Origin of the sequence: Pararhizobium sp. O133, from assembly GCF_051669845.1 — a bacterium.
Classification (GTDB): domain Bacteria; phylum Pseudomonadota; class Alphaproteobacteria; order Rhizobiales; family Rhizobiaceae; genus Pararhizobium.
Window position 1 is genome coordinate 2,628,427 of the sequence record NZ_CP196426.1, and the last position, 115,343, is coordinate 2,743,769.

Consider the following 115,343-nt stretch of genomic DNA (forward strand, 5'->3'; position numbering starts at 1 on the left):
TTCGCGTTTGTGCGGAGGGTTTGCATGCAGCGCAGCATGCGAGGGTTCAATTCGCGAACGACCGGGAGAGAAAAAGGTTCCGAAAAAATCGCAATTTCACGTGTTCAACGCGAGAGCCGTTGATTTTGTTCGATAAAAAATCCACTTCGAACCCCATGGAATTGACGGCACGTTGGCATAATCTGCCCAGGTGGCGATCAGCGAAATTTGGAGAGGATATGACTGACCACCCGATTATAATTCAACGCTCGAAATTGAAGACGGCCATGCTGCTTCTTGGAGCCATACTATTTGTTGCCGGCAGCATCTGGATTGCGCAGATCGGATATGCCGATCAGGGAGCGGGTTCGTTCGAACTGTTCATGGGCATTATCGGTGCGTTGTTCTTCGGCGCCTGCGGCATTCTGCTGGTGCCCCGGCTGTTCGAGACCAAGCCGGTTCTGGAATTCACCGAGAACGGCCTGATCGCGCGGGACGTGTCCCTGGAACCGATCCATTGGCGCGATATTCTCGCCGTGCGGCTCGTCGATTACCGCAAGCAGCCGATTATCGAACTGCTTTTGTCACCGGAGGCGGAAAAGACCCAGCAATTCACCCGCACGGTCCGGATGACCCGCTCCGCCAACCGGAGGCTTGGCTTTGAAGGCGTGTGCATGAGCGGCGCCGGCCTGTCGCGACCGCCGGCCGAAGTGGTCGGGCTCATCGGAAGCTGGGCCGAGGCGTTTCATGCGCAAGGCGCGGTATCTCGGGTCTAAAGAAAAACCCGGCAGAACCGGGTTTCTCACAGCTTGCATCTTTCTGGCTGCGTCTAGGCAGCCATGGCCTTGCGCAGGTTTTCGTCGATCTTGTCGAGGAAGCCGGTGGTCGAGAGCCAGGGCTGGTCGGGTCCGATGAGGAGCGCCAGGTCCTTGGTCATGAAGCCGGATTCGACGGTATCGACGCAGACTTTTTCCAGCGTATCCGCGAACTTCGTCAGCTCGGCATTGTTGTCGAGCTTGGCGCGGTGGGCAAGGCCACGGGTCCAGGCAAAGATCGAGGCGATCGAGTTGGTCGAAGTTTCCTCGCCCTTCTGGTGCTGGCGGTAGTGGCGCGTCACTGTGCCGTGCGCGGCCTCGGCTTCCACCGTCTTGCCGTCCGGCGTCATCAAAACCGAGGTCATCAGGCCGAGCGAGCCAAAACCCTGCGCGACGATGTCGGACTGGACGTCGCCGTCATAGTTCTTGCAGGCCCAGACATAACCGCCCGACCATTTCAGCGCCGAAGCGACCATGTCGTCGATCAGGCGGTGTTCGTACCAGAGCTTGGCCGCCTTGAACTTATCGGCGAATTCCTCGTCGAACACCTTCTGGAAGATATCCTTGAAGCGGCCGTCATAGACCTTGAGGATGGTGTTCTTGGTCGAGAGATAGACCGGAACGTTGCGCTGCAGGCCGTAGTTCAGCGAGGCGCGGGCGAAATCGGTGATCGATTCGTCGAGATTGTACATGCCCATGGCAACGCCGGCGGCCGGCGCATCATAGACTTCATGCTCGATTTCCGTGCCGTCCTCACCGACGAATTTCATCGTCAGCTTGCCCTTGCCGGGGAACTTGAAGTCGGTGGCGCGGTATTGGTCGCCGAAGGCATGGCGGCCGACGATGATCGGCTTGGTCCAGCCGGGAACGAGCCGCGGTACGTTCTTGCAGATGATCGGTTCGCGGAAGATGACGCCGCCCAAAATGTTGCGGATCGTGCCGTTCGGCGACTTCCACATCTTCTTCAGCTTGAATTCCTCGACGCGCTGCTCGTCCGGGGTGATGGTCGCGCATTTGACGCCGACGCCGTGCTTCTTGATGGCGTTTGCCGCATCGATCGTTACCTGGTCGTCGGTGGCATCGCGGTTTTCCATGCCGAGGTCGTAATATTCCAGATCGATATCCAGATAGGGATGGATCAGCTTATCCTTGATGAACTGCCAGATGATGCGGGTCATTTCATCGCCGTCGAGCTCGACGACCGGATTGGCGACCTTGATCTTTGTCATTGGAAAATGCCTCGTAACTTGGGAGGGGTGCGAATGCCCCGCTTCGTGAACGTGAAACCTGTTGCGCTATAGCATTGTGCATGCGCAAGGCAAAGCGTGCGTTCCCGAAACTTTCGACGAAGTTTGCCCTGAAAGCCGGCGTGAAAGTCCATGCCGCAACCGGCATTTGACCCGCGTGTCAAACCGGAGGATTGTCTGCAGCCGAATCGGTTTTCTGGAGATTTCGATGAAGGTGTTCTTTCCGTTCCTCGTTGTTGCAGCCATCGCCGCGACCGCCTATGCGGCCGATCCGGCCACACCCGTCAACGAGATCATGCAGGAAGCGGTCAAGGGCTGGGCGGAAGAGCCGCAACAGGGCGAGGATTACTTCTCGGCCGCCCGTCTTGGCCGCATCTATAGCGCCGATTTCGTCAAGGCCTATCAGGAGGCGGCGAAATTCCCGGCCTATGACGAGGGCGATTCGCCGTTCGACTACGATGTCATCGTCAGCGGGCAGGACAGTTGCTCGATCAAGGACCTCTCTGTGGTCGCCGGTCCCGAAACGGCCGGCAAGAGCGATGTGACGGTGACCTTCGACAACACCCATTGTTTCGGTGAACGGGCGGCCGACTGGAAGCCCAGCGAGTTGCACTTCATGGTCATCGAGGAGGGAGGCAAAGAGGTGATCGACGATATCGTCCGTACCGGTGACGCTGGTTCCCTCAAGGCGGAGTTGCAAGCGATCGCAAGCCAGGGAGCCGGCGGGCAGTAGCCGGCTGTCGCCGAATTCGCGTTCATTGAAAACGCCTGGATAAAGCAAAAGCGGGAAACGCGATGAGGATGAAGGCGGTATGTGTGGCATCGTTGGTGTTGGCGGGACCGGCTCTCGCCGATACCCGCGAGGAACTGGTGCGCAGCTACGTTGACCGAATTGTCGTCAATTCGCTGGACGAGCCGGATCGCCGCGCGCCCTATTTCACCGAGATCCAAATGCTGAACGACTTCAGCGGCGATTTCGTCGATGCCTATGCGGAGGCACTGAAGACGTCGCGCAAGCAAGGCGATGTGGCACTGTTCGAGACCGATCCGATGACGGGCGATGTCAACAGGTGCCCGATCGGCAAGACTGCCGTCACGGATCGGACCCGCGGCGATACGCCTGATAGGATCGAGGTGAGGATGGACCTGCCGTCCTGCGACGGTGCCGCCGCGCGATCCATTCGCCTGATGTTCTTTCTCAAGAAGGACGAACCGTCCTCGGGTCCGGACCGGATCGATGACGTGCTGCGTTTCGTCGATGAGGGAGAGTGGTTTTCGCTGAAGGCCTGGCTGGAGCGGCGGGCGAAACCGTGATCGAGCCCTGCCGATGATCTTTTTTGATTTTCTCGCCGCTTTGTGCCAGTGAGGCGCCCAGATATCCGGGAAGGCAAGGCAATGGCAGGGACCAACAGCGAACGCGTGCTTCTGACGGAAGGGCCGGCAATCATTCTGGTTCATCCGCAGTTGGGCGAGAATATCGGCATGGTGGCGCGTGCCATGGCCAATTTTGGCCTGTCGGAGTTGCGGCTGGTCAGCCCCCGTGACGGCTGGCCGAGCGAAAAGGCCCGATCCGTCGCCAGCCGTGCCGACCATGTCATCGATGCCGCCAAGGTCTACGAGACGCTGCCGGAAGCGATTGCCGATCTCAATTTCGTCTATGCAACGACCGCGCGCGACCGCTATGGCTACAAGCCCGTGCGCTCGCCGCTGATCGCCGCCGAAACGCTACGCAGTAGATTCAACATTGGGGAGGCGACGGGCATCCTGTTCGGGCGCGAGCGCACCGGGCTCACCAATGAAGAAGTGGCGCTGGCCGACGAGATCGTCACTTTTCCGGTCAACCCGGCCTTTGCGTCGCTCAATCTGGCACAGGCCGTGCTGCTGATGTCCTATGAATGGCTGAAGACATCAATGGAATCGCCAGCGCAAACGTCGTTCCAAGCCCTGCCACAGCAACCGGCGACCAAGGACGAACTTCAGGGTCTGTTCGACCACGCCGAGGAAGCGCTGGAGGCGAGGGGATATTTCCGGCCTATCGCCAAAAAGCCGAAATTGGTCGACAACCTGCGGGCCGTGCTGACACGTCCAGCGTTCACCGCATCGGAAATCCGGCTGGTCCGCGGCGTCATATCCTGTCTCGACAGGTTTACCCGCGAACAGCCGCGCGGTGCCGGTGCTCCCATTGATTCCCGCCATCGCTCCGATGAGCAGAAGATCGAAAACCCTGGTGACGACATCTGAGTTGAAACCCATCCTCGTCTTCGACAGCGGTATCGGCGGCCTCACCGTGCTGCGCGAGGCCCGCGTGCTGATGCCGGAGCGGCATTTCATCTATGTCGCCGATGATGCCGGCTTTCCCTATGGTGGCTGGGAAGAAGAGGCTTTGCGAGAGCACGTCATCGCCCTGTTTGGCCACCTGCTGGCGCAGCACGACCCGGAAATCTGCATCATCGCCTGCAACACCGCCTTCACGCTTGTGGGCGCCGATCTGCGCGCCGCGTTTCCGCAGATGCCCTTCGTTGGCACGGTGCCGGCGATCAAACCGGCGGCGGAGCGCACACGCTCCGGTCTCGTCTCGGTTCTCGCAACGCCCGGAACGGTCAAGCGCGCCTACACGCGCGATCTCATCCAGTCCTTCGCCTCGCAATGCCATGTGCGGCTCGTCGGTTCCGAAAACCTCGCCCGCATGGCGGAAGCTTATATTCGCGGTGAGCCGATCGAGGACGCGGCAGTCTTGTCCGAGATCGAGCAATGTTTCGTCGAGAAGGACGGCAGGAAGACCGATATCGTCGTGCTCGCCTGCACGCATTATCCCTTCATGGCCAATGTCTTCCGGCGTCTGGCGCCCTGGCCCGTCGATTGGCTGGATCCGGCCGAGGCGATTGCGCGGCGAGCACGCAGTCTCGTGCCGTTGCCGGACGCGTTCGAGCCACTGATCGGCATCGATCCCGCCGTCTTCACATCCGGCAATCCGGATTTCACCACCCGCCGCCTGATGCAGGGTTTCGGGCTGACGATACGGTAAACGAAATTCGTCTTAGTTGTGGGTTCTTGTCCGGCTTGGGGCGCAAGCCACGGGAAACGGTGGTAAGGCTAGTTGCTTGCGGGTTCGTGGCGGCGCATCCGGCATGGCATTTTAAACGAGGTGGATATGAAAGTCGGCATCGATATGGGGACGGCGTCCGACGGCGCATCCGTTCCGCTCGATATCGAGGAACTTCTGGCGACTCGACTTCTGGTGCAGGGCAATTCCGGCTCCGGCAAGTCGCATCTGCTGCGCCGCCTCTTGGAACAGTCCGCTCCCTGGGTGCAGCAATGCATCATCGACCCCGAAGGTGATTTCGTCACGCTGGCCGATAAGTTCGGCCATGTGGTGATCGAGGGTGAACGCACGGAAGCCGAACTGATCGGCATCGCCACCCGCATCCGCCAGCATCGCGTCTCCTGCGTCCTGTCGCTCGAAGGTCTGGATATCGAGCAGCAGATGCGGTGTGCCGGCATCTTCCTCAACGCCATGTTCGATGCCGACCGGGACCACTGGTATCCGGTTCTCGTCGTCGTCGACGAAGCGCAGATGTTTGCACCGTCGGTTGCCGGCGACGTCTCGGAAGAGGCGCGCAAGGTCTCGCTCGGCGCCATGACCAACCTGATGTGCCGTGGCCGTAAACGCGGATTGGCGGGCGTCATCGCCACCCAGCGTCTGGCCAAGCTCGCCAAGAACGTCGCCGCCGAAGCGTCCAACTTCCTGATGGGGCGCACCTTTCTCGATATCGACATGGCGCGCGCCGCCGACCTGCTCGGCATGGACCGGCGTACCGCCGAGATGTTCCGCGACCTGAAGCGCGGCTCCTTCGTCGCACTTGGCCCGGCTCTGTCGCGCCGGCCGCTGCCGGTCACCATCGGCAATGTCGAGACGTCGGCCCGGTCGACCAGCCCGAAGCTGACGCCGCTGCCGGAAGCCGTCGCCGATGTCGAGGACCTGATCTTCACGCCGGACCCGGACGAACTGATCCGCCCGATCGTCCGCCGCCCCAGCGCCCAGCCGCGCCCGGCAACTGACATCCTGGCCGAACTGTCCCGACCGCGCCCTGAGCCGGTCGCGCTGACGGAACCCAGGGTGCCTGTGCCGGAAATGCCGGCAATGGAAAGGGACGCGCTGCTCGATGGCTTGCTGGCGGAAATCCTCGAGAATCCGGACGCTGCTTTCCGTGCCGACGCCGAACTGTTCCAGGATTTTCTCGTTCGCTGCCGAATCCGGCGAGTGCCCGGCGCACCGCTTTCGCTCAGCGCCTTCCGCCGCAAGATGGCCGTTGCCCGCTCCGGCGTCGATGCGGAGACCGCCGCCAGTGATATATGGGCTTCGGCGCTCAACCTGTCGCGCAATGTCACGGATGATCTGCAGGGCGTGTTCCTGCTGGTGGCGCAGTCGGCCGTGCGCAATCTGCCATGTCCCTCGGACGCAATGATCGCACGCGCCTATGGCACGCATTCCGCCCGCCGCGCCCGCCGCCTGCTCGGCTATTTCGAGGAGCAGGGGCTTATCGTCGTCCACAGCGACCTTGCCGGCAAACGCATCGTCGCGTTTCCGGATCTGCAGGTGGAAACGGCCCCAGGTGCCGCCGATGCCGTCTATGACGATGCGGCAACCCGCAGCGCGGCGGAGTAGCTACTCGATCAAATGAAGTGCGTCCGTACCGCCGATGACGGCACGCGCGGACAGGCGGCGGTCGAAGGTTGCCAGCTGCCCACCGTGAGCCTTTGCGAGCCCCAGGAGGTAGGTGTCCGTGGTATGTTTCGAGGTAAGCTTATCCCGGACGAATATTTTGGAATTCGCCAAACTGATATCGTCATGCCAGAAGGAATGCTTGCCCGAGAGGCGGAGCAAATGAAGGAGTTCCGTCGCCATTGCGGCATTCGGTGTTGGATTGCCGTAACGAGGATTCGATAAAATACGGATCATGCCATTTTCGGTTAACGGGCAGGTCGCCCAATCGGTTTGCCCGAATTTTTCAAACCAGTTGGAGGCAACTAAATGATGGCTGTGTCCACTGTCTGCCAATGCGATGAGAACATTGACGTCGAGCAGAAGCGTCATCTTTCTTCATTTTCGTTCAGGAAGCCATCGTATTCCTCGTCGCGCAAAGCGTTGACCATCTCCAACGTAACGGTTTGGCCGCCGGGACGGACCAGAACGGGGAAACCGTTGCGGCGCGCGATATAGGCGGACATACCCATGCCGCGTCGGGCCATATCCGAAATTACCTGATCGACAGCAAGGCCATCTCGCTCTGCAAGGCGTTGAGCAGCATGGAGAACATCATCATCGATCTTCAATGTCGTCTGCATCGCAAACTCCTTTCAGCTCATTTATATCGTCTCATTGAATGCATCTCAACTGCTTGTTGACATTTCCGTGGCTTGGCCTTAAAGACCCGCTCAACGCCGGGCCGAAATGTCCGGTGTTACTTTTTAATGGCGCATGTGTCTTGTCTTGTCCGTGAGGCGGACAAGGGAAATGCGCGAATTGACATGTCCCGTGGATTCTCCGTCAGCGTGATCGTGAGAAGCCTGTCAGAGCTTTCAAAAGAAGTTCAGAGGAGGGCGTGTTTCCTTGATCCGGTTTGGAAGCAAGCCGGTGTAACCGTTTGAAGGGAAATGCGATGAGCAAGCGCGAATCGTCCAAGTACAAAATTGACCGCCGTATGGGCGAAAACATCTGGGGTCGTCCGAAGTCCCCGGTGAACCGTCGCGAATACGGCCCGGGCCAGCACGGCCAGCGTCGCAAGTCCAAGCTTTCCGACTTCGGCGTACAGCTGCGCGCCAAGCAGAAGCTGAAGGGTTACTACGGCGACATCCGCGAAAAGCAGTTCCGTGCGATCTTCGCCGAAGCTGACCGTCGCAAGGGTGACACCTCCGAAAACCTGATCGGCCTGCTCGAATCGCGCCTCGACGCGATCGTCTACCGCGCCAAGTTCGTTCCGACGGTCTTCGCTGCCCGTCAGTTCGTCAACCACGGCCACGTCAAGGTCAACGGCGTTCGCGTCAACATCGGTTCGTACCGCTGCAAGGCCGGCGACGTCATCGAAGTTCGCGAAAAGTCCAAGCAGCTCGTTTCGGTTCTCGAAGCCGTTCAGCTCGCTGAGCGTGACGTTCCGGACTATATCGAAGTCGATCACAACAAGATGGTTGCGACCTTCGCTCGCGTTCCGGCCCTGACCGACGTTCCGTACCCGGTCATCATGGAACCGAACCTCGTCGTCGAATTCTATTCGCGATAATTTCTTCAGGCTTCGGCCTTGCGGATTTCGGAAAAGCCACTCAGAGATGGGTGGCTTTTTTGTTGCCCAAATCCCACCAAACCTCATTCGGAGAATGATTGATGCCCGGCCCGTTGGACCTGCAGTCGATTGTCGATGATATCCATCGCGAGCTTGCCCCACGGCTCGGCGAAGGCAAGGTGGCCGACTATATTCCGCAGCTCGCCCGCGTCGATCCCAAGCATTTCGGCATGGCCATCGTCACGGTCGACGGCAATGTGCACATGGCGGGTGACGCCGAGCTGCCCTTCTCCATCCAGAGCATTTCCAAGGTTTTCACGCTGACGCTGGCGCTTGGCAAGCATGGGGAAAACATCTGGAAGCGGGTGGGACGGGAGCCGTCCGGTTCCGCGTTCAATTCCATCGTCCAGCTTGAGCATGAAAACGGCATTCCACGTAATCCGTTCATCAATGCTGGCGCCATTGCGATCACCGATTTGGTGCTCGCCGGCCATACGCCGCGCGAGGCCATCGGCGAAATCGTTCGCTTCGTGCGTTATCTCTCCGACGAGGAAGATATCCTGATCGACCAGGATGTCGCCAAATCGGAAGCGGCGACAGGCTACCGCAATTTCGCGCTCGCCAATTTCATGCGCTCCTTCGGCAAGCTCGATCATCCGGTCGAGCATGTGCTCGGCGTCTATTTCCATCAATGCGCGCTGTCGATGAGTTGCGTCCAATTGGCAAGGGCCGGACTGTTCCTCGCGGCATCGGGCTCCAACCCGCTGACCAAGCATTCCGTCGTTTCAAGGCAGCGGGCGCGGCGCATCAACGCGCTGATGCTGACCTGCGGCCATTATGACGGCTCGGGTGATTTCGCCTATCGAGTCGGGCTGCCAGGCAAGAGCGGCGTCGGCGGCGGCATTCTCTGCGTTGCGCCCGGCAAGGCGTCGGTCGCCGTCTGGTCGCCGGGGCTCAATGACAACGGCAATTCGCTCTTGGGCTCACTGGCGCTGGAAATGCTGGCAAGCCGCACCGGCTGGTCGGTATTTGGCGCCTGAAGGCGACGTTACGGAAGTTTCACAGCGCGATCGGCGCATTTTCCTTGATCTTGCCGCCGGGGACGGGCAAGTGCAGGACATTGTTTTCGCGCCTCGCCCTCGTGCCTTGCGCCCTTCATCCGGGACTTTGTCATGGATATTGCCATCCCATCGCCGACCGCTGACACCGACGACCTGACGACCGGGCCGGATCAGGTCAGTGACGATGCCCTGCATCCGATCTTCGCAAAAATGCCGTCGTCCGTGTCGTTCAACAAGCTTCGCAAGCGGCTCCTGCGTCAGGTTCGCCAGGCTATCGATGATTTCGGCATGCTGAAGGGCCAGAAGCGCTGGCTGATCGGTATTTCCGGCGGCAAGGACAGCTACAGCCTGCTGGCGCTGCTGATGGACCTGCAATGGCGCGGCTTGCTGCCCGTCGAACTCGTGGCCTGCAATCTCGATCAGGGTCAGCCGAATTTTCCCAAGCACGTCCTGCCGGAATATCTGTCATCGATTGGCGTCAAACACCGTATCGAATACCGCGACACCTATTCCATCGTGAAGGAAAAGGTGCCGGCCGGGGGCACCTATTGCGCGCTCTGTTCGCGCCTGCGCCGCGGCAATCTCTACCGGATCGCCCGCGAGGAAGGCTGCGATGCGCTGGTGCTCGGCCATCACCGCGAGGACATTCTCGAGACCTTCTTCATGAATTTCTTCCATGGCGGCCGGCTGGCGACGATGCCGGCGAAGCTCCTGAACGACGAGGGCGACCTGATGGTGCTGCGGCCGCTCGCCTACGCGGCCGAGGACGATCTAGCCAAGTTCGCCACCGCCATGGAGTTCCCGATCATCCCCTGCGATCTATGCGGCTCGCAGGATGGCTTGGAGCGCAACGCCATGAAGGCCATGCTGTCGGACATCGAGCACCGCATGCCCGGCCGCAAGGATACGATGCTGCGGGCGCTCGGCCATGTGAACCCGTCACATCTGCTCGATCCGAAACTGTTCGATTTCCAATCTCTCTTCGCGGAGCCCAAAGCATGACATCTGCCATCGATATCGCCGCCATCGCCAATATCCTCCAGGAGGCGGCGGCGAAGGAAATCCTGCCGCGCTTCCGCAATCTCGGCGCTGGCGACGTACGCATGAAGTCGGAAGCCATCGATCTGGTGACCGAAGCGGATGAAGCAGCGGAGCGGTTGATCAAGGCACGCATGGCGGACGTTTCTCCGGGTGCCCTGTTCATCGGCGAGGAGTCGGTCGCGGCCGATCCGGATTTGCTGTCCGCCTTGGCGGGGGCTGACCTCGCTGTTGTCGTCGATCCGATCGATGGCACGTTCAACTATGCCGCAGGTATGCCGCTGTTCGGTGTCATGGCCGCTGTCGTCTCCAAGGGCGAAACGGTTGCCGGCCTCATCTATGACCCGATGGGCAATGACTGGGTGATTGCCGAAAAAGGCTCCGGTTCCTGGCTGTGCAAGGCCGATGGCTCGCAGGAGAAGCTGGCCGTGACGCCGGCGCCCCCGCTCGAAGGTCTCGTCGGCTGCGCCTCGACCGGCTTCTATTCGCCCGAAAATCGCCGGATCGTCATGGGCAACATGGCCAAGGTCAGGATCGCCACCAGCTATCGCTGCGCGGCGCATGAATACCGCGCCTTTGCCGGTGGTCATTTCCATTTCCTGATGTACCAGAAGCTGATGCCATGGGATCATCTGGCCGGCACGCTGATCGCGCAGGAAGCTGGTGCCTATGCGGCCCGCTTCGACGGCTCGCCCTATCTCCCGGAGCATGTCGATGGCGGCCTGCTTCTGGCGTCCGACAAGGACTGTTGGGAAGTGCTGCGTCGCGAAGTTTTCACGGTTTGAACGACCACGACAATCGAAAAACAGCAGGCCCGCCGGGATGACCGAGCGGGCCTTCTTCGTTTCCGGGAGCTTTCGGCGGATTACATATGCCCGCCGGCCCCTTCCAGTAAGGCATGGTCGTCGCCCGGGTGTGTAAAGAGCTTGCCCTTTTCGGCCCAGAGAACGGCAAGGATCGTCACAAGGCCAAAGACCGTGAAACCGGCAAACAGCGGCTGGACCGTGCCGTTGAACATCTGGCCGACGGTTCCGCCGATCAAGGCGCCACCGGTTGTCGACATGAAACCGGTAATGGCCGTGGCTGTTCCAGCAAGGTTTCCCATCGGTTCGAGGCTGATGGCCGTGAAATTGGTGGCGATCACGGCAAAAAACATCAGGAGAACGGAAAACAGCAGGTAGGCGATCAGGAAGCTTGGCTTGCCGCCGAGTGCGATTAGCAGGCCGACGCCGGAAAGCAGCGTGAACAGGATCATCGCCACATGCGAGATGCGGCGCATGCCGAAGCTGCGCACGAAATACCCGTTGGCGAAATTGGCGACCGCGATACCACCGGCCGTTCCGGCAAACGCAATCGGCAACCAGTCACCCAAGCCATAAACTTCACCGAAGATCTGCTGAACGGTGACGATATAGGCGCAGATCACGGCCGTGAAGAGCGTCAATCCGATCATGTAACCGCAGGTGATGCGGTTCGTCAGAACAGTCCGGAAACCGGAGGAGACGGCGGCGACAGACAGAGGCAACCGCTCTTCTTTTGGCAGCGATTCCTTCAGTCGCAATCCGGCCCAGACAAACAGGATAGCGCCTACGCAGCCGAGAAGGATGAAAATCCAGTGCCAGTTTGCATAGTAGATGATGGCCTGGCCGAGCGAGGGAGCAACGATCGGCACGATCATGAAGACGATCATCACATAGGACATGACACGCGCCATTTCACGGCCGCCGAAGCAATCGCGGACGACTGCCATGGTAGTGATACGGACGGCTGCGGCGCCGATACCTTGCACGAAGCGCAGGACAAGCAGCATCTCGAAGCTTTGTGTCGCGGCCGCACCGAACATCGTCAGTATGAAGAAGGCAAGCCCGCCCAACAGGATGGCGCGGCGACCGAACGTGTCGGACAGGCTGCCGAAGACGATCTGCGAACAGCCGAAGCCGAGAAAGAACACGCCGATCACCAACTGTGTGTCGTTGGTGTTGGCGACATTGAGCGACTGGCCGATGGCGGGCAGGGCGGGCAACATGATGTCGATCGCGATGGCGACGCTGGCGGTCATCAGGGCGATGGTGATGATGAATTCGACGAAGCCGAGACCGATGCGGGCGGAGCCCTGGTTCTCGACATGATGGGCGGACGGAGTGGCGGACATGAAAGACCTGTCTTGAAAAAGCGGCGGACTGTTTAAACGGCGGGATTGTGCGGACTGAAAAGCTTGCCCCGCTCTGCAAAGAGAACGAAGCCGAGGCCGATGACGGAGACGGTCAGGAAGCCGACGGCGAGCGGTGTGACGGTGCCGTCGAATGCCTGGCCGATCAGTGCGCCGATGCTGGCGCCTCCGATCGTCTGGGTGAAGCCGAGGACGGAGGATGCCGTGCCGGCGACATGACCGAGTGGCTCCATCGCCATGGCGTTGAAATTCGGGCCGATCAGGCCGAACTGGAACATGGTCGCGGCATAGAGCACGACGAACAGCCAGAACGGCAGCGTCCCGAAGATCGATGCCGTAGCCCAGACAAGGCTTCCGATCGTGAAGCCGATCAGGGCGCCGTGCGACAGGCGGCGCATGCCATAACGTCTGACCAGCCGGGAATTCGTGAAGGACGCAACCGCCATCATGCTGGCGAAGCCCGCGAATACGAGCGGAAACCAGTGTCCGAGACCGTAGACGCCGACAAGAATTTGCTGTGCCGAATTGATGAAGCCGAACAACGAGCCGAACAGGAACGACGCGGCCAGCGAATAGCACAGCGACACGCGGTTGGTCAGCACGATGCGGAAGGCCGAGCCGATCGAGGAAATCGTGAACGGCCGGCGATTTTCGACGGCCAGCGTCTCCGGCAGGCGCAACATCACCAGCGTCGCCACGACCACGGCGAACAGGCAGATGACGACGAAGATCATGTGCCATTCGGCAAAGATCATGATCAACTGGCCGACGCTCGGGGCGATCACCGGCACGATCATGAACACCATCATGACCAGCGACATGACCTCCGCCATCATTCGGCCGCCATAGATGTCGCGAACGATGGAGATGGTGATGACGCGTGTGGCGGCGGCGCCGATGCCCTGCATGAAGCGCAACGCGAGAAGGCCGGCAAAGGACGGCACGAAGACGATGGCAAGCGCACAGAGTGCATAGACAGCGAGACCGCCAAGCAGTGGCAGCTTGCGGCCGAACCGGTCGGACAGCGGACCGAAGAACAGTTGCGCGCAGCCCATGCCGATCAGATAGGAGGTGATGACATATTGACGGGTGTTCTCGTCGGCGACGCCGAGGCTGGCGCCGATCTCCTGCAGGCCGGGCAGCATGATGTCGATCGAGATCGCATTGATCGCCATCAGCATGGCCATCAGCGCGATGAATTGTGGTTTCGAAAGTGCCGGAATGCCCGGCGCTTGGGTCGTCATGGTCATAGGGATATTCCTGCCGGCGTGCCGGGCATCTGAAGCGGGAAACCGGATCGTTTCCGAAAGCGATCAGACGCAGATGAAATGGATGGAACCGGAATTGCGGGCGCACTGAAAGCACGGTTCCGAAGCGCTTTCAAAACGGAAGCCGGCGTGCCGGCTCAGGTGGCTGACAACCGGTGGGAGGCCGGTTGCAAAGGAAGAATCATTTGGATCGAATGGCGCAAACGCATGTTCGAGCGTTTGCATATCCATGAAACCGCACCGTGACATAGCCGCGTATCGGCTGCTGCTGTTACAGGGCGGAAAATATTAGAATGTTCGCACGCGTTCCTTGAATCAAAAAAGGCGGTGACCCGCCTTTTCAGGTGTCACAATGACAGAGGGTTGCTTCAGGCTGCGCCCTTGACGGCGATGCCCTGTTCCTCGAAATGCGACTGGAGTTCGCCAGCCTGGAACATTTCGCGCACGATGTCGCAGCCGCCGATGAATTCGCCCTTGATATAGAGCTGCGGGATCGTCGGCCAGTTCGAATAGTCCTTGATGCCCTGGCGCAGGTCGGCATCCGCGAGCACGTTGATGCCCTTATAGTCGACGCCGATATAGTCGAGCATCTGGACGACCTGTCCGGAGAACCCGCACTGGGGGAACTGGGGCGTGCCCTTCATGAAAAGAACGACGTCGTTGCTCTTCACTTCGTTTGCGATGAAATCATTGATACCGCTCATGTCGTAATCCTTCCTCATCCCGCTTCAAGGGCCGGGTGTGTCGATTTCCTGTAGATAGCATGCAGACCGGTGATTTTCATCACCCGTTCGCAACAAAAATTGATGGCTTGCACGCGGGCAACAGGTCAGATTTCCGGAGTTTATCGCGTCTTGCTGCGGGCCGCCGTGGTGCGTCGGCGGCTCACCTGCTTCTTCGCCGGTTTGGCCGCCTTCGGCTTCGTGGTCTTCTTGAAACGTCCGGTCGTTGCCGAACGGGTCTGCCGCTTCTGGCGCTTGGATGTTGTCGTCTTGACGCCAGACTTTTTCAGAACTTCCTTGAGCACACTTTCGACGACCCCAGTAATCAGCTCGTTGATCAGGTTGGCCATCGGCGCCTACTCAGGTACGGAAGTCTGGAGCGCGAGTGCGTGCAACACACCACCCATATTGCCGCTCAGGGCATCATAAACCATTTTGTGCTGCTGTACGCGGGTCTTGCCACGAAATGCCTCGGCCACAACCTCGGCGGCGTAATGGTCGCCGTCGCCGGCCAGATCCCGGATGACGACTTTCGCCCCCGGAATTCCAGCCTTGATCATGTCTTCGATATCGCCAGGTGCCATCGGCATCGTCTGTACTCCCTGAATTACTCGGCGGCGATCTGTGTTTCGCCGTCCATGAAGTCAGGGAACCACGATTCATGGGCCGAGCGCAATTGCAGAATTGCAACCGGCTTGGCCGAGCCGAGGACGACCTCCGTGCCACCCGTCTCGCCGATCGATGGGGCCGCAACGCCTGCAGCCTTCGCCCGATCGGCGACCAGAGCCGCATGTTCCGGCCGAACCGTGACGACGTAGCGACCCTGATCCTCACCGAAGAAGACCGGGATCGGGTCGCGGCCGGCGACGGCCGAAACCTTGGCGCCGATGCCCGATGCCATGGCCATCTCGGCGATTGCCAGCGCCAAGCCGCCCGACGAGCAGTCATGCACGGCGGTCGTCAGGCCATCGGTGATCAGGTCGCGGACGAAATCGCCGACCTTGCGCTCATGAGCGAGATCGACATGCGGCGCCGGGCCATCGGTGCGGCCATGGATGTCGCGGAGATAGACGGATTGGCCAAGATGCGTGCCCAGCCCTTCCGGTGCACCGACGAGCAGGATCTCTTCGCCTTCGGCGGCAAAGCGAATACGCGCCATCTGCGACCAGTCGCCGAGCAGGCCGACGCCGCCGATGGTCGGGGTCGGCAGGATGCCCTGGCCGTTGGTCTCGTTGTAGAGCGAGACATTGCCAGACACGATCGGGAAATCGAGGGCAAGGCAGGCTTCGCCGATGCCCTTGATGGCATGGACGAGCTGGCTCATGATTTCCGGGCGCTCCGGATTGCCGAAGTTGAGGTTGTCGGTGGCTGCCAAGGGCAGGGCGCCGGTGGCGGTGATGTTGCGCCAGCATTCGGCAACGGCCTGCTTGCCGCCTTCGAATGCATCGGCCTCGACATAACGCGGCGTCACGTCGGAAGAAAAAGCCAGTGCCTTGGTCGGATGGCCTTCGACGCGCACGACGCCGGCGTCGCCGCCCGGAAGCTGAAGCGAGTTGCCCTGGATCAGCGTGTCATACTGCTCGTAGACCCAGCGGCGCGACGAGTTGTTGGCGGAACCGACCAGCGACAGCACGGCATCGGCGATGTCGGCCTGCGGGATATCGCCGGCTGCCAAGGGCGCGGCAACCTGTGCCGGGGTCCACGGGCGGTCGTATTCCGGTGCTTGGTCGCCCAGATCCTTGATCGGCAGGTTGGCGACTTCCTCGCCCTGATGGATGACGCGGAAGCGCAGGTCGTCGGTGGTCTTGCCGACGATCGCGAAGTCGAGGCCCCACTTGACGAAGATCGCCTTGGCGACCTCTTCCTTGGCGGGTTCAAGGACCATGAGCATGCGCTCCTGGCTTTCCGACAGCATCATTTCATAGGCCGTCATGCGGTCTTCGCGCACCGGCACTTTGTCGAGTTCCAGTTCTATGCCGAGGTCGCCCTTGGCGCCCATCTCGACGGCCGAGCAGGTGAGGCCGGCAGCACCCATGTCCTGGATGGCGATGACAGCGCCGGTCTTCATCAGCTCAAGGCAGGCTTCCAGCAGGCACTTTTCGGTGAAGGGGTCGCCGACCTGCACGGTCGGGCGCTTTTCCTCGATCGATTCGTCGAATTCCGCCGATGCCATGGTGGCGCCGCCGACGCCGTCGCGGCCGGTCTTGGCACCGAGATAGACGACCGGCAGGCCGACGCCCTTGGCTTCGGACAGGAAGATGCCGTCAGCCTTGGCGAGACCAGCCGCGAAAGCGTTGACGAGGATGTTGCCATTGTAGCGGGCGTCGAACTCGACTTCGCCGCCGACGGTCGGCACGCCGAAGGAATTGCCATAGCCCCCGACGCCGGCAACGACGCCGGAAACGAGATGGCGGGTCTTCGGATGATCCGGCGCGCCGAAGCGCAGCGCGTTCATCGCCGCGATCGGGCGGGCACCCATGGTGAACACGTCGCGCAGGATACCGCCGACGCCGGTCGCGGCCCCCTGATAGGGCTCGATATAGGACGGGTGGTTGTGGCTCTCCATCTTGAAGACGACGACGTCGCCATCATCGATATCGACGACGCCGGCATTTTCGCCCGGTCCCTGGATGACGCGCGGCCCTTTGGTCGGCAGCGTGCGCAGCCACTTCTTCGAGGACTTGTAGGAGCAATGCTCGTTCCACATGGCCGAGAAGATGCCAAGCTCGGTAAAGGTCGGCTCGCGGCCGATGAGTTCCAGGATCCGCTGGTACTCGTCTGGCTTCAGACCATGCGAGGCAATCAGTTCCGGCGTGATGGGGCGGGTATTGGAAATGGTCATCGTGGTCCGTTCGGTCCGTTGGAGCATCCCGACGGCGAAAGGGCCGCCATGCATTGAGGGCTGCATCAAAACAAAGAGATCGTATTCGCGCTTCTTTAGCTGATGCACTGCGGCGATGCGACAGGAAAATGCCGGAAAAGCACAGGAGATGTGCGCCTTTGCCGGGAAATGAGCCCGATGTTCAAGCGAAGCTGTCGTAGCCGGTGCGGCCGCTGTCGAGCAGGCGGCGAAGCGTCAGGAACCCGCGCCGGACTTCGGCCCTGTCGGCGGGTGACGAGAAGCCGATGCGCACGCGGTGGAAGACGCTGTCGGTGCGCCCGGCCTTGAATTCGTCTTCGTCATCGACAAGCACGCCCTCTTCGAAGGCCGCGTGCTTGAATGTGCCGGAGAGCCAGGGTTCGGACAGCTTCAGCCATAGGAACGGCACATGCGGATGCGAATTGAAGTCGATACCGGCGAATATCTCGCGGGCCATCTGTTCGCGGGCGCGGATTTCATCGATGCTTTTCGAGCGCAGGATCGCGCCTTCGCCGCTGAGCACCAGCCGGGCGCAAAGTTCGGCCAGCAGAAATGGCATGCCGCCGCTGACCATCTTGTGGGCGATGCGGATGCGTTGGCTGAAATGCGGAGGGCAGGCAACCCAGCCGCCGCGCACGCCGGCAGCGACCGATTTCGACAGGCCGCCGACCAGGAAGGTACGCTCCGGCGCCAGTTCAGCAAGTAGCGGCGTCATGTCGCCAGTCATCGCCCCATAAAGATCGTCTTCCAGCAGCCAGACGCCGTAGCGGCGGGCGATGTCGGCGATGGCCTGCCGGCGCTCCAGCGACAGCGTTACCACCGTCGGATTCTGCGCCGTTGGCATCAGGAAGGCGAGTTTTGGGTGCTGCTGGGCGCAAACCCGTTCGAAATCCTCGGGATCGAGGCCGTAGTCGTCGGTGCGCAAAAGAATGGTACGGCGACCGATCAGGCCGGCGCTGCGGCTGATCTGCGAGTAGGTGACATTTTCGAAGGCGATCTTGTCGCCGGGCGCCGTGACCGCCGCAATGACGGCGACGGCACCCGCATGGGCTCCGAGTGTCGGCACGATGCGATCGGGCAGGGGGCGAAACGATCCCTTGGCCAGCCACTGGCTGCCGGCCTCGAACCAATGCGGAGGAAAGTCCCGGGCATAGCTGGCAATATCGGCATGGTGTTCGCGACTGATCTCCACCAGCAGTTTTTCCAGCGAAGCGCCCTGGCCGATATCCGGCGCTGCCGTGCTGTCGAACCGGAGCTTGCCTGGCGGTGCCTTCAGCGGCCGGGTGCCGGACAGCGCTGCAATCATCGGGTCGGCCTGTTCAGCAGGCTTTACCTCGGTGTTATCGAGAACATAGGTACCCCGGCCGACTTCGCCGCTGACAAGCCCACGTTCGCGAACGAGATGATAGGCCCGACCGATTGTACCGATTGTGACGCCGATATCGAAGGCAAGATTGCGCTGGGGAGGCAATTTCGTGCCGGCAGTGAGCACGCCCTCAGCAATCGCCTCCTCGATCTGGTCGGCAATGCGGGCATAGATCGGGCCTTGGCCCTGGCCGGGATCGGGCATCCAAGTTGTCATGGTGACAATTTCTACATTGTATCCATCAGAGTGTCAATTAAGACAATACAATATTGATGGTGACAATTTGACGGCGGAAAGGTGATCTCAATGAGTGCAATATGTTCGGCCGATGATGCAATTTGTGCTGCCAACCTGGAAGCAATCCGTGCATCGCGTATCACGATCCACGAAGGCCCTTCGGTGATCCGACGCGCCCTCGCATGGTTGATAACGCGGGAGAGAAAGAGATTGAGCCGGCTCGCGCTGGCCGAGCTCACCGATGACCAACTGGCCGACATCGGCATCAGGGCTGCCGAGGCGCGCCGGGAAGCGGCCCGTCCGTTCTGGGATTGATTGTCCGGCTATGTAATCTAACGGTCTCGGGCTGTCATTACAGCAGCTCAAGCACCTTGGTCTTCGGGCGACAGACCTTGACACCCTTTTCCGTCACGACGATCGGTCGCTCTATCAGTTCGGGATGGGCAAGCATCGCGTCGATGATCTGGCGGTCTGTCTTGCTTTCATCGTCGAGATGCAACGAGAGATAGGCGCGTTCGCGGGTTCTGAGCAGCGCGCGCGGCGTCATGTCCATGGCCAGCAGCAGAGCCAGCATGGCCTCATGCGATGGCGGTGTTTTCATATATTCGATGATAATGGGCTCGATGCCGGCGGCGCGAATAATGTCGAGAACCGCGAGCGATGTCGTGCAGCGGTCATTGTGATAGATCGTAACGCTCATGAAAATGCCTTTGGTAATGCTGCATGCATGCGAGGACGTCGGCACGGTGGTCTGGCGACAAAATGTTCAATTGGGCAGTTAGCGTGCTTTCGTGACGGGTATGAGAATGAGATCCGGCCTTGGACGCTCCAAAATGCAGTCTGCATTTTGGAGAACTCAATCAGGAGTTTACAGAGATTGATCGTTCAGTAAATTTTAAATATGAAAAAGCGGCAAAAAATGGATGTTTGCTGCCGCGCATGCCTTATCCGGTGAGATCAGTGGCAGCCGGTGCCGCCAGCCGCGAAGCGCTTGACGTCGGTGGCCATGCGCGTGCCCAGCGGATCGTTGAACAGCGGTCCGAAGGCCTGTAGCCTGGCGGGGTGGCCTTCGGCCTGGATCACTGCCAGAGGACGCGACTCGGGCGAATTGCGCTTGACGATGAGGATGCGCGGGCGGCCGGAGAATGAGTTCAGCTCCGGCGCGAGGCGATAGGGTTTGAAGGCAGCGTCGCCCGACTTGAACCAGCAGGCATTGACGCCGAGCGCCACCCGCTCCATGGTCGACAGGGCTGTCGTGCTCTGGCTGGGCGCTGGAGGCGCGGCCGACTGGCAGCTTGCGACCAGCGCAAGCGTAGCGACGGGCACGGCAGTGGACAGGAGGCGGAGGAAAGCAGCGGCGCGCATCGGAAAGCCCTTCTGATTCGGTCTTCGAAGCTGCCTTCTATCAGACCGAACGTTAAGCGGCGATTACGTCGAGCGCCGACGCGAACAGACCACGGCCGTCGGAACCGCCATGCGCCGCTTCGATCAGGTTTTCCGGATGCGGCATCATGCCAAGGACGTTGCCCTTCGCATTGATGATCCCCGCGATGTCGTTGACCGATCCGTTCGGATTGGTGCCGGCGGCATAGCGGAAGACGACCTGGCCGTTGCCTTCGATGGTTTTTAGCGTCTCGGCGTCGGCGAAATAGTTGCCATCGTGATGCGCGACCGGGCAGCGGATGATCTGGCCCTGTTCATAGGCGCGACTGAAATCGGTATCGGCGTTGACGACTTCCAGCTTGATTTCCTTGCAGACGAACTTCAGCGACGCATTGCGCATCAGGGCGCCGGGCAGGAGGCCTGCCTCGACGAGGATCTGGAAGCCGTTGCAGACGCCGAGAACCTTGACGCCGGCGTCCGCCTTGGCCTTGATCGCCTGCATCACCGGCATGCGCGCCGCGATCGCGCCGCAGCGCAGATAGTCGCCGTAGGAAAAGCCGCCGGGAATGACGATCAGATCGACGTCCGGAATTTCGGTCTCGGTCTGCCAGATGGTGATCGGCGCGGTGCCTGAAATCTTGGTCAGGGCGGCGATCATGTCGCGGTCACGGTTGAGGCCTGGAAGCTGGACGACGGCGGATTTCATGGGTGCGGTTCAAACCTGGATTGGGCCTCGGCAAGCTCGCGCAATTCGAGGCGGTTTTCGATACGGTCGAGACGATCTTCGATATGCGCAATCGAGCCGCGTAAATTATTTATGTCACCCTGCATCGTATGAAACTGATTGCGCAGTGACAAATTGTCATGCCGAAGGTCACGCTGGCCTTCCTTGAGCGAGCTGATATCAACCTGAATGCGCTTCAGCAATTCATACATCAGTTCGTTTGTGACTTCGGCCATCACATCGTCCTTCAACCCTCAGGCGAGTGAGATAGTGTAGTTCTCGATCACCGTGTTGGCCAGAAGTTTCTCGCACATGGCCTTGACCTCGGCTTCCGCCTTGGCCTTGTCGGCGGTTTCGATCTGGAGGTCGAAGACCTTGCCCTGGCGGACATGGCCGATGCCGTCGAAGCCGAGAGCGCCGAGAGCGCCTTCGATTGCCTTGCCCTGCGGGTCAAGAACGCCGTTCTTCAGCGTCACAGTTACACGTGCGTTGATCACTGTTGTCTTCCTGCTTATTTCACCAGCACCGGACCGGTGCCGCGCGGCGGTTCGTTCTCGTTCATGATGCCAAGGCGGCGGGCCACTTCCTGGTAGGCCTCAACGAGACCGCCCAGGTCACGGCGGAACCGGTCCTTGTCCATCTTTTCCTTGGTTTCGACATCCCACAGACGGCAGCTGTCCGGCGAAATCTCGTCAGCCAGGATGATGCGCATCATGTCGCCTTCGAACAGGCGGCCGCATTCGATCTTGAAGTCAACGAGCTGGATGCCGACGCCGAGAAACAGGCCGGTCAGGAAGTCGTTGATGCGGATGGCGAGCGCCATGATGTCGTCGAGTTCCTGCGGGCTTGCCCAGCCGAACGCGGTGATGTGCTCTTCGGAAACCATCGGATCTTCGAGGGCATCGGCCTTATAGTAGAATTCGATGATCGATCGCGGCAGGATGACGCCTTCCTCGATGCCAAGGCGCTTTGCAAGCGAACCGGCGGCCACATTGCGCACGACGATCTCGAGCGGAATGATTTCCACTTCCTTGATCAACTGCTCGCGCATGTTGAGGCGGCGGATGAAATGCGTGGGAATGCCGATCCGGTTCAGATGCGTGAAGATATATTCGGAGATACGGTTGTTGAGCACGCCCTTGCCGTCGATGACCTCGTGCTTCTTCGCGTTGAAGGCAGTGGCGTCATCTTTGAAGAACTGGATCAGAGTGCCAGGCTCGGGACCCTCATAAAGGATCTTTGCCTTGCCCTCGTAGATACGGCGGCGACGATTCATAAAGGATATCTCTGTTGTTTCCGGCGCTATTGGGGTGCGCGCATGGTATTTTCCAAGGCGGTCCATAGCCGAAATGAAACCATTTCACAATCGGCGTCTGGTCCGATCCCCCGAATTCACGAAAGGGTAACACGGAAAGTCGCCAAAGCCGAAAACTTCGCATTGCACTTTGAGCGAGCTTTTGGTTTATGGGCAAAAAGCTGTTTGCAGCGCAGGTTTTCTGGGAGAATGAATGATGACCGACATGAAGGACCGCGAAAAGGCGTTCGAGGCCAAATTTGCTCTGGATGAAGAACTGCGGTTCAAGGCCGAAGCGCGCCGCAACAAGCTGCTGGGCCTCTGGGCCGCCGAACTGCTCGGCAAAAGCGATGCGGCCGCCTATGCAAAAGAAGTCGTTGCCGCGGACTTCGAAGAAGCCGGTCACGAGGACGTTGTTCGCAAGATCCGCGCCGATTTCGATGCTGCCGGCATCGTCCAGTCCGACGACCAGATTCGGCTGAAGATGCTGGAGCTTCTTTCGGAAGCCGTCACGCAGGTCCAGAACAACTGATACTCAAAGCCAATGCCTGAACCGCCCGTTCGCACGGGCGGTTTTTCTATGACTTGAGATTGCGAGTCCTGCTGCTGCGCGGGGGTGCAACAAGCGTCTGTGCTTCACGCCAGCTTGCCGAGCGAACGAACGCTTCCAGATCGGCTCGGGTCATCGGTCTTGCGAAAGCGTAGCCCTGCAGGATGTCGCAGCCGAGATCGCGCAGGATATCGGCATGCTGCCGTGTCTCCACACCTTCCGCCACCACCTCGATATTCAGCGAATGGCCGATATCGATGATCGATCCGACCAGCTGTCGCTGTTCGGTCGTGTCGGTGATTGGCTTCACGAGCGCACCATCGATCTTCAGGCGGCTGGGGCTGAGCTTCATCAGGCCGATGATGGATGCATGACCTGTGCCGAAATCGTCGATTTCGATGTCGATTCCCAGCGCCTTTATATCGCTCAGGGTTTTTGACGAGCGCTCGTCGAGATCGTCGAGGAAGATCGATTCGAGCAGCTCGAAAGACAGTTTTCCACGTGGGATATCGAGCCTCTTCAGGCTTTCGATCAGGCCGGACTCACGCAGGCGCGGCGAAGAGACGTTCACGGAAATGCGCGGAATGGAAAAGCCTTGGGCTTCCCATCGCCCGAAATCGCGCAGCGCCTGTTCGGCGATGGTCCGGTCGATGGCGGTCAGCGCGTTGATGTCCTCGGCGATCTTCAGGAAATAATCGGGCGCCAGAAAGCCGTGCTGCGGGTGCTTCCAGCGCGCCAGGGTTTCCACGCCGGCTATGTCGAGCGTGCGGGCGTCGAACTGCGGCTGGTAGACGGGAATGAACTCACCGTCCTCAAGACCCTTGACGATTTCGTCCGCGGTCCGTTTGACGTGGTGGATCTGCGTCTGGAGTTGCTTGGTGAAAAACTCGTAGCGGTTGCGGCCCTGATCCTTGGCTCGGTAGAGGGCAATGTCGGCGTTCATCAGCGACTGCTTGGCATCGACCGTTCCATCCAGCGTCCAGGCGATGCCGACGCTGGCGCCGAACCGGCAGAGATGCCCCTCGTAGGGCACCGGCTGCCGCAAGGCATCGATGATTCGGTCGGTCATGGCGATGACATCGTCCTGCCCATGCTGGCTGTCGCACAGGATCAGAAATTCGTCGCCGCCGATCCGAGCAACGAAATCGCGCTCTTTAGTGATCGAAGACAGGACACGCGCGGTATGGACCAGCATCGTATCGCCCGCCTGATGTCCGAGCGTGTCGTTGATCTGCTTGAAACGGTCGAGGTCAATATGCAGGATGGCGCAATAGGCGACTTTCTCGGCGATCCAGTCTTCGAGCCGCTGATCGAGATAACGCCGGTTCGGCAGGCCCGTCAGATGGTCATGCAGGGCATTATATTCGATCCGGGTACGCGCTGCTTCGAGTTCCACGTTACGGGCTTCCGCCAGTTGTCTGGCGCGGTCGAGTTCGTCGCGCAAAGCCACATCGTCTGTGATGTCCCAGTTCGCGCCGATCAGCTTGCGCGCTCCCTCTGCATCGACGAATGTCACGGAGCTTGAGCGGATGTGCCGGATTTCACCGTCGGGACGAATGATGCGGAAGGCATTGGCGAAGGGGCGGTTCGATGCCGTGCCGTCTGAAATTGTCGTGAGCGCCGCCTCGCGATCCTCGGGATGCAGCAACTTGTCCAGAAGTGTTGGTTGATCGGCGGGAGCCGCGAATTCGTGGCCGTAGATTTTCAGGAGTAGGGCGTCGCGCATCACCTCGCCGGTGTCCAGATTGGCCTCGAATACGCCGATCTGGGACGCATCCATCGCCAGCAGCAAACGCCGTGTGACTTCCTCGAGCTGGGCCTCGGCCCTCTTCCGTTTGGAGATGTCGGTATCCGTGCCGATGATTCGGGTCGGTTTTCCGTCCGGTCCCCACTCGATCGACGCACCACGGCTTTCGATCCAGACCCAGTGGCCATCGGCGTGGCGCTCGCGATACTGGAACGTGTTGAACTCGACTTCGCCTTCGTCCTGGCGGCGGATGTATTCGAGGACATGCTCGCGGTCGGCCGGGTACACGTTTGCGATCCACTCATCAAGCGATCCATCGACGATTGCATCCGGGGCCATGCCGCGAATGAGTTTCCAATGCTTGGAATAGAACAGGTCGCCGGATTTGAAATCGTGATCCCAGACGCCCTGATGCGCGCTTTCGAGCGCATATTTCCAGCGCATTTCGCTCTTCTGCAGGGTTTCGAGCGCCTGCTTCATCTCGCCGATCGGATGGACCTGCAGGATGACGCCGCTTTCGATTGCCGATAGCGAGGCCGTGACCCAATAAGGAACTCCGTCCGGCTGGACCAGGCGGATGTCCAACTGGCTTTCCGTATGCGCATTCATGCCGATATCGGCGAGGGCTTCGGCGAAGGAGGCCGAGTCTTCGTTATGGAGGAAGCCGAGGATCGGTTTGCCACAGATAGTGTCGGGAGAAAGGGCGAAAAGGCCTGAAAATGCCATGTTGGTGCGACGGACGACGCCTTGCGGATCGATGAGGCAGAAACCGAGCGGCATCGAATCGAGAATGGCAGCAAGGTCCTTGAAAGGACCATCCACAGCCGGTGTTCGCCCCAGGTCTCTGTTCTTGCTGGCGGTTTTCACGTATCCGTCATTCTCGCTGGATTTTGCGAAAGCATAGACGACGACAATGAAGGCCCCATTAATGCTGCAATGCAGCCATCCAGCGTCAACCCTGAAGCCGGTTGAGGAACTGGGCAAAGACCATCGTGCCTTCCGGCCAGGGGCCATGTCCGGATTCCGCGTTGATATGGCCGGATTGGCCGGCATCGACCAGCAAGGATCCCCAGGCATTGGCAAGATCGCCGGCATGTTCGTAGGAGCCGAACGGGTCGTTCTGGCTCGCGACCATCAGGCTTGGAAACGGCAAGGGATCACGCGGGTAGGGGCCGAAGGTCATCAGATGCTTCGGGCGGATCTTGGGGTTGGTCACCTCGGGCGGAGCGACCAGGAAGGCACCGGCAATCTTCTTGTCGACATGCTCGAGCGCATGAACCGCCGTCGCGACGCCGAGCGAATGCGCGACGATGACGACAGGCTTGGTCGCGGCGTTGATTTCATCGACCATGCGCTTGACCCAGTCTTCGCGCACGGGCTTGGCCCATTCGACCTGCTCGACACGTCGTGCGGAAGCCAATTTGCTTTGCCAGCGGCTTTGCCAGTGCGTAGGGCCGGAATTGGTGTAGCCGGGGACGATGAGGATATCTGCTTCGGATGCTTTCATGGTAACGGCGATTTGAGGTCGAAGTCTGCGGAAGTCAAGTGTCACGGAAGCAGATCAGGTATATGCTCACGGCACGGGTCGCCTGGTCACGACGTTCCGGGACGGCCGATGCCGCCGATGAACGACAGCACGGAGATAGGACCGGACTTTATCTGAATCTCCGCAACCTGACCGCTGCTTGTTCTCGAATTGCAATGACGATGCTTGTTCAAGGAGGAGAATTCGTCATGACAGCCTTTCATGTAATGGCAGGATCCAGCGCCGAACTCGTGCATCCGGGAATTCGCAAGATCGCGGTTTCCGATGTGTTCGACGCGCTGCGCCTCGGCTGGGAAGATTTTCGCGCGAAACCGTCGCATTACGTTTTTCTCTGCATGATCTACCCGATCGCGGGCGTGGTGCTGGCCGCCTGGAGTTCCGGCGCCAACATGCTGCCGATCCTCTATCCGCTGGCATCGGGCTTTGCGTTGCTGGGGCCTGTTGCCGCGATCGGGCTCTATGAGATCAGCCGGCGCCGGGAACTCGGCATGAACACCAACTGGCGGCATGCCTTCGATGTCCGCCGTTCGCCGGCTTTTGCATCTATCATCGGTCTCGCCGTCATGTTGCTGGCGATGTTCGTTGCCTGGCTGCTGGTTGCCCAGTCGCTTTATGCGCAATTGTTCGGCGACGTGCCGCCGGCGTCGATGTCGGCCTTCTTCAATCAGGTCGTCGGCACGGAACAGGGCTGGAACCTGATCCTCGTCGGCAATGCCATTGGCCTCGTCTTTGCTATCATTGTGCTGTCGAGCGTCGTCGTGGCGTTTCCGCTGCTGCTCGACCGTGACGTCGGCGCGGTCGCCGCGATCGACACGTCCATCCGTGCGACGCTCGCCAATCCCGTGCCCGTTGCGGTCTGGGGGCTGATCGTTGCCGGGGGGCTCGTCCTGGGCTCGATCCCGGTCTTCGTCGGTCTCGCCGTGATCATGCCGATCCTCGGTCATGCGACCTGGCATCTCTACCGCAAGCTGGTTATCCCGCCGATGGGCAAGTAAGTCCTCCAACGCAAACGCCGCCCGTAGAAGGGCGGCGTTTGGCTGATGGGGCTTCTGGCGGTCTACCGGAAATACTTATAGTAGGATGAAATCTGCGCCGCCGTCTTGGAGGAGGGATCGAGACGGACGCCGATCCTGTCGCCGCGATACCATTTCACCACGCCGGTCAGATGCCCGAATTCGGTGCTCTGGATCGAGACTTCCTCTCCGGTCTTTGCATTGATGTCGAAATAGAGCTGGAAGCAGATGCCGGCTGAGGAAAGATCCTTGACGATGCCTCGGCTCATGCCGCCCTTGCACGTGACTTCGCCGGTAAATTTCGTCGTCGTGCGCGCCGACTTGCGTTCGATGACCTGCTGGTACGGCATTTCCGACCACTCCCGCTTTTTCGTTCTTTGACGCAGCGTCTCACGAAAGAATGACGGAAGGCTTTGGAAAAACGTTCAAACTTGAGTCAATTGGGCCAAAATCGAACAAGCAGGCGCATGGCCGGCGAAGCCGGGGAGCCGCTTGGGCTCCCCGAACATGTCAGCCGAACACGCGGTTGAAGATCGTGTCGACATGCTTGGTGTGATAGCCGAGGTCGAACTTTTCGCGGATTTCGTTTTCCGAAAGAGCCGCGCGCACTTCAGCGTCAGCCAGCAATTCCTCAAGGAAATCGGCGCCCTTTTCCCAGACCTTCATGGCATTGCGCTGCACGAGGCGGTAGCTGTCCTCACGCGATACACCGGCCTGGGTGAGCGCGAGAAGCACGCGCTGGCTCATCACCAGCCCACGGAACTTGTTCATGTTGTTCAGCATGTTTTCCGGGTAGATCACCAGTTTTTCGACGACGCCGGCAAGACGGTTGAGGGCGAAGTCGAGGGTGATGGTCGTATCCGGGCCAATGGTGCGCTCGACGCTCGAATGGCTGATGTCGCGTTCGTGCCAGAGAGCCACGTTCTCCAACGCGGGTACGACCGACATGCGGACCAGGCGGGCAAGGCCGGTCAGGTTTTCCGTCAGCACCGGATTGCGCTTGTGCGGCATCGCCGACGAGCCCTTCTGGCCGGGCGAGAAGAATTCTTCCGCTTCCAGAACCTCGGTGCGCTGCATGTGGCGGATTTCGGTAGCGACGTTTTCGATCGACGAGGCGATAACGCCAAGCGTTGCGAAGAACATGGCATGGCGGTCGCGCGGGATGACCTGGGTGGAGATCGGCTCGGCAACCAGGCCCAGCTGTTCGCAGACATATTCCTCGACGCGCGGGTCGATATTGGCAAAGGTGCCGACAGCACCGGAAATCGCGCCGGTGGCGATTTCTGCCTGGGCAGCGACGAGGCGGGCGCGGTTGCGGTTCATCTCGGCATAGAAACGGGCAAAGGTCAGGCCCATCGTGGTCGGCTCGGCATGAATGCCGTGGCTGCGGCCGATGCGAACCGTATCCTTGTGTTCGAAAGCGCGGGCCTTGAGCGCGTTCAGCACGCGGTCCATGTCGGCGAGCAGAAGGTCGGCGGCGCGAACAAGCTGGATGTTCAGCGTTGTGTCGAGCACGTCGGAAGATGTCATGCCCTGGTGAACGAAGCGGCTGTCGGGACCGACGAATTCGGCGAGATGGGTGAGGAAGGCGATGACGTCATGCTTGGTGACGGCCTCGATCTCGTCGATGCGCGCCACGTTGAAGGTGGCGGCGCCGCCCTTTTCCCAGATCGTCTTTGCCGCTTCCTTCGGGATTACGCCCAACTCCGCCAGCGCGTCGCAGGCATAGGCCTCGATTTCGAACCAGATGCGGAATTTCGTCTCGGGCGACCAGATGGCCACCATTTCCGGGCGGGAGTAACGCGGGATCATGGGCTTTCAGCTTTCGTCACGGAGGGAGTTGAGCAGCCTCTAGCAAAGATGGCCACCAATCTCAACGTTGCAATCTCAACGTTGCGGGTCGGGCGTCCGGCGGGCAAGCCACAGACTGGCAAGGGCAAGCGCGGCGAAACCGACCGGGAGATAGAGCCGAATACCCATGACGACGAACTGGTAGACCGCCGCCGCCGAGGTGAAGACGAACTGGTACATCCATATCCTGGTGCCGAAGGGCTGATGCCACTGCGCATAGAACAGCCGGTAATCCATGGCGAAGATGAAGGCGGTGGCGGCAATCGTGCAGACCGTCAGGCAAAGAAAGAAGGCCGCGAACCGGGTTTCGCCTCGGCGCCCGATCGCGCCGAAACGTCCGAGAAACACAGCGCAGGGCCAAGCGATGATGCCACCGCAGAAGAAAAGCAGCAGGATGCTTACGATTTGATAGGTCTGGGCGCCGTTGCGCAGATAGAGCGCCAACAATGCCGACACCGCCATCATCGCGCCCCAGACCGGCCCGCCAATCAGAATTTCCCGGGCGCTGGGCAACGAGGCAAAAAAGCGCCGAACGGTCCGCCGCGTAAAGCCTGCGGGCTTTTCTTCTGCCGCATTGTTCGATGATGTCATGGTGCCACGTGCACCGGCACGGCGATCCAGCGACCGTCATGGCCCTCGAAGCCGAGGCTCATGACCTGGACGATGACAACATGGGTCGCAGGCTTGCCGTCCTGCTGGTCGACGACGACACCGGCGAGCCTGTAACCGGTCGGGCAGCCGCGACTGTCGGAAATTTTCGTGTCGGCATAGACTTCACGGTTGGACGGCTTTCCGTCTTCCGTCTCGAAGGCCAGGTGAAAGCCCGGAGATTCCGGCGTTATTTCCTTGCAGCGCTCGGCCGCCGGGAAATTGCGCTCCTGCAGCGTCAGGACATATTCGCCGCCGAATGCCGGTTCGGAGGCATATTCCAGATAGGTGAGATGATGGGCCGGGCTTTGTGTCTCGGTCAGCGGGTTGAAGGCGGCAAGCAGGCCCGGCCGCCCGTTCAGATCGAACTTATCGACAAGCGGGGCCGCCTTCTTCGCGGCTTCCGCCCGCGCCTTGCTCAGACCGGAATCCTCGTCTTCGACGCGCACCCTGATCGGCGTTCCCGGCAAGAAGGAGTCATTTTGCGTGTTGATGAAGAAGATGTTGGAGAAGGAAAAGCCCGAGCCATCCTCGACGCCATATTCCTCGAAGGCATAGATGCCGCTGTCATCGGAGAAGCCGATCGAGCGGAAGGAGGCGATATCGGCGGCGAGAGCCGTGTCGGCGAACAGGGCGGCCGAAACCAGTGCAACCGCCAATCCGCCCGTCAATCTCACCCGCGTCCCTCCGTCGCATTGCTGCGCAGAATGTCGATGGTTTTGCGGTAGGCGTCAACATGGCCGCCGCTGAAGATCGCCGAGCCCGCGACGAAGACATTGGCGCCGGCGGAGGCCGGCAAGGCGATCGTATCGACCGCGATGCCGCCATCGACCTGGATGTCGATCGGCCGGTCGCCGACCATGGCCTTGATGCGGCGGATCTTTTCTTCCATCGCCGGAATGAATTTCTGGCCGCCGAACCCCGGATTGACCGTCATCACCAGGATTAGGTCGAGCTTGTCCAGCAGATAGTCGAGCACGCTTTCGGGCGTGGCCGGATTGATCGAGACGCCGGCCTTCTTGCCGAGCGCCTTGATCGCCTGCACCGAGCGGTCGAGATGCGGGCCGGCCTCGGCATGTACGGTGATGCTGTCGCAACCGGCCTTGGCAAAGGCTTCGAGATAAGGATCGGCCGGCGCGATCATCAGGTGGCAATCGAAATAGGCGTCGGTGTGCGGCCGCAGCGACTTGATAACATCAGGCCCGAAGGAAATGTTCGGGACGAAATGGCCATCCATGATGTCGAGATGGACCCAGTCGGCTCCGGCTGCAACGACATCGCGCACTTCCTGGCCCAGCTTGGCATAGTCGGCGGCGAGAATGGACGGGGCGATGCGGATCGGCAGGGGCATGATCAGGGGCTCCAACTGTTTTGCGGGCAATAGCATTGCTTTTCGCTGCGAACAACATTGACGGCCCGCACTTTGCCGTTATCCGTGGTCCTTTCGCGATGCCCAAGCCGGAAGGAGATCGTTTTCCGCCGCCACGGCGTCATGGACGCCGCGCGCGATTGCCCGCGCCATGGTCGATGCGGCGGCCGCACCGAGATCGATGAAGTCCGGCAGGGAGACCGTCTTGCCGATCGCACCCGTCGCCAGCCCAAAGACAAGGTCGCCGTCGAGCGGCGTATGCGAAGGCCAGATGGCGCGCGCGAAACCGTCATGGGCTGCGATCGCCAGACGCTTGGCCTCAGCCTTGGTCAGCACAGCGTCGGTCGCGATGACGGCGATCGTGGTGTTCTGGGTTTCACGCTGGCCGTCACGGAACTTGATGCGCAGGTCGCGGGCATTCTGGGGAAAAGGATGCGGCATGCCGAGGCCACCGAATTCCTGGCCCTCCTCGAACGGTGCGGCCCAGAAATGCCCGGTATCGCCGATCGTCACCGATCCCAGCGCGTTGACGGCAACCAGGGCGCCGATCGTGATGCCGTTGTCGAGCACCGTCGAGGCGGTACCGAGCCCGCCCTTGAAGCCGGCCGTCAGCGCGCCGGTACCAGCACCGGCCGTTCCCGTGGCAAAATCGAGGCTTGCTGCCCGCACGGCCTGATAGCCGAGTTCGCGGTAGGGTGGGTACATTCCCCAATCCTTGTCGCCGCCATTGATGAGATCGAACAGGATGGCGGCCGGGACGATCGGGATGTTGAGATTGCCGACCGGGAAACCCCGGCCCATTTCTCGTAGCGCCGCCTGTGCGCCGGAGGCAGCGTCGAGACCGAAAGCGGAGCCGCCGGACAAAATGACGGCATCGACGGTTTGCACCGTATTGTGCGGTTCCAGCAGGTCGGTTTCGCGCGTTCCCGGCGCTCCGCCCAGAATCTGAACGGCGGCGACCGCCGGCTGATCGCAAACGACGGCGGATACGCCGGATTTCAGGCGATGGTTCTGTGCATTGCCGACTTTCAACCCGGCAACGTCGGTGATCGCATTGCGCGTTCCCGTCGGCATCATTCCGTTCCGGTCACTGCAGCTGCCGGCACGAAGCGGTTGTTCTGCCATTGCAGCAGGCGATACGGATTGTCGGCCAGTTCATGGTTGGCGTTGTAACGGATCGGGCCAATGGCGGTCTGGTACGGCCCTTTGAGCAGGGCTTCGCCGAGCTTGGTTTCGTCCTCAAGGGCCTGATCCTTTGCCTGCTCCAGCAGCGTGACGGCGGAAAAAGCGGGCAGCACGTAACCTTCCGGAACCAGCTTTGCCGCCACCATCAGATCGACCGTCGCCTTGGCATCGGGCTCTTTGGCGTGGTCAGGCAAGGCGACCGCAAGCACGCCATTTGCCAGCGGCACCGGCTGATTGGCCGCATCCAGCGTCTCGCCGCCCATCAAGGTCAGCGCGACCTGTTCGGAGGCGGCATCGCGGGCGATGACCGCCGTATCCGCGCGGTCGCCGCCGGTAAAAACATGTGTCGCGCCGCTCTTGGCGAGGCGCCGCACCAGGCTCACCTGCTGCTCCTGCGCCGGCCGGTATGTGTCGGAAAAGACCGGGGTGAGGCCGATATCGGCCAGCGCGCCACGCACGCTTTCGACCAGTTCGCGTCCGTGGATAGTGCCGTCCTCGATCAGCGCCAGGGGCTCGTTCTTCCAGTGCGACAGGATGACCTCGGTCACCTTGGCCGCCTCCGCCTTGGCGCTCGGCACCAGCCGGAAGAAGGGCCATTTCTTCTTCAGCGCGTCTTCCATCAGAATATCGGAACGCACGCTCAGCGTGATCGCTGGAATGCCGGATTCGGCGAGCGCCGGGAGGCTTGCCTCCAGGCTTTCCGTGCACAGGAAACCGATCGCCGCCTCGGCACCGGTCGCAAGCAGCGTCTTGGTCAGTTCGCTTCCATCCTTGGCCTCGCAAGTTTCCGGCACCATGATGATTTCCGAGCCCCGATCCTCGGCCTGGAAGCGGGCGCCGTCGAGAATCTGTTGTCCGAGCAGCGCGAACGGCCCCTCCGTCGGCGCGACGACAGCAATTTTCAGGCCGGCGGCGAGGGCAGGGCCTGCCTGCACCGACGCGGCGATGAGGAGGCTGGCGGCGATGAAACGGAGCATGCTGTTTTCCAGATGAAGAATGGCCATGTTTTAAAGATGTGGCGGCAGGGGTCAAAGGAAAAGATGCCGGCTCATGCATGGACGGCAATTGCCGCGATTGACCAAGAAAAACCGGGCGACGGGTTTCATATTTTCGCGCAGCGTCTATGTGTTAGAGACAAATACCGATCTGGAGACTGCCGTGTTGGACAAGACCCAACTGGACCCGCTGACTTACCGTGACGCCATGAGCCGCCTTGCGGGCCACGTGCATATCGTGACTGCCGAACATGAAGGCGAGCGCCGTGGCGTCACCATCACGGCGGCCTGCTCGGTGTCGGACAATCCGGCCACGCTGCTGGTGTGCCTGAACGCGATCAATCCGAAGAATGGCATCTTCGCCGAGAGCGGCAGTTTCGCGCTCAACCTGCTCGGCGCTGAGCAGATGGATCTTGCCCATGTCTTTTCCGGCAAGAACAACGTCGATCCCTCCGCGCGCTTCGAGCATGGCACCTGGGGCAAGCTCGAAACAGGAGCCCCGGTCCTGCAGGAGGCTGTTGCCGCCTTCGACTGCCGACTGATCGACATCAAGACGGTGGCCACCCACATCGTCCTTTTTGGTGAGGTCGTGGCGGTGACGCTCGGCGAGCAAAAACCGGCCTTGGTCTATCTGGACCGGGATTACCGCACGTTATAGATTTCCTCTGAGGAGCGGAGGAACCATGACGATATACGTAAACGGCGCATTGCCATCGTCCATCTCGGAAACAGCGGAAATGCTGGAAGCGGGCGATTATCTCGCCGGAACCGCGCTATCGACCGTGCTCTTCCTGTCCTTGAAAATGAAACGCCCGCTGTTTCTCGAAGGCGAGGCGGGTGTCGGCAAGACCGAGATTGCAAAAGTTCTCGCCAAGGCGCTCGACCGGCCTCTGATCCGATTGCAGTGTTATGAGGGGCTCGATGTCTCCTCGGCCGTCTACGAATGGAACTATCCGGCGCAGATGCTGGAGATTCGGCTTTCGGAAGCAGCGGGAGCGGCTGACCGACGCGCCATTGAAAGCAACATCTTTTCGGAAAAATACCTGATCCGCCGTCCGGTCCTGCAGGCTATTTCGGCCGAGACGGGCAAGGCGCCTGTCTTCCTGATCGATGAACTCGACCGGACCGACGAGGCGTTCGAAGCTTTCCTTCTGGAAGTGCTGTCGGATTTCCAGGTGACCATTCCCGAACTCGGCACGATCAAGGCCAAGGAACCGCCTGTCGTCATCATCACCACCAACCGCACGCGCGAAGTGCATGATGCGCTGAAGCGCCGCTGTCTCTACCATTGGGTCGATTATCCCAAAGCCGCGCAAGAACTGGAGATCATCCGCCGCAAGGTTCCGGGCTGCAACGAACGCCTGTCGCGCGAGATCGTCGCCTATGTCCAGAAACTGCGCACGATCGATCTCTTCAAGAATCCCGGCGTCGCCGAAACCATCGACTGGGCGACGGCCCTGACCGAACTCGATCGCCTGGCGCTTGATCCGGAAACCATCTCGGACACGCTGGGCACGCTGCTGAAGTACCAGGACGACATAGCGCGCATCGAAGGCGGTGATGGCCGCAAGCTTCTCGATGAGGTCAAGGCCGAACTCCTGGCGACGGGCTGACCATGGCAACGGCAGCGCAATCCAGCGATGGCGCCGTTCTTCCGACCCTCCCGCCGGGCGACGGGCGGTTTGCCGACAATATCGTCTTTTTCGCCCGCGCCCTGCGCAAGGCCGGCCTGAAGATCGGTCCAGGCGCGGTCGCCGACGCGATAGACGCCGTCGGTCTCATCGGCATCGGATCGCGCGAGGAGTTCCACGCCACGCTGCAATCCATCTTCGTCAAGCGGCACGAGGACCAGGCCCTTTTCAACGAGGCTTTCCGGCTGTTCTGGCGGTCGCGCGATCTGATCGGCAAGATGATCGCGATGATGTCGCCGGTAGCACCCGACCATCGCGAGAAGGAGAAGCGCAGAACGGGTGAAGCGCGGGTCAGCGATGCGCTCTTTGCCGATCGCGATGCACAGCGGCCGGTGCGGGACGAACCCGATATCGAGATCGATGCACGGTTCACCGCCTCCGGTCGCGAACTTTTCCGCCAGACGGATTTCGCCCAGATGTCGGCGGCCGAGATAAACGAGGCAAAGAAGGCGTTGTCGGCGCTCGTCCTGCCGATGGACGAGGTCAGGACCCGCCGGTTTCGGGCCTCGCACCGTCAGTTGCGTATCGACCCGCGCGCGACCATGCGGGATGCGCTGAAAACCGGTGGCGATCTCATCCTGCCCCGTTTCCGTGCGCCAAAAACTAATCATCCGCCGCTGGTCGTGCTCGCCGATATTTCGGGCTCGATGAGCCAGTATACCCGCATCTTCCTGCACTTCCTGCATGTGCTGACTGAAAAACGCCGGCGCGTGCACACCTTCCTGTTCGGCACGCGGCTCAGCAACGTCACCCGGCAAATGCGCAATCGCGATCCGGACGAGGCGATGGATGAGTGCGTGCAGGCTGTTCGCGACTGGTCCGGCGGCACACGGATCGGCGAGACCCTGCACGAATTCAATCATCTCTGGTCGCGCCGTGTCCTCGGGCAGGGCGCTATCGTCCTGCTGATCACCGACGGGCTGGAGCGCGAAGATGTCGGCGAACTGGAAACCGAGATGGACCGGCTGCATCGATCCTGCCGCCGGCTGATCTGGCTCAATCCGCTGCTGCGGTTCGATGGTTTCGAGGCGCGGGCCCGGGGCGTTCGGGCCATGCTGCCGCATGTTGACGAATTCCGTGCGGTGCATAACCTTGCAGCGGTGTCCGATCTGGCCGATGCCCTTTCCGGCCGGTCGTCGCGGGACGCCGATCCGCGCCGGTTCTTGACGCGGCGCTGAAGGGAGGAGAAGAGATGTCGAGCCAGGCCTTTATACCCGATCCCCTGACCATCGCCGAAGAATGGCGCACGTCCGGCCGTGGCGTTGCCATTGCCACGGTGATCGAAACCTGGGGCTCGGCGCCGAGACCTGTCGGCGGTCATCTGGTCATTGATGCCGACGGCAATTTTCACGGCTCCGTCTCGGGTGGGTGCGTCGAGGGCGCCGTGATTGGCGAGGCGGCTGACGTGATCGCCTCGGGAACCACACGGATCCTCGAATTCGGCGTCGCCGATGAGACTGCGTGGAAGGTGGGCCTTTCCTGCGGTGGCCGCATCCGTGTCTATGTCGAAAGGCTGGGATAGCGTCGATGCGGCTGGACCTTCTGCGAAGGATCAATGAAGCCCGTGGCAGCCGTATCGCCGCCGTCACGGTGACACGACTCGACAGTGGCGCCTCCAGCCTCTTTCTCGAAGGCGAGCCTGTGGATGAAGCCGTGGCGCCAGCCGTCGAAACTGCCTTGCGGACAGGAAAATCCGCGACGATCGAAATCGATGGACATTCTCTCTTCATCAATGTCTACCTGCCGCCGCCGCGCATCGTCGTCATCGGTGCGGTGCATATTTCGCAAGCCCTGGCCGGCATGGCCGCGATCGCCGGCTTTGACCTCAGGATCATCGATCCGCGCAGCGCTTTTGCGACACCCGAGCGCTTCGGGCAGACGGTGCTTTTCGCCGACTGGCCCGAGGATGTGCTGAAAGACATGCCGCTCGATGCCTATACGGCGCTCGTCGCGGTCACCCATGATCCGAAGATCGATGATTTCCCGCTGGCCGCAGCTCTTGCCGCCGACTGCTTCTATGTCGGGGCGCTCGGTAGCCGGAAAACCCATGCGCGTCGGGTCGAGCGGCTGATGCAGGCCGGACTGGACGCGGCTTCGATTGCCCGTATCAGTGCGCCGATCGGTCTTGATATTCGCGCCTCGAGCCCTGCCGAAATCGCAGTCGCGATCCTGGCCGAGATCATCCAGACGCTGCGAACCCGCGATGTCATCGGCGGGCGGAAGGCAAGCGCATGAAGTTTGGACCTGTCGCGGTATCTGAGGCCGAGGGGACGGTTCTCGCGCATTCCGCAAAGCTGCAGGATAGTCGCCTCGCCAAGGGCCGTCTTCTCTCCGCTGACGATATTTTCGCACTGCAGGCGGCTGGTATCATCGAGGTGGTCGTGGCACGGCTGGAGCCGGGCGATCTGCTGGAGGACGAGGCCGCTGCCCGGATCGCCAATGCGATTGATCGCGACCATCTGACATTCTCGGAAGCCGCCACCGGGCGGATCAATGTGCATGCCGCCGTGGACGGCCTGTTCGTCGCCAGCCGTTCCGTCGTCGATCGTCTCAACCGCATCGATCCGGCGATCACCTTGGCCTGTCTGGCGGATCACGTACCGGTTCGCGCCGGCGACATGGTGGCGACGATCAAGATCATTCCGCTGGCGGTCGCGGGTCGCCTTGTCACGCAGGCCGCGGCCGTTCTGCAAGGCGAGGAGGCTTTCCGGGTCAAGCCGTTCGCGGCGCATCGCGTTGCGCTGATCGCCACCATGCTGCCGTCCCTGAAGCCGTCGGTGATGGAAAAGACCTGTCGCACCCTCGAGGATCGCCTTCGCCTGTCGGCGAGCACGCTCGTCTGCGAAATACGTGTTGTCCATACGGCGCCGGCCGTGGCCTCAGCCATTTCCGAGGCAAGGCGGGATGCCGACATGATCATCATTTTCGGCGCCTCGGCCGTTGCCGATGCCGATGATGTGATTCCGGCGGCGATCCGGCTTGCCGGTGGCAGGGTCGATCATGTCGGCATGCCCGTCGATCCCGGAAACCTACTGGTTCTCGGCCAGGTCGGCGACCTCCCGGTCATCGGCGCGCCCGGCTGCGCCCGAAGCCCGAAGGAAAACGGCTTTGGCTGGATCCTGAATCGGATTCTTGCCGGCGAACGGCCGGGTTCGGAGGATATTACGGGGCTCGGCGTCGGAGGGCTGCTGATGGAAATACCCACACGCCCCTTGCCGCGCGCGTTGACGGGTTTACAGGAGAAGCCGGTTTCCGTCTCGATCGTGCTCTTGGCTGCCGGCAAGGCGAGCCGCATGGGCGCGGCGGGTCGGCACAAATTGCTCGCCGAATTCGACGGTGTCCCACTGATCCGCAGGAGCGCGCAGGCCGCCCTCGGGGCTGGCGCGGGGCGAATAATTGTGGTGACCGGTCATAGGCAAGACGAGATTCGCGCCGCCCTTGCAGGGCTCGATGTCATCACTGCCGAAAATCCGGATTACGCCACCGGCATGGCGTCATCGCTGGTCTGCGGCCTGAACGCAGTTGCAACAGATGCCGACGGCGTGCTGATCATGCTCGCCGACATGCCCTGGGTGACGGCGCAAGATCTGAAGGCGCTGACCGCCGCCTTCAAGGCGGAGCGGGGGCAGACGATCATCCGCGCCGTCTCGGACGGCAAGCGTGGCAACCCCGTCATCCTGCCACGCTCGACGTTCGAGGCGGTCCGTCAGTTGCAGGGAGACATCGGTGCTCGGCATATCATAGAAAGCGCGGGGCTGCCGGTGATCGACGTGGATATCGGACCGGCCGCGCATCTCGATCTCGACACGCCGGAGGCGATCCTCGCCGCCGGAGGCATTCTGAAAGGCTGATCTGATGGACAATATTGCGATCGAGGAGATGTTTTCCGCGCTTGGCCCCGTCACCGTCAAACGCATGTTCGGCGGCAAGGGCATCTATTTCGAAAGCTTGATCGTGGCGCTGGAAGTCAGCGGCGACATTCTGCTGAAGGCAGACGGCGAAAGCGCGCCGGAATTCGAAGAAGCCGGCAGCGTGCAATGGGCCTATGACGGCAAGGGAAAGTCGGTGAAGATGCCCTATTGGTCGATCCCGGAAGAGGCTTTCGACGATCCGGATGAGATGGCGCGTTGGGTGAGGCTTGCCTACGAGGCGGCCCTGCGCGCTAAGAAATAGCCTGGACTTTCAGCGCCTTGATGGCATCTTGCGCGAAGACCGAAAGCGGCTGGGGCAGGTCATCGAGCGCATACCAGCCGATTTCCGAGAGTTTGTCGGGCTCCATCAGCCTGATTTCGCCGGAAAAGTCATCCGTCACATAAATCAGCGACACCCAATGCTGGCGGTCGGCCTCGACGCGTTGCTCGCTGAGGCAGAGGAAGCGGGCGGAATGTATGATCAGGCCGCTTTCCTCTTCGGCCTCGCGGCGCGCGGCGTCGGCCGCCGGTTCCATATGATCGACCTTGCCGCCGACGATGCTCCAGTGACCGGCCTCCGGCGCCTTCAGGCGCTTGCAAAGCAAAAGCTTGCCGTCATTCAAGACGGCAAGCCCAGAGCCCACACCGGGGAAATCTATACCTGGATGCGCCATGCGACTGCCTGGATGATCAGGCCTTGCCGGCAATCAGCATGAAGGCCGGAATATCGTCGCCGAAGCCGATCGGCGTCGGGCCGTCGTCCTGGTCGCGGCGGTAGCGATTGCGGCGATCACGGTTGTCGTCGTTGGCAGGATACGGCTGGGGAGCAGGACGGTTGCTGTTACGGCCGGCATTCTGCGGTTTCGTTTCTGCCTTGCGTTCTGGTCTCACAGGTTCTGCCTTTGCTACGACTGGTTCGGGGGCTGCAGGAATATCGTCTGATTTGGTGTCCGATTTGTGACCGGTTGCCGCGCGGTCGGCACCCGGGCGGGGAGCGTGATCGCGATCTTTGTCATTGCGACGTCCGCCGCGCTTGCCGTCACGGCCACCGCGCTCGGAACGACCACTGTCATGGCTTTCCATCGGAGCGGGCAGAGCGGAGAGATCTCCGTTCAGCCATTCGATCTTCTTGTCGATCAGTTTCTCGATGGCATCCGTGAATTTTGTGTCGCGCTTGGAAACCAGCGTGAACGCAGCGCCCGAACGACCGGCGCGGCCCGTGCGGCCGATGCGGTGGACATAGTCTTCCGCATGGATCGGCACGTCGAAATTGAAGACGTGGCTGACATCCGGAATATCGAGGCCGCGGGCCGCGACGTCGGATGCCACCAGAAGCGTAATGGCATTGTCCTTGAAACCGGCAAGCATCTTGGTGCGCGAACTCTGGTCCATGTCGCCGTGCAATGCGCCGACCGAAAAGCCGTGGCGCGAAAGGGAGCGGTAGAGTTCGGCGACATCCAGCTTGCGATTGCAGAAGATGATGGCGTTCTTCAGGTCGTCCTGGCTCTGGATCAGGTCGCGCAACACGGCGCGCTTTTCGTAATCCTTGCTGTGCGTCGCGACCAGGCGCTGCGTCACCGTGGCTGCGGTCGACGACGGCTTGGCGACTTCGATGCGTTCCGGGTTTTGCAAGAAGCGATCGGCGAGCTTCTGGATCTCCGGCGGCATGGTCGCGGAGAAGAACAGCGTCTGGCGCGTGAACGGGATCAGTTTGGCGATGCGCTCGATATCCGGGATGAAGCCCATGTCTAACATGCGGTCGGCTTCGTCGATCACCAGGATTTCGACACCGGTCATCAGCAGCTTGCCGCGCTCGCAATGGTCGAGCAGGCGGCCGGGCGTGCAGATCAGCACATCGGCGCCGCGCTCAAGCTTGCGGTCCTGTTCGTCGAAGGACACGCCGCCGATCAGCAATGCAACATTGAGCTTGTGATTCTTGCCGTATTTTTCGAAGTTCTCGGCAACCTGGGCGGCCAGTTCCCGCGTCGGCTCGAGAATGAGCGTGCGCGGCATGCGGGCGCGGGCACGGCCCTTTTCCAACAGTGTCAGCATCGGCAGCACGAAGGACGCCGTCTTGCCGGTTCCTGTCTGGGCTATGCCAAGGATATCACGCCGCTGCAGAGCAGGCGGTATAGCGCCTGCCTGGATCGGTGTTGGAATTGTGTATCCCGCATCTGTCACCGCGGTAAGAACTTTTTGGCTCAGGCCAAGGTCTGAAAAAGTGGTCAATTGGAAATCTGTTTCCGTTCCGGTTCTATCGAACTCTGGTCAATCGGCGCATTCATAAATTGCCGTCGCTCGGGCTCTTAGTCCCATAGTATGACAAAGTCAAGAAAACCGGTGGTTTGATGCTCGATAGAGTCAATAAATGACCGCCCGGCAACAACATAGCCGAAAACCGATATCGGTTTCCGTTGATCGCCCCTGTTGGAACTGTCGCCACGTCAGTTGATATAATGGCTGAGTTTGATGCCGGCGGTGAGGAAGCGCATGGGATCGACGGCTTTACCGTTCAGGCGAACTTCGTAATGAAGGTGCGGGCCGGTCGAGCGGCCGGTGCTGCCGGAGCGAGCGATGGCCTCGCCCAAGGAAATCCTGTCGCCGACATTGACCAGGATACTCGACAGATGCGCGTAGCGGGTGGTGATGCCGCCGCCGTGATCGATTTCGACCATGTTGCCATAGCCGCCATTCTTGCCGGCGGCAATTACCGTTCCCGGCGCGGTGGCAACGACTCGCGTTCCGACCGTTGCGCGAAAATCAATGCCGGCATGCAGCGCAAGCCGGCCGAGGAACGGATCAAGCCGGTTTCCGAAGCGACTTGTGATATCGCTTGCCGGCGAGGGGTTGCTGAAGGGCAGTTTCTTGGCTTGGCTGCGAACCTGTTCCAGCCGCGCCAGAGCGCTGTCGAGCGCGACGATCGAGTTGTCGAAGGCCTCAGTCGTTTCCGGCTCGACGAACGGTCCGCCGACCGCTGCGTCATCCCCCGTCTCCGAGACCGGAGTCGTCAGCGCTTCGGCGGGAAGCTTGACGCCCGTGCGTGCCAGGATGTTGACGATAGCGTCAGATGCTTGCGATGCTCCGGCAGTCAGGCCATCGATGCGATCCTTCTGCTGCTTTTCAATATCCTTGAGGGAGAGAGTAACCTTGGAGAACATCCGATCGGCCCGGTCGGACATGCTTTCCTGCCCGACGGGAGCATAGGCCAGCGTGACATCCTGCTGCGACTTGCCGCCCAGGCCCATCAGCCGCTCGATCGCCTTCACTCCGCCGCTGGCATCGGCGCGCTTGCCGTAGGGTTGCGGTCCGGCGATCGATGGTATCTCCTTCTCGGAAATGCCGGATTCCTCGGCGCGATCGAGAAGCGTGTCCAGCTTGCCGTGACGGGAAGAAAGGGCCATCTGCTGCTGCAGCAGCTTTTCGACCTTGTCCTCGACGACTTGCTGATCGAGCAACTGACGACTGGTGACGCGATCGACCTGCGCGCGCAGGGCTGAGATCCTGTCCTCATATTCATGCTGCATGCGCGCCTGACGCGCCATGGTGCCGCCGATCAGATCGTCGCGCAGCACCAGATAGGATGTGGCGGCGAGATAGCCGATCGAGAAGACGGAAACGAAGCAGACCGACAGGGCAGCCATCCAGGGCTGAAAGGTCATGTGCCGGACCTTGTCGCCGCTGGCGAGAATGATGACGTGCTTTTGTGTGCGCTTGCCGAAGACCCGGCTTTCCGTAGACACCAACTCACCCCCACCCCGTGCATTAAAACACGATTTTGATGCGGGTGATTAGACACTGTTAAGGTTAATAAAGCCTTGCGATCAGGTGTTTACGGAGGCCGTCATGGACCGGTAGAATGAGGGGGTGAGGCCCGCTTCGGCCCTTGCAATGTCGTTGAACGGCGCCTTCAGCGGTCCCCGGAAATTGGCTCGAACCAGCGCCTGGAAGGCTGCCGCCGGATCCTTTTTCTGCCGGGCGCAGAGAAACCGGAACCATTTCGCACCGACGGCGACATGGCCCTTCTCATCCTCGTAGATGACGTCGAGCACCGCGGCGCTCTCATGGTCGCCGGCCTCGCGCATCTTCGCCTGCAGGGCTGGCGTGACGTCGAGGCCACGGGCTTCGAGAATCAGCGGCACGACGGCCAGCCGCGCCGTCAGGTCGTTGCGCGTATCGTGCGCCGCCTGCCAGAGGCCGTCATGGGCCGGCAGGTCGCCATAATCGGCGCCCAAGGCACGCAGGCGATTACGCACCATGCGGAAATGCTTGGCTTCCTCGAACGCCACCCGCATCCAGCCGTCGAAGAACGAGTTCGGAACGGGTTCCACCGCAAAGCGAGCGACGATATCGAGCGCAAGATCGACAGCGTTCAATTCGATATGGGCGATCGCATGGAGGAGGGCGATTCGCCCGCGCTCGCTGGTCAATGCCCGGCGCGGAACCTTTTGCGGTGGAATGAGCTCCGGTTTTTCGGGACGGCCCGGGCGATCCGGCGCCATCCTGTCGAGCGGCGTGCGCAAGGACAGGCGTCGCTCGCTCCAGCGCCGCGCCGTTTCCTGCGCCAGTAGCGTTTTCAGGTCCAGATCGGCCGCGCCGATAGCACGAGCTGCCCCGTCGCGCAGGCTGCGGATTGCTGGCAGGTCCGTCATGGTCCGGCGTCTGCCTTGGCAAGGTCCTTCACCGTGGCCAGCACCTCCTCGGCATGGCCGGGAACTTTTACCTTTTCCCAGAGCCGGCGAACCACGCCCTCGGCATCGATCAAGAGGGTCGTGCGCTCGACACCCATATACTTCCGGCCGTACAGGCTCTTTTCCACCCAGACGCCATAGGTATTGACCACAGCCTTCTCCTCGTCGGCGGCGAGGATGACCGAGAGATCATATTTCTTGGCGAACTTGTCGTGCTTCTTCACCGAATCAGGCGACAAGCCGATTATGACGGCGCCGGCGGCGGCGAAGTCGTCCTTCAGTCCGGTAAAGGCGATCGATTCGGCCGTACAGCCGCTCGTGTCGTCCTTGGGGTAGAAGAACAGTACCACGGCTTTACCCCTGAACTGAGACAGGGAAACAGTTCCGCCGCCATCGCGTGGCAGGGTAAAATCCGGTGCGATCATGCCTTCTGTCAAATTCGCCATGGATATTCCTTTTTCTGCGGCATGGGCTGCGGCTGGTCTGGTCGTACTGCATAATTCCTTAAACTGGAATCGGTTTAAGGATGGAATTATGCAGCAAGTATAAAAGTGCTTCAGCGCCGGCGGCGTCCAGCGTCGCGTAACGTCGATACCGTATATCGGGCGAGTGCAGCCGACCAGAGGACAGACATCGTTTGCCGTGTCATTGTTCTTTCACTACTGTGGACGGTGAAACTGCTTGCGCGCGAAGCGGCGCACCGATGGCACAACGGGGCGAAAACCCGAATGGAATCAGTCATGCGCCGCAAGAGTTGGTGGCATGCGACGGACGCGGTCGTCGAGAAGAGACGCCAGTGGCGCAGATTGGAAACGAATCGCATGATGGCCTTAATACTTCCGGAGACTGCCTGAGCCGATGAGTGACATCCGCGGCGAAAAGGTATCGTTTCGCAAGCAAGACATTGTCGTCCTGCATTCCTTGCCTTCGGCGCAGGCGCATGACCCGTGCATCGTGCATGCTCCTGCGAAACGCGGCATCCTGCGCCTGATCTTCACCACGACGGTCGTCATCACTGCGCTTTTCTGTCTTGCCGGCGCAGCCCTTCTTGCGGCGATCGAAGGCGGCTTCATCGACGGGCCGCTCAATGCGCGCGCAACAACCGCGCTGAACGCCGCGATCGGCAAGGGCTATCACGCCGAGGTCGGCAGCACGGTGCTGCGTGTTACGGGCAATGGGGGGCTGGCGCTCAAGGCGCAGGACGTGACCCTGGTCGAGAATGTTTCCGCCAAGCGTCTGGTAACCACCGATTCGGTCTTTATCGAGCTTAATCCGCTGGCATTGTTCAGCGGCCGGATTTCCGTTTCGCGGATCGAGGCGGAAGGCGCGATGCTGGATCCCTCGCTCCTGCCGCAGGGCAAGCCGATCGATGTGACGGCGATTCGCGTCGGTCATGTCGCGGAAGGGCTGGAGACGGTCTTCGCGCAGATGGACGCGGTCTCGCGCCTGCTCGATCGCAGCAATACCGAAATCGTGCGCATCGCAGATCTCAAATTGTCCTTTGCCGGCCCGCGCAAGCGCGTCGTTCCCGTCGTCGTCGAAAGCGTCGATTTCAAGCGCGGTGCCGATGGCTCCATGAAGATCGACGGCCTGTTCAACATCGACGGGGAAACCGCCGAACTGCATCTGAGCACCGACCGGCGGAATGGGCGCGTGATCGCGATCGATGGTGCGGCAATGGGGCTGCCACTCGCGGCGCTCCTCTATCGCAATCCGACCGAGACGGAGCTTGCCTTCGGGATCAAGAGCAGTGCGGACCTCAGCATCAAGGCGACCCGCGCGGGCGAGGGCGCCATGCCATCGCTGCAGCTCAAGGGGCGCTCGAATGTCGGCAGCTTCGATGCTGGCGGCTTTACTTCGCAGCTCCAATCCTCCGAGCTCAACGTCACCTACGATTTCACCCGCAACCGCGTCGAAATCCTGCCGTCAACGGTGCGCGTCGGCCGATCGAGTTTTCCGTTCACCGGGGCTGTTGCCGATCTCGACCAAGTGGAAACAGGTGCGCCAAAAGGATTTGTGCTTGATCTTCTGGTGCAATCGGCCAGTTCGTCGCCGACCGACGTCACCGAAGCGCCGCTGATCTTCGATGCCAAGGCAAGTGGCCGTTTCCTGTCGGAAACTCACGAACTGGTCTTCAACGAACTGACCGTTGCCAGCGGCCTCGGAAACGCGGCGGGGTCGCTCGCCATGAGCTTCGGCGACGAGTCTCCGCAGATCAGTTTTGCCCTGCTCACGCCCAATATCCAGTCGGCGGCCGTGAAGCAGCTTTGGCCCTGGTGGGTCGGCAAGACGGCGCGGCGCTGGGTGATCAACAATATCTATGGTGGCACGGTCACAGACGGCCGCATCGAAGTCTTCCTACCGATGGGTCGCATCACCCGCACGGTCGGGCCGGTCGATCTCAATGCGGAAGAACTGAATGTTCAGTTCCATATCGATGATGCGCGCGTGAACCTGGCGGGCGACATCCCGCCCTTGCGCGACGCCGCCGGTGACTTCACGCTGAAGGGCGAGCGGCTCGATGTCGCGATCAGCCAGGGAACCGCCTATTTCCCATCCGGCCGGTCCGTCAAATTGAATGGCGGAGATTTCGTCATCCCGAACACCTATGAAAAGCCGCTGATCGCCGAAATGAAGCTCGATGTCGGCGGCCAGGCCGACGCGATTGCAGAGCTTGTCAGCTACCGGCCGCTTCTCGCTTTGCAAAAGACGCCATTCAAGGTGGAGGATTTCTCGGGCGAACTGACGGCGCAGGTCGGCGCCCGGTTCGGACTTGTCACCGCCCAGAAACCGCCGCCGCCCCAGTGGCAGGCGGAAATGGCGCTGAACGGCGTCACGCTCAATAAGCCGATGAGCGGGCGGATGATCTCGGACATCAAAGGCACGCTTCGGATCGATCCGCAGCAGGCGGTGCTGGAGGCGAAGGCGCAGATCGACGGCACGCCGATGGACCTGGAACTGACCGAGCCCGTTGGGTCGTCGAGCCCCGTCAAGCGGCAGCGCAAGATTTCCGGAACGCTGCAGGAGGCGGCACTCGTCAAGCTGGCGCCCGGGCTTTCCGGGATCATCGATGGCCCCGTGGCGCTGGACATATCGATCGATGACAGGGACCAGCAGACGGTGACGGCCGATCTTGATCAATCGACGATTTCGCTACCATGGATCGGCTGGTCGAAGGGCTCGGGGATTGGTGCCAAGGCGACCTTTTCCGCATCGACGACGGATGGCGTCACCCAGATCGACGACTTGGAAATCGATGGCGACAGTTTTGGCGCCAAGGGCAAGCTGGTGGTCGACAAATCCGGCCTGAATTCCGGCCAGTTCACCTCGGTTCAGCTTGCCAAGGGCGACAATTATGCGGTCAGGGTCAATCGGCAGAAGAATGGGTTCGCGGTCAGCGTCAATGGCAGCGCTGCCGATATCCGCCCGGTAATCGACAGTCTGCGCAGACCGGGCGGAAGCAGCACGTCCAGTGGCAAACGGATCGCGCTGGAAGCGAACCTGGACAAGGTGACGGGCTTCCACGGCGAGACGCTGGCGAATTTCAACCTGAACTATGCCGGCCGGGGCCGCGATATCGACGTTCTAGGCCTCTCGGCCGTCACCGACAGCGGGCAGGCGGTGGTTGCCAAGATGACGGAGAGCGGCGCCGACAACACGCTCGAACTGACCAGCGGCGATGCCGGTTCACTGGCGCGGTTTGCCAATCTCTACAGCAATATGCGCGGCGGCCTGCTCAATCTGAAACTGCGCGATCGTGGTGCAGGCTCCTGGCGGGGCAATGTCGATGTCCGCAAATTCTCGCTGGTCGATGAAGAGCGACTGCAGTCCATCGTTTCGACGCCCACGGGTGCCGATGGGCGAAGCCTGAACCAGGCGGTGAAAAAGGATATCAACGTCAGTTCAGCCCGTTTCGAGCGCGGATTTGCCAATCTTGTGCTCGACAATGGCACGGTGGCTGTCGAGGGTGGCGTCGTGCGGGGCGTCGATGTGGGCGCAACGTTCCAGGGCGTTGTGCGTGACAGGAACGGCAACATGAGCATGACCGGTACATTCATGCCAGCCTACGGCCTCAACCGGCTGTTCGGAGAGTTGCCGATCATCGGCGTGCTTCTCGGGAACGGGCGGGATCGCGGGCTGCTCGGCATTACCTTCAAGCTCGAAGGTCCGTTCTCCAAGCCGAAGCTGACGATCAATCCGCTCTCGATCATCGCGCCGGGCGTGTTCCGCAACATATTCGAATTTCAATAAAAAACCGGCGGGGTCACCGCCGGTTTGAAATTTTTCCGGATCAGAGCAAGGCTCAGGCGGGGCGCACGAGAATGTGCTTCTTCTTGCCGAGCGACAGCTTGATGACGCCATCGGCGGTGACATCGCCCGCGCCGATGACTTGACGATCGTCGCTGCTCACGATGTCGTTGACGCGAACCGCACCGTCCTTGAGGAACTGCCGCACCTTGCCGTTGGATTCGGCAAGGCCCGCGCGCACGAACAACGACAGGATGCCGATCCCGGCTTCAAGCTCGCCATCCGGCACATCGATCGAGGGGAGATTTGCCGAAGTCGAACCTTCCTCGAAGGTCTTGCGTGCGGTCTCCGCCGCTTCTTCGGCGGCTGCGCGGCCGTGCAGCATCGCGGTGATCTCGGTCGCCAGGATCTTCTTGACCTCGTTGATCTCCGCGCCGCCCAGTTGCGACAGGCGGGCGATCTCGTCCATCGGCAGTGTGGTATAGAGCTTCAGGAAGCGGGACACGTCTGCGTCTTCCGTATTGCGCCAATATTGCCAGAAATCATAGGCCGACAGCATGTCCGGGTTGAGCCATATCGCGCCATTGACGGACTTGCCCATCTTGGCGCCCGACGACGTCGTCAGAAGCGGCGAGGTCAACGCGTAGAGCTGCGGCGTGCCCATCCGGTGGCCGAGATCGATGCCGTTGATGATGTTGCCCCACTGGTCCGAGCCGCCCATCTGCAGGCGGCAACCGGTGCGCTTGTAGAGTTCGACGAAGTCGTAGGCTTGCAGGATCATGTAGTTGAATTCGAGGAACGACAGCGACTGCTCGCGATCGAGCCTCGTCTTGACGCTGTCGAAGGCCAGCATGCGGTTGACCGAGAAATGGCGGCCGACATCGCGCAGGAATTCGAGATAGTTGATGCCGAGCAGCCAGTCGGCATTGTTGATCATCAACGCCTCCTTCGGGCCTTCTCCATAGGTGAGGTAGTTGGAGAAGACCGACTTGATGCTGGCAATGTTCGACGCGATCGTCTGCGGCGTCATCAATTGGCGTGCCTCGTCCTTGAACGAGGGGTCGCCGACCATGCCGGTGCCGCCGCCCATCAGGGAGATCGGCCGATGGCCGGTCGCCTGCAGCCAGTGCAGCATCATGATCTGGATCAGACCGCCCGCATGCAGGCTCGGCGCGGTCGGGTCGAAGCCGATATAGGCCGTCACTATTTCCTTGTTGAACAGGGCGTCCAGGCCGGCATTGTCGGAAGTCTGGTGGATGAAACCACGCTCCTGGAGGGTGTGAAGGAAATCGGACTTGAACTCGGACATGACCTGTCTCTTTCGGTGGGCTGTTTTCGAACGGAATGAGCGCTTGCTGGATAATTGCGCGGCGTTTAGCACTGTTTCTCGAAAAGTGCACCTGTTTGCGACGGAATGTTTGAGGTTAGCCATGGCGGAAATGAAGACGGCGATCGGGCTCATGAGCGGTACGAGCATGGACGGTATCGATGTCGCCATGGTTCGCACCGATGGCCGCGACCGCGTCGAGCGTGGTCCGGCTCTCGGCATTTCCTACGAGGCTGCGTTTCGCAATCGCCTGAAGCAGGCGCTGGAGGATGCTAAGTCCATCAGGATACGAGACGAACGGCCGGGCAGCCTTGCCGCCGTGGAGCAAGAATTGACGTTACGTCATGCCGAGGCAGTGCGGAGTTTTCTCAGCAAAAACAATTTGAAGCCTGAAGAAGTTGATGTCGTCGGTTTTCACGGCCAGACGGTCCTGCATCGCCCCGACGAGGCGCTGACCGTACAGCTCGGCGATGGCGTCTTGCTGGCACGCGAGACGGGGATTGCCGTGGTCCATGACATGCGCGCCAACGACATGCTGTTCGGCGGGCAGGGCGCGCCACTGATCCCGGCCTATCATGCCGCTCTCGCCGCAGGCTTGCCGCCGGATCTGCGCGGAGATCGACCCGTGGTCTTCGTCAATATCGGCGGCATTTCCAACCTGACCTTTGTCGGGACCGATGGCGCGATCGTTGCCTATGACAGCGGCCCCGGCAATACGCTGATCGATCAATGGGTCGAGACCCATGCCGGCGTTCCCTATGACCAGGGCGGAGCGATCGCCAGCGAGGGGCGGGTGCTGTCCAGGCTCGCCGAACGTTATCTCGCCAACCCCTTCTTTACCTCAGCCAAGCGCCGCTCGCTCGATCGTAACGATTTCCTGCCGCCTGAAAGCACTGAGGCAAGCCTTGAGGACGGCGCTCGCACGCTCGCCCACGTCACGGCAGCGGCGATCTTCAAGTCGTCGCAGCATCTTCCGGCGCGACCGGGTACGTATATCGTCTGCGGCGGCGGGCGGTTGAACCGGATCGTCATGAAGGATCTCGCGGACCAGGTGGACGCGGATGGTGCTGTCGTTCTTGCGGCGGAGCAGGCGAGGCTTGACGGCGACGCGATGGAGGCGGAGGCCTGGGCTTACCTGGCCGTCCGGTCGCTTGCCGGCCTGCCGCTGACATTTCCGGCCACGACGGACGTCAAGAGCCCCGTCACCGGCGGCATTTTCAACCGTCCATCGAACTGAGCAATATCCCCTTCAATTAACGTTTCTTTTGTGGTGAACCGATACTATTCATTTCGAATCTGCGAGGCTCTGCGCACCTGTGACGAGTGTGGGCACTGGCGTCGCAGGGATAAGGGCATGCGAAGGGCGTGTCCGAAACGGACGTATCCATGAACGGCGCGCTTTTCCTTCTGACCGTCAACTTCCTGATAGCGCAGCTTTTTTGCGCCTTCTTCCTGGTGATCGCCAGACGCAGTCGCGTTCCTGCGGCTGGCCGCTGGTTTGCCGCCGCCTTCGCCGTCGCGTCTTTTTCCGCCATCTTTGAGGTCGCCATCCGCTATGCCGACTATGATCGGTTTGCCAGCTTCGGCGCCTTTTCCTCACTGCTCGGCGCGCTGCTGATGATCCGCGTCGGCCTCGGCCGGCTCTACGCGGTCCCATCAAGTGTCATGACCATGACGGCAATCCTTGGCGCTTCCCTAACCCTCAATCTGCTGATCTACGACCTGCCGCGAGGCACCCTCTATCATTCGCTCGGCTACCAGCTTCCGTTCATCGTCGCCGAACTCATCTCAGCAGCCGCGATCTACCGTTCGGGACGGCGGGAGACGGCCGATATCACTCTGATCGCGCTCCTCTTGTTCACCGCGCTGCATTTCGTCAGCAAGATTTATTTCGCCATCATCTTCGTCGGCGGCCGGACGGCGGAAACCTATCTGTCGAGCACCTATGCGCTAGTCTCGCAGAGCCTTGGTGCCGTGCTTGTCGTATCGACAGGTCTCACTTTGCTCGCCGTCATCGTCGTCGAAATCATGGATGACGCCAAGGCGAGTTCCGAAATCGACCCGCTGTCTGGCCTGTTCAACCGGCGCGGCTTCAACGACCGCGTCAACCAGATTCTGGCGCGCCCTATCGCCGCCTATCCGCATTGCGTGGTTCTCTGCGACCTCGACCACTTCAAGACGGTCAACGACACATACGGTCATGCCGCCGGCGACGAGGTGATCGTTGCCCTCGGCCGCATGTTGAAGGAGCAGGCGCCGCCGGAGGCGATTTGCGCCAGGTTTGGTGGCGAGGAATTCGCGGTCTTCCTGCCGTCCACCGGCGAAACGACGGGTTATCTTTTTGCCCAGGGCCTGCGCACGACATTTTCGTCGCTCGTCTTCGCCGGCCTGCCGGAGCATCTGCGCCTCACGGCCAGCTTCGGCGTCTGCGTGCTGGCATCTGCGACCGTTCCGATTTCGGATGCGATCGATCGGGCCGATGGTGCGCTTTACGATGCCAAGAAGGGTGGTCGTAACCGCGTCAACCGCGCCCGTCATCCGACGGCGATCAGCTTCGAAGAATGGCAGGCCCGCGCCTGAGATTAGCCAATTTTACGCATGAAAAAGGCCGGGATGATCCGGCCTTTTTCATGTCGTTTGTGTCGATGCGTTATCGGATGCGCTTGGCCGCCGGCTCCGGCGTCAGTTCGCCGTTCAGGCGCCGATCGAGGTAATCCTCGCACTCGGCCATCAGCGAATCGATCTGACCGTTGAAGAAGTGGTTGGCGCCCGGCACCGTCTTGTGGGTGATCAGGATGCCCTTCTGCGCCTTCAGCTTGTCGACGAGATTGTTGACATCCTTTTCCGGCGCCACCTTGTCGAGATCGCCGTTGATGATCAGGCCGGACGACGGGCAGGGCGCCAGGAACGAGAAGTCATAAGTGTTCGGTTGCGGCGCGATCGACATGAAGCCTTCGATTTCCGGACGGCGCATCAGAAGCTGCATGCCGATCCAGGAGCCGAAGGAATAGCCGGCGACCCAGCAGCTCTTGGAATCCGGATGCATGCTCTGCACCCAGTCGAGCGCCGAAGCCGCATCGGACAGTTCGCCGGCGCCATGGTCGAATTCGCCCTGGCTGCGGCCGATCGAGCGGAAGTTGAACCGGAGCGTGGTGAAGCCGCGCTTCTGGAACATGTAGAACAGTTGGTAGACGATCTGGTTGTTCATCGTGCCGCCGAACTGCGGATGGGGATGCAGGACGATGGCAATCGGGGCGTTCTTCTGCTTGGACGGCTGGTACCGGCCTTCGAGGCGACCGGCCGGTCCGTTGAAGATGATTTCGGGCATTGTCTCTCCGGCATATTCTGGACCTAAAAACCGGCTCCGGTGCCAATGCAGTCTTGACGACCGCACTCAGCTTTTCTAGAACCTAGTTTAGAACCATTCAAAACTTTGACACGGTCTTTCCGTGGCGAGTGTCGTCTCTTACGGCAAGCGAAGCGAAAATTTCAAGGAAAATGCATCGACCGCGTGCCTTTAACTTGGCAACCGGTCGAGCTTTGGCAAGGACCATGACGCAACAGCGCATCTATATGGACTGGAATGCCACCGCGCCGCTGCTGTCGGCCGCGCGGGACGCCTGCCTGTCCGCGCTCGACCTTGCCGGCAACCCATCGTCGGTTCACGGCGAAGGCCGCAAGATTCGCATGCTGATTGAAAGTGCCCGCCGTGACGTCGCGGCTCTCTGCGGCGCGCAGTCGGCCAATGTCACCTTCACCAGCGGCGCCACGGAAGCGGCCAACTGGGTGCTGACGCCGGACTTTCGCATGGGCAAGACCCCTCTGAAAATCGGCCGTCTGTACATTTCCGCGATCGAGCATCCGGCTGTCCGCGAAGGCGGCCGGTTTGCCAAGGATATGGTGAGCGAGGTTCCGGTGACGCCTTCGGGTGTTATCGATCTCGCAGCTCTCCAAGCGGCGCTGGCGACGCACGATCGCGAAGCCGGATTGCCGATGGTGGCGGTGATGCTCGCCAACAATGAGACCGGGATCGTCCAGCCAATTGCGGACGTCTCCGACTTGGTGAAAAACGCTGGCGGCATTCTCGTCGTCGATGCTGCTCAGGCCGCCGGCCGACTGCCGTTGCGGATCGATGAGCTCGGTGCGGACTTCCTGATCGTCTCTTCCCACAAGATCGGCGGCCCGAAAGGCGTCGGCACTCTCGTGTCGCGGGGTGAAATCCTCATGCCTTCGGCCCTGATCTGCGGCGGCGGCCAGGAAAAGGGGCATCGTTCCGGCACGGAAAACCCGGCCGCGATCGCAGGGTTCGGTGCAGCCGCCCGGTTCGCCTCCCAGGGACTCGACGAGCGCATGATGGCGGTTTCCGTCCTGCGCGACCGGCTGGAGACGGCGATGCTTGCGGCGGCGCCGGACGTTATCATCCACGGCCGCGATGGCGCACGGATCGGCAATACCTGCTTCTTTACCCTGCCGGAGCTCAAGTCTGAGACCGGACAGATCGCCTTCGATCTCGAAGGCGTGGCGCTTTCGGCGGGATCTGCCTGCTCGTCCGGTAAGGTTGGCCAGAGCTATGTCCTGTCGGCGATGGGGCATGATCCGCGCCATGGCGCGCTGCGGATTTCGATCGGACCATCGACGACTACGGCGGAGATCGATCGCTGCGTCGAGGTGTTCGCAAAGATCGCGTCGCGCAGGAGGCTTTCGGGCGCCGCGGCGTGAAGGAATAAAATTGCGGGAATTTGGATTTTCCGCTTGGCAAACGGGGTGAAAATGCCTCTTAAGCCCACTACATAGACGATACAACGAACATTGTATCGTGCTGACAAGCTGCCGGACCTTGTATCCGGCGAGATTGGAGAACGACATGGCTGCCGTGCAGGAAACAATCGATCAGGTCGCCCTGATCGATGTGGACCAGTACAAATATGGTTTTGAGACGAAGATCGAAATGGACAAGGCGCCCAAGGGCCTGTCCGAGGAGATCATTCGCTTTATTTCCGCTAAGAAGAACGAACCGGACTGGATGCTCGAATGGCGTCTGGACGCGTACCAGCGCTGGCTGACGCTTGAGGAACCCACCTGGGCGCGCGTCAACTATCCGAAGATCGATTTCAGCGACATCTATTTCTATGCCGCGCCGAAGAGCACGCCCGGCCCCACCTCGATCGATGAGGTCGATCCGGAACTGCTGAAGGTCTATGAGAAGCTCGGTATTCCGTTGCGCGAACAGGAAATCCTGGCCGGCGTGAAGACGCCGCGCATTGCCGTCGATGCCGTCTTCGATTCCGTATCGGTCGTGACGACGTTCAAAGAAGAGCTGAAGAAGGCCGGCGTGATCTTCATGTCGATCTCCGAAGCCATCCGCGAGCATCCCGATCTCGTGAAGAAATATCTCGGCTCCGTCGTTCCGACGACTGACAACTATTATGCGACGCTGAATTCCGCCGTCTTTACCGATGGCTCCTTCGTCTTCATCCCGAAGGGCGTTCGTTGCCCGATGGAATTGTCGACCTATTTCCGTATCAACGAAAAGGGCACCGGCCAGTTCGAGCGCACGCTGATCATCGCGGAAGAGGGCGCTTACGTGTCCTATCTCGAAGGCTGCACGGCGCCGCAGCGCGATGAAAACCAGCTGCACGCCGCCGTGGTCGAGCTCGTCGCGCTGGATGATGCCGAAATCAAGTATTCGACGGTCCAGAACTGGTATCCGGGCGACAAGGACGGCAAGGGTGGCATCTACAATTTCGTCACCAAGCGTGGCGATTGCCGCGGCAAGAATTCGAAGATTTCCTGGACGCAGGTCGAAACCGGTTCTGCGATCACCTGGAAATACCCGTCCTGCATCCTGCGCGGCGACAATTCACGCGGTGAATTCTATTCGATCGCCGTCTCGAACGGTCACCAGCAGATCGATTCGGGTACCAAGATGATCCATCTCGGCAAGAACACGTCGAGCCGCATCGTCTCCAAGGGCATCGCCGCCGGCGTTTCCCAGAACACCTATCGCGGCCAGGTATCGACCCATCGCAAGGCGGAAAACGCCCGCAACTTCACCCAGTGCGACTCGCTTTTGATCGGCGACAAGTGCGGCGCTCACACCGTGCCTTATATCGAGGCGAAGAACTCGACGGCGCAATTCGAGCATGAAGCGACGACGTCGAAGATTTCCGAGGACCAGTTGTTCTACTGCCTGCAACGCGGCATCCCGACGGAAGCGGCGATCGCGTTGATCGTCAACGGCTTCGTCAAGGAAGTCATCCAGGAACTGCCGATGGAATTCGCAGTCGAGGCGCAGAAGCTGATCGGGATTTCGCTGGAAGGAAGTGTGGGATAATTCTCTTCGTCATCCTCGGGCTTGTCCCGAGGATCTGCTGTTGCCGGACTGGAGGTTTGGGTGTCGGGTTTCGTCTACATGATGTCGGACAAACCCCGCGGTGTTATCTACATCGGCGTCACCTCTGATCTTCAGGCACGGATTTGGGAACACCGTAACCACGTGCATGAAGGGTTTACGACGAAATACAAAATCGAGACTTTGGTCTGGTTTGAAAGTCATCCGAATATCGTTCTCGCGATTCAGCGGGAAAAGTCTTTAAAGCGATATCGGAGAGACTGGAAGATAAACCTGATTGAGAGCTTCAATCCGACATGGCTGGATTTGTTCGATCAGATCGGAGAACTGGAAAACGCGTTTCGTCCACACTCGAATACGACGATGTGGAATGATTACAATTGATAGGCCAGTAGATCCTCGGGACAAGCCCGAGGATGACGACCGGGCTAATACAGAACGACAAGTAAGAGATCAAAACAATGCTTGAAATCAAGAACCTTCATGCCCGCATCGCCGCTGATGGCACCGAGATCATCCGTGGCTTGAACCTCACGGTCAAAGCTGGCGAAGTCGCTGCCATCATGGGGCCGAACGGCTCCGGCAAGTCGACGCTGTCCTACATCCTGTCGGGCCGCGAAGACTATGAGGTCACCGAAGGCGACATCCTCTACAATGGCGAGAGCATCCTCGAACTCGACCCGTCCGAGCGCGCCGCCAAGGGCATCTTCCTTGCCTTCCAGTATCCGGTCGAGATTCCAGGCGTTGCGACCATGCAGTTCCTCAAGGTGGCGCTCAACGAGCAGCGCAAGTATCGCGGCGAGGACGAACTGTCGACGCCCGATTTCATCCGCCGCGTCAAGGAAGCGTCCGCTAAGCTGCAGATCAATCCGGACATGCTGAAGCGGCCTCTGAATGTCGGCTTTTCGGGCGGTGAGAAGAAGCGCGCCGAAATCCTGCAGATGGCGCTTCTGGAGCCGAAGCTGTGCGTCCTCGACGAGACCGACAGCGGCCTCGACATTGACGCCCTGAAGATCGTCTCGGATGGTGTCAACGCGCTGCGTTCGCCTGACCGCGCCGTGATCGTCATCACCCATTATCAGCGCCTGCTGGAATATATCGTGCCGGACAGCGTCCATGTGCTTTACAAGGGACAGATCATCAAATCCGGCGACAAGTCGCTGGCGCTCGATCTCGAAGCCAATGGCTACGCCGACATCATCGACGCGGCGGCCTGAGGAGTAGAGGGTATGAACATGCAAATGGCAATCACGATGACGGCCGCCGAAACGGCCCTTGTCGATGCCTATACCGCGGCGATCGGCGAACTGCCGGGCGAGGGCGCTGTCCTGTCGGCGCGTGATACGCTGCTGTCCGATCTCAAGACGCAAGGCCTGCCGACGCGCCGGCTCGAATCCTGGCACTATACCGACCTGCGGGCCCTGCTGCGAAGCGTCCCGGCTTTCGAACCGACTGCCTTTGCTGAAAGGGTCGATCCGCTGGTTCTTGGCTCCTCCGTGCTTGCCGTGCTCAACGGCAAGGCCGACGCCAAGGGCCTGCCGACGAGCGTCAACGTGCGCACCTACGCGGAAAGCCTGATCGATGGCGTTGCCGCCGCCGATCTGGTCGAGCGAGACCCGGAAGACGCGATCGGCCGGATCAATGGCAGCCTGGTGCGTGACGGTTTCGAAATCGAGGTGCCGGAAGGCACGGTGCTGGAGCAGCCGCTGGAACTGCAATTGGTGCAGAGCGCCGGCCAGAACCATTCGCGCTTTCCTGTCACCTTCGGCGCCAATACCAGGGCGACGGTCGTCGAGCGTCATCTCTCGGTCAGCGACGCAGCCAGCCTCGTCACTGTCGTCAGCGATCTCATCCTCGATGATGGCGCCGATATCACCTGGATCATCCTGCAGCAGCAGGGTGCCAGCGACAGCCATCTCGCCCAGGTCAATTTCGATCTCGGTGCGAATGCCAAGCTTCGTCTCTTCGTTATCAATGCCGGCGGCAAGCTGGTGCGCCAGGAAATCCATGGCGTGACGACGGGCGAGGGCGCCGATTTCCAGTTGCGCGGCATCAATCTTCTCGGCGGTGATACCCATACCGACGTGACCTTCACGCTCGGTCATGACGTTCCGAACACGACATCGAAGGAGGTTATTCGCAACGTCCTGTTCGACCGTGCCAAGGGCGTCTTCCAGGGCCAGATTCGGGTTGCCCCGGATGCGCAGAAGACCGATGCAAAGATGGCGTGCAACACGCTGCTGCTCTCCGACGATGCCGATTTTTCGGCCAAGCCGGAGCTGGAAATCTTTGCCGACGATGTCCAGTGCGGACATGGCGCGACGGTGATCGATATCAACCCGACGCATCTCTATTACCTGAGAGCCCGCGGCATTCCGGAAAACAAGGCGCGCGCCATGCTGGTGAATGCCTTTGTCGACGAGATTGTCGAGGAACTCGAGCATGAAGGGCTGATCGAGACGCTGGAAACGATCATTTCCGTTTGGCTCGAAAAGCACGCCTGATTGGAACATTGACATGGAACATACGGTGCCGGTCCCGGCCTATGACGTCGAAGCGATCCGCAGAGATTTCCCCATCCTGTCGCGGAGCGTCTACGGCAAGCCGCTCGTCTATCTCGACAATGGTGCCTCTGCCCAGAAGCCTCAGGTTGTTATCGACGCCGTCGCCCATGCCTATTCCAATGAATATGCCAACGTCCATCGCGGCCTGCATTTTCTCTCCAATGCCGCGACGGACGCCTATGAGGGCGCACGCGAAAAGGTGCGCCGCTTCCTGAACGCACCGTCGGTCGACAACATCATTTTCACCAAGTCCTCGACGGAAGCGATCAACACGGTCGCCTACGGTTATGGCATGCCGAAGATCGACGATGGTGACGAGATCGTCGTCTCGATCATGGAGCACCATTCCAACATCGTGCCGTGGCATTTTATCCGCGAGCGCCAGGGCGCCAAGCTCGTCTGGGCGCCGGTCGACGATCAGGGCGCGTTCCACATCGACGACTTCGTCAAGTGCCTGACGGACAAGACCAAGCTGGTCGCCATCACCCATATGTCGAATGCGCTAGGCACCGTGGTTCCCGTCAAGGAAATCTGCCGGATCGCGCATGAGCGCGGCATCCCGGTCCTAGTCGATGGCAGCCAGGGCGCCGTGCATATGCCGGTCGATGTCCAGGATATCGATTGCGACTGGTATGTCATGACCGGTCACAAGCTTTACGGCCCCTCCGGCATCGGCGTGCTCTATGGCAAGACGGATCGCCTGAAGGAAATGCGGCCATTCATGGGTGGCGGTGAGATGATCTTCGAGGTGACCGAAGACAACGTCACCTACAACGATCCGCCGCATCGTTTCGAGGCCGGCACGCCGCCGATCGTGCAGGCGATCGGGCTCGGCTATGCGCTCGATTACATGGACAATATCGGGCGCGCCGCGATTGCGGCGCATGAGGCGGATCTGGCGGCCTACGCCCAGCAGAGGCTGTCCTCGGTCAATTCGTTGCGTGTGATCGGGACGGCGCCGGGCAAAGGTGGTATCTTCTCCTTCGAGCTTGAAGGCATTCATGCCCATGACGTCTCCATGGTGATCGACCGGGCCGGCGTGGCCGTGCGGGCAGGCACCCATTGCGCCCAGCCGCTCTTGAAACGGTTCGGCGTGACCTCCACATGCCGTGCATCTTTCGGCCTCTACAATACGCGGGCCGAGGTGGACGTGCTGGTGGATGCGCTCGACCAAGCCCGCAAATTCTTTGCGTAAGGATAGAAGCCGATGAGCCTCGATACGACCGAAGACAAGATCGATGTCCGCGAAGGCCTCGTTCATTCCGCCATTCCGGCCGATGAGCTGGCCCGCCTGAGCGACGATGTCATCGCCGCGCTGAAGACGGTCTATGATCCGGAAATCCCGGCCGACATTTTCGAACTCGGCCTGATCTACAAGATCGACATCGAAGATGATCGAATGGTCAAGATCGCCATGACGCTGACGGCCCCCGGTTGCCCGGTTGCTGGCGAAATGCCGGGCTGGGTCGAGAACGCCGTCGGCGCTGTCGAAGGCATTTCGGGCGTCGAAGTGTCGATGACGTTTGATCCGCCGTGGACGCCGGATCGCATGTCGGAAGAGGCACAGGTCGCCGTCGGCTGGTACTGATCGTATATTGATCCCTTAACCGGCGCACATTACATTCGGGACTCGGACAGCATCAGGCCTTGAACCTGATCGCGACAAGGAGAATGGCCGATGGGCTTTGCAGTCATGAGTTTGAGCGAAGCGGCCGCAGGTCGCGTCAAGGCGATCGTCGAAAATGCCGGTGGGGATGCCCAGGGTATTCGCGTGTCGATCAAGAAGGGCGGCTGCGCCGGCATGGAATATGCCATCGACATGGTGACATCGGCCAATCCGAAGGACGACCTGGTCGAGCATGAGGGCGCCAAGGTCTGGGTCGCTCCCGAAGCAGTCCTCTATCTCCTTGGAACGCGCATGGACTTCGAGGTGACAACGTTGCGCTCCGGCTTCACCTTCAACAATCCCAACCAGACATCGGCCTGCGGCTGCGGCGAATCCGTCGAATTGAAGCCGGCTGATCTGGCAGCGCTGGCCGCCAAGGGCGATGCGGTGGTTCGTGCCGGCTAAGATTCAGACAGTATAACCGACTGGTGAGAGATGAATTTGGAAAGGAGACCGGTTCCCGCCGGTCTTTTTTTCTGTTTTTATGCGCTGCTGATATTCTTGGCGAAAGCTTGGACCGCGATGCCGATTTCCCAGAAACATTTCATCCAGGCACTCTACGACAGTTTTCCCGATCCTGTTGTCATCGTCGACGCCGACAGGATAATCCTTGCGGCCAATCCGGCCGCATCGAAACAATTCGGCTATGCCCCGGATGAGTTTCGCAATTGCCCGGCGCGTCAGCTTTATGCGGCGGATGAGGATTACAATGCCTGCCTGAGCCGCGATTCCGGCAAAATCGCCGGCGAAGATTTTTCCGACGGCGTCTATCGCTATCGCCGCAAGGATGGCTCGACGTTTTCCGCACGTTTGCGGGTGACTGAGGTGGCCGACGAAGATGGGACCATGCGGGGCTTCATCGCGGTTGTGCACGACATTTCCAATTACCTCTATCTCGACGAGGAGCGTCGCAAGGCTGGCGATATCCTCAACATGGCGCTGCAGGCGATCCCGGAAGGTTTTGCCATTTTCGACAGCAATGAAGCGTTGCTCGTCTATAACGATGCCTATCGCAAGGTCTGCGGTCCGGTCGGCGCTACCTTACGGGTCGGGATGACCGCGCAGGAGATCGTCACGGCCGTCTATGAATCCGGCGGCTATCCGCTGGCGCCGGTCGGCTCGTCGGAAGCGGCTGAATGGCTTGAAGGCCGAATGTATGACTTTCGCCATCCGAGCGGCAAGGCATCGGTTTTTCCCTATGGCGACGGACGCTGGCTGCGGGTCGAAAATCTCCGGACCGAAGACGGCAATACTGTCGCCTTGCGCATCGACGTGACCGAACTGAAGGAAGCCGAACTGGCGCGCGACCGGCAGAGGCTGGAATATTACACGCTGGTCCAGAATATCCCCGATTTCATCACCCGCATTTCGAGGGATCTCCGATTTACCTTCGTCAACGACCGCTATGCCGCATTCGCCGGGCTTTCCGCCGGTGAACTGATCGGAAAAACATTTCTGGATTTTGTTCCCGAACGGGATCGGGAAAGGGTGGTAAACGTGCTCGGCAACCTGACGCCGGATACGCCCATCCTTTCGCGTGAGCAAAAGCGGACTTTGGCCGATGGAACCGATTTCTGGATTTTCTGGTCGAACATGGCGGTTTTTGATGGCGACAAGCTGGTCGAATATATTACCGTCGGTCGCGACATTACCGAATTGAAGCGGCAGCAGGCCCGCATCGCGCAACAGAGCGCCGAGTTGCTGCGGAAAAACGAAGCACTCAATCAATTCACGGGAACGGTCTCCCATGACCTGAAAGCGCCCCTACGCCACATATCGATGTTCTCCGAAATGATCAGCGAGGATGTGGCGAGCGGTAATCTCGTTGAACTGCCGACCTACACCCGGCATCTGCGCCAGAGCGCGCGACGAATGGACCAATTGATTGACAGCCTGCTCGACTATGCCCAGATCGCTGATCAGATCGGCAACTGGCAGACGGTCTCGATGGCGGACGTGATCTCGGACGCGATCCTCATCCTCGGAACCTTTGTTCGCGAAGCGGGCGCCCGTTTCGAGTTTGATTCCCTGCCGCAGGTGAAGGGCGATCCGGAGCTGTTGAAGCGCCTGTGCCAGAACTTGATCGGCAACGCCATCAAGTATCGCAAGGAGGGTGTCAAGCCGGTCATCCGCATTTACAGCGAGAAGGAAGACGGCCAGGTTCGGATCTATTTCCAGGACAATGGAATCGGCGTCGATCCCCGGTTTGCGAAGAAGATTTTCGATGTCTTTCAGCGGCTTCATCGCGACGAAGCCGTTTATCAGGGTACCGGAATCGGGCTTGCGCTGGCAAAACGGATTGCCGAGAGCCACAATGGCTCCATCGCGCTTGACACGACATTCTCGCAGGGTGCACGTTTCATCCTGACCCTTCCGGAAATGACTTGATCCATCAGAAAGCCAGAGGCGATTGGGCAACCAGGTAAAGAAACTTCTCGTCGTTGATGACGATCTGATTGACGCGCATTTTGTGATGCGTGCCTTCGCCGATGTCGGAGGAAGCCTGGAAATCACCCATGTCACGGATTCGGATATCGCTACAGCCCGTCTGTCGGGCGAGACGTTCGATTACGTGATTCTGGATATCAATATGCCGGGGATGAACGGCATCGACCTGCTGCGGCGAATCCGCACCGACATCAGGACGGCGGTGCTTCCGGTGATCATGCTGACGTCATCGATGAACCCGTCCGATGTCTATACATCCTATGCCTCCGGTGCCAATGCCTACACGCTGAAACCGTCCTCGGTCAGCGGCTACAGGAAATTCGCCGAGGGTTTCGCGCGTTTCTGGCTCGATGTCTCAGTTCATCCCTACGAGCCGAGGCACGTCTGATATTCGCGTGCCGGAATGAGAAAGGGGCGCCCGGAGCGCCCCTTTCTGTGTCCGTTACTCGGCCGCCTCGGCGTAGTCCTCCAGCGGCGGGCAGGTGCAGACAAGGTTGCGGTCGCCGAAGACATTGTCGACGCGGTTGACCGGCGACCAGTATTTGTCGACGCGGAAAGCGCCCGGCGGGTAGCAGGCCTGCTCGCGGGTATAGGGGCGATCCCATTCGCCGACCAAATCCTCGACCGTGTGCGGGGCGTTCTTCAACGGGTTGTTCACCCGGTCCATCTTGCCGTCCTCGATCGCCTGCGCTTCGGCACGGATGGCCAGCATGGCATCGCAGAAGCGGTCGAGCTCGGCCTTGGTTTCCGATTCCGTCGGTTCGATCATCAGCGTGCCGGCGACCGGCCAACTCATGGTCGGGGCGTGGAAGCCGCAATCGATCAACCGCTTGGCGACGTCGTCGACGGTGACGCCGGCGCTATCGACCAGCGGACGCGTATCGATGATGCATTCATGCGCGACGCGGCCCTTGGCCGACTTGTAGAGCACGGCATAGGCGCCCTTTAGACGGGCGGCGATATAGTTGGCGTTGAGGATCGCCACCTTGGTCGCCTGCGTCAAGCCTTCGCCACCCATCATCAGGCAGTAGCTCCAGGAGATCGGCAGGATGGAGGCAGACCCGAACGGCGCAGCCGAGACGGCACCTTCGCCACCGTCTGTTTCGGGGTGGCCGGGAAGGTAAGGAGCGAGATGCGCCTTGACGCCGATCGGCCCCATGCCCGGACCGCCGCCGCCGTGCGGAATGCAGAACGTCTTGTGCAGGTTGAGGTGGCTGACATCGCCACCGATATCGCCGGGGCGGGCAAGGCCGACCATGGCGTTCATGTTGGCGCCGTCGACATAGACCTGCCCGCCATGCCGGTGGACGATCTCGCAGACCTCGCGGACGTTTTCCTCGAACACGCCATGTGTGGAGGGATAAGTGATCATGCAGCAGGAGAGGTTGCCGCCGTATTGCTCCGCCTTGGCGCGGAAATCGTCCATGTCGATATCGCCGTCGTCCGAAACCTTGACGACGACCACCTTCATGCCGGCCATCTGGGCCGATGCCGGGTTGGTGCCGTGCGCCGAGGTCGGGATCAGGCAGACATCGCGATGATCGTCGCCATTGGCAAGATGATAGGCGCGGATCGTGAGAAGCCCCGCATATTCGCCCTGCGCGCCGGAGTTCGGCTGCATCGAGACCGCGTCATAACCGGTGATCTGGCAGAGCTTCTGGCTGAGATCGGTGATCATGTGGCGATAGCCTTCGGCCTGATCGGCCGGCACGAAGGGATGGATTTCCGAGAATTCGGGCCAGGTGATCGGCAGCATTTCCGCCGTGGCGTTCAGCTTCATCGTGCAGGAGCCGAGCGGGATCATCGAGCGGTCGAGTGCGAGGTCGCGGTCCGACAGCCGGCGGATATAGCGGGTCATTTCGCTTTCCGCGCGATTCATGTGGAAGATCGGATGCGTCAGGTATTCGCTGGTACGCAGCAGGGCTTTCGGCAAGCGATAATCCGTCGCGAAATCTTCCACGCTGAAATCGCCGCCGAAGGCGCGCCAGACGGCTTCCAGCGTCACCGGACGCGAACGTTCGTCGAGGCTGATGCCGATCTTGGTCGTGCCGATCCGGCGCAGGTTGACCTCTTCGGCAACAGCCGTCTTCAGGATAATGCCCTGCAGCTTGCCGACATCGACGGTGATCGTGTCGAAGAAGACGTCCGGCTCGACCTTGTATCCGAGCTTTTCCAGCCCGAGAGCCAGAAGCACGGCCTTCTGGTGGACGCTCTGGGCGATCGCCTTGATGCCCTTCGGTCCGTGGAAGACGGCATACATCGACGCCATGACGGCCAAAAGCACCTGCGCGGTGCAGATGTTCGACGTCGCCTTCTCGCGGCGGATATGCTGTTCGCGGGTCTGTAGAGACAGGCGGTAGGCGCGGTTGCCACGGGCATCGACGGACACGCCGACGAGACGGCCGGGCATGGAGCGCTTGTAGGCATCCTTGACTGCCATATAGGCGGCATGCGGGCCACCGTAACCGACGGGAACGCCGAAGCGCTGGGTGCAGCCGATGGCGATGTCGGCGCCCATTTCGCCGGGCGATTTCAACAGTGCCAGCGCCAGCGGGTCGGCCGCCATCGTGGCGATTGCGCCGGTCTGGTGCAGCCGGGCGATCAGGCCGCTGAAGTCGTGAACATGGCCGTAGGTGCCCGGATACTGGAAGATTGCCCCGAAGACATCGACAGGATCGAGATCGGTGAAGGGATTGCCGATGACGATCGACCAGCCCAGCGGTTCGGCACGGGTCTGCAACAGGGCAATGGTTTGCGGATGGCAGTTTTCATCGACGAAGAAGGCCTTTGCCTTGGACTTCGAAACACGCTCCGCCATCGCCATCGCTTCGGCGGCGGCGGTTGCTTCGTCGAGCAGCGAGGCATTGGCGACGTCGAGCCCGGTCAGGTCGCAGACCATCGTCTGGTAGTTGAGCAGGGCCTCGAGCCGGCCCTGGCTGATTTCCGGCTGGTAGGGAGTGTACGCCGTGTACCAGGCGGGGTTTTCCAGAATGTTGCGCTGGATGACCGGCGGCGTGATCGTGCCATAATAGCCTTGGCCGATGAGCGAGACGAGCTTCTTGTTGCGGTTGGCGGTCTCGCGCATCTTGTCGAGCGCTTCGCGCTCGGTCATGGCCGCCCCCCAGGCAAGTGCTTCCTTCTGGCGGATCGACGGCGGAACGGTGTCGTCGATCATGGCGTCGAGACTGCTGTAGCCGATGACCTTGAGCATATCAGCCATCTCGTCGGGTGAGGGACCGATATGCCGCCGATTGGCGAAGTCGTACGGCTTGTAATCGGTAAAGGTGAAGTCCTTCGGCATGCTCATCAGGCGATCAACTCCTTGTAGGCGGCCTCGTCCAAGAGCGCGTTGACGGCGGAGGGATCCGAGAGTTTCAGCTTGAAGAACCAGCCGGCGCCTTGCGGGTCGCTGTTGACCAGCGACGGATCATCGACGATCGCCTGGTTGCTTTCGACGATTTCTCCGTCCAGCGGACAATAGACATCGGAGGCGGCCTTGACGGATTCGACTGTCGCGGCGGTCGCGCCCTTGTCGAGCACGGTGCCGGCTTCCGGCAGTTCTACGAAGACGAGATCGCCAAGCTGTTCGGCGGCATGGGCGGTGATGCCGACAGTCGCCACATCGCCTTCGATTTTCAGCCATTCATGTTCGTCGGTAAATTTCAGCATCGGGTTCAGCTCCTGATCAGCGTTTGTAGGTCGGTGTGATGAAGGGGAGGGCGGCGACTGTAATCGGCAGATATTTTCCGCGCACTTCCGCAAAGAGTTGCGTGCCATTGGCCGTATGGGCGGTATCGACAGTGCCCATGGCGACGGGATGATCGGCGCTCGGACCGAAGCCGCCGGAAGTGACCGTGCCCACAGGCTTCAGTCCATCCGCATCGGCAAAAAGGGCAGCGCCGGCGCGCACCGGCGCCTTGCCCCCGGGCTTCAGGCCGACGCGACGGCGGCTGGCTTTGTCGGCAAGCTGGCGCAGGATGATGTCGGCGCCGGGGAAACCGCCCTGGCGGGCACCACCGGTCCGGCGGGCCTTCTGCATCGCCCATTCGAGGGCAGCCTCCACTGGCGTCGTTGTGGTATCGATGTCGTTTCCGTAGAGACACAGGCCGGCTTCCAGACGCAGCGAGTCGCGCGCGCCAAGACCGATCGGCATGACATCGGGATGTTCGAGAATCCGACGCGTGACGTCTTCCGCGGCGGCGGCCGGAATGGAGATTTCAAACCCGTCTTCACCGGTATAGCCCGAGCGCGAAATGATGCAGGGCACATCGTGCAACTCGGCCTCGGCCACGTCCATGAAACGCATGGTGGCGATATCGGCCCAAAGTTCGGCCAGCACGGTGACCGCATGCGGCCCCTGCAGCGCGATCAACGCCCGGTCTTCGAGCAGCGTCAGGTCACAGGTCTCGCCGAGATGTTTTTGCAGATGCGCGAAATCGGCGTCCTTGCAGGATGCATTGACGACGAGGAAGAGATGATCGCCGCGATTGGCGATCATCAGGTCGTCGAGAACGCCACCCGATTCGTTGGTGAAGAGCCCGTAGCGCTGACGGCCTTCGCCGAGGCCGAGCACATCGACGGGCACCAGCGTCTCAAGCGCCAGCGCCGCATCTTCGATCCGGCCGGACTTCGGCTTCACGATGATCTGGCCCATATGGGAGACATCGAAAAGGCCGGCGGCGGCGCGGGTGTGCAGGTGCTCCTTCATCACGCCGGCGGGATATTGCACCGGCATGTCATAACCGGCAAACGGCACCATGCGGGCGCCAAGCGACAGATGCAACGCGTGCAGCGGGGTCTGCTTCAAAGGGGAATGATCGTCCAAATCCGGCCTCCAGGTCTGGCGCAACGCGCCGGCTCATTTCAACGCGCAATTCATGCGTCGTTTCCTCGAGCCCCCTCTGTCCCTTTGCCTGAGATTGTTATCCCTTCGGCGAGCGGAAATGCTTCTCTCCAGAGTCCTACCGGCACCTTGCTGGTCCATGGGCCTGAGAGTTTCCGGGGCGGTTGCTCCTTCGGCACCGGTCGAAACCGGATTCTCCCAACAAGATCGATTTCAGATAACGGCGATCCCGGCGCATTGGCAAGCGCAAAATGTCGCGCCCGAACAGATTTCTGTCGTGGCTGGTTTGAGGCGTGGGCTTGCGACATCTCGTCCTTTGCTTTTTCAGCGACAAGCAGGTAACGCAATCCTTGATACGGAGATCACGGATGGCGAGAGCCGGGCAGCAGATGGGGATGGCGGTGCGGGTGCTTTCGGCGCTGGCATTGTTGCTCCTGTCGTTTGCCCATCAGCCCGTCATTGCCCGGCAGATCACGCCGGACATCGCGTCACAATATGTGCTGCCGGACGGATCGATCGGTGACATCTGCTTCGGCACGGAAGGCGTCGATGGCGCACAGCATGGGCCGTCAAAGGATGGCGTGGCGCCGGTCTGCGACTATTGCCGGCTGGCATCCGCCATTCTCCTGCCGTCGCCACCGGATGAGGTTTGCCTCGTCATTCGACGCATTTTCGAGATTGCGGCGAGGCCCGATTTTACGGCTGTTCTGGTCGAGCATCCGCATGCGCTGCCGCAATCGCGCGCACCGCCACTCCTGGCCTGATCCCCGCCGTGCCGGCGACTTCCACTTTTTTTCAGACCATTCAGCCGCCTGACGCGGCATTTGGCCGGCATTCCCGAACATGGGGAGCCGGTTCGGAGATGATCCATGATACAGACCAAAACCATCCTTCTTGCCGTTGCTTTCTCGCTCGCCGGTACGGCGGCAGCCTATGCGCACGCGTCCTTCGAGCAGGACACGGTCGCATCCGAAAGCAATTTCAAGGCGATCCTGCAGATTCCACATGGCTGCGACGGCAAGGCGACCAACGAGGTTCAGGTGAAGCTGCCGGAAGGCTTCGTTTTCGCCAAGCCGCAGCCGAAGGCCGGCTGGGAGATCGAGATCATCAAGGGCGATTATCAGAAGAGCTACGACAATCACGGCAAGACGGTTACTTCCGGCCCACTGGAAATCCGCTGGAAAGGCGGAGAACTTTCGGACGACTATTATGACACATTCGTGATCACCGGGAAAATTTCGGGTTTCGAGAAGGAAACGCAACTCGCCTTTCCCGTCACCCAGCTTTGCGGTGCCTCCGACAAGGTGGTCTGGGATCAGATCGTGACTGCCGGCCAGAGCGCGCATTCGCTGGAACATCCGGCACCGACGATTACCGTGACGCCGGCCGAGGCGGATGGTCATGACCATCATGACATGGCGGCGATGGCCGGAATGTCGGGAATGGGGGATGCCCCGGTGAAGGCCGGTTCGCTCGAGATTTCCGGTGGCTCGATCAAGGCGATGCTGCCGGGCGCCAAGGTCGGCGGCGGCGGCTTTACCGTCAAGAACGAGGGCAGCGAGGATGATGTCCTGCTGTCCGCCGAAAGCCCGGCTGCGGGCCGCGTCGAATTGCACGAGATGACCATGCAGAACGACGTGATGAAGATGCGCAAGCTGGAGGACGGGATCGCGGTCCCGGCGGGGCAGACCGTCGAACTCAGAAGTGGGGGGCTGCACCTGATGTTCATGGACGTGACGAGGCCGTTTGCCGAAGGCGACACTGTTCCGGTGACACTCACGTTCGAGAAGGCCGGCAAGGTCGAACTCGTGCTGCCCGTCGGCAATGCTGCCGGCAAGATGTCGCACAACTGAACGATGTGGCATTGAATGCAAGGGAACGGCGGCATCCGTGATGCCGCCGTTCAGTCGCTCAATCACGATCTCTCGACGGGACGCGGGCCACCCAATCGGGAGAATCGAGCGCCTCGACCCCGCCATCCAGCGTGCTCGCCTCCTCCTCGTCGTCGGCGGCCTCCGGCTCGTCCAACTCGAATTCCCGGTAGCGGCGAACAGCCTCGTAGGGCGTGCCCTGGGGCAGGCGTCCCTGCGAATTCATCAGCATCAGCGACAGGGAAGTCGGGCTGCGCAGGGCGGCAACGGAGGCGTGGATATGGGCTGCCTCGTCCTTTGGACGGGCGGCAAGCAACGTAATCGCTTCTTCTGACGGGCCATCGCCACTCACGCGTGCGGAAGGCTTTACGGCTTGTGCCGCATACGCCGCCGTATTGGCTGACATGGTAACGACCAGGGTCATGGCGATCTACCCTTGAAGGGCGCTCCTTTGAAAATAGCGATCGCCTTGTTTTATCTCGCCGAAATTTCCCGTCGGTGAAATCCGGCGCCGGTATTTAAGTCAAATCTTATCGAACGGCGCGACCAGCACGGAGGCGGCAATCTCAGCGATGTTCTGCCGCGATCCGCAACCGTGGCACTTGCGACACTCCTGAAATACGGGCAAACTTCCTGCAACCGGAGGGAGGGGCGCATGACAGACAGGAAAACACTCGAAGGCATCGTCAACAGTTTCTATGAAGCGCGTGGTGGTAACGACAAGTACGGTGTCATGTCCTTTGCCGGGCCTGAGATTACATTCAGCATGGTCGGCAGCGGCAAGATGGCCGTGGCTGCCCCGCGCATTTCCGGACCGGCGGACCTGGAGGTCGCCGTCGGGGCGCTGATCGACCACTGGGACATGAGCAGGATGACGACAAAACGGCTCTATGTGGATGGCGATACGGTCATTGCCCATCGGTCCGGTGTGATCCGCCACAATCCGACGGGCAGGGACCTGGAAACGGAATATATCGACATCTTCACCATCAAGGATGGAAAGATCGACGACATCACCGAATTCGTCGACACGCTGATGGTCGCTGAAGCCACCGGCCTCGTCACCACATAGAAACGATATCTTGCGGCCTGCGCTCATTTCACACGGCTCACTCACGATATGGTGACCGTGATCGTGACGACTGTGGCCGGGGAGACGTTGGAAACCGTTGCAATTCCCGTCATAAGACTAGCACGCTTCCGATTCCCGGGGACGGGCGCGGCTGGCATTCCGTTTGGCTTCAAGTGGACATTGCAGCCGCTCTGTCCGTGGAGAGGCGATTGATATTTTAACGCGGATTGCCAGAACGTATGACGATTGACTCCAGTTTTCCCCGCCGCGGCTTTCTTGGCTTGCTTGCGGCAGGCGCGCTTGCCGGATGCAGCACATCGATGCAGGGACGCCCGACGCCGACGCCGGTGCGGATCAGCCGGCCGATCGGGCCGCCGTCGGACGCCGAATTGCAGGTCATGTATGGACCGGTCGAGGATGGCGGCTTCCTGATCCCGCCGATCCCGTATCAGAAGATCGACCCGCAATTTTATCGCCAGCGTGTCATCGACCCGACGGGCGAGGCGCCCGGCACGGTGATCGTCGATACGCCGGCGCGGTTCCTCTATGTCGTCGAGCCCGGCGGGACTGCGATGCGCTACGGTGTCGGCATCGGCCGCGAGGGTTTTTCCTGGCAGGGCGACGGCGTCATCCACTGGCGCCAGGCCTGGCCGCGCTGGAAGCCGCCGAACGAAATGGTGGCACGCCAGCCGAGCCTTGCCAAATATTCGATCGAGAACGGCGGCATGGAGCCGGGCCTGAAGAATCCGCTCGGCGCCCGGGCGCTCTATATCTTCCAGAACGGCGAGGATACGCTCTACCGCCTGCATGGCAATCCGGAATGGCAGTCGATTGGCAAGGCGGTGTCGTCCGGCTGCGTGCGGCTGATGAACCAGGATGTCATCGATCTCTATCAGCGGGTGCCGGCCAAGGCACGGATCGTGGTGCGACAGTAAGGCTCGCGCAGGCCGGATCTGGTCTGGATGGGTCCGTGATTAACCGGACGCTAACCGCGATTGACGATTCTGCGGCCGGCTACTCGAATCATGTTCCGATTTGAACCGTTTGACAAAACTTTGGCACGATTTCACGCGATAGACGCTTTCATGGTTTCATTCCTTCCTTCTGGTCGCGCCACGATGCGCATCCTGTCGGCCCGCCGCATGCTGGCGCGGGCTGCCGCCGTGCTCGCCGTCGGCGTGGCGCTGTCGGGCTGCATGGGGCTGGACGACCTGTCGGAAGAGCCGCCGAAGCTGTCGGGCAAGATGATCGCCGAAATGTCGAAGAAGGGCATGAAGCCGGAGAGCCCGGTTCTGGTGCGCATTTTCAAGCAGGAGAGCGAGCTGGAAGTCTGGAAGGTCAACAAATCAGGCCAGTATGCGCTGTTGAAGACCTATCCGATCTGTCGCTGGTCAGGCGAACTGGGGCCGAAGACGAAGGTCGGCGACCGGCATGCGCCGGAGGGTTTCTACCATGTCTCGAAGGGCATGCTGAACCCGAACTCGCAGTTCTACGTCTCTTTCAACCTCGGCTATCCCAACAAGCTGGAATCGGCGCTCGGCTATACCGGCGAGGCGCTAATGGTGCATGGCGCCTGTTCGTCGTCGGGTTGCTACGCCATGACCGATCAGGGCGTCGGCGAAATCTATGCTGTTGTCGCCAAGGCTCTTTCGAGCGGCCAGGACCGTTTCCAGGTCCAGGCCTATCCGTTCCGCATGACGGCTGAGAATATGGCCGAGCATCGCGGCGATCCGAACATGTCGTTCTGGCGGACGCTGAAGGAAGGCCATGACGCCTTCAACCTGACGCATCGCCAGCCGAAGGTGTCGGTCTGCGGCGGCCGTTATGTCTTCAACCGCGAATTCGAGGGCGGCGAGCCGGCCGATCCGCTGGCGGCATGTCCTGATATCAGCACGCAGCTCGAGCCGCAGGCGATGGCGCAGGTCGAGGCGGAGGAGCGAAAGCTCGATACCGCGCTGACATCGTCGATCCAGTCCAGTTCCGCGATGACCGCCTATTCCGACGGTGGCATGCATCCGAGTTTTCGGGCATTGTTGAAGGCGCAAGGGGCAAAGCGGCTCGCCGCCAGCATTTCCGGCACCAAATATCCGATCAGCCGGCCCGACGCGGCGCTGGCCGATCCCTTCTCCGGCCGGTAAGAACAGCATTCGCTTTCAATTTTCTAAAGCCGGGCGTCAGGGGAGGACATCATGGGTTTCAGGTTCGGTCTCGATCACTATGCGCTGCTTGTGCGCGATGTCGCGCGCAGCGTCGCGTTCTACCGGGACGTCATGGGTTTCGTGCCGATCCCGCGCGAGGGCAGCCCCGGCGTGCAATGGCTGGATATCGGCGGCGGCGACGCTGTTCATTTGATCCAGGGTGATTTCGGCGCGACGCATGTGACCAAGGACACGCATGTTGCTGTTTCCACCGCCGATTTCGATGCCTTCGTCGCGCATCTGACCAAGCTGGGCGTCACCTTCACCGACTGGCCCGGCAATCCCGGCAAGATCGGTCTGCATCGCCTGGGCTTTCGGCAGGTCTATGTGCAGGATCCCGATCTTTACTGGATCGAGATCAACGACCAACGGCCGCCGGCGGTCTGAGCGCGTTCCGGTTCGGGCGCGACTGTGCATTCACGCGGCAGGTTTGCCCGTGGTTTTCAAAGAACATGGACGGGGCGCTCGAAAGAACCGCGTTTGGGTGTGGGAAAGTGGCTCTCGCCAGCGCCCCGTTCGGCGGTTTATGCCCACGCACTTTTTCCACTACGGCCCGCTCATGTGCATGTCGTTATCCAGAAACCGCTCTACACTTTCTGGCGACATGCAGTGGACCCTCTGTGCATCGCACGCCCGCAGCAGCAACAGCCTGCGGAGGGGAAATTTCGCCTGGACCCCGGCTGTGGGGACTTCCGTCCTTCCCCCAAACCCGGCGCCGGCCCCGCCTCGCTGCCACGGCTGGCAGTGTATCCGTGGCGGGACGAGGGGTATTGTAGGATGGATTTTCAAAGCGGGGATTTTCGTGTGTGGTTGAGATCCCCTCACGAACAAAATCTAACACTTAGGCTATGTCTAGGATTTTGATTTTTCGTCGTTTTATACGGGGAGGGAGGTGGGGATGCCGGACCTCACCCGCTAAATCATCCTCGTCTTGGCAAGGAGTGGGGTCCGGGTGCGGAGATTGCTCCTTGCGTCCATGCCTACCCCCTTGCAATTTCTAGCACTTAGCTGAAGCTAAGAGCTGAAATTGCTTTCTCCCCCGCCGAGGGGAGATAAATTTGCCGCACCGTTTCAACTCTTCGGAAAAGCCGCATGCATCGGAAGGTTCCTGGCCAGCACCGTCATTTTGTCAAATCCATGCGGGTGGATGCGACGCTGGCGGAGAACCTGTTGTGGCAGGCGCTTCGCAACAGTCAGCTTGAAGGGTTCAAATTCAAGCGACAGGTGCCGCTTGACGGTTACATTCTTGATTTTGTCTGCTTCGACGCTCGGCTGGTCATTGAGGTGGATGGGTTCCAACATGCGGAGAATACCCGCGATCTGGCTCGTGATGCGTTCTTGAATGGGCAAGGGTTTCGAGTTCTACGTTTCTGGAACGAGGAGATCGTCCGGAATCTGGATGGAGTCTGCCTGACGATACTTTCGGAACTCAAGAATAGCGGCGACTGAGGCGCGTTACCTCTCCCCTTGCGGGAGAGGACACAAAATCAACATCTTAGCTTCAGCTAAGTGTTAGATTTTGTTGGTGAGGGGCTTGTTCTTTTGCCCCATGCCTACCCCTTGCAATTTCTAACACTTAACTAAAGCTAAGATGTTGAAATTGCTTTCTTCCCACCGAGGGGAGATAAAGATCCGTGAATGCCTTCCATTTTTAGACTTACACTAAGACGGGTCGTTTTTCAGACCGTTTCGCCGCGCGTTTTGAATGCATGCATAGCGATCAGCATATCCCTGATGAGACTGTCCAATGATCCGCCCGTTTGGGGCAAATCGTTTCCAATGCCAACCATCGGCTTGCTGGTAAAAAGTCCAACGATCTCCGTTCCCATCCCTACAACTCATCATTATCATTTCCGCCCCCTAAACGTGCGTCGGATAGTGGTCGTATTTGTGATTTTTCGCTACTAACCAAATACACGTTAAAGGTGCATAAAAGATGTGTTGACGCGAATAGAGTAGTACAGACGACAAAAGGCCCGCAGTTTCCTGCGGACCTTCGAAAATCATTGTCGCGTCCATTGAAACACCGCACCGAAACACCTGAATATCGTTGATTTCATTGGTCTTTCTCTCGCGTTGTCCAACAAATCTTATCCCGTTCCATCCGAGTCCGCTCCCCATCCACTCAAGTTTAGCCGTGCTGCCAGTTTAAAGGCACAAAAAAACCCGGCCTAAACCGGGTCACCAAAATGCAACTAAAGGTTATAAATCGCTTCGCCTGTAAAACGTTGCTCCAACCTCCTCGTACGTGATAGCCGGGTAGATTCCTCGCTCAGTAAGTTCACGTCTTAGATGGACAACGGTTCGATTCAAATTCGCAGCGAGTCTGTCAATTGAGACGTAGTTCTGGATAAATTCGCGCAGCGACAAACTGGTGATCCTTCGGTAGGTGCGTGTCTTTTCTGAAGTACGCTCGTTCCTGATTTCGAGCCGCCCGCTCTTGATAAGGTTTCTCAAAACTTGATCCTGGGTGATCAACATGGCGGCGGCTTGGCGCACGGAGAGGCCATCGGATTCGGTCGTGCGAGTGTGGCGGGAGATCTCCCGGTGATCCAACATCAAACCTCTAAGACCGGGTTTCGTCGGATCTACGGATACCGATTTCAGTTTTCCGCCGAGCAGCAAGTCAAGGACTTCTGAGAATTTGCAGTTGGCACGTTTGATGGCATTCGCGAGGGAGGTTACTGCCGACGACGGATCATAATCCTCGGTCGCGAAAGCCTTGATCTTATCGACGAAGCTATCCAAATCCGATGTGCGATACAGCGGATACATTGCGTCATCGTGCGCGCCCAGAGAACTGTTGACGTGGCCACTTAGAACCAAGGTACTCCACAATGTTCGACTAGCTCCAATGTATTCGGCAGCGTTGGCGGTGGACAGGTTGCCCCTTAACCGGTCAACGAGCGCCAGCATCTCGTTTGCCGGAAGCACGATTCTTTCGTCCGTAGGCTCTAAGTCGCCGAAGACGTGCTGTGAGTTCTTCAGAAGCTTCCGCAAGGTCTTCGGATGGATCCGAAATTCTTGGGCAGCCGAATGGATGGAGTGGTTTCTACGTTCTTTGACAGGACCGAACATTCTGTCGCCTGGGCCAATGGGCAATGAGTCAAGCGCCACGTTGTACATGATCGTCCGGATGTCTGAGTAAGCGGGATCATTGCTCTCGTAAGCCAGCCGCTCATACAAGCGCCCGTATAGCGCGCGGCCCCCTGTATGAGTTTTCTTCACCCAGAAATCTACGTGCATCGATCTCAGGAAGGTTTCAAAGCCAGACTGGCCAGTGCGAACGACGTCGAACCCGGCCTGACTGGCGAGAGCCAAGTCGGCCTCAGACAATTCTTCAACCAAATAAGTTTTTCCGAAGAGAAGAGTCGCCCCAATCCATTCGCAGACGCGGCCGACCGCGTAGAGCGGCATATCGTCAAGCCAGCCCAGTTTCTCTCTACTCCCCCTTAACGAGCGCGCGAAAAAAAGCTCAAAGTCTGATTGCGGTTGCAGTTGGGGATGACGATGATCTCTCAGACGGGCCATCTCGGCGATCATCATCGGAGCAAAGTCAAAACTTTTTACCGTGCCTTCCCCATCCGCTGTATACAAGAGTCTTTCGTGCTTAGGGCAGGTGCGAATGGATGTCATGCACCATTCGAGACGACCATATGGTCGCGTCTCCGGTCGCCCCTTTTGGATGTCGATATCCTCGCGAATGCACTCGGGACAATAGCGCAGGCGACCCCTAACGACTGAACTGCGCGCTAGCGTTTCGCCATTGATATCGTAAAACACCCCGGTTTTTGTCAGGCGTCGCCCTGCTAGATCGGCGACTCCCGCGAGTTGCAGGAGCTTTTCCGTCTCCTCAACGTCCCCGTTGATGATCCGCATATGGTTGAGGTCCAACAACCAACAGAATTCCATTACGCTCGAAATTCCGTTTGCGACCGCCAATCTTGAGCAGAAGCTAGGAATGGTCTCTTGCGGGTGGAACGGCACAGTTAGGGAAAGCCTGTTCATCGTGGCCGTTCCCCTTTCTTCAGCGGTTTGATCGTTGCGATGTCGCCTTCTACATTCCCTCGTTCCGCCCCTGTGTCGTGAAGCTTCGCTGCTCCGCCTGGGATGTTGTCCCACTTCTTCATTTCGAAGATGTTGTCGTGCGGCAAGCAGGAGGTACGATCGACGTAGGCCTGTGCAAAATCTTCGCATCGAACTCCCGACCGGTCATCCCAAAGCGCGACCTCGACGGCGCCCCTGATCAGTTCGATGATGGAACCGGCATTACCGTGGCAAGCATGGATGAGGCGCTGGGCGAGATCTTCGAAATCGAGATCGACGCTGTAGAGACCGGCGTGGTCGACAATAACTTCCTTCAGCCACAAGACGACACGTGCGGACTTCTGTGCGGGAATCGGAAGCAGCTTGATACGCTTGGATCGGTTTAGCATTTGAGTATCCCGCTTCCGGAGCATGTCGAGCGGCTCGACTCCGATCAGGATCAGGCGAATGGGCCAGTCCTTTGAATCGACCAGGGTGATCAGGTTGTCCGAAAATTCTTGCAGCTCCTGATCGTCGTTGATCTTCATCGTCCGCTGTGCCTCATCGATGACGAGGAAGCGAACCCGATGGGCACAAAGCTGGTTCACCATTTCAGGCCAAGCTACCGTCTTTTGAATGTTGCTCCTGACGGGGAAACCAAGTTTCCTCAGAAAACGGATCGCAAAATTCCGCTGAGTGCATGGCGATGCAGCGTCATCGAAGAGCAAGGGGCGTCCTTTGCCTTCGTCGTCCTCATACACAGCGAAGGCCGGGTCCGCCGCCAACGCGTTTTGCACGAGTCGCGATTTTCCAGCATTCGATTCGCCCGTGACGAAAAGAATCTTGTGCTGTTTGTCGCCGGTGCGCAGGCTCCGTTTCATGGCTTTGATGTGCGCGCGCAGTTGATCATCGCGCGGCGTCGTGCAGTTCATCCCGCGAATTTCCGCCATTCGCAAGGAAACCCTTTCGTCGTCGGCCGTCATGCTCGCGAACAGCCGTTTGTCGGCTTCCCGGCGCCGTTCTACGTTCTTATCGGTCATGCTGGATCCAATCTATCAGTGTTCGTCGAAGTAGCGGGCGGAGTAGATCTTGTCCGAGTTTTCGGGGCCGTCTGGTTGCTCGGCACCAGGCTCAGTTGCTTCAACCGGGTGAGACTTCCGCTTTTTCGTCTTCTTGGCGGGCGTCGCGTATTTTTCGGCGACGGCTTTGGCGGTCTGCATCTTGCCGTTATCCAGGTCATCACCCTCTGCTTCGTCCGAAAAGCCGAACACCTCGTCAGAGAAGGGCGTCCCGCTCCAATCTTGTGTGCTCACTTCGTGGGTGTACTCGGTCTCATCCACGATCCGAATTGCTCGGACAATCCGCTTTTCGAGACGTTCAAGATGCTCCTCGGTGACAATCGGAGTAGCGACGCTGTATTTGAGACGGCCGAGATCGGCCTGGCGATCGATGTACTCGCGCGCAGCATCGACCTGCTCGAGCGTCCGGTTGGTGTATTCGGTATCGATTGCGCGTAGTTCCTGAAGCAGCGCTGCGGCCTCCCAGTACGAGAGGCCCCGCAGTTGTGGCAATCGACAGGGGACGCGATAGCTCACTTCGCCGTCGAACACCGTGATTTCAGACACGTCTTGGAGATCCACCCGGATGTGGACTTCGACGCCGGTCTTGTTGCGCCGCATCTCCTGGATTTTCTCCGACTGAAAAAAGAAGCCGAGGAATTCAATGCCTTCCCGTGTGATGGTACGCTTCATGTTCACTCCGTAGGTCGCGCGGCGTTGCCATGCTGGCGGCGGGGCCGGTGGAGGTTGAATGCGAGCACCGATCATCCACGCTTGGTTCGGCGTCATGCCGCCCAATTTGCCGGTGTTCGGCTGGTGATGGAAAATGTCGACAATTGCCCGCAGAAGCACCTTCTCCAGCATGTCTGGATCGACCGAGGCGCCCTTTTTTGGATCTCGATCACCCCGGACGACAACATTCGAGAAGGTTTGTCCGGAGAAGTGTGAAAGCGTGAGTGCGCCGAGCGTGCCAAAAAGGCGCTCCATCGTTCCCCGCAGCCATGGTTGTTTCGATGGCGGTACGAACTTCGCGGCGCCTCCATCTGTGAGCGTGGTGACGACTGCCGTGCTGTTATACCAAGACGCCGCGTCAAGGCGCACGCGCTTGAAACCGCCACACTGTTTCCAATCCGATTTGCAGCCTGCATTGAGCGCGATCTGCGTCTTGTCACGCGTAGCCAATTCGAAGGTTGCACGAGCGGTGTCGATACTCGGGTTTCTCGTGTGGAGCCGGAACGAGAGGAAGCTCGTAGTCGAGTGATCGACGACGGCAGAGAACCAAAACCGCTGCGCCGCCTCTGCAAACGCCTGTTGTTCTTCCTTTGTAAGGGCGTGAAAGACGTTCGCACCCTTCAGCATCGCAACCAGGTTGAGACGGCACTCGTCGCCCTCGATCTGATCCATCGGATGTCCGCGGTCTTTCCCGACTACGATTGTGTACCTCGCCAAAGCCTTCGCATCGCCGAGGCGGCCAGCGCACTTGGCGAAATCGGGGAGGGCGTCCAGCCGATTGTAAAACGTGCTGCGGCAGCCGAGCTTAAGCCTTTCTTCCTTCGAACGGCCCCGATTGAGGCGCCGCTCTACTGCCTTCATAAGCTTGAACAGGTACGCGGGACGGGGTTCGGTCGTAGACAGGTATCGCCAGACGTAACGGCCCTGAAGATGGAGTTCCTCTGGGGTGAAGGTGCGATTTTTGCCACTTCCACGACGATCCCGCAGAACACGCGCGTCTCCGCCAGCACGTTCGAGCGCCAGAGACCAGGCGCTGACGCTTTCGTAGCTCGGGACCTTGAGTGTCGGTTCCTCGTCGCTCTCGTACGTCAGCTTCTTTTTTGGGTCGAAGTGGGCCAGTCGGCGCATGGCCTGATAGTCGGCCAGATATTCGTCGCGCATCTGGCGCATGATGATGCGGCGCATCTCATGAGGGATGCCGCCAAGTTCTTCGCGTTTTCGACGTAGCAAAGTGGCCCAAACAAGCTTGTGACCAATCTTCAGACGTTCTTTTTCCGGAAGATTCTGGAGGTACTCAGCTTCGCCTTCGCGAGTGAGACGTTTGCGATTGTAGTGCTCGCGCTCAACCACCAGCTTGTCGATGCGCAAGGCTTCATGGATCTGGGCGTTGGTGAGAACCTCAACATTTCCATTGCCGTCGATACGTTCAAAGGCTTTCCCGGCTGGTGAATCCAGCTTCACCACGACTTCGACGCCATCGTAGATGACACGATCGAACGGCCCGATTTCATATTGGGTGGCTTCCATGTGCACGTTCATCGTGTCTTTCCTCAGTGTCGGACGATTGGAAGAATGACGGAGGCGTCGGTGAAGCGTCGGAGTGGCTCCTCGATCTGGATCAAGCGGTCGAAGTACAGGCACATGACGGCGTTCCAGACGTCGGCATCGTCGCCCAGCTTCTCCTGGAGTTGCCAGATTTCGATTGGACCATCCATGCAGAGAAGGGCCTCGAGCACGCGGTCGCAATTTTTCTCGGAGCGGAGTGTGCGGGCCTCGTTGATGTCCACGGCGTTCCATCCGCGTTCCCGCGTGATCTCCAAGTCGGTGCAAACAATGAATTTGTGAGCGTAGCCCGGAGCGTGAGCCGAGTTCAGGGCCCTGATCTTGGCCATCGTCTGATCCCGCTCCAACTGGTCGGCGGGCTTGACCGCGTAGCCAATCTTGGTGCGCCGGTGGTCGGTTGTGCGAAAATCGAGTGTGTGCTGGTGCTCTCCATCGAGGTCGAAGCATAGCTCCGGAGGCTGGTCCTCGATCAGGACGAGCCTTTTGTCAGCCATCAAGATGTTGGCCATCAGGTATTCCAAGATGCTCTCGAAGGTCAGCAACCGATTGCGAGCGATGTCCACGACATGGCCACGAACGGAAGAGATGGATTTCATCGAGATTTTCCGGCTGGCCGTCGAGGGGTGTGGCGGCTCCCAAGCGACATCCGCCCGATCACCGGCCTCTTCAAAGGTCAGGCCTGGATCACCAGGCGGGGTGACGCCCGGAATAATCAGACGACCGGCCGTCGGACGGTCGGGTTGAGCAAACCGGAAGTCCTCAGGCACCGCGCGGGCGGTGCCGCGCTTTTTCTGGGTTAGGTATTCGAGCACGCGACGTTCAAGCATTCTCTACTCCACTGGTACGCAACGATCTGGCCTTGGGCTGGGCCGCGGCCGGTCAAGTGCCGACCGGCCACAGCGTTTGCGGTCCGCTAGTCTTCGGGATGGATTACCTCGAACAGTAAGCCGAGCACCTCGCCGGTGACGGCGTCGCGTCTGATGTACGAATGGTAGATGAAGCCGTCCGAAGCCGACTTTTCCTCGGTTGCGCCAGGCAACGTTTCAGGATCTGGAGTAAGAGCGTGATTGTTGATTGGGCTTTTCATGGCTCGTTCCTTTTCGGGCCAGTGCTGCCGTTTCCATCGGGTGCTGGACGTCTAACTGCTCGTTTGTGGTGTTCCTCGAACTCGACCCGCTCGCTGCGCATACTGATGACCTCGCCGGTCACTGGATCGCTCTCGATGAACAGGCGAAATCGCTGCCAGGTGCGGAGGCCCGCTTTTTGCTCTGGTGTAAGCGCGGGGAGTGGGGTCCATTCAAACGGAATGTCGGTCGGGGTCGTCATGGTGTTTTCCTTTTCGGGCGCAGTTCTGCAGTCGCCGGCGGGCCCGACGTTCTGCAATGGATCAAGGGAAGGGCTGGGAGCTAGCCGGCAGGCGGCCAGCGAAAATCTGGACGAACGCGCATGCGCCCGCCGGGCAGCTTTTCTATCGCTGTGTCGAGAAAAGTTACGATGTCGGCTCTCCCGCGAAGATGCGCATTACTTTTCAGGCGGCGGAAGTAGCTCTCTGGGTCTTTTCTCACCTCGCGGCGAAACGTCGTTTCCGAGGGGATTTGGTCGAAACAGCCGGCCGCGATCGCCGACCATTGAAGCTGGCGGAACGAGCTTATGACATATGGTCGTGGTTGGGCCTCGACGTGCTGGGCGACAGCCTGGTGAAAAAGCTTTCGAGCGAGGGCCAGTTTCGTGTCGGATTCCTCGATTCTGGATTGAAGGCGCCAGCAAGCTTCCGTAATTCGCCGGTACACGCCGCTGTTTCCAAGGGTCTCGCGGCTGGCAGCCGGATCGACAGCAACATGATGAGTCACAGGAATTCCTTTCGACAAGGTGCCATCTACCGTGGCTGGAAACGTTCAAACTGCACGAGTACGAATGAACCCTACTGGGCGCCGCTGTCTGTGAAACCGGATGCCGCCCTGCGTTTTGCGGGAACGTCGGCTTGCTGACGCCGAATTTCGAGAGCAAAGCGTGTGACCGTGGCACGGCTCGGTGCACGCATCTTGCAATAGGGCCTGCGCTTCGCGTTGATTTGGGACACCTGTTTAAGGACCGCCGAATGAACGGCTTTCACAGTCGACGAACCGTCGAGGGATTTCATCACGTCTGTGATTATTGTGCGCCATTCTGCGGGTGAACTCGCCGGCGGCCCACTGTGCGACGAAGCGTAGCGTGGCACCGGTGCAAGTCCGTTGTCAAAATAGGCGCCAAAATCGTCGTTGGATGTACTGATGCGGGTCATTGTCGAGTCCTTTCTGGATTCAAGTTTCTGGGGGAGGCGCGCAAGCGCTGTCCTGTTTTGGTTGGCTCGCACGTCGATCACGTGCGAGAACTTTCCGCAGGGCACAGATCGTCGATCGCGCGGGCGACGCGGCGGTTACGAGCTGTGATGGATGTATCTATCGAGCTGCGAGTATCAGCCGGAACGCTTCCCCGGTGGACTGAGCGGGGCTGGGTAGAAAGTGAGCCGCGCGATGCGACTAGGCAGTTGCATATTCACGGCCAGAATGAGCTTTTCAACCAGATCGGATGTCAGCGTCGCTTGCCAAGTGGCCAACTTCTCAAGCTTCTTCTTCTCCAAGTTGAGTGCGGAAAGAAACGTCTTCTTGCTCGGCTCCCAAACCCACCTCGAGCTCACTGTCACGTGGAATTCCGATAGCCATTGCAACCTATTTCTTTGGTCTCCCCGCTGCGTCGATGAGTACCGGCAAGGGTAGTCGAACGCCGTTTCCGCGAGCATGCGCTTAGCCGGGACGAGATAGGGTTCTGTGCTTTCCAGGGGTCGTAGGCGCTTGGGCTTCAAGTGCACGATCTGTGCCTTTCGGAGAGGTGACTGTTCTGGAGCTTGCATGGCGCGATCCTCGTTGCCTCTCAAGTTGAGCGGCGGTATGAACGGAGGCCAGTCAGTCTGGCGCTGTATCGGAAGCTGCAGTGTGGTGCCGACGATGACTGCTGCAGCAGGTGGTAGTCCGCAGCGTCATCTTCATCACCGAACAGAAAATCGTCGCCCAATTCGCTCGGGCCGTGGTACTGGAACAGGGAACTGACGGGGTCACGCATTGTTGTCTCCTTTTGCAGACAAGATTTCGGGCATTGAATGGAGGCTGGCAAAATCTTCGAGGCGCCGAAAAATGCGCATGGGTTCTCGATCTGCGACAAGGCAGCGCTCCGTTTAAAATTCAGTTTGATCTAGGCTCCGGTGAACGACGCGCGCCCTATGCGGCGTGTCGCCTTTCTATGACCAGCGTCGCCGCGGCCTTCTCATGCATGGTGATCTCTTCAACCAGCTTGCTGGACACTTTCGTCTGGACGAGCTTTGCCCGTCGCAGGTTGGTATTTAAAAAGAAGCTACGATCGTACGCATCCGCCAGCGACAGAAACTCTTTGAAAGTCGGAACGCGTTGCGGGCGCTGTGCGCTTGCGGCAATTCGCCTGATCTTCCGCACGACTTGCATGTGGCGTGCCTCTAGGTCGTCGGAGTATCGGTGCCCGATATAGACCACTGTCAACATCATCAGCACATCGGTCGCGGCGCAGAACTCTCCAAAATGGCGAGCCATCCAATCACGAAGTGACGGGTGAAAAGCAAGATCTGCGGTGCGAAACTTCATGTCGTACTCCTACTCAGCGACAAGCGAAACCAATGAGCGCATCTTCCTCTGCAATCAGGGGCAGGGTCAAATTGATAAACCCGCGCGGCTCCTCGGCCACGAGACAACTTCGATCTTGTTTCGTTCTCATGCTTGAAGAATTGCGGCTAGGATTCGCGGGTTTGAAACGCGACGCGCGTCAATGGCGTATTATGCCTATCGCCTGTGTAAGGCTTATCGTTCGCGCAGGACGCATGACGGTCTTTCCGTTCGTAGCGAAGAATTCGCGGATATTACGACGCCGATCTATTGCGGCGTCAATATCGGATTTAATTCAAATTCTAACTTTCGCTCCGGTTGCCGGTTTGGGTACAGGATTAATCGCCGCAACTGGGCATCTGGTGCAAACCAATCCAACTCCGGAAACAGTCGATTTGCATCACTTTGTGGGATGCGAGCCGTCATGGAACCATCTTCGTAGACATTTTACGAGGAGATGGACGATGTATTTCAAGGCAAGCCTGGTCGAGATCAACCGACGTCTAGGGCCGGTTCTCAAAGAGTTAGGTCTGCGGATGCGCCTAGAGGGACAGGAAGAACGTCATCTGTACTTCCAACGAACGGACGAGAATGGTCTCGTCTGGCGTTCGCCCCTCAGCTTCATCTTCATGGACCCTGAGCGGTCGGGCATTCCGGAAGCGACCTTCGCAAACAACTCGATCGTTCTGGGAGGCGGTCGCTCGCAGATGCATGCAGTCGGCACGAATGGATGGGTACATTTTGTCGGTGGGTGGTCGCTGAACTTTCACGAGATCGGGCGTCAGGATTTCAAAACGTGGGACGATGCGTTCGAACACGCGGCAATGGTGCTGCTCGAGGATCCTCTTGTGCCAGAGGGCTACGGCCTCCCGACGATCCTCGACGATGGTCAGATGTTCATGTTTTGGGGGAAGCTCCGAGACCTAGCAAAGGAGAGGGGCATCGAGGATATAGAGGTGGGCAGGATCGATCAGGATCGTGAGTTCTATGAATTCGAATACCAAGGCGCGCAGTTCCGCCTGGTATTCGATCTGGATGACAAGGTGCAGATCATCAGAAATGGTATCGAAGTCGAAGAGATAGACGTCCGGAGACGGGGTGGCCTTTGGGACGCAGTAGCGTCACTACTCGATGGCCCGGACAGCGATTGTGACGATATGCGCGAGCCGTAGAGGCCAGTGTCAGCTCTTAACTCCCAGGCGTACCCTTTGCTGCGTTGTCGACGCCGGGGCGAGGGTATGGACGGTGGGGCAAGTCGAGCTTTGATCGCCGCTCCATCTCACGTATCCGAAACGCTCGGTTTGGATCCGCATACGCCGATGAAACACCGGGCGTGTATAAGATGCTTCCTCCTGGGTGCAGGCGACTGCGCCTCGATCGCAGCAGCGGCACGCGGAACGCCCGTTCATGATCGAACTCCACGCCGGTTATCGCCGTGTTTATCGCCAGGCCGATCATTTTTGCCATCATAGGCGGAAACGAGTCTGCAACTTCTTTAGCGATCGAGTACTCGGCCGTTTCGACGTTCCAATCCGTCGGATAGCCTTGAATCCTTTTGATCATCTCGGTGCTTAAGAAAAAGCCATCCTGCAAGCCGAAGTCTTCAAGGCTCGGTGGGTGTCGGACGGGTCGACTGATGTCTATCCCTAGCTTCCGCCAAAGCGGAGCGGCCCTTTTTTGAAAGGGATTCGGAAAGTGAGGAGCGGGCTTCGTTCCGCACTTCTTGAACCAGGCTTGCACCAGTGCTCTATGAGCATCTCGATCTTTCTCAGGCTCGTCGCCACTCCAAACGTGACCGGCGACCAGATCGCCGATGGCACTTGTCAACAATTGGGGGCGAGGTTGGAGGACTGGCATCATCAGTCTGTCGAGAAACCCGTCGCCTTTGAATGCGCCAACCATTATCTCGCGGTTCTTCGCTTGAACCAGGCCATGCTCTGCGCTGTCCAAAGTGTACCAACGGACGTCGTATCCCAGGTCTTCGAAATCGGTGGCTTTGTGGCCGTCATCCTTCCTCGGAAGCGTCTCGAAGAAAAACACCTTTGGTTGAAGGGCCTTTACCGCGCTAAGAGCGCTTTGGTAGGCTTTCCTCGCGTGGGGGATGTCATAGTGGTGAAACGGCATTCCACTTGTCAGAACATCGATCTCCTTACCTTTTACTTTGAGCAGGTCTGTGTCGACGTCTCCGTCAAGCAGTTGCACGTTCCGCATGGGATTCGACGACACCGCGGCGAACTCATGAGTCGAGCGCGCGAGCACGAGAAGCGGATGCATTCCGGCTGCGACAAGTCCAAGCGCGCTTCCCCCGGCCCCTGCATCGATGTCGACGAAAACCGGGTTGGTCCTGGGGCTCCATGGTAGCCCCTGAGAGGTTCGGTCCGGGACTGCTGATGCCCGGCGGCCGGCAAGAAATTCCAGACAACGGCGGGGTTTGAACCAATCTTCGGAGGTGATGTCGTCCGGGCTAATCTCACCTCGCTTGAGGTTGTGTAAGGATTGGTAAGAGAAGCTGACCGAAGCGAGCGCCACAAGTTTTGGAAAGGGTTGATCGAAATCCATACCGGCATCAGCGGGTCTTTCGTACACGCGGGGCCGTCCACCGAACAGGTCGTCCAGCTCGGACAGCACTTTCGCGGCAAGATGGTTTATCCGAAGTGTCGGATCAGCCTCACCAGTCGATGAGTACGAGTATATGCTTTCGAAGCTCGACCTAGCCGCCACGCAAGTATCGATGAGGTCCAACAATTCTCCCGCGCCTCTCTCCATTTCGGAAAGCTTTGCTGCGGCGTACTGCTCGGTCGTCTCTTGAAACAATTCAGCGCGTCTGAATTCGGCGAGATCGTCGGGCAACATCGTGGCAATGCTGTACGCGCTTGCGCGGCTCTCCACCCAACTTACGTCAACCGGCTCATCGCGTTCGATACTTTTCAGGCATTCCGTTCGTGTCTTCTCGTCCGCCTTTGCGAGTGCCGCGATGACGTCTGGAGAAGTGCCGCGGCGCTTTAACAAGGCGGACGTTGCGAGTTGGTTGTCGAACCGCGCGAATGACTTTGCTTCCACGGCGGTGAAGCCTGTATTCGTCTGAAGCCAGGCGTCCACATCAGGCATCGCGGCGTGGCCGCTGCCAAGATGCGTTTTCAGAGCGACGATTTCTTCGGCAATCTTGAGGTAGTATTTCGTTTGTAAGGATTTGAACTTCAGAAGGTTGGCTCTCGCGGCATCGAGGTCGATGTCGCCTTTACGGGCAGGGGCTTTGGTCACGACTTGGTTCCTGGGATGTCTTAGCAATCGAGAAGTTGCGTCTGCCAAGGTTTAGCCACCTAACCCTTCAAAAAGTTTTAAGAAACGCTATTCGGATCAAGTACTTCACCCGATTCGCTGTGAAAACTTCGACGGGTGCGGCGTGAGCAGTGCTCGGCGGTGCTGGTCAAACAATTGGTTGCGGTCACCATGTCGTCTACCGCCCCCCGGCTGCACGCGCGTTTGATCAAACTACGCCCGTGAAAAAGATGTTTGGTGGAAGGCGTCGGTTTCCCACACGGACATGGAACTGGTTATCGGAAATAGACGACGGAGAGATGTCGGGTGTCCATATTCTGGGGTAGCTCATTAGATCCTCCCTGGAGGTTATCTTGAGACCTTTTCCCCCCTCCGGCGTCGGTCAAGGAGAGCATGCGGCCGGCTACATGATCATTGCGCGTACAAATGATAGCCTTCTTCTATGATGGCGTTCAATTTCTGGTCGCTGTGACGTAAGTGGCTCACGGCAATCGAAATGTTTGTCGTCGACAGGGGGACAGGGGGGCGAAGCCGGGCGGTTCTGCGACGATTAGATGTGCGGACCGGCGTCGGAGCATGTTGCCACTAGCGGTGGAAGCCATATCGGCGTTCGTGGAGCGACTTTCCACTCCCCCTTGAGAGGGTCGAAGACACCTGGGAGGGCCACATGCCCGTCGATGACCTTGAAATCGCTGTCCGTTGAGACAATGGGCGTGTCGTAGCTTACGGCCGTCGCCGCGATCATTAAGTCGTGGCTGACACGCTGGTGTTTGGTATTCGGATTGGGGTTCCAGAAGTGCTTCAGAGCCGGAATGGAAAGCATTCGGGCATAGACCAACTCGGTTGCACGGCCTAGCGAGAAATAGACGAAATCGGTTCGCTCGATCTCCTCGATTTCGTGCCTTATGCGCGCAGCCTTTAAAGGGTCCTTACACAGGTTAAGCCCGCGTCGAAACTCGACCAGCACCGGAAAACAGATGCAAAGGGTCGCAACTCCGGCGACGGCGTCGAGCCAATCGCGCAGACCGGCGGGCGGATCCTGCCTCGCTCTCAGCGTCAAAACTGACGTGTCGAGCAGCAGCAGCGGTCTTGGTTTGTCATGGACTCCGACTTCCGTAGACATGGATAACCTGAAAGATCAGTTTGATCACCGCAGAAAGAAACAGTACATTGAAACCGGCGTCAAAAGATAATTGCATATCGTCTCTAACCGCCACGCGCATGGCAGAGGAACGAATCCATGAACGAATTGGTCAAACGCAAGGATGCCGAAGCCAATATCGCGGAACTCTTTGATGCGGCGAAGATCGCCCCTCGAATTATTGCTGACGTGGACGGGCATTTTATTTTGCAGTTTTCTGCAAAAGGCAGCCGCCCAGTCCAGGAATGGGCGCAACTTTCAGGTACGCTGGAAGAGGGTGATCAACTCCTATAGTCAGTGCCTTTAAATGGCCCCATGTCACAATCCAGTCTCAAATTTCATCCTGCATGGCCAACCGGAAACTCAGTTCTCGGCCATCGCGTAGCCGTTCGCTCGACGCCGCTGCACGTTGATTTCTATCAGAAGACGAGGAACCGTTCAGTCATTTGGAGGCGTTGACTATAGCGTCAGCCGTTCCGATTTTGGTAGTATAAGTAGGACGCGCGGTGCCAATCGACTTGGGCGGTCCCACCGTCGCGAAAGCGGCTCGGCTGGTATCGTGGATAGAACGAACGTTTGAAGAGTTGTCGAGTTTCCGAGGGGGATTCAACAAGGGTTCCCCTTGATGAATCTAGGCTATTTCCTATCGACCTTGGCGAACACGCCAACGAGGGACACACGACCGCTCTTACTGAGTAGCGGATGGAAGTAGGCGAACTCGAAATGACCGATTTACTAGATCGCAAATTCTAGTCATAATTGCAAAAGCTCACGCATAAGTCGTAATTTTAAATTCCACCGTTTTCAAGCTTTGTTTCGTCTTTTTCCTTCAAATACCGGGGAGGGGAGCATGCCTGCAATCGCGTTCTCAAATAATGACATTGCCCTAGTTGCATGGACCTACGACAAGCACCTCGATGGATGCTTGGGTTTCGCTATTGTTCAAATCGACGGGAACGGGAAGGAAAAAACGCTCCCAGCCCTCGCGCGTTTCGAGGGGCAGGATAAGGACAGCCCACTGACAACCCATGACGCACCGATCCAGAAATTCTGGTGGAAAGACCTCTTTGCGAAGCCGGGTGGGAGCTACCAGTACCGGATAGTACCAATGGGTGGAACTCCCGGAGAAAAACTCAAGGCTCTTGTCGGCGTCGAGCCCCTCCTAAGCAATAGAATTACGCTCACCGAAGATAGGGGCCCATTTTTCAAGGCTTATTTCAACCGGGGCATCGTCGCGACGCAGGCGTTGAGCAAGGCGTTGAACAACAAACCAAGCAAGTCCGCCCTCATGCCGCATATCTCGAAACCGGAAGATCCTATCCGAAAACGTCTGACGGGACAGCTTTTCGAAGGGGTTACCCACCTGCTAGATAGAGCTGACAAGAACGGCGGCGAAATCCATGCCGCGCTCTATGAGCTCGATGATCCACTGGGGCTCGAGCGGCGTCTACAAGCTGCTGACCACGGAAATCCGAAAAGCAGAACCGTTATACTCGGCAATGCGAGGATATCACCTAAAGACGGCAATCCCGGAATCGAGGACGGTGATGCGGAAAACCGCGCCAACCTGAAGAATTCCGGCGTGAACGTGATCGACCGAATACTGAAGACAGGCAGTATCCATCATAACAAATCGCTCATCTTGACCGAGAAGGGACAGCCGGCCGCCGTTCTTACGGGCTCGACCAACTGGACTAGCAGCGGGCTCTGCACCCAGACGAACAATGCACTCATTATCGAATCGTCAAATGTCGCATCGCAATACATGGCCTATTGGGATCACCTCCGGAAGGACACTGAAAACGCAAACGGTGCTCAAGACGCGTTGCAAGGAAAAGACCTGAGGGATTTCATTACGAAGAATAACAGAGACGCCATCGAGAAACCGCTTAAACTCGACTCCGATACGTCGGTCCAGATTCTCTTCGCACCGAGTACGACCAAGTTTCTTTCCCGCCCCCCAAAAGAACATCCAGAGGACATGGAATACGTCTTCAAATTGATGGACGAAGCGAAGCACGCCATTCTTTTTCTCGCGTTCGACCCCGGCAACAATTCAATCCTCGACGCCGCCGGTTCCGCTTTGAAAAAAAATCCCGGTCTCTTTGTTCGCGGGGCTCTAACCAACACCGTCAGGGCGTCCAACTTCGCCGAAGCGCTGGCCGGTCAAAATGAAACCGATCCCAACCTGAGAGAGCCTATGCACGTGTCGGTCATCGGAGAGCCGGCGAAACCAAACACAAAGAAGCAGGGCGGCGAGGAAATTGAGCCGGATTACCGGTCCATCCCCGCCGGCGCGATCGGAAAGCAGGACGCGTTCGGTGCATGGGAAGCGGAAATGTATGTCTATGGACATGCGATTATACACAACAAGATCGTGGTAATCGATCCTTTCAGCAAAGACTGCGCGGTGATCACCGGATCTCACAATCTAGGATATCGCGCGTCACACAATAACGACGAGAACTTCGTGATCGTTAGAGGCAGCAAGGATCTGGCCCAAGCTTATGCCTGCCATGTTCTTGATCTCTACGACCACTACGCGTGGCGATATTGGCTCAGAAAAAAACCGCGAACTTTTGGCCGACCACTCGTCGGTGATGGCTCTTGGCAAAAGCGATACATTGCAGATGCCGAGGAAAAATCTCCCGAGCTTAAATTCTGGCTCTCCGCAATGAGCGGCTAAGAAGATTGTGGTGCGGGCAATACAGATCCGCCGTATCCCTTGCATGTAAATTCTGGGATATTTTCTCAGATATGGGTCGGGAAGGCCGCGACTACTTCTTAGCCAAGTCTACTGCGCCCCAGTCCTGTTGGTTGGTACTCGGAGACAGTGGAAAGCCGAGCGCGGGCCCGCAACAGTACCTTGATTGCTGATGGTGCTTGTGGAACAAATTTCAACTTTAAATCAGTATTCGGAATGATTCCATGAACGGCCAATCGAACCCAACCGTTCGCGACTTTTCAAAGCTTGTGGCTTCCAAGATCGAAGAAATTCGCCCGAGGCTTCTCGATCTCACATCGAGAAACCCGCTCGTGAACATGAGCTTCGACAGCAGATCCGCAAGCCAAGTCAGGGTGATCGACGAATTGCCTGATCGGGTCTTCTACAGCCTCAACAACGACACCACGTTGAAATTTCGGCCACTTCCATCATTCGAGGAAGAGAGCAAGGACGAGCTTACAACTGAATTCGTTGAGGCCGTTTCAATCGCGCTTCGCACCGACGACGAGTATCTGTCTGAGACGCGAAAGCTTGACACTGAGGCTGCCGACTATCCCGATCTTTTGCGGAGGGCAGAACGAGCCCTTCGTGACCGAGTGCGGGCGGCGCGAGGAATGCCGAGGCGGATCACACGCAAGGATGAATCCTTGGCTCAGCATGCTCGAAACAACGGGATAGATCCCAGTTTCGATTTGCCGCTGCGGGAGACCGAGGCTGAGGATGATCGTTATGACGACGATCACATCCAGACCCTTCTTCTGGGGGCCGATCTGGAGCGAAAGCTCAACGCATTGATGACGAAGTCACGCACGGCTCAGCAGGAAACCGGGCTCAATCTACTGCGGGGAGCATTCGGTTTCCTCGAGTGGAAGGATCCGGCGAGGGCCGACGACCGTGTATATCTCTCGCCTCTTGTGCTTTCGCCCGTGCTCGTCCAACGAAAGAAAAGCGCAGGCGGACCAATCTTTTCCGTGGAAGGGACGGGTGAAGAGGCGGAAACGAACCTAGTGCTATTGGAGAAGTTCAAGCGCGAATTCGGGATCGATTTTCCGCCGTTCAGTGGTGGGTCGCTAGAAGACTACTTCGAAGAAATCGGCGAGATCAAGCATGCCAAGCTTCCGTGGAAAGTAAGGAGGAGGATCACGTTCTCCGTATTTCCGGCAGCACGCATGGCCATGTATGAGGATTTGAATACCGCGGTCTCCAACTTTTCACGAAACGAAATCATCCAATCCATCCTCGTGGGAGCCGAAGGCTCAGAGGCGGGCGCGGTTGCGGAGGAATACGAAGTCGATGCCCCGGACGTGGAGGCTGAGGTTCCGCATCTTGTGAAGAAGGCTGATGCCAGCCAGTTCAGCGTCCTTGTCGACGTCGCGCGCGGTCGCAACATTGCTGTAGAGGGGCCGCCGGGGACAGGTAAGTCCGATACGATCGTCAACGCCATAGCGACCGCTTTATCCAAGGGGAAAAAGGTGTTGTTCGTGGCTGAGAAGTCCGCGGCGCTCGAAGTTGTAAGGAGCCGCCTCGAAGCCGTCGGTCTTGGAGATTTCGTGTTGCCCCTGTTGGCCGGCAAAAGTTCCAAGGACGAGTTCATGCGTTCCATCCGCGACAGGATGGAGCTTAGAGAGCAGTCTCCTCGCGGACTAGATGAGGCACGCGAACGTTTCGTCGACGTCCGAGATAAGCTGTCCCGCTATGTATCAATCCTCTCCAGCGAGTGGGAAGGAACAGAAGAGACTGTTCATCGAATCCTGGGACGGGCGATCGCGACGCAGCACTTTCTGGACGGGATGTCGGCGCTCGCTCTGTCGGAACATTCCATTCCCGCTAGAGAGTTTCGCGCCGACGAGTTCGAGACAATGAATTCTAGCATTGGTCTGCTCGCGGAGCTTTCCCTGGCCGCGGCCTGCAGAAGAACGCACTGGAGGGGAACGGCCTGCCTCGAAACGAGTCAGTTTCGGAGTTCTGCGATTCTGGCGTCGGCGCATCGGGCGTCACGTGCCTTTGCTAAGCTGGCGACCACCACAGCAGACTTGCGAGGGTTCGGGCTCGACGAGCGTCTGACAGTTGCGGATATTTCCGCAATCAAAGGACTTGCTGACTACATCCGCGGGCTGGTCGAAGGAGAGCTATCGCCCGACGAAGTCCGCATCGCGACTTTTGACGCTCCAGAGGACTTGAGAACGTTTGTCCAGGACTGTGGCAATGTTCAAGATTCCGCAAAGTCGCTTGGCCAAATTCTTATCGACCCAGCCGAACCAAACACACGGGGCAGGTTGGAGCGGATCAACGAAATCTGCAGGTCCACCGGCGTAAGGTCTCTCGACCCCGCAGAGCGTTCGAGCCAGATCGCGGGCATCGAAACTTCGGTTGCAGTTCTATCAAAGTCGGTTTTAGCCGCCGGCGAGTTTGTCGCACACCATCCCCCAGCCAGTAGATGGTCCGTAGGTGCTGCGGATAAGGTGGCGATGCTTGTTCGCGATGTACCGAAGGCCGTGCTCGCCTTGCGGTCTCCAGGCCTAGCCGACGCAAGCTCGGTGGCAAGGCTCAAAGAATTCGTCGAAGTCGGTCGCGAACTCCGTGCCAGGCGTAGTGAACTGGAACGTGTTGTCGATCTCCGACCGGGGACTCGATCTGCCGACATCGATCGACATTTGTCGGTGATTAAGGGCTCTGGCGCCTTGAGTTTTCTCTCCTCGACGTACAAGGAGGCTAAAAGATTTTACGTCTCCGTTGCTCGTTCGGGTTCGTTCGACAAGTCCACTGCGCTCGACGTACTCGAACGTGCCCGTAATCAGCTTGAAGAGGAGGACAAGTTTGAGACTCGCGCCATCCGGAGCGCGGTGTTTGGCAGTCACTTTGAGGGCGTCCAGACAAGCTTCGACACTTTCGCGCAACTCGCGGAGTTCTACGATCATGTAGACCGCGAATTTGGTGGGTATTCAAACCGTGACGTTCGTGATTTCGTTTGCAACGCGCCCATGGCGGTTCTGCAAGAGATACCGGATTTTCCAGAGATCTCACGTGAGACGCTCCTCGGCGAGATTGAGGCGGCACGCGAAAAGCTGAAAGCTGATTTGGGCAAGATGCGGTCAATCGACAACGAGCTGACGCAGCTTTGCAGGGTTTTCAGTGTATCGGCTAAGGTGACGCCATCTGCTCTGCCGGCATTGATTGGCCAGGTTGAGTTTTTTCACAACTCACTTTCCGAGCTCGACGCGAGTCCTGTGGCACAAGTGCTTGGGGAATTCTTCGAAGGCTGGAAGTCGAATCCATCAGAGTTCGAGTATTTGATTGAGGTCGCTGAGCTGTTGCAAGGCTATCGGTTCGGCGCAGCCTTCGCCCTGGCTGCCGAGCAGCGCCGTCTGCAGGCCCTTTTGACGCTTGCTGACGCATCCTACGCTGACGCGCAGGATGCCCACGTCCTGATCGACAAAGTCGAGACAGAGTCGTCCACACCCGTTTCAGAAAAACTGGCAGACCTTTCCTTCGAACAGGCGTCGCATTTTCTGGCGGAGGCTGCCGAGGACCACGATGCTCTGGAGCATTGGATAGGAGTGGCCAGGGCGAGAACCGCAATCAACCGGCTAGGAATGCTCCAGACCGTCGATTTACTTGAATGCCAACTCGGACGTCCGGACGTGGCTGGCCACGCCGAGGCACTCATGCGCCGCAATTCTGCGGGTCGTGTATATGAAAAATTCGGCCGCGAGCTGGTCGGATACTCGGGCCGAGATATTGAGGGCTTGCGGCACCAACTGAAGAAGCTCGACGACGAGATCACCCTACTGTCGCGTAAGGCGCTTCGATATCAGTTGATCCGTAACCCGTCGCCACCGAATGGGGTCACCCGTGGGCGGGTGGCAGAACTTACGGAAATGGGACTGCTTGAACACCTATCGGGCCAGAAGAAGATCCGGGTACCCGTGAGGGAGATCACGCGGCGCGCTAGCAGGGCGCTGCTCGCATTGAAGCCATGCTGGATGATGTCGCCTCTCGCCGTGGCGCAATACATTCAGAAGAACACCTTGGAATTCGACGTCTGCATTATCGACGAAGCCTCCCAAATGCCGCCCGAGGACGCGATCGGCGCTCTTTTCCGAAGCAGGCAGGCGATGATCGTCGGTGATACGCAGCAGCTACCGCCCTCGAACTTCTTTCATAAGAGCATTTCGGATGCTGCCGACGATGAAGAGACGGACGCTGTCACGGAGGAGTCCGTACTGGAGATGGCAAACACTGCTTTTCGTCCTCGGCGCATGCTGACGTGGCATTACCGATCGAAGCATTCCGGCCTCATCAAGTTCTCAAACAACATCATCTACCAAGACCGGCTTACGGTCTTCCCGTCGGCGCATGAAGATAACCCGACGATGGGTGTTGGTCTGGTCAATACGAACGGTCTCTATAAAGCTGGCGTGAACACCACTGAAGCACACGCCGTCGTCGAAGCGGCGTTGGAATTCATGAGCAGCGATTCCAGTCGCTCTCTCGGTATTGTGGCGGTAAACAAGGCGCAAGCCGACTACATCAACGAGCGACTTCAATACGAGATTCCCCGCCACAAGGCAGCCAGCGAATATGTCGACCGCTGGCTGCTCGAGCGCGACGGACTTGAGGAGTTCTTCGTGAAGAACCTTGAAAACGTGCAGGGTGACGAGCGCGACGTAATCTTTGTATCGACCGTCTACGGACCGCCGACTGAGGGAGGCAAGGTGGCCCAACATTTCGGGCCTATCGCGGGTCCCACTGGCCGTCGCCGCCTCAACGTGCTGTTCACGAGGGCTAAAGAGCAGATACGGACCTTCACGTCCATGTCGCCATCGGACATCACTGCCGAGAAGGAGACTAATGCCGGAGCTTGGATGTTGAAGCGCTGGCTCGAATACAGCGCAGGGGGGCCGCTCGAGGCCGGCACTGGAACGTACGGCGCCTATGATTCTCCGCTTGAGGAGTATATCGCAACCCAGATCCAGGCCATGGGATGCGAGGCGGTTCCACAAGTTGGCGCAGCGGGCTACTCGATCGACCTAGGTGTTCGACATCCCCAATGGCCGAATGGTTTTCTTATGGGCGTCGAGTGCGACGGGGCGACCTATCACTCGTCACGCTCAGCGCGTGATCGCGACAGACACCGGCAGGAGATTCTGGAAAACCTAGGCTGGACCATCCATCGCGTGTGGTCGACCGATTGGTTTGACAACCCGAGACGGGAGGCAGAGCGACTTCGAACGGCGATAGCTGCTCGTCTTGAACACCTGAAGACCAAGCTGGCAAGGATGCCCCCGGCGCCGACCTCTGCGGTCGATTTACAGCCGCCGTTCTCGCCGTCGAATGCTTCACCTCGAACGGCAGAACCCGGCGAACAACTTACTCTCCTCGTCGAAGCTACCTCGCCGCCAGCGCCGCGCGCTGCGACGAGCACGCAGCGGCGAAAGAGCGTGCGGCTGGGGAGCAAGGTTAGGCTCCGTTATCTCGACCGTGGCATGGAGACGTACCAGTTCACGATCATCAAGGATCCGAGCGCTCCGGAGAGGGGGCTGGTGAACCAAAGTGCTCCACTGGCTAAGGCGGTTTTGGACGCCGAAGCCGGAGATGAAATTGAAGTGCTTCTCGGTAGCTCGATCCGGAAGGCTGTCGTTGAGACCGTCGAATGAAAGGGGAATGCAGGCTAAAAGTAGACTTTTGCCATTACCTTCGAAAGACAGGGCGGTGACCTAGTGACCGATCTTCCGCCAGCTATCTCGGTTGACTTAAATTCCAATAGCGCTGGGCGCCGCGCCATCGCGGGCTTCCTATTTCAAATTCTTCGGAGCATTCGGTTAGGACTCCAGTTGAGTTTGGCGTTCTCCGGCGAGGAGGAAAACCGACAAATGATGCTTCGGTTGGAGCCGGAGGAGGGCAGTGACCATCAGGTGACTGGCGGTGCCTGCGATACCATTGAGCAAGTGAAAATGCGGGCGGTCCGCCGAAAGTGGTCTAGCGGGGAGATCGCCAAGGAGGTTTTGCCAGACCTCCTCAAAACGGTCCGCCTGGGCTCTAATCAAAAGTTTGTTTTCGTTACAAACAATATCACGGGTCTCGGGCCGCTACATGAGTACATTTCCACACGATCTATGAAAAAAGATCAAAAATATCGGTGGGGTGGAAAACGTCTTACGAAGGACGAATTTGAGCAGAGATTGGCGAAGGCTGCTGGCTGTGGAGGCGTCACTGCGGAACTGCGACACCTACTTGATCGTTTTGAAGTCGAGAGCATCCAGATCGAATATGTCGAACAAGAAATAGATCGCGCGCTTCGACCGTTGCTCCGTCCTGATGACGAGCCTGCTAAAAAGCGTTTTGAGCTGGTCGGTAAGCTCCTAACGCTCGCCACGAACGGAGCGACGTTATCTGCATTCGATATAAAATCACTTATCGATCCTGACGCGCACCGCCTGCTTGCGCACATTAGATCGTTACCGGGGATGCTCGCGACACATGTTCGGGAGGATTCGGTTCTTTTGGGCTACGATCCGGAGAAGCAGGCGAGAAAGCCTGGGGCGGTGAGCAAGTCGTCGTTCGTCATCCTGTCTGGAGAGTCCGGCCAAGGAAAAACCTGGTCGCTTGCGGATCTGGCGTTAGGACAGATACAGAAAGGCGAACTAGCCGTCGTCATGCGTGCGCCAGCGTCGCTCGATGAAGTTGAGAGATGCATTAACGACAGGATCTGGCAACCAGCGCATTCTGCGGCGGCGTCAATTTCTGTTATTGCAAAGAGCCTCCGTACCGCCTTCAGCGACGGAGATGGGATTTGGCTCACTATCTACCTCGACGACATACAGGAACGCGCGTTCGCGCAGAATCTTGCTCGATGCCGATGGCACGAGCATGGCGTTCGGTTCGTCGTCTCAGCACAACCACGAATTACTAAGGTCGTCGCCTCGATCAACAAGAGCGTAAAAGTTACCGAAGTCGGCAACTTCCATGGGGGCGAACTGCGGCGTTTTCTGACGCTCCACGATCGCGAGTCGGTCTGGGAGCAACTCCCCGACGACATTTTCGAGCTGTTGTTGAAGCCAGTTCACGCTAGCGTTTTCGTCAAACTACCCCAACTGGCTGCTTGGACCGGAGCCACCGAATATGAACTTTTCAGTTCATACTGGCAGTATGCATGCCTAGAATCCCGAGAGCAATCTGACCATCCGAGCGACCAGGACGCGTTGTTGTGCTTGGCAGGCACGTTGCTCAACGGAAATTGCCATTATCCATGGAAGACAGCGGAAGTTCGAAAGGCAGGTCTCGATGATCCTGGCTTACTGAGGCTCGAGGAGGCTGGACTTCTCCGTCGACCGAAGGCAGGTCTTGTCCAGTTCGCCGGAGATCGAATGTTGAACTGGGCGGTTGCCGAAGTGATAGCTGCACGAATTCGGGACGAGGGCCTCACACCAGCGGCAGCCGAGGCACTCTTCGCCAACATCGAAGACCTTACCACCAAAAACAAGCTCCCGGTGGGTGCGCGGCTCGGATACGTTTACTTCGACGCGCTTTGGCTCCTTTCCGGCTCGGCTGAGAAAACCTTCTTGGCAGATTTGATCTACGAGCATGTGTCCAAAAATCCGCAGGAGTCACGAAACGAGAGCCAATGGAGAGACGGTTTCGGGAGCTTGGGGACGAGACTTCTTCCAGCGCTGGAAGAGCTCACTCGAAGAGTGACGAGCGCTGACAGGCATTTCACCCTTTCGAAAAACATCCCCTTTGCTTTAGCTGCAATAGCTACCCCCGATCCTAAGCCTGTGGAGGAGTTAGCAAAACGAGTTCTAAGGTCAGGGAATGACGAATCGACTGAAATTGCATTAGAGACGGCCTGCATTGTTCCACTCTCCAGTGCCCTCGATGACATTTGGGAAGAGCATCTTAAGCGTGCGCTTGAACGCAGTGCATCAGTTGCTAACGAGGATTCAGGGGGTCGCTTCCACTTGAGCCAACGTTATAAGTTGAGCTCGGAAGCGTTCCGTTGCGCTGTCCACGCGGATCCGCATTGGCTTGAGGTCAAGCTTGGGCAGACCTCCAAGGCAATTGAGATTGATCAGCTTCTTTGGGCACTTAATGACGAGAACACGATCGATCCTGAGCTCGCTTCGAAGATATGGTCGAGGTGCCGTGACAGTGTGATAGCCTCGAGCGACGTCCCCAGTGCGGCGGTGATCGAGATGATCGGGCATTTTCGCGATGTGGAGCTCTCACCGATTTTGAACTCGGTAGATGGCAAGGATCATCTGACGGCAAGTCGAGTTATCCGCTCTCTCGCCCGATCCGCACCCCTTGATGCACTACTTAAGATTTCGACCGGAGGTACGGAGTATGGTTGGGCTGCAACGAATTGGTGGTTTGATGAGCTTCACGCAACGCATGCCGGCCAATTAGCTGAAGCAATTCGGCAGAATGCCCAATCTAGCGACGATACATTGACGGAGCTTTGCCTTTACTACGGGGGCAGACCTGAGGCTATCGATCTAGGTTCTCTCGAATTGGTGTTGGACGAATTCGCTGAAAGGTTGAGACTGACAAACCAGACCCGTCACAGAGATGACGATAGCATTGGTCGACTTGGCCATGCACTGACGTTTATTTCCGGACTCACGGAGGTTTGGCAATTTGAGGCCTTGTCGCGCCGTGCCGGCAGCGAAATGGAAAAGAACCTAGCTCAGTTCGCCTGCGGGCGCCGTGGCCGCAGATCAATGACGAGGGACAGCGTCGGTAACGAATGCGAAAAAATCCTCGCAATGATCGGAGGAAATTGTTTTCATCAATTGGTCGAGGGAGAACTCGCACGCACGGATGTTTTCGGCCGCCAGGATGGCTATATTTCAGCCCGTTGGACGAGTGACTCGGGAATTTCCGCGTTGCTCCGTCAGTTGGACGAAGAACCGAAGCCGGAGTCGTTCGATCGTGTTGTTCGCATGGAAGCTTTCGCCGTCCACAGTTGCGATACTGGGATCGAAAGAATGATCGAGGCGGGCACCCCTGTTTATCTCAACGCTGCCGATATCCGTAGCTCAGATGGTCGTAATTTGTCGGGCCTGAGAGACAGGATTGCCGAACTGCTCGTCAGGAACGACGAGAAATCTGTAAACCGGGCCGCAGCTCTAACCGCATTTCTGAGTATGCCAGAAGACGCCCGGCCGCTGGTGGCGAGATTTCTATCGCCTAACACCTCCACCGAATTGAGACAGACGATCCTCTTGTCCTTCGATGTGCTCAACTACTATGAGGCAAGCCTACTGCCACTCGCCTGCGAAATGCTCCAACAAAATGGCCGCGACACGACCCACCTTGTCGCGTCGTACCTCGCGAAGCATGGAGATGAAGACGCCGATCGGGAGGTAATAAGGTGGCTCCAAAACCAGGATCTTGGTACGGCATCGACGGCGCGCCGGGACTACCTCAATCAGCTATTGAAGAAACCCGAGGGGCAGGAAGCCGTTTTTCAGTTTCTACGTCGGTCGCGGGACAACGGTCATCTTGTGACAGATGGAAACCAGCTTCGGTTGCTGTCGTCGTTTGGCGACGAATGGGCCAGTCGAGAATTGGCGAACGCGTGCTATCGCATCGGTTACGACCGCGGAAAGTCGATAACCGCAATTCGGCATTTGCAAGAATACGAGGGAGATGAGGCGTATCTTGCGGCTAAACGAATGCTAGTACGCAATTTTGCGCCGGATGCGATCGACCTTTTGCTTATGATTGATCTGGATCGGGCTGCTAGCGATCTCATTTTCATCTATTCCGATGCGAAGCCATCCCGTCGCTTAGAAATCGAGAGGCGCCTGAGGATCCATTTGGGTAGTGAATTTTTAGCCGGTCGTCTCGAAACCTTGGCGAACTCGTCGCTGAAAGATCGTGAGTTAGCTGCCCGATTGGCCGGAGCGGTCAGCTTTGGCGTTTCATTGCCGTGGCTTGAGACACTTTCCGCTGACAAGCCCGTGGTTCAGCAGGCTGCTCGTGATGCGCTTCGAAAGCGTAGCCGCGAGCAAGAGGCGATGAAGCATCGTGACCTGATCAGTTGTTCTCCCAAGCACCTCCAATGGGCGCGCATGTTAACGATCTTTGAACTCGTTGATCCCTTTTATCTCTGGCACAGGAACGATCCAGCAAACTTGAAAAGCCTATTCGACGCACTGCCGTCAGAGTTTTTTCATGAGGCGAAACAACTTCGCCAAAAGCGGCTCAAGCAAGTGGAAGACGCTGCTGCTAAGGCAGATAAGGCGGTTGGGGGACGACGCTAGTAGGATTCGGCGCTTCGAACTCCATGGAATGTGCCCAAAGGGAACGCATTGTTCGCAGAGCGGCAGGGAACTGGATCCTGCTTGAGAGGGCGGAATCTGCATGGCACGTCACCTGATTTTGAATGCCAATCGGGAGGAAAAGCACCATGGACAACGACCCAATGTGGCGGCGAACGGATCACGCTGGTTTTATCCGACAACATTGAGCTGAAGACATAGGCTGAGCGGTCTCTCGACCCGTGTCATCTTCTCAATCTGGACGCAGTCACAGAGTTTCGAGCACCGGCCGCAGGGATGCGGAAACAGCGTCGAATTCGTCCCTTCGTAGCACTGATCGCTTTTGATCGAGTTCGATTACGCTCGCATCACCTGGATCGATGCCGTGCATCGAGACCGTACCAAGGATCGTCTGTCCGAGCGGGTGGCGGGACTGAACTATAAGGGAAAGCAATGACTTCACGTTCGTGACGTCCTGATCCTGCTGGATCGGCGTGTCGATAACCATTGGCGCCGCGAAGGCCTCTGAGAACTTCTCGATCGTTGCAAGCAACGCCAACGCGTATGCCAGTAGCAGTCTAGGTTGCTCGCTTCCGGTTTCGACGATGCGGCCAGTAATTTTGGAAATGGAGTCGTAATCGGGGTTCAGAACGTTGAGCCTGTTTGTATAGCCGAGCATCTTTTCGGCATAGAATCCTTCACGTTCCTCTCTGTGCTGACGTTTGTTATATGCCTTCAGCGCCGATTCCATAGACGTGATTGAAGCGTCGAGTTCGCCGATCTTTCGGTCCAAGTCGGAAATCTGCTCATTGAAGAGTGTGAGAGCCTGACGGCGTCCCTCGTTTTGGATCACATCCTTCAAGGTCACTCGCCCACGTTCTTCTTCGAGTGTTTTTTGAACTTCTTCGATAATTCGGTCAGCCGCGACGAGCTCTTCCTCGACTTTCCGCGCCTCCATCGCAAGGTCGTCGATCTGGTCCAAGGAGTTTGCGACAAATTCGAAGCACTGGTCGCGGTCGGCGAGAATTGAAAACCTATGCCTGAAATCGTTGCGATGCTCCGTGCCGCAAGTCGGACATGCGATCGTGTCGCGGCCGTCTGAAGCGGCCCAGTTTGCGTCTGCACCCAGCTCCCTTGCTGCAGCGCGCGCCAGTTCGATCTGCTCTTGGAGCAGCAGCCTTTCGTCGACGATCTCGGCAAGCTTCGCGGCTCGCTTCTGACGTCTATTCCTTAGGTCGGTGAGGCGAACCAGAAATTCCTCGATAGCGTCGTCGTGGTCATTTGCGGATAGCTCGATGCCCTGAAAAGCCGGGGCGAGGCCGAGCCTTGCAATTACACCGGCGACTGTGTTTCGTTCGGAGATCGCCTCAGACTTCGTGCGTGCCGCAAGCGCTTTTTCGGCGGAGATTTCGTAGAACGCGTTCGGCTTGATGCCTGAATGATACTCAATTACGGCACGTCTGAAGTTGGAGTACTGCATGAGACGGTCGAACGATGTAAGCGGACGCTCCCATCCACCGTCCTGATCGAGGTAGAACGGAAGAAACGCGTATGCCGGAGGAGGGATCTCGGGCTCTCCTTTTCGATTCAGCAACGTCAGGCCGAAGTTGAGCTTGTCAGCGAGAAATGGGCCAAACTCGTGTGTAATGCTGTTGGTCGAAATTAGGCATCTTCCGTCAGCATCGAACATGGCCAATTGACGACCGTCTCGGACGACAGAGTACGGTGCGCCGTCTATCCGAATGTGCAACCTGCTTTTTATGTTAGCCGAAGCCCACTCTCGATGCATGGCCGGCGGGGATGCACCGAGAGTCCAATAGATGCTTTTTATGACGGACGATTTACCGACGCCGTTCATCCCCGAGATGATCGTCAGCTTCGGGTGGAATTCGATTGTCCGCGCCTTCTTTTCGGTCAGCGACAATAGCTCCAGCCTTTCGAAGCTCAATCGTTTCATGCTTTTCATGCCTCAGGTTCCGGATCAGAAGGGCGAAGCGGTCGCTATCGTTCATGGGTTTTGATACTCATAGAGAATGATTGCGCGGATGGCGGCCTTGTCGGCCGTTGGCGACCATTCGAGCACGATGTCTCCGGCCGCGGCGACAGCGCTCTCTAGGGCCTCGATGAAAGTCTGGCGCCTGGTGAAAATTGGTTCAATAGACGATTTGATCCGCGGAACGATGTGGCGCACGGTCTCCCACCTGGTCCGGCGTTCGACGGTGTATCGATCCCACGCTTTTTTTATCGCAGTAACCTCGGCGAATCCTAGAGGCGTCAGGTAGTGCAATGCAGTCTCCCAGCTAGGAACGGTATGCTCGCCATGGACGGAGAGAAAGAACTCGACGTCAGATCTTCTCAGGATGTGAGCCAAATCGAACTCTTCGATCAAGCGAGCCGTCGGCTGAGGTTTTGCCCTTCGCCTACATTCGCCCGAAAGCGCATCGAAGAAGGTTTTCGCACCACGCTCGCTACCCGTTCGCTTGAATAGGAGTTCGGCGACCTCTCCTACGACTGTGTGGTGGGCGTTGGCGAAGTGCAAAGGACTGTAGTGCAAATGATAGAAGGGAAGGTGAGTCTTGGCTGCGAACGCGGCATCTTCTGCACTCATGGCGTCGCTGAGTTCTTGACGCGAATCCTTGTCGAGCTCAGTGAGGCAGCGCTCGCCAACGTCCGCACTGAGCTTTGGCATCGGCATATTGGTGACCATCACAACGCGCGAGAGGCAGGTTGAAAATCGTTTCACATTGTCGAACATCTTGCCCGCGATCGAGCCGCCCGGCACCCCTTTTTCCTTGGTTTTTGGGCGTTCCGTGAACCTGGCGACAGTCCAGTTGCCCCGCTTCCTTGTCTTGACCTGATAAAAGACAATCTTGTTGGGGGCATGCTCGTGGTCGAGCTCGACGATGTCGTCGTGGGATTCGAACAGGAACGAGTACGATTTCGTCTGCGCATGGAGCGTGAGGATTCGCTGGATACCCCAAGCGAATTGGTAATCCAGTCTCTCGTTCAGGATCTCGCCGCCGGTTTCCCGCTTGGCTTCCTCCATCAGTTTTTCGACTACGCGCATGGCTCCCGACGCGACTCACGTTTGAGACAACAGCCGAGAGTAGCAAAAGCCGTCGAGAAATCGAGGCAATTTCAGTCGGTTATTTGCGACACTGTATAATGTCACGAAATAAGACACACACCTTAGAGTCTTAAGTGGGACGTTCTGAAACTAGGCTCGCTGTCCGGTTTCCCGAACCACGCCCCCATTTCTTTTCGCCGCTTAAGCTGGGCTGTGCACGTGTGAAACACGAGGCTCCTCCGGGTTTCTAGCCAACTTCTGGCCCGGACCGAGGAATAGTTCCAACGAAGGGGCATCGACCGACTGTCGCTCTGACGCTCGCTCATCCTCTGGCTTCGGCCAGAGCATGGCTTCCACGTCAAAGCTGATACTTTCCAGCACCTCGTACAAAGCCAACCCTATGGCCTGCGCCAATCGAGGCGCCACGGCATTGCCGATTTGTTTTGCAACCGACTCTTTTCCGCCGACGAATTCGTAATCGTCCTTGAAATCCTGAAGGCGAGCGCGCATCCGCAGGGTCAATCCTGGCACGAAGTCGGGTCCGGCTTTGCGAACCAGTTCATCCGTAGGGGCCGCAACCGGCACGCCGGCTGGGTTCAGACCGTTTTTTGCCCAACGAATTCCTTCCCGTTCCTGAGCTTTTCCCTTTCGCCCCGTCAACGTCGATGCTTGGGCGCCTTCGACGACTGTACCGTCGGCTAGCTCAAAAGTGACCGTACGGCAATATTCCGCCCAGTCGTCAACATCGCTCCAACCATTGGCCGCCATAAGATCATACAGCGTGTCTCCGACATTGGCACGTCGATCCGGATAGCCCTCAGGCGTCCGGAAATCACGGCTCTCTCTTTCCCGCATGCCGATAAACAGAATTCGAGGACGGTTCTGTGCAATGCCAAATTGCTGCGTGTTCACTTCGGCTATGCGGATCTCATACCCGCATTGACCCAGCTCTTTGAGGAACGCCGATATTTGGTCTGCATGTTTGCCGAAAAGGGCGCCGCGTACATTTTCAAACAGGAATGCTCGAGGCTTAATCTCCCGGACCACTCGAGCACCTTCGAGGAGCAGGTCGCGGGTGTCATTTTTCCCCGCTCCGTTGCCTTCCTCGCTGTAGGGCTGACAGGGCAGACCTCCACAGACGAGATCGACCTTGCCTGCGTATGGCGTGAAATCCAATGTTGTCAGGTCCTGTTCAACCACCGGCCAGTCCGGGCGGTTGAGCCTCATGGTCGCTGCGGCGTCCTTGTTGAATTCGACGAGAGCGACGTGGTCGAAACCTGCAGCTTCAAGTCCGAGTGCCATTCCTCCCGCACCCGCGCAGAGCTCCAGCGCCTTAAGGCGTTTTTTCGGTAACGTTTTCGCGGGCTCGTGTTCGCCGTAGGCAAAAGACAGATGCGCTTGTGATCCGATGAAGTCTGCGAGGTTGCGCACCATGCCGTCTCGGCGGGCGAGAATTCTGGTGGCATGGTCAGGAAGCGTCGATTTCTTGTGCCGGCACGGCGCCGAAAGAGCTTGGAGAGTTCGATGAGTGTTGGCGGCGCTCCGGCCAAACATCTTGGCCGTTCTCCATTCGGGTTCGCCGAAGCGCACGTGCTCAGAACCGTAAATCGCTTCGAAACTCGACAGCACCGTTTGTGCCCGCTGAGCGACGGCGACGATACGCTGTTTGTGCCCTCGTGCCTTGGCCGGTTGCGGTGGCAGCGCCGCGACCTCCTCAATCAGAGCGACCGTCTCATCCCGGAACGCCTTCGCTTTTGCGGTCGCATTTATTCGCGCGTTTTTGATCAGAAGCCTCTGGCGGCCAGAGGCTATCATTTCTGACTGAGAGCGATACGAACTTGCCACGCTCTTTCGAAGTCGGGTGAGTTCGGCAGTGCCGAAGGTTTCGCCCGAAATGATCTCCGCCAAGGCAAGCTGGCGCACCGTCTCCTTTGAGTTCGCAAGTCCTTTTACGAGATCGTACGGCACCTGCCGCTCCAGGAATACCTCGTGGTATTCACCGACGTTTCTGGAAATTTTGGAATAGGTGGAAATCTCTTGTTTGGAGAGGCTGCACCGGGACACCAGAAATTGCCTTACCTCGTCGGCTCCGAGCTCAGCCTCCAGGGCGCCGACTTCTGCGGCGAGTTTCATCGCCTTCTCCGTTACCGCTTTCCTGAGCTTTATAATGTTCTTTCTAGCCTGAGTCAGTGTGGCAGCGGTCGTGTTCATCACAGGGTCCGTGTGTATCGTTTCTGAACACTTCCTACGCGAGCAGGGATTACAACGACGCGAAAACAAATGTTAAAATTGGACGGAACCTGCACCGAACGTCATCGCACAAAAGTGCAATTGACTCCCTGAATTTTGTTCTCTATATGTTCTGAATGGCGCAAGCTCTTCGAATATCCATCGACCGCTGACACTGAACGCCGCTCCCGCGGCTGGTCTCACCGTATTTTGGATTTTCAACATGGAAAAGCTTGCTGACCACGTGATCATCGACGCTGCCTTTCGCAAAGCGTCAATCAATGTCTTCTTCCCCCTTGCCACAATCCGCTGTGCTGGTTCCCCGGCATTTAAGAGCCAGCTCGCACGCGACCTTGCTTGCCTTCTCGACGTTCACGAAACCGTAGTCGCCTGGTCATGCTTGTGCTTCGGCGTCGACGTCGAGGACGGCGTGCACATCGTCGATTTCATGGTTGATTACAGTGACGGAACCCGCGAGTTCCTGGACGCCGTCGAAATCACAGGCGATCCCGCCATCACTGAGACGATCGCTTGCGCGAGACGTCGGCATCGGTTCGTATCAAAGGATGAAATCCAAACTGGGTTTCGCCTGCAAAACGCGAAGGATATTTTGCGTTTCGCGAGGCATCGCACCCCCTTGAACGACAGAGTTCGGTTTTTGGCCGCACTGGACGAGGTGGGTTCCATGACGGTCGCCGAGACCTTCCATGTGTTCCGGGAGGTGCCGCCGCTGACCGGTATCGCCTGGATGGCGCTACATCGGTTCGTCTCGATGGATCTCGACACTTGCTTGATCGGGCCGGACACGATTGTCCACCGGTCACAACGTTGAGGGTTGATAGATGACACTACTTCCTGCCAAGCTAACCGTCGCACACGCTGCCTACGGGCAGACTTTGAAAACCGCCATCCGCCGCGGGGGCGTATTCCTTAAATCAGCGGCAGACCGTCAGTTCGTACTCGTCTTAAAATTGCCCGAAGGCGCGGATGAGCCAGTCTATCTCACTGCAGCTAAGCTTCTTGTAAAACGATACCCACAGCTCGAAAGGTTCAGGGCGTATCTACCGGTCGCTCACCGGAAGCGCGGACTGAACACGGATGCCATCGACGGCGGCATCGAAGCAGGTGAATCAGTGATCGTTTTATGGCCGCTTCACACCGAGGTTCCTTCGCCTCTCGTTGCCGCGGCCGATAAGATCATCGACGTTGCCTTGGTCCGTGCCGTTGACCTCGTGAGCGCGGTAAAGCTCGCGCATGGGCAGGCCTTAACGGTGAAGGAGGCCGATGCGCTGCTGGCGTATCCTCTTGTGCAAGTATTCGCTTCAATTCGGATCGGACGCCCCTATAAGAAAGTGTTGGAACGCCTTCAGGCCGCGGTTTCAACCGCACCGCCAACCCAGGAGGGGCCAAGTCTCGCCGAGCTTGACGGCTATGGAAAAGCTCGAGATTGGGGTCTCGCGCTCGCTGACGACATTTCGAGTTGGAAGCGCGGTGCGATCGCTTGGTCGGACATCGATAAGGGAATTCTGCTCAGCGGCCCGCCGGGGTGCGGAAAGACCCTGTTCGCTTCGGCGCTGGCCCGCACCTGTGGGATCGACATCGTTGCCACGTCAGTAAGCAGTTGGCTCGCTGCCGGTTACCTGAACGATGTGCTCGACGCGATGCGCGGTAGCTTCGCGGTGGCGGCGAAAAACAGCCCCTGCATCCTTTTCCTCGATGAACTTGACGGGATCGGCGATAGGTCGACCCTGCGCGGAAACCACGTTCAATACTGGACGCAGGTCGTGAACTGCCTCCTGGAGCTCGTCGATGGCTATGACCGGCTGGAAGGCGTCGTGATCGTTGGAGCGACGAATTTCCCGGAAAAGATCGACGCAGCACTTCGACGCGCCGGAAGGTTAGACGGCCACATCGAGATCCAGTTGCCTGATGTCGCAACGCGCGCATCGCTGTGCCGGCGCTACTTCAGTAGCGATCTGACCGACGTCGACATCGCAGAAATTGTTGCTGCGACGGAAGGCTTCAGCGGCGCGGACTTTGAAAAAATCGGGCGTGACATCCGCAGGTCGGCCCGAAGAAACGGATGTGCGATTACGGCGCCCATGGTGTCTGAATTCCTACCGCCGGCGCTGAAGATCGAAGGCGCTCGTCGCCGCACGGTAGCTGTCCACGAGGCTGGTCATGCCATCGTCGGCCTGCATCTTGGTGTCGGCACGCTGAAAGAAGTGGTAGTCCTTGACGAAATTCGTGGTCGTCGCGCGCACGCAGGTGTCACCGAATTCATGCCCAACGAAGATGTCGAGGTGGATCGGCAAATGTTGCTCGACCAGATCGCAATGCTCCTCGGCGGAAGGTTGGCTGAAGAGGTCATTCTCGGGTCAGCCTGCAAAGGTTCCGGCGGAGAGGGGTCGGACATTCATAAGGCGACGGACATCGCGACGTGGATGGATGTGCAGCTCGGGATGGGCGAGGGGCTCGTATATTACTCCGGCTCGTCCTCAGCCGAGCTTGAGGCTGTGCGTCGACAGGTTCCTATCGTTCGAGAACGGGTCGAACAAGTTCTGCTGAGGCAGTGGAAGCGAGCTAAGGGGATCGTGGAGCGGCACGCAAACGTTATCGAGCTACTGGCGACGCAACTGGAAGTTATGGGGTGCGTTGATGGCCGAGTAGTTGAAACGATGCTGCGACGGGAGGAGACGTTATGAGGGCGTCTGGAACCGTATCCTGGAAGCTTGTCGTCCGGGGTCTAAAAAGCAAAGTCGTAGCCGACCGCAAAGCGCAGATTGCCGTGGAGCTCAGAGGCGTCGGCGGTAAGCCAATGCCTCTACGCCAAGCAAGGAAAATTCTGCTGACGATGTCAGTTGACGCCCTCCACGGAACGCCTCGATTTATCGACGTTCACGGAGACGGAGAGGTCTGTTTGATGGCGCTTTCAGATCTTCTGGACATCTTGGCTGACCCTCCGCCAAGCTTGGCGGAGGTAATGAGGTAAACCGGCCCACAATTTGGACGGCATTGAGAAAGCCAATTCTCGGAAGTGTCCGTTCCAGTGTTGCAATCGGTGAGAAACCTTACCGAGAATGGAAAATCTTCTTTTTTTAAAGGTTTACGAGGATTCCATAATGTTTAAATTTAAGTTTTTACCATTTCGATGATGTGTTCTTCGCTGCACTCGATAGTCCGCTACACCCTTTCAGGATGGTCACGAGGGAGACATGGCTGCTGTCAGCAATGCGCGGTTGATCCGCGCGATGGCGGGTCGCGACATTGAGATCGGCACAGGCGACAGGCGGCTGCTCCCGGTGATGTGGCGCTCGAGGTGCGCTATCTGGCGGCGCCTATATCCGGACGCGGAAATGCTCGTGTGACGGATGTCACTTTCGATCTGCGCGCGGGCGAGATTGTCTGCCTTGCCAGCATCGTTGGTGCAGGACGGTCTGAGGCCGCCCGCTTGATCTTCGGCATCGATCCGATCGGGGCGGCTGAAATCCCTCTGGGCGCAGAAAGCTTCTCGCCCTCTTCTAGGACCGAGGCAATTCACGCCGGCATAGTCCTTCTGCCGGCGGACCGAAAGGGGGCGGGCGATATTGCCGCAGCGCGCCTTGGTCGAGAATTTTGTCCTGGCGGGTGCCAGTCCTCCAACGCCGGGCATGTGATGACGAAGGCGACACCCGCGCCGAGATGTCGGAGCCCGCTGACCTTGGCCGTCATCATCTCTTCATGCACCGCGACGTTCTTCAGCGTCTCGCCGATCGTCTCCCGATATTCGCCCGGCAGCGGGTGAAACATCGTCAGATGCGCGCCTAGGACACTGCGATCCTGCGGAAAATGCTTTTGCCGAAGGTGATCGAACGGCTCGAGATCCCGCTTGGCAATCCTTGCGGTCAGAATGAGTGGCTGACGCGTCTTCAATCCGAGCTTCGGGCGACAGTCTTGCGTTTTCCGGGCCATGCCGTCAGGGCAACGTCGATCAACCGTTTCAGAAGCGCGTTGCAGGCGCCGTCGCAGGCCTGTGCCGACATGCCCTGGATAATCGCACCGTAGAAGCGCGCGAGCGTGTCCGTATCGGTCCCGGCCGGCAACTCGCCCTCGCTGACGGCGCGATCGAAGCGGACCTTGAGAACCTGCATCGATTCTTCGCGAAGGGCTGCCGTCATTCGAGCGACGGAGGCATTCTCTTCCGCATGCTGAAGAACGGCCGTCGAAACCATGCAGCCAGCAGGCTTGTCCGGTTGGGTGTCGCCATCGGCAATATTGTAGAGGTAGCGGCTGAGGGCCTCGTAAGCGGGCAGGGCGGATGTCAGGATTTTCCCGCGGTGGGCACTTTCACGGGCGATGCTGAAGTCCAGCGCCTGACGATACAACTCCTCTTTCGAACCGAAGGTGGAATAGAGTGTCGGCGGGTTGATCCCCATGGCCTTGGTAAGGTCAGCGGTCGAAGTTCCTTCATAGCCGCGCTCCCAAAACAGGCGTGCCGCGATGTCGAGCCCGGTGTCGCGATCAAGCACGCGCGGCCTTCCTCTTTTACGAACCGGCTCTTTCATTAAAATAGTGATCCCTATTTAAATCTTGACAGGCGTGTTTCGAACCTTAATATAGCGATCACTATTTTAATTGGCAACGGAGTAGACCATGTCCAAGAAACTGGCAGAGAAGACAGCGCTTATCACCGGAAGCTCACGGGGTATCGGACGGGCGGTCGCGCTCGCTTTTGCAAAGGAGGGTGCCGCGCTGATCGGTGTGCACTACACCGCCAATCCGGATGCGGCCAAGGCTACCGTGCGCGATATAGAGGCATTGGGCGTCAAGGCGGTCGCGGTGAAGGCTGATCTGCGGCAAGGCAAAGAAGCCGCCGATAGCCTATGGGCACAGTTCAGCGACGCCGCGCATGTGCAGACGGGGGCGGCTACCCTCGATATCCTCGTCAACAATGCCGGCATTGCTCCTGCACTCCCCTTGAAACAGACGAGCGAGGCTGTCTTCGACGAAGTGATGACCATCAACTACAAGGCGCCGTTCTTCCTGATCCAGGCGGTCGCGGACCATATTCGCGACAATGGCCGGATCATCAACGTCTCCACAGGGTTCACCCGGATTGCAGCACCGACCCATCCGGCCTATGCGGCCTCCAAGGGGGCACTGGAGACCTTGACTCTGGCGCTGGCGCCCGAGTTCGCGGTCCGTGGCATTACGATCAATGCCGTCATGCCGGGCGTCACCGAAACGGACATGAATGCCGAATGGCTGGCGTCGCCGGATGCGCGCGCCGGCGCCGAGGCACTCTCGGTCTTCTCGCGTGTGGGCCGTGCCGACGACATCGCCGATGTGATCGCCTTCCTGGCATCGAATGATGCGCGCTGGACCACCGGGCAGATCATCGACGCGACGGGCGGCGCCCGGATCTGATCAATCCTTTGGCCCGGCTATTTTTGCACGCCATCGTACCAGGCAGCATAGGGCGTATTCCCAACGAGATACCGGTTGAAATCCGGTGCCCCGTCGGCCCACCAGACAGGACCGCGTTCACCGAGCGCGGTCTTTGCCGTGTCGACCTTGCGGCGTGCAGACGCAAGCTTGTCCGAGTCATCCTTCGCATCCCGGACAGCGCGCCGTGCCGACATCAATTCCTTGACCAGTCGACCTTTCGTTTCTGCATCGAGTGCCGGATTGCTCTTTCGCCAGAGGCGTCCGCGCACCACGAAATATCGACCGTCCGGTGTGTCGGGATATCGTGGCCGTGAGATGTCTTGCGTCATAGGAATGACCCTTGCGTCGGCTCATCGACATCAGACTGCTCGGCATTGCCGCGCCTCTCCAATTCGTTCTGAGCGCTGAAACGAATGTCTGCATCCCGGTCGCGAAGATATTCCCGAAGCGTCTCCGAACTGAGCCGATCCCAGCTCTTGCCGCGATCCGGCCCTGACGGCACACGGGGTAGCAGGCCGGGCTCAGCGCTCCACTTCAAAAGTTGCTCGATTGAAGCGGTGTTCAGCAAGTCGCGCAGGTGGTGGGCGGTGACATAGGCGTCCGGCATGGCTCGATGAGCCGGCAGGCCGATGTCATGGACAAGTCCTTCTGGCATGCGCTGATAACGCAACATCTGGTTGGAAAATCGCTGCAGTTCAGGCCAAACACGCAACGCGCATTTCCAGGTACATATCCAGGGTGTGCCGCCGCTGAGGCGAGGCGTACAGTATCGTTGCTCGAAAGCGGCGCGGTGAGCCGCCAGCGCTGTGACCTCACCATCTGGGCGCAGGATGTCGGGTGCGACCTGTTTCCAGTAAGGGGCGTCGGCGACCTGCTCATCGAGAATATGGTGCACCGCCATCGTGTCGGGAGATATGGGGCGCCCCGGATTGACCAGCCGCGCGCCGCGCTCCTCGGTCACGACCCAACGACCATTGTCACCGAGAACAACATCCTGCCAACCAATCTCGCAGACGTCGTTCGCGCCATTGCCGGCTGTTTCGAGATCAACAACGCGGACGCGAGCGGTTGGCACTGTTGACGGTTCTCTCCGTTACTTTCTCAATCATAAATCAAATCCGAGCTGCGGTTGTTCCCCTTGGCCCGCGTTACCCTCGGTGGTCAGCGAAGACAAGGTCACGCCGAGCAGTCGGATGGACCGCTTGAATGGATGGACGGTCGCCAGCAGGTCGGCTGCGGTCTGGAGAATCTGGTTGCAATTGGTGAAGGGCCGTGTGCCGCTCCTGGATCGCGTCGCCTGGGTGAAATCGGAATACTTGATTTTGACGGTAACCGTTTTCCCGCTGAATCCTTTCGCCTCACAATAGCTCCAAATCTTCTCGGCGAGCGGTTTCAATTCGCTGGTAGCAAGGTCGAGATCGTCGATGTCATCGACAAACGTGTCCTCGGCACCGACGGATTTTCTGACCCGATCAGGCCGCACCTGACGGTCGTCGATCCCGCGGGCAATGCCATAGAAATACGGTCCCGACTTGCCGAAGTGGCGTGTGAGAAACTGGAGCGATTGCGCTTTCAGGTCGGCACCCGTCTCAATTCCCAGTTTGTGCATTATCTCCGCGGTTGCTGGCCCGATCCCATGGAATTTCTTGACGGCGAGCCTCTCCACGAAAGCCTCTCCGTTTTTTGGCGTAATCACCGCCTGGCCGTTCGGCTTGTTGAGGTCCGATGCCATCTTCGCAAGGAACTTGTTGTAGGAGATACCGGCCGAAGCGTTGAGGCCGGTCACCACCTTGATCTTGGCACGGATCTCCAACGCAATCTCGGTCGCAACCGGCATGTCCTTCAAGTTTTCGGTCACATCGAGATAGGCTTCGTCAAGCGACAACGGTTCGATGAGCGGCGTATACTCGGCGAAGATATCCCGGATTTGCTGCGAGACCGTGCGATAGACGTCGAAGCGTGGAGGGACGAAGCTCAGATCGGGACATTTTCGTGCCGCCGTTACCGACGGCATTGCGGAATGTACACCAAACTTCCGGGCCTCATAGCTGGCAGCCGCAACAACGCCGCGGGCGGCTGCACTGCCCACCGCCAGCGGCTTGCCGCGGAGTTCGGGGTTATCTCGCTGTTCCACCGACGCGTAGAAGGCATCCATATCGACGTGGATGATTTTGCGAACCGGTGGTGGCGCGGCATGGCTCATGGAAACTACTTCCACATGGAGCGCATGCGAGCGCCGACGTCGATCCTGATCTGACGGGCGCTGCGCTCAGCCGCTTGAGGCGACACCTTCGGCCAGCTTATCACTTCGAAAAATTGCAGGAGCGTCGCCGGAATGAACCGTGTCCGCGAGGCGTAAACATGTCGATCGCCCTGGGTGTTCTGGCCGTAGGTGAAAAACCGTTGCGGCAGCACGAGTGCCAAATTATCCCGCGCCCGTGTCATGCCAACATAGAGCAAGCGCCGTTCTTCCTCGATTTCTGCTGTGGAGCCGACGCCGAGATCGGATGGAATACAACCGTCGACCACGTTCAACATGAAGACGGATCGCCATTCCTGGCCTTTGGCGGAATGGATGGTCGAGAGGATCAAATAGTCCTCATCCAGCAGAGGCACGCCGGCTTGATCGCTGGTTGCATCCGGAGGATCCAGGGTTAGCTCTGTCAGGAACCGTTCGCGGCTTGGGTAGCCAGCCGCAATCTGCTCAAGCTGGAGCAGATCAGCTTTGCGCGTATCGGCATCCTCGTGAACCCTATCAAGATGGGGCTCGTACCAGATGCGGGCTGTCTCAAGTTCACTTGGCCAACTGCCTTCGCGTTTCCGGAGAGACGTCAGCATCGTTACGAAGGATGGCCAATCCTCTCCTGTCTTGGGTGGCGGTGGAATCTCCGCCAGCGATTGCAACGGTTCCGGATCCGCTGCGATCGTGTCGAGGATTTTCCCTGCTGTTTGCGGCCCGATACCTGGCAGCATCTGAAGGAGCCGGAAGCCGGCGACACGATCGCGTGGGTTCTGCGCAAATCTGAGAACAGCGAGGAGATCCTTGACATGCGCGCTGTCGAGAAACTTCAAGCCACCGAATTTGACGAAGGGAATATTGCGCCGGTTCAGCTCAACCTCGAGCGCTCCGCTGTGATTGGATGCCCGAAACAGAACCGCTTGTTGTTTCAGCGCAATCCCGATTTCCCTGTTGGCCAAGACCTGCTCGGCAATGTAGTTCGCCTGATCGGTTTCGTCCTTGACCGTGACCAGCCACGGGCGTTGTTCTGATGCCCGATCCGTCCAGAGGTTCTTGGTGAAGCGTTCTCGCGCCAAGTCGATGACACCGTTCGCAGCCGCAAGGATCGGCTGGGTCGAGCGGTAGTTCCGGTCAAGGGTGATGACGTCAGCGGGTTGCGGCAAAAATGCCTTGGGAAAGTCAAGGATGTTGCGAACGGTTGCCGCCCGGAACGAATAGATCGACTGGGCGTCGTCGCCGACCACGGTCAAGCCGTCGCCATCCGGCTTCATGGCAAACAGGATCGACGCCTGGAGTTTGTTGGTGTCCTGGTATTCATCGACAAGGACATGGTCGAAGCGCGCTCCGACATCTGCTGCCAGTTCCGGGTCGGACATCATCTGTGCCCAGTAGAGCAGCAGATCATCATAATCGAGCACGTTCTGTGTCTGTTTTGCTTCGACGTAGGCTGCAAAGAGCTGCTTCAACTGCTCTTGCCAGCCCATCGCCCATGGATAAGCTGATTTCAGAATGTCGACGATCGCCCCCTCGGAATTGACCACACGCGAATAGATTCCCAGGCAATGGCCTTTGGTCGGGAAACGACTGTCTGTCTTCGAAAGACCCAGCTCATGACGTACGAGGTTCATGAGATCGGCGCTGTCCTCGCGGTCATGAATTGTGAAGTCGATGTTGAGGCCAATCTGCTCGGCATACATTC

General features: G+C 59.0%; 104 protein-coding genes and 1 riboswitch (1 of these 105 running past the window's edge). Of the genes, 50 read left to right on the top strand and 54 right to left on the bottom strand.

The features are described from left to right. Positions 1–266 precede the first annotated feature (266 nt). Positions 267–755, top strand: coding sequence for an STM3941 family protein (locus tag ACST81_RS12525; protein ID WP_438748082.1), 489 nt, complete (start codon positions 267–269; stop codon positions 753–755). Positions 756–808: 53 nt separating this feature from the next. Here ACST81_RS12525 and ACST81_RS12530 read toward each other — a convergent pair whose 3' ends face one another. Beyond that, a complete protein-coding gene (locus tag ACST81_RS12530) occupies positions 809–2,023 on the bottom strand; it encodes an NADP-dependent isocitrate dehydrogenase (RefSeq protein ID WP_438748084.1) in 1,215 nt (404 codons plus the stop codon). Positions 2,024–2,249: 226 nt separating this feature from the next. On the opposite strand from ACST81_RS12530, the gene ACST81_RS12535 reads away from it, so the two are divergent. The 5 genes from ACST81_RS12535 to ACST81_RS12555 all read left to right on the top strand — a co-directional run bounded on the left by ACST81_RS12535 (position 2,250) and on the right by ACST81_RS12555 (position 6,707). Next, a complete protein-coding gene (locus ACST81_RS12535; protein WP_438748086.1) occupies positions 2,250–2,774 on the top strand; it encodes a hypothetical protein in 525 nt (174 codons plus the stop codon). A 68-nt stretch (positions 2,775–2,842) separates the two neighbouring features. After that, complete coding sequence (locus ACST81_RS12540) at positions 2,843–3,355, top strand: hypothetical protein (protein WP_438748088.1); 513 nt, start codon at positions 2,843–2,845, stop codon at positions 3,353–3,355. Positions 3,356–3,436: 81 nt separating this feature from the next. Beyond that, positions 3,437–4,282, top strand: coding sequence for an RNA methyltransferase (locus tag ACST81_RS12545; protein WP_438748091.1), 846 nt, complete (start codon positions 3,437–3,439; stop codon positions 4,280–4,282). Beyond that, complete coding sequence (gene murI, locus ACST81_RS12550; RefSeq protein ID WP_438748092.1) at positions 4,269–5,066, top strand: glutamate racemase; 798 nt, start codon at positions 4,269–4,271, stop codon at positions 5,064–5,066. The genes ACST81_RS12545 and murI overlap by 14 nt, the downstream gene beginning before the upstream one ends. Positions 5,067–5,192: 126 nt before the next feature. Further along, positions 5,193–6,707: a helicase HerA domain-containing protein gene (locus ACST81_RS12555; RefSeq protein ID WP_438748095.1), complete on the top strand. Its 1,515-nt coding sequence runs from the start codon at positions 5,193–5,195 to the stop codon at positions 6,705–6,707. Here ACST81_RS12555 and ACST81_RS12560 read toward each other — a convergent pair whose 3' ends face one another. Both ACST81_RS12560 and ACST81_RS12565 read right to left on the bottom strand, forming a co-directional pair. Beyond that, positions 6,708–7,136, bottom strand: a complete 429-nt coding sequence (locus ACST81_RS12560) for a TA system VapC family ribonuclease toxin (RefSeq protein ID WP_438748097.1) — start codon at positions 7,134–7,136, stop codon at positions 6,708–6,710. Further along, the gene (locus ACST81_RS12565; RefSeq protein ID WP_438748099.1) at positions 7,133–7,387 is read right to left on the bottom strand and encodes a CopG family transcriptional regulator; all 255 of its coding nucleotides are present in this window, start codon (positions 7,385–7,387) and stop codon (positions 7,133–7,135) included. Before ACST81_RS12565 ends, ACST81_RS12560 begins: the two co-directional genes overlap by 4 nt. A gap of 314 nt (positions 7,388–7,701) precedes the next feature. Between ACST81_RS12565 and rpsD the strand changes: the two genes are divergently transcribed. The 4 genes from rpsD (at position 7,702) to ACST81_RS12585 (ending at position 11,203) form a co-directional block, all read left to right on the top strand. Then, positions 7,702–8,319 (top strand): 30S ribosomal protein S4, encoded by a 618-nt coding sequence (gene rpsD / locus ACST81_RS12570; RefSeq protein ID WP_438748100.1) that lies wholly within the window; start codon positions 7,702–7,704, stop codon positions 8,317–8,319. A 101-nt stretch (positions 8,320–8,420) separates the two neighbouring features. Further along, positions 8,421–9,359: a glutaminase gene (locus ACST81_RS12575; protein ID WP_438748102.1), complete on the top strand. Its 939-nt coding sequence runs from the start codon at positions 8,421–8,423 to the stop codon at positions 9,357–9,359. Positions 9,360–9,491: 132 nt separating this feature from the next. Continuing rightward, the gene (gene ttcA, locus ACST81_RS12580) at positions 9,492–10,382 is read left to right on the top strand and encodes a tRNA 2-thiocytidine(32) synthetase TtcA (RefSeq protein ID WP_438748105.1); all 891 of its coding nucleotides are present in this window, start codon (positions 9,492–9,494) and stop codon (positions 10,380–10,382) included. Then, complete coding sequence (locus ACST81_RS12585; protein WP_438748107.1) at positions 10,379–11,203, top strand: inositol monophosphatase family protein; 825 nt, start codon at positions 10,379–10,381, stop codon at positions 11,201–11,203. Before ttcA ends, ACST81_RS12585 begins: the two co-directional genes overlap by 4 nt. Positions 11,204–11,283: 80 nt before the next feature. Here the strand turns inward: ACST81_RS12585 and ACST81_RS12590 are convergent, their stop codons facing one another. The 7 genes from ACST81_RS12590 to ACST81_RS12620 form a co-directional block, all read right to left on the bottom strand. Further along, a complete protein-coding gene (locus ACST81_RS12590) occupies positions 11,284–12,570 on the bottom strand; it encodes a multidrug effflux MFS transporter (protein WP_438748108.1) in 1,287 nt (428 codons plus the stop codon). Positions 12,571–12,602: 32 nt separating this feature from the next. Then, positions 12,603–13,838 (bottom strand): multidrug effflux MFS transporter, encoded by a 1,236-nt coding sequence (locus ACST81_RS12595; protein WP_438748109.1) that lies wholly within the window; start codon positions 13,836–13,838, stop codon positions 12,603–12,605. 386 nt (positions 13,839–14,224) lie between these two features. Further along, positions 14,225–14,560 carry a Grx4 family monothiol glutaredoxin gene (gene grxD / locus ACST81_RS12600; RefSeq protein ID WP_037095615.1) on the bottom strand — a complete coding sequence of 112 codons (336 nt, stop codon included), beginning with the start codon at positions 14,558–14,560 and terminating at the stop codon, positions 14,225–14,227. Between the two features lie 140 nt (positions 14,561–14,700). Continuing rightward, on the bottom strand, positions 14,701–14,928 hold the full coding sequence (locus tag ACST81_RS12605; protein ID WP_438748111.1) for a hypothetical protein: 228 nt from the start codon (positions 14,926–14,928) through the stop codon (positions 14,701–14,703). 6 nt (positions 14,929–14,934) lie between these two features. Beyond that, positions 14,935–15,168 (bottom strand): BolA/IbaG family iron-sulfur metabolism protein, encoded by a 234-nt coding sequence (locus ACST81_RS12610; protein ID WP_438748113.1) that lies wholly within the window; start codon positions 15,166–15,168, stop codon positions 14,935–14,937. A gap of 17 nt (positions 15,169–15,185) precedes the next feature. Further along, the gene (gene purL, locus ACST81_RS12615) at positions 15,186–17,420 is read right to left on the bottom strand and encodes a phosphoribosylformylglycinamidine synthase subunit PurL (protein WP_438748115.1); all 2,235 of its coding nucleotides are present in this window, start codon (positions 17,418–17,420) and stop codon (positions 15,186–15,188) included. A gap of 181 nt (positions 17,421–17,601) precedes the next feature. Further along, positions 17,602–19,020: a PLP-dependent aminotransferase family protein gene (locus tag ACST81_RS12620; RefSeq protein WP_438748116.1), complete on the bottom strand. Its 1,419-nt coding sequence runs from the start codon at positions 19,018–19,020 to the stop codon at positions 17,602–17,604. 231 nt (positions 19,021–19,251) lie between these two features. Between ACST81_RS12620 and ACST81_RS12625 the strand changes: the two genes are divergently transcribed. Continuing rightward, positions 19,252–19,356 carry a DUF1127 domain-containing protein gene (locus ACST81_RS12625; protein ID WP_438748117.1) on the top strand — a complete coding sequence of 35 codons (105 nt, stop codon included), beginning with the start codon at positions 19,252–19,254 and terminating at the stop codon, positions 19,354–19,356. Between the two features lie 37 nt (positions 19,357–19,393). On the opposite strand, the gene arsC is transcribed toward ACST81_RS12625, so the two are convergent. The 6 genes from arsC to purC form a co-directional block, all read right to left on the bottom strand. After that, on the bottom strand, positions 19,394–19,741 hold the full coding sequence (gene arsC / locus ACST81_RS12630; protein WP_438748119.1) for an arsenate reductase (glutaredoxin): 348 nt from the start codon (positions 19,739–19,741) through the stop codon (positions 19,394–19,396). Positions 19,742–19,998: 257 nt separating this feature from the next. Continuing rightward, on the bottom strand, positions 19,999–20,406 hold the full coding sequence (locus ACST81_RS12635) for a hypothetical protein (protein WP_438748120.1): 408 nt from the start codon (positions 20,404–20,406) through the stop codon (positions 19,999–20,001). A gap of 52 nt (positions 20,407–20,458) precedes the next feature. Then, entirely contained in the window at positions 20,459–21,130 is a 672-nt protein-coding gene (gene purQ, locus ACST81_RS12640; RefSeq protein ID WP_438748121.1) for a phosphoribosylformylglycinamidine synthase subunit PurQ, read from the bottom strand. Beyond that, positions 21,127–21,384 carry a hypothetical protein gene (locus tag ACST81_RS12645; RefSeq protein ID WP_438748123.1) on the bottom strand — a complete coding sequence of 86 codons (258 nt, stop codon included), beginning with the start codon at positions 21,382–21,384 and terminating at the stop codon, positions 21,127–21,129. Before ACST81_RS12645 ends, purQ begins: the two co-directional genes overlap by 4 nt. Before the next feature lie 18 nt (positions 21,385–21,402). Beyond that, a complete protein-coding gene (gene purS, locus ACST81_RS12650) occupies positions 21,403–21,645 on the bottom strand; it encodes a phosphoribosylformylglycinamidine synthase subunit PurS (protein ID WP_062580759.1) in 243 nt (80 codons plus the stop codon). A 14-nt stretch (positions 21,646–21,659) separates the two neighbouring features. Beyond that, on the bottom strand, positions 21,660–22,424 hold the full coding sequence (purC, locus tag ACST81_RS12655; RefSeq protein ID WP_438748124.1) for a phosphoribosylaminoimidazolesuccinocarboxamide synthase: 765 nt from the start codon (positions 22,422–22,424) through the stop codon (positions 21,660–21,662). Between the two features lie 235 nt (positions 22,425–22,659). On the opposite strand from purC, the gene ACST81_RS12660 reads away from it, so the two are divergent. Then, positions 22,660–22,974 (top strand): DUF1476 domain-containing protein, encoded by a 315-nt coding sequence (locus ACST81_RS12660; RefSeq protein WP_438753543.1) that lies wholly within the window; start codon positions 22,660–22,662, stop codon positions 22,972–22,974. 46 nt (positions 22,975–23,020) lie between these two features. On the opposite strand, the gene ACST81_RS12665 is transcribed toward ACST81_RS12660, so the two are convergent. Continuing rightward, positions 23,021–25,606 carry a sensor domain-containing protein gene (locus tag ACST81_RS12665; RefSeq protein ID WP_438748126.1) on the bottom strand — a complete coding sequence of 862 codons (2,586 nt, stop codon included), beginning with the start codon at positions 25,604–25,606 and terminating at the stop codon, positions 23,021–23,023. 85 nt (positions 25,607–25,691) lie between these two features. Further along, entirely contained in the window at positions 25,692–26,246 is a 555-nt protein-coding gene (locus ACST81_RS12670) for an RBBP9/YdeN family alpha/beta hydrolase (RefSeq protein WP_438748129.1), read from the bottom strand. Positions 26,247–26,473: 227 nt separating this feature from the next. On the opposite strand from ACST81_RS12670, the gene ACST81_RS12675 reads away from it, so the two are divergent. Then, entirely contained in the window at positions 26,474–27,280 is an 807-nt protein-coding gene (locus tag ACST81_RS12675) for a DUF2189 domain-containing protein (protein ID WP_438748132.1), read from the top strand. 62 nt (positions 27,281–27,342) lie between these two features. Here the strand turns inward: ACST81_RS12675 and ACST81_RS12680 are convergent, their stop codons facing one another. The 7 genes from ACST81_RS12680 to ACST81_RS12710 all read right to left on the bottom strand — a co-directional run bounded on the left by ACST81_RS12680 (position 27,343) and on the right by ACST81_RS12710 (position 33,328). Further along, entirely contained in the window at positions 27,343–27,648 is a 306-nt protein-coding gene (locus ACST81_RS12680) for a PilZ domain-containing protein (RefSeq protein ID WP_438748133.1), read from the bottom strand. A 160-nt stretch (positions 27,649–27,808) separates the two neighbouring features. Then, complete coding sequence (gene purB / locus ACST81_RS12685; RefSeq protein ID WP_438748136.1) at positions 27,809–29,110, bottom strand: adenylosuccinate lyase; 1,302 nt, start codon at positions 29,108–29,110, stop codon at positions 27,809–27,811. A gap of 75 nt (positions 29,111–29,185) precedes the next feature. Then, complete coding sequence (locus ACST81_RS12690; protein ID WP_438748137.1) at positions 29,186–29,740, bottom strand: hypothetical protein; 555 nt, start codon at positions 29,738–29,740, stop codon at positions 29,186–29,188. After that, positions 29,737–30,474: a DUF2259 domain-containing protein gene (locus ACST81_RS12695; RefSeq protein ID WP_438748139.1), complete on the bottom strand. Its 738-nt coding sequence runs from the start codon at positions 30,472–30,474 to the stop codon at positions 29,737–29,739. Before ACST81_RS12695 ends, ACST81_RS12690 begins: the two co-directional genes overlap by 4 nt. After that, entirely contained in the window at positions 30,471–31,148 is a 678-nt protein-coding gene (gene rpe / locus ACST81_RS12700) for a ribulose-phosphate 3-epimerase (protein ID WP_438748140.1), read from the bottom strand. The genes ACST81_RS12695 and rpe overlap by 4 nt, the downstream gene beginning before the upstream one ends. A 78-nt stretch (positions 31,149–31,226) precedes the next feature. Continuing rightward, complete coding sequence (locus tag ACST81_RS12705) at positions 31,227–32,243, bottom strand: P1 family peptidase (RefSeq protein ID WP_438748142.1); 1,017 nt, start codon at positions 32,241–32,243, stop codon at positions 31,227–31,229. Then, a complete protein-coding gene (locus ACST81_RS12710; protein WP_438748143.1) occupies positions 32,240–33,328 on the bottom strand; it encodes a branched-chain amino acid ABC transporter substrate-binding protein in 1,089 nt (362 codons plus the stop codon). The genes ACST81_RS12705 and ACST81_RS12710 overlap by 4 nt, the downstream gene beginning before the upstream one ends. Positions 33,329–33,554: 226 nt before the next feature. On the opposite strand from ACST81_RS12710, the gene ACST81_RS12715 reads away from it, so the two are divergent. The 7 genes from ACST81_RS12715 to ACST81_RS12745 are packed head-to-tail and all read left to right on the top strand — an operon-like array spanning position 33,555 to position 39,210. Then, a complete protein-coding gene (locus tag ACST81_RS12715; protein WP_438753544.1) occupies positions 33,555–34,004 on the top strand; it encodes a flavin reductase family protein in 450 nt (149 codons plus the stop codon). A gap of 25 nt (positions 34,005–34,029) precedes the next feature. Then, a complete protein-coding gene (locus tag ACST81_RS12720) occupies positions 34,030–34,959 on the top strand; it encodes an AAA family ATPase (protein ID WP_438748146.1) in 930 nt (309 codons plus the stop codon). A 2-nt stretch (positions 34,960–34,961) separates the two neighbouring features. After that, the gene (locus tag ACST81_RS12725; RefSeq protein WP_438748148.1) at positions 34,962–36,215 is read left to right on the top strand and encodes a vWA domain-containing protein; all 1,254 of its coding nucleotides are present in this window, start codon (positions 34,962–34,964) and stop codon (positions 36,213–36,215) included. 14 nt (positions 36,216–36,229) lie between these two features. Further along, positions 36,230–36,559 carry an XdhC family protein gene (locus ACST81_RS12730; protein WP_438748150.1) on the top strand — a complete coding sequence of 110 codons (330 nt, stop codon included), beginning with the start codon at positions 36,230–36,232 and terminating at the stop codon, positions 36,557–36,559. A 5-nt stretch (positions 36,560–36,564) separates the two neighbouring features. After that, entirely contained in the window at positions 36,565–37,272 is a 708-nt protein-coding gene (locus tag ACST81_RS12735; RefSeq protein WP_438748151.1) for an XdhC family protein, read from the top strand. Then, positions 37,269–38,888: an NTP transferase domain-containing protein gene (locus tag ACST81_RS12740; RefSeq protein ID WP_438748153.1), complete on the top strand. Its 1,620-nt coding sequence runs from the start codon at positions 37,269–37,271 to the stop codon at positions 38,886–38,888. The genes ACST81_RS12735 and ACST81_RS12740 overlap by 4 nt, the downstream gene beginning before the upstream one ends. 4 nt (positions 38,889–38,892) lie before the next feature. Beyond that, on the top strand, positions 38,893–39,210 hold the full coding sequence (locus ACST81_RS12745) for a TfoX/Sxy family protein (protein WP_438748154.1): 318 nt from the start codon (positions 38,893–38,895) through the stop codon (positions 39,208–39,210). Here the strand turns inward: ACST81_RS12745 and ACST81_RS12750 are convergent. The 5 genes from ACST81_RS12750 to ACST81_RS12770 form a co-directional block, all read right to left on the bottom strand. Further along, on the bottom strand, positions 39,200–39,622 hold the full coding sequence (locus ACST81_RS12750) for an NUDIX domain-containing protein (RefSeq protein WP_438748156.1): 423 nt from the start codon (positions 39,620–39,622) through the stop codon (positions 39,200–39,202). The two genes, ACST81_RS12745 and ACST81_RS12750, sit on opposite strands and share 11 nt — an antisense overlap. Positions 39,623–39,638: 16 nt before the next feature. After that, a complete protein-coding gene (locus ACST81_RS12755) occupies positions 39,639–41,177 on the bottom strand; it encodes a DEAD/DEAH box helicase (protein ID WP_438748158.1) in 1,539 nt (512 codons plus the stop codon). A gap of 215 nt (positions 41,178–41,392) precedes the next feature. Further along, the gene (locus ACST81_RS12760; protein ID WP_438748160.1) at positions 41,393–42,691 is read right to left on the bottom strand and encodes a peptidoglycan DD-metalloendopeptidase family protein; all 1,299 of its coding nucleotides are present in this window, start codon (positions 42,689–42,691) and stop codon (positions 41,393–41,395) included. A gap of 78 nt (positions 42,692–42,769) precedes the next feature. Beyond that, on the bottom strand, positions 42,770–43,597 hold the full coding sequence (locus tag ACST81_RS12765) for a ferritin-like domain-containing protein (protein ID WP_438748161.1): 828 nt from the start codon (positions 43,595–43,597) through the stop codon (positions 42,770–42,772). Continuing rightward, the gene (locus tag ACST81_RS12770; protein WP_438748163.1) at positions 43,594–44,082 is read right to left on the bottom strand and encodes a peroxiredoxin; all 489 of its coding nucleotides are present in this window, start codon (positions 44,080–44,082) and stop codon (positions 43,594–43,596) included. Before ACST81_RS12770 ends, ACST81_RS12765 begins: the two co-directional genes overlap by 4 nt. 412 nt (positions 44,083–44,494) lie before the next feature. Between ACST81_RS12770 and ACST81_RS12775 the strand changes: the two genes are divergently transcribed. Then, positions 44,495–47,887 (top strand): YhdP family protein, encoded by a 3,393-nt coding sequence (locus ACST81_RS12775; protein WP_438748165.1) that lies wholly within the window; start codon positions 44,495–44,497, stop codon positions 47,885–47,887. Positions 47,888–47,939: 52 nt separating this feature from the next. On the opposite strand, the gene tyrS is transcribed toward ACST81_RS12775, so the two are convergent. Next, the gene (tyrS, locus tag ACST81_RS12780; protein WP_438748168.1) at positions 47,940–49,193 is read right to left on the bottom strand and encodes a tyrosine--tRNA ligase; all 1,254 of its coding nucleotides are present in this window, start codon (positions 49,191–49,193) and stop codon (positions 47,940–47,942) included. 121 nt (positions 49,194–49,314) lie between these two features. Here tyrS and ACST81_RS12785 point away from each other — a divergent pair, with 121 nt between their 5' ends. Next, positions 49,315–50,448, top strand: coding sequence for an anhydro-N-acetylmuramic acid kinase (locus ACST81_RS12785; protein WP_438748170.1), 1,134 nt, complete (start codon positions 49,315–49,317; stop codon positions 50,446–50,448). A 149-nt stretch (positions 50,449–50,597) separates the two neighbouring features. Then, a complete protein-coding gene (locus tag ACST81_RS12790; RefSeq protein WP_438748171.1) occupies positions 50,598–51,791 on the top strand; it encodes a diguanylate cyclase in 1,194 nt (397 codons plus the stop codon). A 70-nt stretch (positions 51,792–51,861) separates the two neighbouring features. Here ACST81_RS12790 and ACST81_RS12795 read toward each other — a convergent pair whose 3' ends face one another. After that, positions 51,862–52,539: an alpha/beta hydrolase gene (locus tag ACST81_RS12795; RefSeq protein WP_438748174.1), complete on the bottom strand. Its 678-nt coding sequence runs from the start codon at positions 52,537–52,539 to the stop codon at positions 51,862–51,864. A 224-nt stretch (positions 52,540–52,763) separates the two neighbouring features. On the opposite strand from ACST81_RS12795, the gene ACST81_RS12800 reads away from it, so the two are divergent. The 10 genes from ACST81_RS12800 to ACST81_RS12845 all read left to right on the top strand — a co-directional run bounded on the left by ACST81_RS12800 (position 52,764) and on the right by ACST81_RS12845 (position 62,629). After that, the gene (locus ACST81_RS12800) at positions 52,764–53,930 is read left to right on the top strand and encodes a cysteine desulfurase family protein (protein ID WP_438748175.1); all 1,167 of its coding nucleotides are present in this window, start codon (positions 52,764–52,766) and stop codon (positions 53,928–53,930) included. Between the two features lie 145 nt (positions 53,931–54,075). Further along, positions 54,076–55,545: a Fe-S cluster assembly protein SufB gene (gene sufB, locus ACST81_RS12805; RefSeq protein WP_438748177.1), complete on the top strand. Its 1,470-nt coding sequence runs from the start codon at positions 54,076–54,078 to the stop codon at positions 55,543–55,545. A gap of 60 nt (positions 55,546–55,605) precedes the next feature. Continuing rightward, positions 55,606–55,947: a GIY-YIG nuclease family protein gene (locus tag ACST81_RS12810; RefSeq protein ID WP_438748179.1), complete on the top strand. Its 342-nt coding sequence runs from the start codon at positions 55,606–55,608 to the stop codon at positions 55,945–55,947. Between the two features lie 77 nt (positions 55,948–56,024). Further along, positions 56,025–56,780 carry a Fe-S cluster assembly ATPase SufC gene (gene sufC, locus ACST81_RS12815; protein ID WP_438748181.1) on the top strand — a complete coding sequence of 252 codons (756 nt, stop codon included), beginning with the start codon at positions 56,025–56,027 and terminating at the stop codon, positions 56,778–56,780. 12 nt (positions 56,781–56,792) lie between these two features. Then, on the top strand, positions 56,793–58,067 hold the full coding sequence (gene sufD / locus ACST81_RS12820) for a Fe-S cluster assembly protein SufD (RefSeq protein ID WP_438748183.1): 1,275 nt from the start codon (positions 56,793–56,795) through the stop codon (positions 58,065–58,067). Between the two features lie 13 nt (positions 58,068–58,080). Then, positions 58,081–59,322 (top strand): cysteine desulfurase, encoded by a 1,242-nt coding sequence (locus ACST81_RS12825; protein WP_438748185.1) that lies wholly within the window; start codon positions 58,081–58,083, stop codon positions 59,320–59,322. A gap of 12 nt (positions 59,323–59,334) precedes the next feature. Beyond that, on the top strand, positions 59,335–59,715 hold the full coding sequence (locus tag ACST81_RS12830) for an SUF system Fe-S cluster assembly protein (RefSeq protein WP_438748187.1): 381 nt from the start codon (positions 59,335–59,337) through the stop codon (positions 59,713–59,715). Between the two features lie 90 nt (positions 59,716–59,805). Beyond that, positions 59,806–60,198 carry a Fe-S cluster assembly scaffold SufA gene (gene sufA, locus ACST81_RS12835; protein ID WP_438748188.1) on the top strand — a complete coding sequence of 131 codons (393 nt, stop codon included), beginning with the start codon at positions 59,806–59,808 and terminating at the stop codon, positions 60,196–60,198. Positions 60,199–60,315: 117 nt separating this feature from the next. Further along, positions 60,316–62,181, top strand: a complete 1,866-nt coding sequence (locus ACST81_RS12840) for a PAS domain S-box protein (RefSeq protein ID WP_438748190.1) — start codon at positions 60,316–60,318, stop codon at positions 62,179–62,181. Positions 62,182–62,203: 22 nt separating this feature from the next. Beyond that, the gene (locus tag ACST81_RS12845; protein ID WP_438748192.1) at positions 62,204–62,629 is read left to right on the top strand and encodes a response regulator; all 426 of its coding nucleotides are present in this window, start codon (positions 62,204–62,206) and stop codon (positions 62,627–62,629) included. A gap of 54 nt (positions 62,630–62,683) precedes the next feature. On the opposite strand, the gene gcvP is transcribed toward ACST81_RS12845, so the two are convergent. The 3 genes from gcvP to gcvT are packed head-to-tail and all read right to left on the bottom strand — an operon-like array spanning position 62,684 to position 67,066. Beyond that, entirely contained in the window at positions 62,684–65,548 is a 2,865-nt protein-coding gene (gene gcvP, locus ACST81_RS12850) for an aminomethyl-transferring glycine dehydrogenase (RefSeq protein ID WP_438748194.1), read from the bottom strand. After that, on the bottom strand, positions 65,548–65,910 hold the full coding sequence (gcvH, locus tag ACST81_RS12855) for a glycine cleavage system protein GcvH (protein WP_438748195.1): 363 nt from the start codon (positions 65,908–65,910) through the stop codon (positions 65,548–65,550). The genes gcvP and gcvH overlap by 1 nt, the downstream gene beginning before the upstream one ends. A gap of 16 nt (positions 65,911–65,926) precedes the next feature. Continuing rightward, on the bottom strand, positions 65,927–67,066 hold the full coding sequence (gcvT, locus tag ACST81_RS12860; protein ID WP_438748197.1) for a glycine cleavage system aminomethyltransferase GcvT: 1,140 nt from the start codon (positions 67,064–67,066) through the stop codon (positions 65,927–65,929). A gap of 141 nt (positions 67,067–67,207) precedes the next feature. Continuing rightward, a riboswitch (glycine riboswitch) is annotated at positions 67,208–67,295 on the bottom strand. A gap of 157 nt (positions 67,296–67,452) precedes the next feature. On the opposite strand from gcvT, the gene ACST81_RS12865 reads away from it, so the two are divergent. Together ACST81_RS12865 and ACST81_RS12870 are read left to right on the top strand one after the other, a co-directional pair. Beyond that, positions 67,453–67,848, top strand: coding sequence for a DUF2946 family protein (locus ACST81_RS12865; RefSeq protein ID WP_438748199.1), 396 nt, complete (start codon positions 67,453–67,455; stop codon positions 67,846–67,848). A gap of 105 nt (positions 67,849–67,953) precedes the next feature. Further along, entirely contained in the window at positions 67,954–68,937 is a 984-nt protein-coding gene (locus ACST81_RS12870) for a DUF1775 domain-containing protein (RefSeq protein ID WP_438748202.1), read from the top strand. Positions 68,938–68,995: 58 nt separating this feature from the next. Here the strand turns inward: ACST81_RS12870 and ACST81_RS12875 are convergent, their stop codons facing one another. Beyond that, positions 68,996–69,379, bottom strand: coding sequence for a hypothetical protein (locus ACST81_RS12875; protein ID WP_438748203.1), 384 nt, complete (start codon positions 69,377–69,379; stop codon positions 68,996–68,998). Between the two features lie 231 nt (positions 69,380–69,610). On the opposite strand from ACST81_RS12875, the gene ACST81_RS12880 reads away from it, so the two are divergent. The 5 genes from ACST81_RS12880 to ACST81_RS12900 all read left to right on the top strand — a co-directional run bounded on the left by ACST81_RS12880 (position 69,611) and on the right by ACST81_RS12900 (position 73,674). Further along, positions 69,611–70,027, top strand: coding sequence for a nuclear transport factor 2 family protein (locus ACST81_RS12880; protein WP_438748205.1), 417 nt, complete (start codon positions 69,611–69,613; stop codon positions 70,025–70,027). A gap of 239 nt (positions 70,028–70,266) precedes the next feature. After that, complete coding sequence (locus ACST81_RS12885) at positions 70,267–70,962, top strand: L,D-transpeptidase (RefSeq protein WP_438748207.1); 696 nt, start codon at positions 70,267–70,269, stop codon at positions 70,960–70,962. A 207-nt stretch (positions 70,963–71,169) separates the two neighbouring features. Continuing rightward, the gene (locus ACST81_RS12890; protein ID WP_438753547.1) at positions 71,170–72,165 is read left to right on the top strand and encodes a hypothetical protein; all 996 of its coding nucleotides are present in this window, start codon (positions 71,170–71,172) and stop codon (positions 72,163–72,165) included. 51 nt (positions 72,166–72,216) lie between these two features. Beyond that, positions 72,217–72,612 carry a VOC family protein gene (locus tag ACST81_RS12895; RefSeq protein ID WP_438748210.1) on the top strand — a complete coding sequence of 132 codons (396 nt, stop codon included), beginning with the start codon at positions 72,217–72,219 and terminating at the stop codon, positions 72,610–72,612. 705 nt (positions 72,613–73,317) lie between these two features. Further along, entirely contained in the window at positions 73,318–73,674 is a 357-nt protein-coding gene (locus tag ACST81_RS12900; RefSeq protein ID WP_438748212.1) for an endonuclease domain-containing protein, read from the top strand. A 753-nt stretch (positions 73,675–74,427) separates the two neighbouring features. Here ACST81_RS12900 and ACST81_RS12905 read toward each other — a convergent pair. The 6 genes from ACST81_RS12905 to ACST81_RS12930 all read right to left on the bottom strand — a co-directional run bounded on the left by ACST81_RS12905 (position 74,428) and on the right by ACST81_RS12930 (position 80,930). Beyond that, positions 74,428–76,233, bottom strand: coding sequence for a TniQ family protein (locus ACST81_RS12905; protein ID WP_438748214.1), 1,806 nt, complete (start codon positions 76,231–76,233; stop codon positions 74,428–74,430). Further along, positions 76,230–77,291, bottom strand: coding sequence for an ATP-binding protein (locus tag ACST81_RS12910; RefSeq protein WP_438748216.1), 1,062 nt, complete (start codon positions 77,289–77,291; stop codon positions 76,230–76,232). Before ACST81_RS12910 ends, ACST81_RS12905 begins: the two co-directional genes overlap by 4 nt. Before the next feature lie 15 nt (positions 77,292–77,306). Then, positions 77,307–79,580: a Mu transposase C-terminal domain-containing protein gene (locus ACST81_RS12915; RefSeq protein WP_438748219.1), complete on the bottom strand. Its 2,274-nt coding sequence runs from the start codon at positions 79,578–79,580 to the stop codon at positions 77,307–77,309. 11 nt (positions 79,581–79,591) lie between these two features. After that, positions 79,592–80,431 carry a hypothetical protein gene (locus ACST81_RS12920; RefSeq protein WP_438748221.1) on the bottom strand — a complete coding sequence of 280 codons (840 nt, stop codon included), beginning with the start codon at positions 80,429–80,431 and terminating at the stop codon, positions 79,592–79,594. An 86-nt stretch (positions 80,432–80,517) separates the two neighbouring features. Next, positions 80,518–80,691, bottom strand: coding sequence for a hypothetical protein (locus ACST81_RS12925; protein WP_438748223.1), 174 nt, complete (start codon positions 80,689–80,691; stop codon positions 80,518–80,520). Continuing rightward, a complete protein-coding gene (locus tag ACST81_RS12930) occupies positions 80,688–80,930 on the bottom strand; it encodes a hypothetical protein (protein WP_438748224.1) in 243 nt (80 codons plus the stop codon). Before ACST81_RS12930 ends, ACST81_RS12925 begins: the two co-directional genes overlap by 4 nt. A gap of 56 nt (positions 80,931–80,986) precedes the next feature. On the opposite strand from ACST81_RS12930, the gene ACST81_RS12935 reads away from it, so the two are divergent. Beyond that, positions 80,987–81,592 (top strand): hypothetical protein, encoded by a 606-nt coding sequence (locus ACST81_RS12935; protein WP_438748226.1) that lies wholly within the window; start codon positions 80,987–80,989, stop codon positions 81,590–81,592. Between the two features lie 922 nt (positions 81,593–82,514). Here the strand turns inward: ACST81_RS12935 and ACST81_RS12940 are convergent. Next, complete coding sequence (locus tag ACST81_RS12940) at positions 82,515–82,802, bottom strand: hypothetical protein (RefSeq protein ID WP_438748228.1); 288 nt, start codon at positions 82,800–82,802, stop codon at positions 82,515–82,517. A gap of 56 nt (positions 82,803–82,858) precedes the next feature. Next, positions 82,859–83,254 (bottom strand): hypothetical protein, encoded by a 396-nt coding sequence (locus tag ACST81_RS12945; protein WP_438748230.1) that lies wholly within the window; start codon positions 83,252–83,254, stop codon positions 82,859–82,861. A 482-nt stretch (positions 83,255–83,736) separates the two neighbouring features. Between ACST81_RS12945 and ACST81_RS12950 the strand changes: the two genes are divergently transcribed. Next, a complete protein-coding gene (locus ACST81_RS12950; RefSeq protein WP_438748232.1) occupies positions 83,737–84,444 on the top strand; it encodes a hypothetical protein in 708 nt (235 codons plus the stop codon). Between the two features lie 16 nt (positions 84,445–84,460). On the opposite strand, the gene ACST81_RS12955 is transcribed toward ACST81_RS12950, so the two are convergent. Then, entirely contained in the window at positions 84,461–86,533 is a 2,073-nt protein-coding gene (locus ACST81_RS12955; RefSeq protein WP_438748234.1) for a DNA cytosine methyltransferase, read from the bottom strand. 568 nt (positions 86,534–87,101) lie between these two features. Beyond that, positions 87,102–87,674 carry a type II toxin-antitoxin system VapC family toxin gene (locus ACST81_RS12960; protein ID WP_438748236.1) on the bottom strand — a complete coding sequence of 191 codons (573 nt, stop codon included), beginning with the start codon at positions 87,672–87,674 and terminating at the stop codon, positions 87,102–87,104. Between the two features lie 117 nt (positions 87,675–87,791). Here ACST81_RS12960 and ACST81_RS12965 point away from each other — a divergent pair, with 117 nt between their 5' ends. The 4 genes from ACST81_RS12965 (at position 87,792) to ACST81_RS12980 (ending at position 100,685) form a co-directional block, all read left to right on the top strand. Then, positions 87,792–87,986 (top strand): hypothetical protein, encoded by a 195-nt coding sequence (locus ACST81_RS12965; protein WP_438748238.1) that lies wholly within the window; start codon positions 87,792–87,794, stop codon positions 87,984–87,986. 556 nt (positions 87,987–88,542) lie between these two features. After that, on the top strand, positions 88,543–90,378 hold the full coding sequence (locus ACST81_RS12970; RefSeq protein WP_438748240.1) for a phospholipase D-like domain-containing protein: 1,836 nt from the start codon (positions 88,543–88,545) through the stop codon (positions 90,376–90,378). Between the two features lie 242 nt (positions 90,379–90,620). Continuing rightward, positions 90,621–96,074, top strand: coding sequence for a DUF4011 domain-containing protein (locus tag ACST81_RS12975; RefSeq protein WP_438748241.1), 5,454 nt, complete (start codon positions 90,621–90,623; stop codon positions 96,072–96,074). Positions 96,075–96,137: 63 nt separating this feature from the next. Continuing rightward, positions 96,138–100,685 (top strand): hypothetical protein, encoded by a 4,548-nt coding sequence (locus tag ACST81_RS12980; RefSeq protein WP_438748243.1) that lies wholly within the window; start codon positions 96,138–96,140, stop codon positions 100,683–100,685. A 265-nt stretch (positions 100,686–100,950) separates the two neighbouring features. Here ACST81_RS12980 and ACST81_RS12985 read toward each other — a convergent pair whose 3' ends face one another. From ACST81_RS12985 to ACST81_RS12995, 3 genes are all read right to left on the bottom strand, one after another. Further along, positions 100,951–102,648, bottom strand: a complete 1,698-nt coding sequence (locus ACST81_RS12985; RefSeq protein WP_438748245.1) for an AAA family ATPase — start codon at positions 102,646–102,648, stop codon at positions 100,951–100,953. Between the two features lie 42 nt (positions 102,649–102,690). After that, on the bottom strand, positions 102,691–103,749 hold the full coding sequence (locus ACST81_RS12990) for a dsDNA nuclease domain-containing protein (protein WP_438748246.1): 1,059 nt from the start codon (positions 103,747–103,749) through the stop codon (positions 102,691–102,693). 201 nt (positions 103,750–103,950) lie between these two features. Continuing rightward, positions 103,951–105,960 (bottom strand): DNA cytosine methyltransferase, encoded by a 2,010-nt coding sequence (locus ACST81_RS12995; RefSeq protein ID WP_438748248.1) that lies wholly within the window; start codon positions 105,958–105,960, stop codon positions 103,951–103,953. A gap of 241 nt (positions 105,961–106,201) precedes the next feature. Between ACST81_RS12995 and ACST81_RS13000 the strand changes: the two genes are divergently transcribed. From ACST81_RS13000 to ACST81_RS13010, 3 genes are all read left to right on the top strand, one after another. Then, positions 106,202–106,810 (top strand): hypothetical protein, encoded by a 609-nt coding sequence (locus ACST81_RS13000; protein WP_438748249.1) that lies wholly within the window; start codon positions 106,202–106,204, stop codon positions 106,808–106,810. A 10-nt stretch (positions 106,811–106,820) separates the two neighbouring features. Beyond that, complete coding sequence (locus ACST81_RS13005; RefSeq protein WP_438748250.1) at positions 106,821–108,683, top strand: AAA family ATPase; 1,863 nt, start codon at positions 106,821–106,823, stop codon at positions 108,681–108,683. A 659-nt stretch (positions 108,684–109,342) separates the two neighbouring features. Next, positions 109,343–109,762, top strand: coding sequence for a hypothetical protein (locus ACST81_RS13010; RefSeq protein ID WP_438748251.1), 420 nt, complete (start codon positions 109,343–109,345; stop codon positions 109,760–109,762). Between the two features lie 124 nt (positions 109,763–109,886). Here ACST81_RS13010 and ACST81_RS13015 read toward each other — a convergent pair whose 3' ends face one another. Beyond that, entirely contained in the window at positions 109,887–110,522 is a 636-nt protein-coding gene (locus tag ACST81_RS13015) for a TetR/AcrR family transcriptional regulator (RefSeq protein WP_438748253.1), read from the bottom strand. Positions 110,523–110,610: 88 nt separating this feature from the next. On the opposite strand from ACST81_RS13015, the gene ACST81_RS13020 reads away from it, so the two are divergent. Then, positions 110,611–111,384, top strand: coding sequence for an SDR family oxidoreductase (locus ACST81_RS13020; protein ID WP_438748255.1), 774 nt, complete (start codon positions 110,611–110,613; stop codon positions 111,382–111,384). Positions 111,385–111,401: 17 nt separating this feature from the next. Here the strand turns inward: ACST81_RS13020 and ACST81_RS13025 are convergent, their stop codons facing one another. The 4 genes in view from ACST81_RS13025 to ACST81_RS13040 are tightly spaced (at most 30 nt apart) and all read right to left on the bottom strand, a layout consistent with a single transcriptional unit that may run on beyond the window. Further along, positions 111,402–111,734: a hypothetical protein gene (locus tag ACST81_RS13025; RefSeq protein ID WP_438748257.1), complete on the bottom strand. Its 333-nt coding sequence runs from the start codon at positions 111,732–111,734 to the stop codon at positions 111,402–111,404. Beyond that, positions 111,731–112,480, bottom strand: coding sequence for an exonuclease domain-containing protein (locus ACST81_RS13030; RefSeq protein WP_438748258.1), 750 nt, complete (start codon positions 112,478–112,480; stop codon positions 111,731–111,733). The genes ACST81_RS13025 and ACST81_RS13030 overlap by 4 nt, the downstream gene beginning before the upstream one ends. Before the next feature lie 30 nt (positions 112,481–112,510). After that, on the bottom strand, positions 112,511–113,608 hold the full coding sequence (dinB, locus tag ACST81_RS13035; RefSeq protein WP_438748260.1) for a DNA polymerase IV: 1,098 nt from the start codon (positions 113,606–113,608) through the stop codon (positions 112,511–112,513). A gap of 5 nt (positions 113,609–113,613) precedes the next feature. Next, on the bottom strand, positions 113,614–115,343 hold the 3' portion of the coding sequence (locus ACST81_RS13040) for an ATP-dependent helicase (protein ID WP_438748262.1). 337 nt of this gene lie beyond the right edge of the window; the window shows 1,730 of its 2,067 coding nt (coding positions 338–2,067); its start codon lies beyond the right edge, outside the window; its stop codon occupies positions 113,614–113,616.

Bases quoted from the DNA above. Each gene is read 5' to 3' on its own strand.
- ACST81_RS12525 (WP_438748082.1), top strand. From the start codon at position 267: ATGCTGCTTCTTGGAGCCATACTATTTGTTGCCGGCAGCATCTGGATT.
- ACST81_RS12530 (WP_438748084.1), bottom strand. From the start codon at position 2,023: ATGACAAAGATCAAGGTCGCCAATCCGGTCGTCGAGCTCGACGGCGAT.
- ACST81_RS12535 (WP_438748086.1), top strand. From the start codon at position 2,250: ATGAAGGTGTTCTTTCCGTTCCTCGTTGTTGCAGCCATCGCCGCGACC.
- ACST81_RS12540 (WP_438748088.1), top strand. From the start codon at position 2,843: ATGAAGGCGGTATGTGTGGCATCGTTGGTGTTGGCGGGACCGGCTCTC.
- ACST81_RS12545 (WP_438748091.1), top strand. From the start codon at position 3,437: ATGGCAGGGACCAACAGCGAACGCGTGCTTCTGACGGAAGGGCCGGCA.
- ACST81_RS12555 (WP_438748095.1), top strand. From the start codon at position 5,193: ATGAAAGTCGGCATCGATATGGGGACGGCGTCCGACGGCGCATCCGTT.
- ACST81_RS12560 (WP_438748097.1), bottom strand. From the start codon at position 7,136: ATGACGCTTCTGCTCGACGTCAATGTTCTCATCGCATTGGCAGACAGT.
- ACST81_RS12565 (WP_438748099.1), bottom strand. From the start codon at position 7,387: ATGCAGACGACATTGAAGATCGATGATGATGTTCTCCATGCTGCTCAA.
- rpsD (WP_438748100.1), top strand. From the start codon at position 7,702: ATGAGCAAGCGCGAATCGTCCAAGTACAAAATTGACCGCCGTATGGGC.
- ACST81_RS12575 (WP_438748102.1), top strand. From the start codon at position 8,421: ATGCCCGGCCCGTTGGACCTGCAGTCGATTGTCGATGATATCCATCGC.
- ttcA (WP_438748105.1), top strand. From the start codon at position 9,492: ATGGATATTGCCATCCCATCGCCGACCGCTGACACCGACGACCTGACG.
- ACST81_RS12585 (WP_438748107.1), top strand. From the start codon at position 10,379: ATGACATCTGCCATCGATATCGCCGCCATCGCCAATATCCTCCAGGAG.
- ACST81_RS12590 (WP_438748108.1), bottom strand. From the start codon at position 12,570: ATGTCCGCCACTCCGTCCGCCCATCATGTCGAGAACCAGGGCTCCGCC.
- ACST81_RS12595 (WP_438748109.1), bottom strand. From the start codon at position 13,838: ATGACCATGACGACCCAAGCGCCGGGCATTCCGGCACTTTCGAAACCA.
- grxD (WP_037095615.1), bottom strand. From the start codon at position 14,560: ATGAGCGGTATCAATGATTTCATCGCAAACGAAGTGAAGAGCAACGAC.
- ACST81_RS12605 (WP_438748111.1), bottom strand. From the start codon at position 14,928: ATGGCCAACCTGATCAACGAGCTGATTACTGGGGTCGTCGAAAGTGTG.
- ACST81_RS12610 (WP_438748113.1), bottom strand. From the start codon at position 15,168: ATGCCGATGGCACCTGGCGATATCGAAGACATGATCAAGGCTGGAATT.
- purL (WP_438748115.1), bottom strand. From the start codon at position 17,420: ATGACCATTTCCAATACCCGCCCCATCACGCCGGAACTGATTGCCTCG.
- ACST81_RS12620 (WP_438748116.1), bottom strand. From the start codon at position 19,020: ATGACAACTTGGATGCCCGATCCCGGCCAGGGCCAAGGCCCGATCTAT.
- arsC (WP_438748119.1), bottom strand. From the start codon at position 19,741: ATGAGCGTTACGATCTATCACAATGACCGCTGCACGACATCGCTCGCG.
- ACST81_RS12635 (WP_438748120.1), bottom strand. From the start codon at position 20,406: ATGCGCGCCGCTGCTTTCCTCCGCCTCCTGTCCACTGCCGTGCCCGTC.
- purQ (WP_438748121.1), bottom strand. From the start codon at position 21,130: ATGAAATCCGCCGTCGTCCAGCTTCCAGGCCTCAACCGTGACCGCGAC.
- ACST81_RS12645 (WP_438748123.1), bottom strand. From the start codon at position 21,384: ATGGCCGAAGTCACAAACGAACTGATGTATGAATTGCTGAAGCGCATT.
- purC (WP_438748124.1), bottom strand. From the start codon at position 22,424: ATGAATCGTCGCCGCCGTATCTACGAGGGCAAGGCAAAGATCCTTTAT.
- ACST81_RS12660 (WP_438753543.1), top strand. From the start codon at position 22,660: ATGACCGACATGAAGGACCGCGAAAAGGCGTTCGAGGCCAAATTTGCT.
- ACST81_RS12670 (WP_438748129.1), bottom strand. From the start codon at position 26,246: ATGAAAGCATCCGAAGCAGATATCCTCATCGTCCCCGGCTACACCAAT.
- ACST81_RS12675 (WP_438748132.1), top strand. From the start codon at position 26,474: ATGACAGCCTTTCATGTAATGGCAGGATCCAGCGCCGAACTCGTGCAT.
- ACST81_RS12680 (WP_438748133.1), bottom strand. From the start codon at position 27,648: ATGCCGTACCAGCAGGTCATCGAACGCAAGTCGGCGCGCACGACGACG.
- purB (WP_438748136.1), bottom strand. From the start codon at position 29,110: ATGATCCCGCGTTACTCCCGCCCGGAAATGGTGGCCATCTGGTCGCCC.
- ACST81_RS12690 (WP_438748137.1), bottom strand. From the start codon at position 29,740: ATGACATCATCGAACAATGCGGCAGAAGAAAAGCCCGCAGGCTTTACG.
- rpe (WP_438748140.1), bottom strand. From the start codon at position 31,148: ATGCCCCTGCCGATCCGCATCGCCCCGTCCATTCTCGCCGCCGACTAT.
- ACST81_RS12705 (WP_438748142.1), bottom strand. From the start codon at position 32,243: ATGATGCCGACGGGAACGCGCAATGCGATCACCGACGTTGCCGGGTTG.
- ACST81_RS12710 (WP_438748143.1), bottom strand. From the start codon at position 33,328: ATGCTCCGTTTCATCGCCGCCAGCCTCCTCATCGCCGCGTCGGTGCAG.
- ACST81_RS12715 (WP_438753544.1), top strand. From the start codon at position 33,555: ATGAGCCGCCTTGCGGGCCACGTGCATATCGTGACTGCCGAACATGAA.
- ACST81_RS12720 (WP_438748146.1), top strand. From the start codon at position 34,030: ATGACGATATACGTAAACGGCGCATTGCCATCGTCCATCTCGGAAACA.
- ACST81_RS12725 (WP_438748148.1), top strand. From the start codon at position 34,962: ATGGCAACGGCAGCGCAATCCAGCGATGGCGCCGTTCTTCCGACCCTC.
- ACST81_RS12730 (WP_438748150.1), top strand. From the start codon at position 36,230: ATGTCGAGCCAGGCCTTTATACCCGATCCCCTGACCATCGCCGAAGAA.
- ACST81_RS12735 (WP_438748151.1), top strand. From the start codon at position 36,565: ATGCGGCTGGACCTTCTGCGAAGGATCAATGAAGCCCGTGGCAGCCGT.
- ACST81_RS12740 (WP_438748153.1), top strand. From the start codon at position 37,269: ATGAAGTTTGGACCTGTCGCGGTATCTGAGGCCGAGGGGACGGTTCTC.
- ACST81_RS12745 (WP_438748154.1), top strand. From the start codon at position 38,893: ATGGACAATATTGCGATCGAGGAGATGTTTTCCGCGCTTGGCCCCGTC.
- ACST81_RS12750 (WP_438748156.1), bottom strand. From the start codon at position 39,622: ATGGCGCATCCAGGTATAGATTTCCCCGGTGTGGGCTCTGGGCTTGCC.
- ACST81_RS12765 (WP_438748161.1), bottom strand. From the start codon at position 43,597: ATGACGGACCTGCCAGCAATCCGCAGCCTGCGCGACGGGGCAGCTCGT.
- ACST81_RS12770 (WP_438748163.1), bottom strand. From the start codon at position 44,082: ATGGCGAATTTGACAGAAGGCATGATCGCACCGGATTTTACCCTGCCA.
- ACST81_RS12775 (WP_438748165.1), top strand. From the start codon at position 44,495: ATGAGTGACATCCGCGGCGAAAAGGTATCGTTTCGCAAGCAAGACATT.
- tyrS (WP_438748168.1), bottom strand. From the start codon at position 49,193: ATGTCCGAGTTCAAGTCCGATTTCCTTCACACCCTCCAGGAGCGTGGT.
- ACST81_RS12785 (WP_438748170.1), top strand. From the start codon at position 49,315: ATGGCGGAAATGAAGACGGCGATCGGGCTCATGAGCGGTACGAGCATG.
- ACST81_RS12790 (WP_438748171.1), top strand. From the start codon at position 50,598: ATGAACGGCGCGCTTTTCCTTCTGACCGTCAACTTCCTGATAGCGCAG.
- ACST81_RS12795 (WP_438748174.1), bottom strand. From the start codon at position 52,539: ATGCCCGAAATCATCTTCAACGGACCGGCCGGTCGCCTCGAAGGCCGG.
- ACST81_RS12800 (WP_438748175.1), top strand. From the start codon at position 52,764: ATGACGCAACAGCGCATCTATATGGACTGGAATGCCACCGCGCCGCTG.
- sufB (WP_438748177.1), top strand. From the start codon at position 54,076: ATGGCTGCCGTGCAGGAAACAATCGATCAGGTCGCCCTGATCGATGTG.
- sufC (WP_438748181.1), top strand. From the start codon at position 56,025: ATGCTTGAAATCAAGAACCTTCATGCCCGCATCGCCGCTGATGGCACC.
- sufD (WP_438748183.1), top strand. From the start codon at position 56,793: ATGAACATGCAAATGGCAATCACGATGACGGCCGCCGAAACGGCCCTT.
- ACST81_RS12825 (WP_438748185.1), top strand. From the start codon at position 58,081: ATGGAACATACGGTGCCGGTCCCGGCCTATGACGTCGAAGCGATCCGC.
- ACST81_RS12830 (WP_438748187.1), top strand. From the start codon at position 59,335: ATGAGCCTCGATACGACCGAAGACAAGATCGATGTCCGCGAAGGCCTC.
- sufA (WP_438748188.1), top strand. From the start codon at position 59,806: ATGGGCTTTGCAGTCATGAGTTTGAGCGAAGCGGCCGCAGGTCGCGTC.
- ACST81_RS12840 (WP_438748190.1), top strand. From the start codon at position 60,316: ATGCCGATTTCCCAGAAACATTTCATCCAGGCACTCTACGACAGTTTT.
- gcvP (WP_438748194.1), bottom strand. From the start codon at position 65,548: ATGAGCATGCCGAAGGACTTCACCTTTACCGATTACAAGCCGTACGAC.
- gcvH (WP_438748195.1), bottom strand. From the start codon at position 65,910: ATGCTGAAATTTACCGACGAACATGAATGGCTGAAAATCGAAGGCGAT.
- ACST81_RS12865 (WP_438748199.1), top strand. From the start codon at position 67,453: ATGGCGAGAGCCGGGCAGCAGATGGGGATGGCGGTGCGGGTGCTTTCG.
- ACST81_RS12870 (WP_438748202.1), top strand. From the start codon at position 67,954: ATGATACAGACCAAAACCATCCTTCTTGCCGTTGCTTTCTCGCTCGCC.
- ACST81_RS12875 (WP_438748203.1), bottom strand. From the start codon at position 69,379: ATGACCCTGGTCGTTACCATGTCAGCCAATACGGCGGCGTATGCGGCA.
- ACST81_RS12880 (WP_438748205.1), top strand. From the start codon at position 69,611: ATGACAGACAGGAAAACACTCGAAGGCATCGTCAACAGTTTCTATGAA.
- ACST81_RS12885 (WP_438748207.1), top strand. From the start codon at position 70,267: ATGACGATTGACTCCAGTTTTCCCCGCCGCGGCTTTCTTGGCTTGCTT.
- ACST81_RS12890 (WP_438753547.1), top strand. From the start codon at position 71,170: ATGCTGGCGCGGGCTGCCGCCGTGCTCGCCGTCGGCGTGGCGCTGTCG.
- ACST81_RS12895 (WP_438748210.1), top strand. From the start codon at position 72,217: ATGGGTTTCAGGTTCGGTCTCGATCACTATGCGCTGCTTGTGCGCGAT.
- ACST81_RS12900 (WP_438748212.1), top strand. From the start codon at position 73,318: ATGCATCGGAAGGTTCCTGGCCAGCACCGTCATTTTGTCAAATCCATG.
- ACST81_RS12905 (WP_438748214.1), bottom strand. From the start codon at position 76,233: ATGAACAGGCTTTCCCTAACTGTGCCGTTCCACCCGCAAGAGACCATT.
- ACST81_RS12910 (WP_438748216.1), bottom strand. From the start codon at position 77,291: ATGACCGATAAGAACGTAGAACGGCGCCGGGAAGCCGACAAACGGCTG.
- ACST81_RS12915 (WP_438748219.1), bottom strand. From the start codon at position 79,580: ATGAACGTGCACATGGAAGCCACCCAATATGAAATCGGGCCGTTCGAT.
- ACST81_RS12920 (WP_438748221.1), bottom strand. From the start codon at position 80,431: ATGCTTGAACGTCGCGTGCTCGAATACCTAACCCAGAAAAAGCGCGGC.
- ACST81_RS12925 (WP_438748223.1), bottom strand. From the start codon at position 80,691: ATGAAAAGCCCAATCAACAATCACGCTCTTACTCCAGATCCTGAAACG.
- ACST81_RS12930 (WP_438748224.1), bottom strand. From the start codon at position 80,930: ATGACGACCCCGACCGACATTCCGTTTGAATGGACCCCACTCCCCGCG.
- ACST81_RS12935 (WP_438748226.1), top strand. From the start codon at position 80,987: ATGGATCAAGGGAAGGGCTGGGAGCTAGCCGGCAGGCGGCCAGCGAAA.
- ACST81_RS12945 (WP_438748230.1), bottom strand. From the start codon at position 83,254: ATGAAGTTTCGCACCGCAGATCTTGCTTTTCACCCGTCACTTCGTGAT.
- ACST81_RS12950 (WP_438748232.1), top strand. From the start codon at position 83,737: ATGTATTTCAAGGCAAGCCTGGTCGAGATCAACCGACGTCTAGGGCCG.
- ACST81_RS12960 (WP_438748236.1), bottom strand. From the start codon at position 87,674: ATGTCTACGGAAGTCGGAGTCCATGACAAACCAAGACCGCTGCTGCTG.
- ACST81_RS12965 (WP_438748238.1), top strand. From the start codon at position 87,792: ATGAACGAATTGGTCAAACGCAAGGATGCCGAAGCCAATATCGCGGAA.
- ACST81_RS12970 (WP_438748240.1), top strand. From the start codon at position 88,543: ATGCCTGCAATCGCGTTCTCAAATAATGACATTGCCCTAGTTGCATGG.
- ACST81_RS12975 (WP_438748241.1), top strand. From the start codon at position 90,621: ATGAACGGCCAATCGAACCCAACCGTTCGCGACTTTTCAAAGCTTGTG.
- ACST81_RS12985 (WP_438748245.1), bottom strand. From the start codon at position 102,648: ATGAAAAGCATGAAACGATTGAGCTTCGAAAGGCTGGAGCTATTGTCG.
- ACST81_RS12990 (WP_438748246.1), bottom strand. From the start codon at position 103,749: ATGCGCGTAGTCGAAAAACTGATGGAGGAAGCCAAGCGGGAAACCGGC.
- ACST81_RS12995 (WP_438748248.1), bottom strand. From the start codon at position 105,960: ATGAACACGACCGCTGCCACACTGACTCAGGCTAGAAAGAACATTATA.
- ACST81_RS13000 (WP_438748249.1), top strand. From the start codon at position 106,202: ATGGAAAAGCTTGCTGACCACGTGATCATCGACGCTGCCTTTCGCAAA.
- ACST81_RS13005 (WP_438748250.1), top strand. From the start codon at position 106,821: ATGACACTACTTCCTGCCAAGCTAACCGTCGCACACGCTGCCTACGGG.
- ACST81_RS13015 (WP_438748253.1), bottom strand. From the start codon at position 110,522: ATGAAAGAGCCGGTTCGTAAAAGAGGAAGGCCGCGCGTGCTTGATCGC.
- ACST81_RS13020 (WP_438748255.1), top strand. From the start codon at position 110,611: ATGTCCAAGAAACTGGCAGAGAAGACAGCGCTTATCACCGGAAGCTCA.
- ACST81_RS13025 (WP_438748257.1), bottom strand. From the start codon at position 111,734: ATGACGCAAGACATCTCACGGCCACGATATCCCGACACACCGGACGGT.
- dinB (WP_438748260.1), bottom strand. From the start codon at position 113,608: ATGAGCCATGCCGCGCCACCACCGGTTCGCAAAATCATCCACGTCGAT.